We start from the raw sequence: 115343 nt of genomic DNA, 5'->3' as shown, positions 1-115343 counted from the left end.
ACTGGTATAAACCTTCTCCTAGCCGAGATGTTGCAGGATCTTTGGGTGTAGCCACATGAACATGGTGTCCACGGACATGTTCAATAAAAAAATGACCGTAACATACACTGACTAATAATGTTTTGCTTAGGATTTGATCAGTCCTGGAGTTTTTATGCATTAGCTCGTGAGCAAGGGTAATTCCAATCCCTCCAGTCAGAAGTCCAATTGATAAACTAAACCCAATAAACTCCGTTGCTGTTAAAGGGAAATGTGTGAGCAGATAAGCCGCAAGAATCAAAAAACAATATTGCAAAGGCACATATATCCAAGTAAGGAGTTTGAAATATCGGTCTTTTAGCAGTACATGTTCTTGAGCACTCTCTGGATTGCCTGAATCAACGAGCCAAGAATCAATCAGCGGAACCAATGTGAATAATATAAAAAAAGGGAGGAAAGTATAAAAGTCACCAAAATAAAAACCAATAAAAGGCAGTATCACCAACAAGTAAGCCAGCATAAAACACAGTTTTTTACTTCGTTTCATTATGAATATCCTTTCACTTTCTATCTAAAATATAGACAGATCATTAAAAAATATAAAAACTGCACAACCTCCTGAAAGGATGCGAATCTCCAACAACAAGATATTAACTTAATCAACCAATAATATAACCTCTTTTTTAGATCTTTACAGATAAAAAAGCCATTTCTAAATCCAGGACATTACTCTTTTAAGTAACATTTTGATAAGCTTGCATTTTCATAATATGCTTATTCTTTTGTTTTATAATAATTTACATTTTTTTTGACAATTTAATACAAAGAAGCTACTTCTTTAACTTATAAGTAAGCGAAAGGAGTACTTATTATGACAAAGCCAATAGTTTTAAGTATTGATGACGAAAAAAAAAGAAAGAGGATACTTCAAGCTTATAATGAATTTATGACTCAACAAAACGCTCAACCGCAAGTCTTTGACTCCCTGGATGAGTTTAAGAAAAGTCAACTTTATCAAGAGATATCTGAAGAAGAACAAGAGCAACTAAAACAATATAAGGGAAAAAATGTGGTTGTTCTAGTGTTTGAAACTCCAGAACAAGCCATAGAATTCATTCAACAAATTCAACAGAAAAATCTCATTAACAAAACACAGGCAGATACACTGATTGAAAATTTGGAAGCTCTAAATGAGTCTCAGTACAAGTCAGGAATGCGATGAAAAAAGATGTTTTAAAAATAAATAATTACTTATTTATAAATCGCCATCTGCGCGAGGGACATATCCGAGCTTTCTAATATAAGCGTGCTTGTTTATTTTTATATTCAATAGTGTCTATAATGGTTCATTGTGTCACACTATGGGGCATTCTACTATGGACAGTAAAATTGAAAAGCAACCATTCACACTCACAATGCTAGGTACACTCACTGACTTTACCCCTGAATTAAAACAAACTGCAAAACTCTCCCCTTATACCAAGGGAGCAAAAGTAAAAGATTACCCTAAAGGGGAAACACTGAGCATAGTTTCTTTTTTAATTAAAACAAATGCACTTGCTCAAACGACGAAAGAAGACACAAAAAATCCTTATCCCTTGCAATCTGATGAAATTACTGTAATTAATGGGCCCAAAACAGATGGCTCTAATGTAGGAGAGAAAATATCCCTGGGGCTGGCGGCAATATTAAAAGCGATAGCTCGAGGACAAACATTAATCAACATTATTGCTCATAGTAGAGGCGCGGTTGAATCGATTTTAATAGCCCATGAATTACAAGCAATACAAACAATTATTTCAGGGTGTGCTACCTTTGAAGAGGTATTGAAGCAGTTAGCTGAGCAGCAAACCAAGCGATACAAAGGTACACCAACAAATAATACACCAGACATTATAGAGTCTTTAAAATCCCAAATTAATCTTATTCCCAAAGAAGAACAAGAGCAATGGTTTAATAAGCTAAAAACAAATCTGCCGCATACATCAATAAACTTTTTTGGTATAGACCCTGTCCCTGGAGATTGTTTTCCGATTACTTGGTATGACGAACGTTTTTTTATATTACCGGAAATTATAAAAAATGCTGAATTAATTTATTATGCAAACGAACATTCTGATTGGGGATTCACTCCGATTTATCCTGAAGTAGTCTCTAAAGAAAAACAAAATCTTGTTTGTTACTCCATGCCCGGACATCACGGAACAGGCTCAAGTGGAAATGACGGCTCCCAACAAGGAATAATTGTCTCCCCTGATGGCTATAAAACCACCCATGTCCAAAAAATAATGATATATAAGATACTTAATTTTTTAAATAAGTACCATGTAGCGTTTCATGATGGTATCGAGATCTTTCATCAGTATACCGCTTTAGGTAGAAAATATTCGGGAATCGATGCTGAAGCGGAATCAATTGATATAGCCGCACTTGATTTCCCTACCATTCTACGCGCACTTTATGCTGCAATCGCTAAAAATCAAATTGGGTATGATGCCTATAATTCAACTCATTACTCCTACATGGGCCTCACTAAACAACGCAGAATTTTACATAAAGAGCGTATCTACGGCCTCTTCAATGATGTATTTACTGCCTATTCTGGTTATGTTAACGAAGAACATGCTTTATTAATGCAAACACATTTTTTTAAAATTTTTGGTCTTGATGCCAAAAGAAAAAATCTTACTGAGATGATTAATACCGTTAGCTTAGCCCTAGAAGAAAATATTAAAAAAATTGCTAATAAAGAAGCATCCATCCTGGATTCTGAAGTGAGTCGTAAAATTGTATTGGAAACATTTGGTATCGTGATTCGTCAGGTAAGTCAGCAATATTTAACGGAGAATTGGATCTCAATTGAAAAAGAACAAGAAAAAGAAACTCTATATCAAGCAATTATTGATATCATTACTAAATTTAAAGAGCTGTCTGCTTCAGATAATTTAATAATTCAACAGTTTGTCGAAGAACTTCTTCTCTTAAGTTTCACCAGCATAAACCATACGTTGGTTCTTCAATCCCAGGGATTAGAAAAGGATTTTAATTATTTTCAAGAATCTATAGATATTCGCTTAACCCACTTTTTTAGTGCATTATTAATGCAATTAAATCACATCGAAAATAGCCCTTCAGTTATTCTTGATGAAATTATAAATTCTGAAGAATATAAAACTCTACCCAATCATCCGTCAACACGCAAAATAGCTCATATTTATAAAAAACTGTCTGGGAAAGGCCTGGAAAAATACAGCATTGAACAACTAACTCAAAGCTATGAAGAACAATTTGCTGATATTATTGAAGATTTTGCAAAGCTTTATCAACAAATTCAAACCTTTATTTATGACTTAGCTGCATTACGCAGTATAGTCCCTAGCAAAAAAATTGAAGTAGACGAATTGTACTTACTAAAACAAGCTAATGGATTAGTCATAATGGCTGCAGAACGATTTTATAAAGACAGGCCATTGCAAGAGCTTCCACCTATTGCTGAGGCAAATTTATTCATGAAGTTGGCAGAACAACATGCCATTGAGCATTTTGGTGTGGTTGATCGCAGCAAAGAAAAAAATAAAGGTCCAGAAAAAGCTAATGCGGAGACAGGCGGCTTCTTTTCAGGCACACTCTCTTTCTTCTGGAGTCCTATGTCAAGAATGATATATGGTACGCAAGTTACTGCTTCTACTAACGGAGAAATTACCCAGAAAGAAAGCATAACACCGACTCCTACATAGACATTAATTCACAATCATCCAACTTCAGTAATAGGGCTTTGCATTTTATTTAATGTTTGTTAACCGTTGTTGTGGTGATTTAATATTTTATTTGTTAAATTTATTAACATTTCTGGTGAATTTATTGATTATGTGTAAGGTCAGTTACATCCAGGAAGATATCATTTCAACGCTGGAAAAGGGTGAAAATAAGAGCGGATTTATTTCGCTTTCAAATGCACTCTCTTATTTTCCGAATGAAATAGCCAAGAACTACCTTGGTCGGATTACCTCTCAACTATCTGGGTCTGCAACACTTGTAGTCCGCAATTTTTTGAACGATCCAACCATTGCCTGCCTCGACGGCTTCACAGATATTTCAGAGAACTATTCTGATATCCTTGTTAAAGAAACTACAAAAACCTACGAGATACAATTCGATACTCAAAAGGAGAAAAAGGAGATTTGTCACCAAGGATCATATCAATATAACTAAAAACAAAATTTAAATGGAGTTCAGTAGAATTCCCACACTCTTTGCTTCCAAAGCTTAAAACAAATCCCTTCCAGCTGTCCATGACGATAAAGCATAGGATTTCTTATTAAACAAGCGGCAAAAATTAGCAAAAAAATGTTTTGCTATCGCCGTTGACTTGGGCAAATGAAGTTTGGTCTCTTCCTGAATCGCATGAATTTCTTCGGGGTGTAGATAGCGACGTAAATGCTCTAAATATTCTGGATGTTCAAGCCACCGTTGAATCAAATTGGCATCGACTTCCAAATGAAATTGAAGCCCTACACTATTATGATGACAAAAGGCTTGTACACACTGATTGTTTTCTAAAAGAATCTCAATACCTGGGGCTGTCTGGTTTGCAAATTGATGCCATTGAAAAACATGTATTGGAAGATCAAACAGTCCAAATAAATCATGGTCACCACATTTGTCTACTTTTGTCCATCCAAGTTCAGGTTTGTCTAAAGCATAACAGCTTCCACCCAAAGCTATATTCAGTAATTGGGAACCTAAACAAATGCCTAATATTGGCACTTCTTTAGCAATTGCTACCTGCAATAATTCTATTTCATGTATTAGATGCGGGTACAAATCAAGCTCATTAGGATGCATGGCTCCACCGAGAACAACAATGCCATGATAACGATTCATATCCACTCGCTGATGGGGATCTCTGGCAAAATTGACATAGCGAATGCGTAACTTCATCCTTCTTAAGGTATGAACAATAATACCCAATGGCTCATAGGGAGAATGTTGTAAAACCAGAATTCGTGCCATTATTATGTTATTTTAATTAATTATTTTTAAGTATACATCGGTAATTTTAATCCTGGGAGGGACAGCTCTTTTTCCCTTATTACACAGTCTAGTTGCTCGTTTGGGCCATTGACATATTGTTGGATCGCTTCGATACGTAATACTTTAATTTTTCTATTGATTTCATGCCCGATATATTTCGAAGCAAGTTCTTTGGTGTTAATGGATTTAGCTGCTTGAAAGGCATTGCGTACTTGTTTCACATACGACGGTTCTTGTGTACACAGCTCAAAAATATGTAAGCAATTGTCAAAACGTTCTTTATTATGGAACGCACCAATGTTTGTCAATAAATCCAATAACTCCCCTGCATCCAGTTCCGGAACACGGCGAAATTGTGCCAAATGTTTCTTTGTTAATAACGCTAAATCACGGTATTGATTTGGTATGTTAAATTGTTTGCAAAATGCACTTATTTCATGTTGAGACTGGTTGTGCATCAAAACAGCGAAACGAACATATGCACAATCTTTATGATCAGCTGCTCGTTGCAACGCGTTGATGCTGGAGGCTGAGATGTCCATATTAGGGAATAAAATACTATCTGCACCACTTTGTTTAAGCATATCGAAGAAATTTTTCGGATATGCTCCCATGAGTGCACGCTCCAGTTCCTTCCAGATTTGTTCGGAGCTCAGTTCATGTACTGTTTCTTCAGCAATCATCTGCTTCATAAGCACCATTGTTTCTGGAGCAACTTGAAAGCCTAAGCAAGCCGCAAAACGTGCAGTACGTAGTAATCGAAGAGGGTCTTCAACAAATGCTGGCGATACATGTCGTAAGATATGTCGCTCCAAATCAGCTTTTCCATTATAGGGATCAATCAATTCACCTAATTTTTCTTCTTCAAATGGTAAGGCCATTGCATTTATCGTCAAATCTCGCCGACTTAAATCGTCCATTAAAGTGATTGCAGGAGAGATGTCAAACTCAAAACCAGCATGCCCACTTCCTGTTCGCCTTTCGCATCGAGCAAGGGCATACTCTTCTTTAGTTTTGGAATGTAAGAATACAGGAATCTCTTTTGCTTCTTGGCTGCTACGTACTGGTTTATATCCCAGTTGCAGCATATCATCCCAGGTTGCGCCCACAACAACCCAATCATTATCTTTGGGGCAATAGCCACGTAATTTGTCACGTACTGCGCCTCCTACTAAATAAATTTTCATAATATCTTAAGTATAAAATTTGCCGATAAAAGAATATTTTATATTCATTTAGTTAAAATATCAATTATTATGATCATTTTATTTACAATTAAAAAATAACATGATTTGCTTACATACTTGAAATCTTAGTCAAATGGAGCGAGGATAAATAAAAAATATTTCTTATACTAAAAAAATGAATTTATTTACTACTACGGTACAAGTTATTCCAGCAGAAGATAATGTTGTGCAGACAACTCCGTGGTATTTTACGTCCGGATTTTTATACACGCAAATTTTAAGCATACTAATAGGCGTTGTCTTTCTTTTTATAGCGTTTTATATACTGCGACCAAGAGAAAAAGAGCAAAGACGCATTCAAGATCAATTTTTGTTTTATTTGATCTTGGGGATTTTTTTCATTTGTTGCCCTTTTTTACTTGAATATTTTGGATATTGAACATGGGAAATCACTTCTAATCCTGAATATTCTCAAGAAAAAGCTCCAGATTTTCTATATATAGATAACAGATTTTTATTTAGCTGCCTTATTTTTTATAAAAGGATTTAATTGTGCTCAAAAAATCCGCATCCCATTCATTTTCCTTGGGATTTTCAATGATATCGCCCATTCCCTTGCGTCGAAAGTTAGATATTGCTCACTACACTAGCAATTGGGTTAGCTTCATCGCCTAATGAATCCTCATGCTCTCCTACATGCTCTACTTCCTCTTGCATCGCTTTTTTAGGCATTGCTTTCAGTGCTGCCTCATATTCTAAAAGTTCATCTAAACTTTCAAAACGGCGCATCATCACACTACTTTTGCCCTTTTCTTCGCAAATCATTTCATCCAAGTAGGTGATTTGTGGATTGAGTACTTCAATGTCTTTCGCCATCTCTCCTCGATGTTCACTTAATTGATCATGCAATGAAGTGATTTCCGCAATTAATTGTTCTTTAAATGTTGATCTAGCCTGTTTATCTAATCGATCTATTTCTGTTTGTTTTAGAAGATCTAAATTTACTTTAGATCGAGCAGCCTGCAACTCTTTCGCATTTTCTTCAATTTTAACCTTGACTTTTTCAGGGTCATCACTACCCAAAGTGGAAATAAAATTTAGAACCCCCCCCCCTTTCTTTTTTTTCTTTCGCTTTTTCAGCTTCCACAAGTTGTGTCAGTAATGCTGTTTTCGTCTTTACTAACATCTTTACTACTTTTGTATTCTCACTGAAAGTTTTGAAATATTCTGCAAAAATCCGCTTGGTTCTTTCGTCAGTAAAGTTTTGTAAAATCTCTGGGTAATTGTGTGCGGTCAAATCACTAACCAATGTGCGATTACTAATATGTCTTCTTGCTTCAACAGAAAACGATTCATTATCATTTAAAACACCGTCGCTATTTAATAAATTGATATGCGTATTAATTTCTCTGACTGTCTCATTAAATTGTTCTGGCAATCCCTCCCCAATTGGAAGTACAGGTTGTTCCCCAGTAATTGGTTTTGAAATTTTTGTTTCAATGTATTGGTGGAGGTTAGTATGTTTTTCTCGCAGGATACATCTGTCTTCTTTTTTGCTTTGAAGTTTTGCTGTAAGGCTATCTAACATCGTATTATAACGAGTAAAATCTTTAAATACCGCTTCCTTGCCCGCCCCCTCTACGACTAAGTCGAAATATTCGCTAAAGCCGGTATGGCCATGCTTAATTGATACATGTTTCACACTATCAACATTCTGGAGCCCAGTTAAAGTTTTTTGAACTTGTTCCGCTTTATTTGATAGATAGCGACTGTTATCCATTAGCTCTGGATATTGCTCGCTTACCTCTTCTGATTTAGGAAGTAACTTATAGATTAATTCTTGTAAGAACTTAAGAAGCGGTGAGCTACTATTTTGTAATATCCTTTTATGGCGAGCAAGACATTGATCGATCTCGGAAAATGCATACAAACTTTTATTATTTTGGTGAATGTCTTCTATTTCTGCTTTAATTGCTTTCCAATCCTCCCTCGCTTTTTTAGCTGCCTGCGATTGATCTTTTTCAGGATATTTCTGCTGTATTTTTTTGTCCGTTTCAGCAATAAGTGATGAATACTTCTCAAAATGTACGTCAAATAAAGCTTCTTCACGGCATTCAGCTCTAAACGTTGGAGGTAAATCCGCAACACGTGCCAAGTCATCAAAAGTCCTTAGGGTATTTTTAATAAGATCACGTGTATTTTTATGGCCAAAAGAAGGAATCCACAAATCCTCCAATTTGGCTTGGTGCTTTTGTAATAATCGATAGAGTTCTTTTATTTTTTCCTGTTTTTCCTCTGGGTCAGCCTTAGTAAGTGCATTAGTAGCAGCGAGAATTTCTGCCACTGCATTTTTAACAGCAGTCCGCTCTATGAAGTAGAAAAATCCTTTCTGCTCTTTCGCCCAAGAAAACATGTGATCCAAATCCTTCGCAAGTTGACTCGCCACAGTATCAATATAATCAGTTTGCAATTGGTTCATTATTCTAGGTAGTGATTGTTCCTCAGCATCCTCTCCAGGTCCATCCACTTCATGATCCACTTCATGATCCACTTCATGAGAAAAAAGACCCTTAACCTGATTATAAACAGCAAGAAACTCAACCACTACAGGCTGCATGCGATTTTGTTCACTTAAAGATCCTTGTGCTTTAAGATCCTGAAAAGCTGTAGCAAATTGAGTAAATGTCTGCTCTAAGCGCTCATTACTTTCGGATTTCTCCCCTTCCAATAAAGGAAGTCTGATTGTATCCTTTAAAGAGGTTCGTTCAGCCACATCATTGAAATTACTTGCAATTAACTTTAACTGCGTCCAAGCTGAACGTTGTTTCATCTCCTCGGGCACACCATCGGTTCCACCAAAGCGCAATACAGCAGCATCCGGATCCAAACCGGACTCTATACGTCTTAAGGCAAGTTCCTGTTCTTTGGCAGCGGCTTTTCTTTCCTCACGTGCATTAAATTTACTTAACTTTAATTGCTCAGAAAAATCAATCTGAAGCATATATTCTGCACGCAATTGTTCAACAGGTACATTGAGCTTATTCTCCGTTTTTCCGCTTAATTTAACTCGAGTCTCTGCCCAAATTTTGGCCGCATCCTCTTCAAAACTTTTCAAAGCTGCATTAAGATCTTGAGTGATCAATTTTCCTTGAGAATCTCGACGAATATAAGGATTAGGATATTCTTTCTTTGAATCAGACTCTTCAAGTCTCAACCTCCATTGTTCAGTGAGCTGTGTAATCAATCCCTCACGCATCAATAAGAGTGATTTTTTAAGCTCTTTACGCTCTGGTTCACTATGTAAATGATTCAGAAATCCTTGCCACTCATCAAATTGCTTCATTGCAACCTGTTGAATCATAGCAACTTCCTGGATAAAGTGTCGTTCAACAGCCGCTTCTTGATTCATTATTTTTTGAATTTTTTTCAGCGTTTTTTCCCGTTCAGCAGAAGACATTTTCATCAGCGAACCAAATTGTTGCCGATGGGGTATACCATTTTCATCATAGATAGCAACATATTGACCCACTTTTCCATTACGAGCAGCTCGACCAATGATTTGGCGTGTATTCCGCTCTGTATCCAGATAAGCCTGGATAACAAATAAGCCATCGTCATGCTTTGGATCGATATCTGTTCCTCTACCAAGTAACGAAGTGGAAATCGTAAAGACATTAGGTTGACCTGCTTTTTCGATCATCCGTTGACGTTCTTCTTCAGATTCCTCACCAGTAATTATTTGCAGCTCTTTTCCCTCAATTTGCCCAGCGGGAGAGCCTAATTTGTTATATAAGTCACGGGCCTGGTTAATGTCTTTACAAATCATTAATACAGGTTGTGTTTGCTCACTGTTTGTTTTTATAAGAGAACTATAGTGTTTCTTAATCTCATCTACTTGAGCTGCACTTGATTTGGCAACACGAGTTTTTAATTCAACGCGAAGATTTGTTTCATGAGGAGGAATACTGATCGCCTTTAAGCCATATTTAACCTGTTGCTCCATTAACTCATAAGGCACACCTACCGTACCTGAAATACCTATAATCCTGCCTCGCTTACGATGAGTATCAATGAAATCTTTGGCTGATTCGCTAGCAATAAATAACTTTTCCGGATCAATCGGGAATAAACGTCCTTTTGTATCTTCTTTTTGTAAACGAGCCTGGAGGAATTGTTGTTCACTATTAGAAAAAATAGCACCAAATTGAGGTACCGTATTAATTAAAGGCACAACAATATGTACTGTTTTTTCCTCTCCATTTAACATTCGCTTTTCTTTTTGAATGATATAATTGGTACCAGGAATTCGGCTCTTAGCTACACAAGCAGCACTCAACCAGTTATCAAATTTTTTATCATCCAGGCTGGCTAATAATTTTTTATTTTCTACAGTTCCTGCACGTTCATCCAAAAAGATTTTAAGCTCTTTAATATCGCGTAATCTGGTCCAGACGTCTCCTTTATCTACATTAAGATTTAGGAATTCTTTCTTATCGATAAATTCATTAATTAATGGATACACCCAGGCTAAAGGATTATCATCACCACCATCTACTCCCATTGCCAAGTTAAAGAGTGTCTTATCTTCCAACGTAACATAATCTGACTCATCAAGTATTAAATGAGTTGCAATTTCGCGATCATCAACCATTGCGGTAAGTGACTCACCTTCCAGTTTGGCTCGTGAACGATATAAAGATAAATTAGCAACGTTGGAATAGTTAATACCACCAACTTTATAAGTTCCAGCAGGTGAGTCAGAACGTACAATAGCGGAAGGTATACCCATACAATCGAAAAAGTTTACCGCACCTTTTTGGGTGTAGTCTTGGTCAACCAAACCCATATTGGCGGTACACACATTAACCGTATCTCCTTTTGCTTTTGCCCATTGTAATGCAGCAAGTAATGCTGTAGTGATACTCTTTCCTTCACCTGTATTGATTTCCATTAACAAATTATCAGGATTATCAAGTGAGAGCAGCAAAGTAATCATTTGCGTTGTTCGCGGAAATTTTCCAGTACTGCGGAAATGCATTTCACGCATAACTGCCAGCAATTTTAAATTAATCGCGCGTTCTTCTTCTGGAGTATGGCCTGGGGTCCTTAATTGTTTGATTAATTCATCTGAAAGTTCACGCAGTTGTTCACGGCTTGCCTCGATTAATTTGGGGTAAGTTTTTTCCCCAATCTTGAGTTGGAAATCTTTACCTATGGCGTTGATGTAAACAATTTGTTGAGTCAAATCATATTGTTGTTGCGAGGAGAGATTTTTATTTTCAAGGATACCTTTAATCCCTGTTATTACCGATTGAATACGGTTTGTCTCGAATTGATCATGAATAATTTGTTCAGTCGTTTTAACTACTTCGCCTGTGATTGGATCTTTGCTAGGAGCACGGCCAGATTTTGGATCTTTATCGAAATGCATTATAAATTGATCGAGTGCCTGTTCATTATCTGAAGCCAGAGCAGTCAATAATCCCTCTAATTTTGGGTAAGGTTGAAAAGAAAATAAATTGACAATTTTATCTGTAGATAAAGCATGTTTTACCAAACCTGCTTGTAGTAACTTAATCTGCTCAAGAGTTACATCAGTTGCAGCAGTTGCACGAGCAATAATTTTAATCCATTTCGCTTGTATTTCCGGATCTTCGGGTAAACTATTAAATAATTCTTTATAGGTTTGAACTTCCAATTCGTTGCAATTAGTAAATTTTTTCAACAAAAGTATCGCAAAGGGAACTATAGTCGGTGTGATTGCTACTTTGCTGCCAATTGCATTCGTTGTTGTACTTATTAATGGGGTAATAAGATCCGAAGGAATGCGTTCCACTACACTCACAAGGCGGCTAAATAATTCCTCGGCTTGCTCTTCATCAATATTAGGAATTGACTTAAGCGCTATCATTTGCTTGAGTGGAAAAAGTTCTGGTTTAGATAAATTATGATTTAAAGAAGCCTTTAACAACGCTTTATAAGCTTCTGCGCTCAACAATTCACTAGACTCTACCAGTAGTTTGACTTGTTCCAAAGATTTTTGAATTGTTTCTATGCTGGGTTTATGTGTCTCTAAAGCATTTAAAATAATATTGAGTTGCGATTCAATAGACACATTAGGTTGTTCTAACAAATTACTCATGATTTGAGTCATTTGTAACATCTTGGGCATTTGGAAATGAGGCAAATTATTAGGGGAGTTAATTAATGCCAGTACTCTTCGATAGTCCGCTTCGTTACGATTTCTAATCCGAATGAGTGCATTGGTAAATCCATTAACTATGTCAAAACGATCACTGTATTCTTTTAATGCATTATCAATTGGTTTTCTATCATCGATCCCACCTAAGGCATCTGTTAGAAACTTATTAAATGGTTCATTAGCGGTTTGCAATACTTTGATTGAGCTATTTAGATTTTGCTTAAAACGCGCTTCAAGATTTTCTTTGAGTAAAACCATTAACGTTTTTCTCTCAAAGAACGCAGCCAGTTTATCTTGATGCTCTTCCCCAGCCAGACTTAGAATTTTTCCTTGTATAAAAGGTAAGACTGGAATTTTGGCAAACTTATAATTAACAAGTTTCGCTGTTTCGTTATCCAGGTTTTTTAATTTTATTAATACCTCTTCAAGGTCAACCAGTTCGACTGCTAAAGAATCTTTAAATTGATCGACTGCAGTACGAAATGCTGCGGTATCCTGTCTCAACGTCCCTGCTGCCGTTTCTTTAAGAGGCCATGGAATATTTGGTACTATATCTTCAACAATAGCTTTTTCAATAAGCTCACTGAAGTTCATATCTTTAAAGAAATCTTGAAAAACACCAACTAATCCAGCCAATGATTCATTAATTGGTTCTTTACCAATTTTGGTATCAGGAAGAACATCTTGAACTAATTCTAACATAGCCTCTCGGCTATTATAGTCTTGATTAGGATCTATTATTTCTTGTAGGATATCCGACAGATTATCAAAAGAAGGCAGTGAAGTGGATCTAGTAATGTCTATATCTCCTATTATAGAGAAGAATAAATCGCGTTGGTTTCTAGGTAAAATCCGTACTTTTCCTGCTAAATTTAGTACTTTCTCACTAAAATCGGCTCTAGTGGCTTCTGTGAGTTCATCACTTAGCAATGAAAGCATCGCTACAAAGCGTTGCATATCCTCTTTACCTGCAGGATTTTGTTCAAATAGGCCTTGTGTTCTCTTAAACTCATTACCTATAAGTGACTCCTGAAATCGTGGATCAACTATAATGCCAAATAAAAGTTCAAAAGATATTTGCTCAATTTGATTATTGCCTTGTGCCTCCATGATTCTTCGTTGCTTGAGGTTATCAAGCATCAGATAAACTTTATCTTCATAGTATGGTAGGAGGTTAATTGTAGTACGTAGATGTATGTCCACATTCTCTTCTTCAGCTAAGAAATCGATAATTTTTTCTATTTCAGCTGGAGTTGGTAAAAACTTAGGATCAGCATTTTTTAGAGAGGATAAAGGCCCTTGTGCTAAATGGGAATTAGCCCGTGGTCCTTCCAAAGTCTTTTGATAACGCTCGATACGATTAAGAAGGGAGCGTACTTCGCTCACAGGATCATTAGTTTTTCTTAATGCATTAGGTCCAGTTGTAATCAATGCGATAATACATAGCATATTAGCTTTATCTGCTCGGTCGGGAAATTCCGTTTGTTCAGCAACTAGTTGTACAATTTCTTTATAAGTATCTAATGAAAAAGCACATTCCTGTTGACCAATAAAGCGATAAAAAAATTCTTCCGATTTTTTATAGTCAAAATTCTCAGCATCATCCATCCCAGAAAAAGTTCCTTTTGTGAAAAATTCTGGAATATTTCTAAAGGAATAGCTTAAACGATCACCTTCATTTTCTGGTTTAACTCCCATTTCCTTGGCTACTATTTTATAACCATTATATTGACTGGCATGATAGGCACTATAAAGACCATAATCCAAACCTTCCAAGCAAGCTAGTTGCTCCTCCCTATCACTTGCATTACGAAGAATAGTTAAGGTTCTATCTAACGCTGGCTTCATATTCTCAAAATTCTTGATAGGGCAAGCAAGTGGGAGTTGTTTCAGTCCTAATTTCTCCATCTCTTCGAGAAAATAATTGTATGCTTCGAACAATTCATTAAAATCAGTAGGAGCTCCTGCTTTTTGATGTTCGGTTATAAGGGATTCCCACCATGTCAATTGTGGTCCAGTGAGTTTGGACATTTTTTCCAAATTTTTCAGGCCACGCTCAGTAAGCAAAGCGTCATAATTAAAGTTGTTTTGCAGAAAAACCTTATCAAAAATTGTAAATAACTCTTTATCTTTGAGAACAGACATTTGCTGTAAAAACTTTAATATCCCTCGATCACCATTATTTATTAGTACCCTAGCAAGTCCCTGGTACTGTTTATCACTAAAGTTAAATGAACTCAGGAGACTTTTAATCATTTCCAAGCGTTGCGGATCATTGTCTACTAATTCAGCTAAGAAAAAGTGGAATGCCCCCTTTATTTTTGATGGATTAGTACCTGTTAATTCCGCGAAGCGTTTTTTGTAATCCCTCGCATTCGGGTATGACTTATTAAGCTCTTTATTTTTGCCATTTAATGCAGAATTTATGTAATCTGGTGGGGATTCTTTTCCAGCAAGAAGCTGCAGAATGAACTGCTGATGTGAACCAATTGATTCGACAGGTTCAGTCAGTTTCAGAGTGAGTGGATTAGTAACATTTTGATATTGAGGTGCAGAACTGTAGCGTAATATTTGGGTTTCATCTTCCTGTTTTTCTATATAAAAACCTGAAGGTAAATTGTCAAAGACCAATCCATAACTAAATTCAGTGTGGTGGCGAATAATCGCCTCCATTGCCTCTCTTTCTACAGACTCAATACGTTGTTTCTTTTGAGCTTTCTCAGCACCTTGACCTACTAGATTAGTCCATATTTTATTCAAATCAATATTTTGACCAGGATAAACCTGATTGGTAAAATCTCTTAGTTTTTCCTCAATATTATCCTTAGTTATCAACTCACCATGAGGATTTTCTTCACTTGGAGCTTTAATAACAAGCTCGAGATTCGTGCGCTCTCTTTTTTCCCGCGCCTTCCGATTGGTAGTCTGTTGAACTGTTTGTTGCTGCTGTTGTTGCTGCTGTTGTTGCTGCTGTTGAATTTGTATGCCGCCACTTACACCCCTAACTAAATCTATCTTGGCTTTACGGAGGCTTTTTTCAGCAGGTTCTTTCCCTTTCGACATGAATTGGTCTTTTGGATCAGGATGAATTTGGCTAAATATCTTTCTTTTGGTAACTATATAGGCATCGGTAAGAAGTTTGTTTTGCTCAATCATTTGCTGAGTCAAAGCACCCAGATCTTCTCTTTGTAAGTTTATTTGAAAAGCAACTTTTTGTTTTTTAATAACAAACGCCAGTAACTGAGCAAATTCATCTTCCTTAAGCGCCTCATTACAACGAAAAGTTAGAGAAAGCATGGGTTCAGATTCATCTTTATTTTCATATTCACGATCTAAATACTCAAATACAGAATTTAAATTTTCAAATGAAGCATCATTTACAAAAATTGTCATACTTTTACTCCATCATTCGTTTGATACGAATAATAATCACCATTTGGTTTTTTATTTGACCAATTGATTACAATTATAGCAATCAATATATTAAGGAATACTGAACAACTAAAAAAAGAGAATTTTGGAAAGAGAATATCTTAGGCTTGGAAAAATGAAGTGAAGTTAATTCTGCGCCTCGAATTTAAAGAGTAAAGTAATCTATACTTAAAGAGGTAATCAACCGATATTAAGATGGATAACATGAAACAAACAGGGATGGTGCTGCAAGGAGGCGGTGCGCTGGGAGCTTATGAGTTTGGCGCATTAAAATGTCTTTATGAAAACCCTCAATTTTCACTCGATATTGTTTCAGGAGTTTCTATAGGTGCTATTAATGCTGTAGCCCTTGTCGGATCTAAAGATGATCCCATCATGACTCTTGAAGCAATGTGGGAAGAGTTTACGATTTTTTCATCTCCTTTTTTAAATGATAAATTGAGTTCCTATTTGGCATTATTTGGCAATCCCTCCTTTTTTTATCCACGAACCGACTATTGGAATTTAGCAGATTGGACTAGTTTTTATTTCACTAAACCTTTGCAACAATTATTAGAAAAGTATATTGATTTTAAAAAGGTAAATAATACCACTACGCGTTTAATTCTTACTGCAACAGATATTACAACTGGAAAGGTAAAAACATTTACAAATCAAGGTAATAAGCGGACAGAAATTACTCCTCTACATGTTTTAGCCAGCGGCAGTTTACCTCCTGGTTTTCCTATGACCATGATAAATAACACTTATTATTGGGATGGTGGGTTATTTGAAAATACACCACTCTCCCCTGTTTTAGAATGTCTTGATCCTGATCCTGCAGTAGAAAAGCAAATTATTGTCATCAATCTTTTCCCTAGCCAAGGGCAAATACCTGCCAATATGGCTGACGTTTTTGACAGAATTTTTGAAATTCAGTTCTCCAATAAGATCAGATTTAATAAAGAGTTAACGGAAAAAATTAATGAATACATTGAAGTAATCAATGAAATTGACAAAATTGTACCTCCTAATAGCCCTATCAAACAGCTACCGGGATATCAACGCCTAATAAATTACAAGTACATTGAAAATATTGTTTATATTGAAAATAAGCATCCAGAAAATGTAAACGCTCCCTTTGATTTTTCTTCTAACACAATCAGAAAGAGAATCGCTGCGGGTTATCACGACGCAAAGATGGCATTAAGGTTCCTCAATTCTTGAACAAATTATTGAGTTATTTCAAATCAACAGCAAAAAAATTACTGCCAAATCCTAAAGCAAGTAACTGAAAAGATAAGACTTACTAAGTGAGTTCAGCCCTTATTTTAGTTGGTTATAGTAAATAAAGTCATGAAACCTGTATAATAATCAATCTATAACTATTTAAGGTTGTTTTTGCGGCCATAGTACAAAATTATGGGGGTAAATCCCGATTTAACCTTAGTGAGGTTTATGTAATGAAAATTTCCAAATTGAGCAGATTAAGCATTTTAATGCTTGGATTAGCTGGTTTGTTAACTGTGAGTGAGAATGCTTTCTCACAGAATAAATGTCAGGGTGGCGGAATGTCACTTAGCTTTGACCTATCAAAAACCAACAACACACATATTGAAAATAACAATACTTACATTGTAGTACTAGGTATTGATCCGGCAACCCAAAAACATGCTTATGTAAAGTTTAATAATGGAAATCGTGTGGGTACACTTGTTGATATTGCTGATATAAATATGAATGGGAAAAACTATGGAATTTCATTGTCCGAATTAATTCCTAGCTCGGGAGGAATGGCACAAGCCTGCATACCTCATCTTACTTCTGGCAGAATTTATATCTCTTTTGGGAATACTCTGGATATACCTACAGATAAAGATACCCTAACTCCAAAGCAACCCGACGTTAACAACCCTCAAACAACTACAAATGGAACACTTTTTGATAAAGTAGAGTTTAATTACAGTACCCGTGGCGAAACTGTTATTAACCCGACTGGCGTTGATTTTATTGCCATTCCTTATACCATTCAACAAGCAGGCCATGAGTATGGACATTTTGGCGGACTCGATGCAGTCATTAAAAATATGAAAACAATCATTTGCCGTGCTGCAAGTGAAACAATAGATTCTCCTGAATGTGCTCAACGGTGGAACCATTCGGAATGGTCCAGTCTAGTTGTTTACAATTCAGTAAACGCCTTAATGCGAGTCAATGCTCCCGGCAGATTTGGCGATCGATTTAGTGGATATTTTACCAACTATATCAATGAATTAAGTCAGTACTATTCTTCTTCGATAAATCGTTCCATTAAAATTGATTTAAACGAATTAAATAAAGGTATTTGGTCAGGAACTTTTGAGCCCAACAGTCAGACATTAGTTTTTTCACGTGATGGCGGGCTTGGCACTGAAACTTTGTCTTATAATCTGGGTTCGCCACAAGCCAGTAATTCAATTTTTATGGGAGCACAAGCACCATTTAATAATAAAAACGCTGTGGATGCGACTATTGCACGAGATCTGACTTCTGCCATTGTTTCAGGTATGCTAATGCGTAAAGAATCGGCCTTCATTGGTAAAGATTTCTTTGATGCACAGGGTAATCCAATTTTCAGAAACAAACAACAAATGCAAGAGCTGTTAAAATACTACTTCAACAACGTTGATCATTCTGTTGACTATATTGTAAATCAATGTGGCACAACTAAAGATGCCCCCTGTGTCAATGTTTATTCCGAGGCAATGCATGCGTTAAGTTTTGATAAAAATATAGATCATCCACAAGATAGCTATTTAAATTCCTACGCTTTTTCCTATGATGATTTTTTAGGTATGGACGGCACAAATACACAAACCGATGCAAAACCTGCAACGGTAGTGATAGGCGATATGAAAAATCGAAAGATTCCGCATGTAGACCTCTATTATTAGTCAATCCTTCAAAGTACATCTCAGGAATTTGATAAAGCGGAATACTGCCGAATGTCCCGTCAGTTCCCAATAAACATGATTAGCTTCAACCTGTAAGTGGCAAGGATAACACCTGGGAAACGTCCCTAAAAACTAGCATTCTGAAGTTTCACAGATATAATTAGTAACAATCATCGCATCTAATTAAGGGAGATATTTGAATGGCAGATAAGGACAACAAAAAAAAATTTACAACAACAGATTCTGGAATACCAATATCAAGTGATGAGCACTCTTTAACCATTGGACCAAATGGTCCTATACTTCTACATGATCACTACTTGATCGAGCAAATGGCAAACTTCAATCGTGAAAAAATCCCAGAGCGTCAACCTCATGCAAAAGGTGGTGGAGCATTCGGACATTTTGAAGTAACAGAAGATGTAAGCAAATACACTAAAGCTGCTGTTTTTCAGCCAGAAACAAAAACTGATTTAGTTCTCCGCTTCTCAACTGTTGCAGGCGAGAGAGGAAGTCCTGATACCTGGCGCGATCCCCGTGGATTCGCTGTGAAATTTTACACCAGTGAAGGTAACTTCGATATGGTTGGGAACAACACCCCTGTTTTCTTCGTACGTGATCCAATGAAATTCCAGCATTTTATACGATCTCAAAAGCGCCGTGCCAATAACAACCTGCGTGACCATGATATGCAGTGGGATTTTTGGACCCTTTCACCAGAATCAGCCCATCAAGTGGCATGGCTGATGGGTGACCGCGGGATCCCAAAGAGCTGGCGTCACATGAATGGATATTCAAGTCATACTTACATGTGGGTAAATGCCCAAGGTGAAAAGTTCTGGGTAAAGTATCACTTCAAGACCAATCAGGGAATTAAATTTTTGACTCAGCAAGAGGCTGACCGCTTGGCGGGTACAGATGGTGACTACCATACCCGCGATCTGTATGAAGCTATAGAACGAGGCGAGTTTCCAAGTTGGACGCTTTATATGCAAATTATGCCGTTCAAAGAAGCAGAGACTTATCGTTTTAATCCATTTGATCTCACAAAGGTATGGCCACACGCAGACTATCCTCTCATCAAGGTCGGTAAATTGACCCTGAACCGAAATCCTACGGATTACCACACCGAAATCGAGCAAGCTGCATTTGAACCTAACAATATGGTTCCAGGAACAGGGATTAGCCCGGATAAAATGCTTCTTGCAAGGGTATTCTCCTATGCTGATGCGCATCGAGCACGGTTGGGCGTGAACTACAAGCAAATACCTGTTAATAAACCCAAATGCCCTGTTCATTGCTATAGCAAAGATGGTGCAATGCGTATCGAGAATATCTTAGATCCTGTTTATGCACCAAACTCCAAAGGAGGTCCAAAAGCAGATAGCTCGAGAAACCCTGAAGTAGCAACATGGGAAGCACACGGGGAATTCGTACGTGCAGCATATACTCTCCGCAAAGATGACAATGACTTCGGACAGGCAAATACTCTTGTACGCAAAGTAATGGATGATGAAGCACGTAACAGGCTAATTAGTAACGTAGTGGGTCATCTGAAAAATGGAGTCACCGAACCTGTATTAAAAAGAGTATTTGAATACTGGAAAAAAATCGATCAACAGATTGGTGAAGACATTGAAAAAGGGGTGAGGAAAGCTGATAATTAAAAAAAACCAAGATCAGGTACTGCCTTAAGTGGTACCTGATCTATTTGAAAAGATCGCGCTAATCATTTTACGCCTAACTAGCTTCAAAAAAAAATCAGTGTTACATTTAAAACAAAGTATCTTTACCGATTTAGGCCATGCAAAAAATACCTGGCATCCTCACGTTTTTGAGTCCCTATTTGCGACAAAATAAACGCTACCTCTGGGTTTTTTTCATTACAGTTATTGTTGCTGGATTTGAAAGCAGCTTTCAGGCCTATTTGATGAAGTGGGTAATTGATGTCGTCAGCTATACACCCAAAGAAACGCTCTTACCTCATATCATCCTCCCTGCATGCCTTTATGTCAGTATGGATCTTTACCATAATCTCACCATGCGTGCCTATTTATATGCCGCGATGAAAATGTACCCTGCCGTTAAAGCAAAAATCATTGATGATCTCTTCCATTACATCAGCAAACACAGCATCCATTTTTTCCAAAGTAATTTGGCCGGAGACATTTCCAGTAAAATACAAGATGTAAGTAATGGTATGGAGCCTTTAGTTCGTAATTTTTTTGAAGGATTTATAGCAAGACTTGCTACACCAATCATTGTAACATTTTTCTTAGCGACTATATCTTGGAGCTTTTCCCTAGTATTTATTGTGTGGACTGTGTTATTTGTTTTTATAACATTAAGACTCTCTCAATCGGTAGGAAAATCCGCCGAACTCTTCGCTCGCAATAAAAATCAGATGAGCGGAAGATTGATTGATGTAATTAGCAATATCATTACTGCAAAAATCTTTGGTCAAACCCAGTTTGAAAAAGAACACTTGGGGCTAAGCCTTGATTCATTAAAAGTTTCGGAACAACACGTTCAATGGACTTTACTCAAACTTCACTTTTTCCAAGGGTTGATGACATTCACCTTACTGGTAAGTTTTATGAGCCTTTTGATTTATGGACGTATGTATGCTGATGTAACGCCAGGAGATTTTGCTTTTGTACTTACTTTACTCATAACGAGCCTAAGTCATATTTATGTACTGGGACAAACCATAGGCGACAGTATTAAAGGTATTGGTGAATTTCGTCAAGCCATGAATGTATTGATGTTACCCCATGATGTCGTCGACCTTCCTGATGCGAAACCCTTGAAACTTACAAAAGGGGTAATCGTGCTGCAACACATAAACTTTGGATACAATCCCGAAATGCTTTTGTTTAACGATTTTAACCTACGCATTGAATCGGAAGAAAAAGTGGGTATTGTTGGAAGCTCTGGGGCTGGGAAGTCAACCTTAATTCATTTGCTCCTGCGTCTTTTCGAACCTTTTCAGGGTGAAATAACTATCGATGGACAAAACATAGAAATGATCACCATCAACAGTTTGCGCCGCGCCATCACCTTAGTCCCTCAACAAGTTGATTTATTTCACCGCTCCATCTTGGATAATATCCGCTACGGTTATCTGGAAGCATCTGAGAAGGAGATATATCACGCAGCTAAATTAGCCGAATGCGATGCATTTATCCAACAACTCCCCGAAGGGTATCACACTCTGGTGGGTGAGCGAGGAATGAAATTATCTGGCGGACAAAAGCAACGCATCGCTATTGCACGAGCTTATTTAAAACCCGCCAAAATTCTAATCATGGATGAGGCTACATCAGCGCTCGACTCAATTACCGAAAGCTATATTCAGAACGCCTTGACGCATATCATGCAAGGTAAAACAACGATCATTGTAGCACATCGGCTTGCCACATTAAAACAAATGGATAGAATCCTGGTATTGGAGAAAGGACAACTTGTAGAACAAGGTCAATTCCAAGATTTAATCCAAAGAGATGGACCATTTAGTTACATGTGGAAACAACAAGCATTTATATAACTGTAAACCCAATCAATTTGATTAAAGTCTCCTAATATGAGTTCAATGTAAAATAATTACATTGAACAATGACAGTTTTCAAACCCGTATATTTCGAATAAAAAACCAATCAGTTTATCATTAAAAATCTTCATAATAAATAAGAAATTATGAAAAATTATACTTTTTTGAAAATTATCTACTATAGTTATTTTTAAATAATAAAAATAAATTAGGGGATATCATGTTGCTTCGATGGGCCGGTGTAACGCTTATGTTTTGCATACTTAATTCTCCATGTTTTGCTGAAGAAAAAGAAATTGCAATTACAATTGATGATTTACCCTTTGTTGGTTCCGGTACTAGCACGCCAGCAAGTCTAAAAAGAACCCAAGATCGATTTATGGCTATAGTCAATGCTCTTGTTAACAATCAAGTTCCAGCTACTGGATTTGTCATTGGCGAAGCGGTTGCGAAAAATGAATGGGATCTTTTAGAAACATTCCGTAATCAAGGCTTTGCTTTAGGTAATCACACTTATACTCATAACAGCTTGAATAACATGAGTGCTGATAAATACATCGCGGATATAGATCGTGCTGATACTGTCTTAGCACCTGTACTGACAGAGCCTAAATATTTTCGTTATCCTTACCTAGCTGAAGGGACTGGTCAAAAAAAACAAAAAGTGTATGACTACCTGGCTGCACATCAATACACTATTGCTCCAGTCACGATTGACAGTAAAGACTATGAGTTTAATGCACGTTTCTACAGGATACCTTATAGAAAAAGAGCTCAAAATCTACCAGCATTTAAAAAACGTTATTTGGCTTACATTTGGCAACAGACCTTAAGAGCTGAAAAAAATGCTAAAGGAAAAAATGTTAAACAAATTTTATTAATCCATGCAAATCTTCTTAACAGTTTATGTCTAGAAGACATCATTGAAATGTATCGAAAAAATGGATACAAATTTATTAGCTTAGCCGATGCTTTAAAAAACAATACAGCTCAATCATTGAATAATAATACAGAAGCATTAAATAACGTTATACCCTCACTAAAAGAGTCCGGGCAAAAATCTGAAGTAAATAAAATATTTGGAAATCAAAGCTAATTGATAACTGATGCTCTCTCCCACTATCGGGAGAGAGGCGAAGGAATTAAATTATCCAGAAATCAATTTATTTTTCTCTAAACGAGATATTGCATGTTTCGGTAGAAGAATCCAGTAATGCCCCTGATTCTTCATATGACCTGCAATTAAAGTTGCTTTTTCACCACCACCCCAAAAAACATCTCCGCGTACTTTGCCGCGTATTGCTCCTCCGGTATCTTGAGCAATCATCAAACGTTGCATAGGTTTATTTTTATTAGGATTTTTGCTATCAGGACGCGTAGTGTTTAACCAAAGAGGAGCCCCCATAGGTACCCATTGTTTATCAATAGCCAGCGAATAACCAGGAGTTAAAGGCACACCTTGCGAGCCTAGGGCGGCTCCATACGACATTTTACGGAAGAAAACAAAAGATTTATTTTGATTGATCACTTTATCCATCTGTTTGGGATGAGCTTCCAAATAACGTTTTATTGCCTGCATGGACGCATTATCTTTAGTCATAACCCCTTTTTTGATCAACACTCCGGCAATCGCAGTATAAGGCTTGCCATTTTGAGCATCATAACCAATATAAAGGTTATTACCATCTTCAAGTTCAATTACTCCTGAACCTTGAATTTCCAAAAACAAACGATCTATTGGACTATTAACCCATACTAAAACGCGTGCCTTACCCTTAAGTGCACCATTATTAATTTGTTCGCGAGTGTAATACGGGACGAATTTTTTACCCTCTAACCGGCCTACAATGCCACGACTTTTAAAATCATTAAAAAACAGACCTAAATCTGCAGTTACAAGATCATCTGGAGTTTCATAAAGAGGAACATGAAACTCTTTGGATTTAGTATAACGTCCTTTAATTGCAGGCACATAATAACCTGTAAATAAGCCAGGTTTTTCACCGGTGTCAGTAAACTCTACCGGAGTAAACCATTTTTCAAAAAACTGCTTTGCTTCATTTTCAGCTGTGGGAGAAATTTTTAAAGCTTCTTTACATGCTGGTTGCCAATCTTTTACTTGTAAATCGATCTGATCTGTCCCGACAATTTGCTCTGGATTTTGCTTGATAAAGGCACGACAGGAAGTCTGAAAAGTCAGTAAAGACTTTTTTAGATCTGCTGATTTCCAACCAGGTAACCGATCAAAATTAGCCTGTCTGAACATGGTTGATGGGTGCTTTACGAACCAAAACCACCATACTGAAATACTCAAGGCAATTAAGGTTAAAAAAATTGTAATGGAGATTATTTTCGTTTTCATAGTCGAGCAATTTTTACACGTTATGGAATTTTTTGCAACAAAAAATGACAAAATTTAAACAATAACCTCTTGTCAAAAACTATTAATCAGTAAAAAACTTCTTTTAATAATAATTTGATTTTAATTATTTTTTTTTGAACGTACAAATAAAAAAATTACATCAAGATACACTACAAAAAAATTAGTGGATTTGTAAAACCAATTGATTTAAAGCATTGATATAAGCTAAAAATCCTCTTAAATCGTCATCGGAAATTTGAAAAGATATCATTTTTTTATCTATTTCTGATAACAAATACTGTAATTGATGGCTTAATTTCAACCCATGTGCCGCATCGTGTTTTTCAAAAGCGGTCCAAATCGCTTTTTCATAAGAAGATAATTCATAACCCAATAATTGAGCTGTTTTTTCAACCTTTTCTCGATCAATAGTCAATAAAATATGGCTTGTAGTAGCCTGTATTATTACCAAAGATTCAAAACGCTTTGTCAGCTCTGTTAACAAGTTCTGTTTTTTGGAACTTAACGGTTCATCAGCAAGCGACTCAAGCAATTCCCGGGAAGACCAAAACAAATTTGCCAAATCATGCAGTTTTATTTGGTTTGTTGATGATAAGAGAATTTGCTTTAAATTCTGCCCTATATAAATATATAACTTATTTAGGTAACGATTTAACATAGTCCAAACATCGGAACGCCAAATAAGATTTGCAACAATAAAGCTTGTAACAATTCCAATTACTATTCCGCCCAAACGCTGTAATGGAGGAGCTAAATAAACAGGCGGTCCTCCTTCTTGAGCAAGAGAAATAATCAAAGCGATGTTTGCTTGTAACCCAATATAAGAATATTTGGGAAACTTAAACATAAAATAAGAAAATCCCCAAATTGAAAAAAAAAATATTAAAATGAAATCATAAAAAGTCATCTTAGTTAGAAATAAGGAAAATAAAGCGACCCCTCCACCCCAAATACAACCAAGTAAACGATGAATGCTCGCATTTTTCATTTCAAAAAGATGTTTACGAATGGAAAGCACGAGACTACTGATAACTCCATTTAAACCACCAGACCAATTACTTATCATCCAAAAACCTAAAGCCAAAATAACCGAGATCCCTGCTTTAATGCTGCGTTTAATGACATCGACATCCGTACGAATGCGCTCCTGTGTTTTTAAGACATGATGTTTTGCGGTCATGCCATGAGGAATGCGGCTAAATAAAGACTGCATCAAAAGAAGGTTGTGGTTCACTTGGTGTAAGAAATGAATCAATGCATAGACAAAATTACTCTTAAAAATGAGTTGCTGCTTTTCGATGTCGCTACTTGTATCTGGGATCAAAAAAGAAGACGTATCTCCATTGCTTTGCTTCTGTTTCACATATTTTTCCAGTTCTACGATTTCAGGTCCTGTTTGTAATTCTTTAGGAGTATCCACGTGATTAGTAAAAGCGATTTGTAGTTGAGTCAGATCCAATTGAATCGCATTCAATACAGGCTTTATAGGTAATGATTGCACAATGGTTAAATCACTATGCTGTGGAGAAATGAGAATCAGATAGTGTAACTGTCGTGATAAATCATAAAAAATATCCAATAAAGCACGTACCTCATCAATCCTGGCTTTAGTAACTCCCAATTCATGGGTCATAGCGCCAATGAGCTCTACCGCTTTACGTAGTTTTCTTTTTATTTTTAAAGTGCTTTGTAATAACAAGTCAAAATCAGGCTTACTCTCAAACAACACCGTGAGTAATTGATCCAATTCTGCTGAAAAATCAGTATAAATACCATGAAGTTGTACCGTAATATTATCCTTTAAATGATTGGGAAAAATAAAATAAGCGCTGATTGCTGCTACCAAAACGCCAATTCCAATCTCAACAGGTCTCCAAATAGCCACGAAAAACACATTTTGCGGATTCATCGCAATTTGTGAAATAATTATGAAAGCACACAGTGCTCCTAACAAATAAGCATAACCATTAGCACTGAAGCTGTAATAATAGGAACCCATGCACACAATTAAAAAGCAAGAAAGCAAATAGAGTAAAAAACTGTTGGCGACCAATCCTGCAATATAGAACCCCAAAAACGCTCCTGCAACAGTACCAATAATACGCATTGAGGCTTTATCGATGATGTTGCCAGTATATAAATTGGAAACGATAACAACACTCATTCCTGACCAAAATGGGGTTTCCAAATGAAATTTAAATGAAATCAAAACAGCAATTAATGCGGCAAATGCTGTTCTTAAGGCAGCTCTGTTTTCAACAGTTTGAGGCCAGAAAAACACGGATCACCTGTATGTAATGGTAGTAGCGCTGGCACCAATGCGCATTGGATATTCATCAGATAAATCATCGATATAAATTCGCACTGGAAACCGTTGTGCTATACGAATCCAATCTTCGGTTGCTTCTAAATAAATCAGCGTTGAAGGAATAACATTACCGCTTTGTACCCGATTAATCCCCCAACCGATACTGTCTACATGTCCATGGAATACTTTTCCTGGATACATATCAATCATAATTTTTGCCTTATCTCCAGGTTGAATCAACCGAAGTGCTGTTTCTCTATATCGCGTAACCACCCACCACTGTTTGGTTTCAATAAGAGCAAATAGTCCTTCTCCTTTTTTAATGTACTGACCTATGCGTAAATTAAAATTGGTGATGTAACCATCCTCAGGGGCTACAAGAATAGTGTGATTTAGAAGATAATTTGCCTTATCTAATTCGAAATTCGCTTGCGCAATCTTAAATTTGGCTTGAGCAGCGTCTGCCTTTTTATTTTCATAATTCAATTTAGCAATATCTAACTTGGATTTAGCTTGCTGCACCGCATAAACATAGGGAAGAGAATCAATTTCAATAAGTTTATCTCCTTTTTTCACCCTCTGATTGTCTTTAACATAAATTCTCGAAACAGGACCAGAAACCAGAGCAGCCATGTTGACTACATGAGCTGAAACATATGCATCATTTGAGCGGGTGTCATAAAAAGCAAAATAACGGTAGGCAAGATATCCTGCCAACAATAAAGCAAGCACCACCATTTGCGGCCAATACTTAAATTTAGAAATATTTTGTAAATGCACCTAAAAACCTTTCTATTTACCCTAGCTATTACAATACAACTAGGTTTGATGCAGCTCAAGAAAATATTAGAGTCTGTTTACATTTCTACTATCTTGATCAAAATAGCGAAATGAGATCAGCCCCTACCTTTAATAAAATTTATTTATAGAGAAGGTAAATATCGCCAGCTGCTCACTCCCAGAGGAATAGCATGTTCCTTTACCAGACAAGGGATCACCCTTCCTGCACTAATATACCGTATTTGCAATAAAGCCACAGGGGATCCCTCCTCAAAGGGAACAACAGTCACTCGTTGATGATGCGATGCTGATTTTCGTCCCTTATAGCGAACCACCAAACATGGAAACTCTCCCAAGTCCTCAACGTAATATTTGTATTGAGTTAAACCACTTTTTAAAGAGCAACCTTTGTATTCGAGTAAATTATGTATTACTTGATTTGCAGAATCTGAGCGTGTCACACAGTCCGGACTCAACGCTGTGCGTTGATGCAGCAATCGCAATGCAATATCCTCTAATTGATAAAAATTCTGGTGCAACACTTCTTGTTTATTAATTGTCTTGTAATACAGTAAAACATGCTGCATCGAAGTCAAAATAAGCAAACTAATCACAGCAATAATAAGTAAGGTCAGTAATAAAATAAATCCTTTATTTTTCCTACTCATGAGCCACGCACCAAAACCTTAAGCTCATGTGTTTTACTCTCATCCAATCCCATGATAATTTCAAGAAACTGCTTCTCTTCTATGTGTCGATTTCGGGTATGCATGAAATGAATTAAAGGAGTTATTTCTTCTGTCTGTACCAACTGATAATGTAACGTATCTACATCATTCGCGTTTCTCTTAATAAACCATTTTTCTTCAAGATACTCACCAATATATGCCGAGCGGTCATAAGAAAAAAATAGAGGCTTGTTCAAAGTAATAAGTGAATTGTTACTTTGTTGTTCCATGTCAAATAGTTCTTGTACCTCAGCATGTTCGCAATCAGCGATGAGTATGGGACGCTTTTTATGAAGTATCACTGGCTCTTGAGTTACTATTTTGGTTGCGCCTTGAATTTTGATTATTTTTGCAAAGTGTTCATTCATACGATTTACATGGATGAATTGATTCGGTTGATTTCCGGTTTGTAAAGCATGAATTCTATTTTGATGATTTCTGCGATCAATAACTTGCAAGTGATCAATGCCCAAACAGGGGGTAAAACCCGCACGCCGAATACTATCACTCAGTAAATCACTCACCCATTGTAAATCAAAACGTGTTTCTAAAATTTTTTCTGTTTCAAGATATTGACGCTTGCTTCCCAAATAAAGTTGGATTAATAAAGTCATAATCACACTTGCCAGAAAAAGACTTATCAATACTTCTGTCAGGCTGACTCCCATTTGCTTTTTCATTCACCACTTCCAATAAGATGATGTTGACGGGTTATAGAGCCTACTTGTTCAAACCATACAAGATGAAGAAGTAACTGTTGATTTTTTAGCTGTATATCCAAATGATAGGAGGAAGGCGTTGGTGGAAGTTTTGAAACTTTAGCCACAAGGGATTCTTCAATTTGATCAAGAAATTGTGAACCGTGCGTTCTAAAAATTAATTGATTTAATAATTGCTTACTCTGCCATTGTTGTTGTAATAAAGTCAGAGCTAAAGTGGTTACCAGTAATAAAGATACCAATACTTCAGTAAGGGAAAATCCCTTTTGCCAATTCATATTCCATTTTTTCCTGTGGTTGGTTTGCCATGCAAAGATTAACGTCATGGAAATAAAAATTCAAGACCTGTGTTCGCCACCTACAGACTGATGTAATACACTCTAGAATTATTTTTTTAATTCAATGAGCTCGTGACAGGAAGCTAAAGCTTGGATAATATGAAGAAAATTTTTAGTTAGGGAAAATTATGGCAGTTAACTTTCAACAATTACCTCATCCAGGCATACAATCTTTAGTCCCTTATAAGCCAGGGAAGTCTATAGAAGAACTAGCGCGTGAGAAAGGGATTAAGGTCAATGACATTATTAAAATGGCGAGTAATGAAAATCCTTTAGGTTGCAGCCCTTTAGCTCTTGCCGCATTAAAAGAAATGTCAACCTATCTCTTAGCTACTTACCCCTCACCAATGAATCATCACTTAATGCCTAAACTTGCAAATAAACTTGCAATCGATACGGATCAACTTTTTGTAAGTAATGGTTCGGATTACATATTCACTATTCTACTCAACTGCTTTGCACTGCATAATGACAAACACATCATCACACACGAATATGCGTTTAGCACCTATGCGATTCAAGCTAATACCTTGAATATCCCGGTTCGCACGATTGGAATTAATCCAGATTGGCATGTTAACGTAGATAAGTTGATTCAAACATGCAATTCACAAACCGGTATTATTTTTTTAGCGAATCCTAATAATCCTACCGGTGTTCTGATTAGTCAAAAAGAAATAAAACGTCTGTTAGAAAATATTCCTGAAAGCACTCTATTGGTCATCGATGAAGCTTATTATGAGTATGCAGAGCCTCAATTAAGTTATAATAGTATTGAATGGTTGGCTAAACATCCTAATTTAGTGATTACGCGAACTTTTTCAAAAATATACGGGTTAGCAGGTGTTCGTTTAGGTTATGCAATAGCTCATTCCTCAATAGTTGAGCTCATGCGACGAATCCAGTTACCGTTTACGGTAAATCAAGTCGCACTGACCGCTGCTCATGCTGCCTTGGATGACGATCAATTTATTCAATTAAGCTTGCAAACCAATGCAGAAGGAATGCTGCAAATGAAAGATGGATTTAATCAATTAAATATCGATTACTTACCCTCAGCATGCAATTTTCTTACCTTTGATAGTAAGGAGGACGGTATGTTGCTCTATAACTATCTATTAGATAAAGGTATCATAGTCCGCCCACTACATCCATATAAGATGAACAATTACATACGAGTAACTGTAGGGACCAAAGAACAAAATGATCGATTTCTTAATACATTGAGTAATTACTACAAGTAAGGAAATAATAAAATGACCAGTGACTTGAGCAGCAAACATTGTGAATCATGTGAAGGCATAGGCGATGCATTAAATGCAGAACAAATTAAAAATCTGATGCCACAGTTAAATAAAAATTGGGAGGTAAATGCAGATAATCGCATCATTAAACGCAGTTTATCTTTTAAAAATTTTTATGAAACAATGGCTTTTGTTAATGCACTTGCATGGATTGCAAATACCGAAAATCATCATCCTGATTTAGAAATAGGCTATAACTATTGCCGCGTGAGCTTTATGACCCATGCCATCAATGGCTTGAGTCATAATGATTTTATTTGTGCAGCAAAAATGGATAAGCTGTTAATTAGTTAAAAACTATACCTAAAATATAGCCAGGGTGAGCGCAGCGTAATTCGAGGATCTTTATCATAATTTCCACTAATACCGCATTAAAACTTGCTCATCCCCTAAAAGATTCATCAAAAGTCCAAGTAGTTCATCACTTGGCATTACTTGCCATTGTTGCGCAAGACTCAACTGTGCACTAGCATAATCATTGCAGTATGAAAATTGTACAGCACAACGCCCAACATGAGCTTTTAATAACGCCTTAATAGAGCCTAGAATCCCCTGATTTCTAGAGTGTAAACGTAACTCCAAGCATCGAGCAAATTTAGTACGCGCAGTTGGCACATCATAGAGATAATTCGCGGTCATTTTCACACCGCCATTATAATCATCATGAGCCACTTCACCTTCAATAACCACCATATCTCCAGTTGCCAAACCTGGTGCTGAGGACTCAAACAGCTCACCAAAAACAACAACATCAAGTCGCCCAGTAGAATCATCCATACCAAGAATTACTAATTTCTTACCGCGTTTCGTCAAAATTTTGCGAATTCCAACAATTTGCGCGCAAATAATGGCTTTTTTATGCATGGATGGATTTAATTGACTGATTGAAACGATAAAGTCACCAAACTCACGCCGATATTGATCTGCAGGATGCCCGGTTAGATAAAAGCCTAATACTTCTCGCTCACCTTCCAGACGCTGCGCCTCCGACCAGGGTTTGCATTGCACATAATCTTGCTTATTCGTATCGTCTTCTAGTAATGAAAATAAATCAAATTGACCACTGGATTGATTCTGATGCTCTTTTTCTGCCACCTTTAGAGCTTTTTCCAAAGATGCAGTTAATATTGCTCGCTCTACATTCCAATCATCAAAAGCACCACTTTTAATTAGCGCTTCTAATACGCGTCGATTCACCTTGCGTAAATCCAGTCGTTGGCAGAAACTAAATAAATCTGTATATTTCCCTCCTGCTTCACGCTCCTCCATAATGCAATCAATAGCAGACTCTCCCACCCCTTTTATAGCACCAAGACCATAAATAATAGTGGCATCATCAACTACTGTAAAAGGATACATCGAGTGATTAATTGATGAGGGTAAAACCTTCAACTTCATATGAGCACATTCATCAATAAAAGTGACCACTTTATCTGTATTATCCATATCTGAAGACATAACCGCAGCCATGAATGCAGCCGGATAGTGTGCCTTAAGCCACGCAGTTTGGTAAGCTACCAACGCATATGCAGCTGAATGCGATTTATTAAAACCATAACCTGCAAATTTTTCCATCAAGTCAAAAATATGGGTTGCAATTTTTTCATCAACTCCTCGAGCAGTCGCGCCCTGAGTAAAGATTTCTCGTTGTTTCGCCATTTCTTCAGGTTTTTTCTTTCCCATCGCACGACGTAACAAATCCGCAGCACCCAAAGTATAATTTGCCAATACCTGCGCAATTTGCATTACTTGCTCTTGATATAAGATAACACCGTAAGTTGGCTTTAAAATTGGCTCCAAATCCGGATGGGGGTAGTCAACTGCCGCACGCCCATGCTTACGATCAATAAAATCATCTACCATTCCAGATTGCAAAGGACCTGGTCTGAATAAAGCCACTAAAGCGATAATGTCCTCAAAGCAATCAGGTTGTAAACGGCTAATTAACTCCTTCATACCACGAGATTCCAGCTGAAATACTGCTGTTGTTTTACATGCCTTTAATAAATCAAAAGTTGCGGTATCATCTGTTGGAATTTGACTGATATCAACTGCAGGCAAACCTTCAACAGCTCGTTTTTTATTTACCGTAGTTAATGCCCAATCGATAATCGTCAGGGTACGCAATCCCAAAAAGTCAAATTTGACCAAACCCGCCGCTTCGACATCATCTTTATCAAACTGACTAACAATTTGTGTAGATCCCTCTTCACAATAAATCGCGGTAAAATCTGTAAGCTGAGATGGCGCAATTACTACTCCCCCGGCATGTTTCCCTGCATTACGGGTAATCCCTTCGAGTTTTAAAGCCAAATCAATGAGTTCTTTTACTTCCTCTTCTTCTTCGTAACGACGCTTTAGTTCTTCTTCCTGTTCCAAAGCCTTACTTAATGTAATACCTATCTCAAAAGGGATTAATTTTGCTAACTTATCCACAAAACCATAGGGATGACCTAATACACGTCCAACATCTCGTACTACTGCTTTTGCAGCCATAGTACCAAAGGTAATGATTTGTGAAACACTTTGCCTGCCATATTTCTCGGCCACATAATCAATGACCCGATCACGACCTTCCATACAAAAATCGATATCAAAATCAGGCATGGATACCCGTTCTGGGTTCAAGAAACGCTCAAAAAGTAACTCATACTCTAAAGGGTCCAAGTCAGTAATTTTTAATGCATAAGCAACCAAAGATCCAGCTCCTGAACCTCGTCCTGGACCAACTGGCACACCATTTTTTTTTGCCCACTGGATGAAATCAGCCACAATTAGAAAATAACCGGCAAAGCCCATGTTATTAATTACATTGAGTTCAACCTGCAAACGTTTGTCGTACTCTTCTCTTGATGCTTGCAGTTCTTCAGGCGATTTGCTTTTAAATATTTGCAGTAAACGCTCTTCTAAACCGACTTGTGATAAATGAGATAAATATTCTTCAACAGTAGATCCATCCGGTATGGGAAAATTAGGTAAATAATTATTTCCTAAATCCAGTTTTACTGTGCATCGTTTGCCGATTTCAACTGTATTTTCTATTGCAGATGGCAAATCAGAAAATAAAGCAATCATTTCATCAGCTGATCGCAAGTACTGTTGCGCACTATACTTTTGCACTCTTCTAGGATCAGCCAATGTATACCCTTCATGAATGCAAACACGCGCTTCATGCGCCTCAAAATCTTCTTGATCAAGAAAACGTACATCATTGGTTGCTACTAACGGCAATTTCAGTTCATCGGCTAAAGCAATCAATTTTTCATTGTAGCGGGTTTCGTCAGGCCGCCCTGTCCGTTGAATTTCTAAATAAAAACGATTGGGAAAAAGTGTTTGCCAATATATCGCTCGACTTTTAGCTAAAGGATCATCATTGGCTAATAAAGCTTGTCCGATATCACCGAATTTTCCGCCAGACAATGCGATAAGCCCTGCTGAGTACTCTTGAATCCATTGGTTTTGTACTCTTGGTTGTCCTTGATATTGCCCTTCTTGATATGCTTTGGAAATAAGACAGGTTAAATTTTTATACCCTTGAGAATTAAGGCATAAAAGAACCAAAGAAAAAACTCGCTCAGGTTGTTCAGGATCATGGCAAGGTAAATCACTCCCAATAATAGGCTTGATTCCCATATCAACAGCATTTTTATAATGCTTTACAGCCGCAAACAAATTGCAATAATCAGTCACTGCAACAGCACACATCCCTCGGGATGGTAAAACCTTCATTAAGGGCATAACACGAGTCAAGCCATCAACCACAGAAAACTCAGTGTGGACACGTAAATGAACAAAACGTTGTTGCATAAGAAAATGAACTCATTAAGCTTAATTGATGAACTTTAACCTAAATCAAGGGTTTTGCATACCTGCATCATGATGATGATAAACCAAGAACCTAAATCACATTTTTTGTATATCAAACTTGCGATTGATGGGGATCAAAGGCATCCCTGACTGCATCTGCAAATAAGTTAATCGCTAAAACCAGCAAAAACATAAAAACAAATGCAGCCAATATAGGCCACCAAATAACGGGATTACGTGCCAGTTCAAACCGTGCACTATTAATCATATTTCCCCAACTTATGGTCATAGGTGAAACCCCTACCCCCACATAAGAAAGCAAGGCCTCAGCCATAACCAGGAAACTAAAATCCAAAACCAGAGTGATCACCACGATATGCATCACATTGGGCAATAAGTGTTTGCGAATAATAGTAAACCAATTAGATCCTAAAGCACGTGCCGCTTGAACATAATCTACTTCACGTAGCTTCAAAGTCTCAGCTCGCAAAAGCCGACATAAGCTGGTCCAACTTGTTACGCCAAGGATGAAACAAAGTGCCAATAAACGCGCATCCGCACTTTGAGCTAAAGTAGTAAATTGCTCAGGATGGTTGGCTATGTAAACTTGCAAAGACAAAACTGAGGCAGTAATTAGTAAAACACCAGGTATAGAGCTTAATGTGGTATACGTATACTGAATTAAGTCATCTGCCAAGCCTCCAAAATATCCTGCCACGACTCCCAAAAACAAAGCTAAGGGCAGCATAAATAAAGTAGTTAAAAGACCAATGACCAAACCTGTACGTATGCTCTTAATTGTAAAGTAAAAAATGTCTTGGCCAATTTGCCCAGTACCTAATACATGAAATGTTCTTGACAGTTCATATCCAAGTACAACAAAAAATATAAGAGCACTTACGGTGATTAAGATGCTTAAACTCGTCGCACTTAAAGCAAAAAAAGGTCTTAATCGCCTGCAAAAACGAATGAGTAGCAGGACTATTCCTATAAAAAATACCGCTAATATACCGCATTTCAACGCATATCTAATTGCACTCTTTATGATCTCGTTTTTTTCTGATTCTGTTTTTACCCGTTTTCCAGGGTAAATCAATAATGGATAAGACTGTTCAATAACACCATTCACCAAGGTAGTTTCACTAATAAATTGCCTTAAAGCCAACGGCGCCGAATAGGTTTTTTCTAAAATTTTATCTATAGGAGACAAAATATTATCCAACACAGTAGCTACAGTTTCTGTTTTCTTCTTTACCGATGTAATATGAATCGAATCCAAAATACCAACAGTAATAAAAAATAACAAAATGATACCCGCACTTACAGCGATGGGTCTGCGCAAAATTATAGAAAAAGAACGCCTTATATGATACTTGCGTAAACTCAGTAAAATAACCAGCGCACTTAAGCCTAATAAAGTGAGAAAGCATTTATCAGTCCATAGAAAATCAATCATCATTTTTTCTTCTCAACCAATCTCATTATCTTTGCAGGTATCAGGCAATGAGCCCCTAGTAACCCAACAAACCTTTTCATCCCACGTACCGCGCTTAAAGCGCAGTACGTGGGGAGTATAAAGATTCATTATATAACAGTAAAAATCTCTTTAACTTTGTGATTATCTCTCAGATATAAGATAGAGAGGCCCTTATTATTTAACAATAAACTACTTGTTTAAGATAATCTCACCCGGGGATCTACCAACATATAAGAGATATCTGTTAATACCAATCCTACAATGTAAAGAATTGAACCCAAGAACACCATAGCCCTCACGATAGCAAAATCTTGTTGTTGAATTGCATCAATCGTATAGCTACCCAAGCCTGGGACGCCGAAAAAAGATTCCAAGATCAAACTTCCCATAAATAAGGAAGGAATAATCACTACAACTCCAGTTAATATAGGAAGCATTGCATTTTTCAGTACATGTTTGAACATCACTCTTTGTTCCGATAGTCCTTTAGCTCTGGCTGTTTTAACATAATCTTTATGCATTTCCTCCAAGAATAAAGTACGATACCAACGACTCCCCGCCCCCAAACCACTGAGTACGGCCACGGTAATTGGCAAAATAACGAATTTCAAAGCCTCAAAGCCCCCGTCATAACCTGAAATGGGTACCAGACGTAATAATTTACCAAAAAGATATTGGCCACCAATAATATAAAATAAACTGGAAATCGACATTAAAATAATACAAATCACCACACCAGTGAAATCAAGATATGTTCCTCGAAAAAAAGCCATTGCCATAGCTACAATAATATTAGTAATGACATCCAACAATAAGACAGGTAACGCAATTGAAAGGCTGGGACCCATTCTGTAGGTAATATCTTCACTAATATCTCGCCCTGAATCAGATGCGCCAAAGTCAAAAGTAAACAGCTTCATGGACTTTTGAAAAAACAATGTCGCCTGTATTTTTTGTATTCCGGTTTTTTGTTCGTTATAAAACAAAGGTAGGTTATAACCATGTGACTCTTTCCAATCATCGATCACTTGTTGTGCTACATGTTTTTGTCCCAAATGCATGCGTGCAATATCATCTGGTGTATTCACCATAAAAAATAAAATAAAAGTAATAAGATTAATTCCAAAAAGAATAGGAATTGAATAAATAACTCGACGCAGTAAATATTTGATCATGGGATAAACTTCCTTTCTGCCGATTTTCTTTCTTTCTTGTGATAGGCAATAACCAAAGGAAAAATTAGGATGAGAATAAGCAAAAACAATAAACCTAATGGCCAAAAAACTGGTTGATTCCAAGCGGATCTCAATCTGTTTCGTTCGGGTACATTGATGGCAATATATTTTAAAGTTGCAGAAGACATTGTATTGGGTTTAACGCGTGAAACCCAATTCTGGGATAAAACAAATTCTTCAGGATGTATCCCCCAACTCCATGGAGCATCGCGTCGTACAATAGCAATCATATCATCTATAATCTTCTGCCTCTGCATATCGTTTTTTCTATTTTTCATTAAATTAAAAAGACGGTCAAATTCAGAATTTTGATAATTGGCAGCATTTTCACCGCTAAATTTTACCTTGCCATTAGCACTATACAACTGAAATAGAAAATTTTCAGGATCAGGATAATCCGCCACCCAACCCCAACTAAATATTTGCGCATCACCGGTACGCATTTTTTCCTGAAAACGGTTATATAAAGTTGCCCGTACATTCAAATCAATGCCTATCTGAGCAAATTGTTTACGCATCCAATCAAACAATGATTTATCCTGAGGATTACCTGAGGTAGTGACGTCATAATGCAAAATTAAGCGCTTTCCAGTAGAGGGATCAATTCCATCAGGATATCCTGCCTCTGCCATAAGTTTTTTTGCATCACTAATGGGGCGTCGCACAGCCTCACCATCTTTCCATTTATAAACGTAAGGATTAATTCCTTCCTTACCCTCTTTATAACCAAAAATACCGGGAGGAATCGGCCCTTGGGCCACAATACCTCGGCCATTATGAAAAATAGCTATACTCTCATCATAATTTACTGCAATTGAAATTGCCCTTCTTAATTTACGCGCCCGCTCACTAGCCCCCCCTACCACGCCATCAAGCATATTAAAGCCCATGTAGTAAATAGTAGGTTGTAATGCCACAGTAAGATATATATGTTTTTTTTGCATCTCCGGTGTTAACTCGGCTTTGCCATGTCGATTTGTGTGGATTGCCTGATCAAAACTGTCCGCACCAATCGTGGAGTTATCGTAATAGCCTTGCAGAAATTTATTCCAACGCGGAATGGCTTCTTTTTCAAGAGTAAAAACGGCTTTTTCAATAAAAGGCAGACGTTTACCTGCATTATCCAAATATCCTAATTTCTTATCCTCCTCCGAGCCTGTAGTTGGAAAATAATCTTCGCGAAAATTTGGATTCTTTTTTAATACCATATTTCGGTTAGGATTGTTATTAACTAACATAAAAGGACCTGTACCCACTGGAAACCAGCTTAAAGTAATATTGTTGTCTAACATACCGGGCTGAGAGTAGAAAAAGTCGGCTTCCCAAGGAACTGGTGCAAAAAAATACATCGCCAACCAAAATAAAAACTGAGTGTATTCTCCTTTTAAAGTGATTTCAAACGAATAATCATCCAGTTTTTTAATCCCTTTCAAAGGATAATTGCGCAAATCAATATATCGCTTACCGCGAGGAAGTATCCGTCCATATTCTGCAAACCCCACAATATAACCACTCATTAAGCCATAAATCGGTGAACTCAATGCAGGATTGGCCAAACGTTTTATTTGATAAATGTAATCATCAGCAATTAATTCACGCGTGCTGGTATACTTAAAGTCAGATAATTGATGGATACCCTCATCATTCAAATATTTTTGAGTCACATGATGATAAAAATATGAACCCTCTTTATTTTTAGCGAAAGCTGGATGAGGCTGATAATAAACTCCTTTTTTAATGTTTATAGTATAAACACTGTAAGCAGGTGTTTCGTGGCTGTTTTCAGGTAGTGGATTACCGTGTGCATCAAGATACTTTAACTGGGGCATTTGCGTAGTTATTAATGGGATTAATTGATAAGGCCTTTGCAAATAATCATACTCCAACAATGGCTCATATATTTGAGCAAGAAAAAGAGACTCATTAGATGAGTAAGACCGTGCCGGATCCAGAGTTTTAGGCTGTTCGGAAAACGATGAGTAGTAAATATTTTCTTTTGCCTGCTTGTGCGGATATGGATTATTTAAAACCCAAGGCCAGGTATAAGCAAAGCTCCAATTAAAAAACAAACCAAACAGAACTATTCGTTGTATACAATTCAAAAAAAATCCTTATTTTAGAGTAGCCAGATTAAAGTGAAGCTCAGAATGCGAGTTACTAATGCTTCTCCTTTTCAAATTACGCTAATACTTTAAGAAACTGTTCTTCATCCAAAACAGCAACACCTAGATTATTTGCTTTATCCAGTTTAGAACCTGCTTCACTTCCAGCAATGACATAATCTGTTTTTGCTGAGACGCTACCCGTTACTTTAGCTCCCACAGCCAATAATTTTGCTTTGGCCTCTTCACGTCCCATAGTACTTAAAATTCCTGTTAGAACCACTGTTTTTCCAAATAAAGAATGCTCTTTGTTAACTTTCTTTTTCTCAATTTTTGGCCAATGTACCCCAAGAGCTAATAAACGTTCAATGACTTGACGATTATGTTCTTGTGCAAAAAAATGCACCACATTAAAAGCACCTACAGGTCCCATATCTTGCAAGCTTATCAACTCTTCTTCTGTTGCTTTGGAAATTGCGTCGATATCCCCAAAATGCTCCGCTAACATCCGAGCACTGGATTCACCAACTTCACGGATCCCCAGCGCATAAAGAAAACGACTGAATGTAGTATTTTTGCTTTTTTCTAAAGCATGCAATAAATTTTTTGCCGACTTCTCCCCCATGCGCGGGAGATTTGCCAAAGTAGTGATATCAAGCGTATAAAGATCGGGTAAATGTCGCACAATCCCTTCATCGACGAGCTGCTCAATAAGTACAATCCCCAATCCTTCAATATACATCGCTTTACGTGAAGCAAAATGCCACATCATTCTTTTTAATTGAGCTTTACAAAATAAACCACCTACACAACGCGCAACCGCTTCTCCTTCCTCACGCACTACATCAGAACCGCAAACAGGGCATTTATTAGGTAAATGAATCTCTTTGATATTTGCGGGGCGTCGCTCGAGAACGACAGAAACTACTTCAGGAATAACATCACCCGCACGACGAATAATGACACTATCACCTATATGAATATTCTTTCTGATAATTTCATCCATATTATGCAAAGTCGCATTACTTACAGTAACTCCTGCAACATTGACCGGTGCCAAACGGGCTACTGGGGTTAAAGCCCCAGTTCTTCCTACCTGAAAATCAACGGCTAACAGCTCGGTCATCTCTTCAGTAGCAGGAAATTTATGGGCACAGGCAAATCGGGGAGCTCGCGAAATAAAACCAAGTTGTTGTTGCAAAGGGATACTGTCTACTTTATAAACAACTCCATCAATCTCAAAAGGAAGTTGATTACGTTTGGCTAACATATCATGATAATAACTCAAGCACCCTTTGATACCCACTTCCTGTTTAGTATCTGAAGATACCCTAAAGCCGAATTTTTTGAGTAATTGCAATTGCTCCCAATGGCTATCTGGTAAATTATATCCCTCACAAGCACCTATCCCATAGCAATAAATGCCCAAAGGCCGACTTGCTGTCACTGCGGGATTCAATTGCCGTAAGCTTCCCGCCGCAGCATTGCGAGGATTAGCAAAAACTTTTTCCCCAGACTCTTGAGCCTTTTTATTGTACTCTTCAAATCCTGCTTTCGGCATGTATACTTCACCACGAACCTCGATAAACCGTGGTGGTTTTGTTACTCTTAAAACTAAAGGAATTGCAGAGATTGTTTTAATATTGGCAGTAATGTTTTCACCTGTAGTTCCATCACCACGTGTTGCTGCAGAAATCAATGTTCCATTTTCGTAGCTAAGATTTACCGCAAGTCCATCCAATTTAGGTTCACAGGTAAAAACCAATTGTTGAACTGGTTCATCCAGTTTTTCAGTGACACGCTTAATAAATGCTTGTAATTCTCCCTCGGCAAACACATTCGATAAGGACAACATAGGTTGCCGATGAGTTACTGGCATAAAGGCATCTGCGGGAGTTCCACCCACGCGTTGGGTAGGTGAGTCTGCTGTCAATAATTTCGGATATTTGGCTTCCAAATCCTGTAATGCACGAAAACACCGATCATATTCAACATCAGGGACCAGTGGCTCATCCAGAACATAATAGTGATAATCATATTGCCTTATTCTATCTTTTAGTTCAGCAATCTGTCCCTTTATTTCATCAATATTCATTCATTTCCATCCATAATTTAAAACTTTAGGTGTCATTGCTATTAGGAAATTAGCCTGGTGCAGCGCAGTGGAGGCCGGGATTGAGAATTTATTCATATCCGAATCCCCGGATTCCACTGCGCTGCACCCAGGCTACAAATAAACTCATAACCTTACATATGGGTGAGCAATGATCCCAAAAACATTAGTTTATCATTAAAAAATATGCTATAGATACATATCGATTCAACATGAACCGAGGCGTGATAAAAATGGATTTTAAACGTATCTTAATAACAGGTTTTTTACTTGTATCTTCCACATTAATGTATGCTTTTCCACCGTCTGATGGATACAGAAATTTAGGTATCGCATTTGTTCATGGAACAAATGATCACCGAGAAGATGCGGAGGGAGGTTATTGGAAAACTGATTTTATTCAGGATATCGCTCAACGGCTTCCGAATCCTGAAAATTACTATGTGGTTCATTGTGATTACAGTAAATACATGTGGGATGAAGAGGCTGCAGGATGTACTGCAAATCAGCTATTGGATTTTATAGATCGTAAAAAAATTGACTCTCTGATTCTTTACACCCATTCCAATGGCGCAAATGTAATGCGTTGGATCCTTTCGAATCCAACTTATGATAATCGATATATGCGATTAAAAAACAAAATCAAACAAATCGTTGCTTTAGCTCCTTCAAGTGGAGGTACTCCTCTTGCTGATATAATTCTCAGTGGAGGTATTTTTGAAGCCAGCCTGAGCTGGTTGTTAGGCTATACAGGAGATGCTGTTAAACAGCAACGTGTTGGTGACATGTACATTTACAATGAAGAGCTCTTGTTTGGCACGAAAAATCGCCCCTCACTGTCAGTACCTTTTAATGCAGTCATAGGGACTAACGTTATTTCCTCGCCTCTTTCTTCAGCCAGTTACTGTAATGGTTATTTGCTCAATAGCGGCTTAAGGATTGCCAAAATCTATCTGGATTATTGTGCCGATGGTTTTTTAAATTGTACGTCCCAAGCCGCTGCAGGTACGATTTGGTTTTATGACAAGGAGCGAACAGATGATAAGACGACGCTTAGTCATAATCAAAGTCGTCATTCATGTTTTGGGCTGGATAAGATACTGATTTCTATCCTGGATTCAGAAGGAGCGGTAAAATGAGAACCACGCTTACTTTATTGTTTTTATTTTGTTGCGCGCAAGTCAGTGCATTCACCTTACCACAAAATCCAGTCCAATCTTATGATTGTGATGTTTGCGCTACTTTATCTCATGAAAGCATGCAGGATAGCTGGAAAATTGGAGAATTTCCTTTAAATGAAACAGGTAGCAACATCCAAAAAAGTTACAGTTATAATCAACAAGTGACTGCTTCCCAATTGCAACAAGGTATTAACTTAGCTATTCATGCACCAGAAGCAGTAGTACGCATTATCCCTTTACAAAAAAATAAATCCATCCCTGCATTGGAGTTAAAAGACGCTAAGTCCAGCGAATTCATAAGCTTAAAAGATGCTTCATCTTTGTACAGTCAGGATGAGGCAATTGATGAATCGCTAAGGATAGGTTCTCATCAGATCATGCTGCAAATCAAACCTGAATTGGGTATGGGTAATTTCATAATCAAAAGCAAATCTAAAGACTCCACAAATGCCGATTCATATCTCATTCATGTTTTCGAAAAATACTCTTTAATTTATTTACAAATTGAACCTTCGGCATTGCAATATCAATATGGGGATCAATTTAATGCACTTATTTCCCTTAAAGATAATATAATCTCTTATCCTGTAGATGATATTAATGCCACATTGGTAGGTCCTGATAATCAAACGATTCCTCTCAAAATAAAAAAAATAAAACGTAATCTATTCCAAGCCGATGCACTTTTATCTTCTGTTGACAACACTCATGGAGGAAACTGGTATATCGAGGTCGATGTATTATGTGCGCTTGGTGAAAATAATCCCATACATCGTACTGGGCGAGCTGCTTTTTCCTATTCAATACCTTCTGCAAGCCTAATCAGCATCAAAAAGCTCTCCTCTGCCCCTCTAACGTTTGCCGCTACTGTAGAAGTTGCTACTGCAAGTCGGTATGCATTACAAAGCGTTTTATACACGAAAAATACCCAAGGCGCAGATCTTCCCGTTGAAACAGTTCAAAGTGCACAATGGCTCGAGCCCGGAAGACAAATAATTAAATTTAGCTTTGACAATTCGGCTCGTTTGGCAGAGGATCAGCTTTCCGTGGGGTATTTGCACCTAACTGATTACGGGCAATTAAAAACGGTATATCAATATGATCCACCGATTAAACTCAGTCAACTTTTGGACTAATGAATGCAATTTTTATCTTCAATCACGTTACTTGAGGGCATAGCATATGCTGTAGCCCTCCAATTTATACTCCTGATTTGGCTTTTGCTAAAACAAAGCCAGCAAAAAAAATTGAGCAGACAGCTTAATGAGAAGGTTCTGGAGGCATTTACCGTACAATTGCATCACGTACGCCTGGATGTAAGTGAGAAAATTGCCCAAGGACAATTGATGACGCAACAATTGATCCATGATACCGTCCAAAAACAAATGACCGATGTTAGGGAGCAAATGAGTCATAGTTTCAAGCAACATGCCAGTTCACTGACCTCTCATTTACAGTTGCTCACAGAAGAAATTCGCAATCATCTCCACAGCTTAACCCAACAGGTCAATCATAAACTCACCGAAGGTTTTGAAAAAACATCTTCAACTTTTATTGACGTAGTAAAGCGGTTAACAATTATTGATGAAGCACAAAAGAAAATTACTGAACTATCCAATCATGTTGTTAGCTTGCAGGATGTATTAGTAGATAAAAAAGCGCGAGGGGCTTTTGGTGAGGTACAATTAGCGACACTCATCAGCAATATGATTCCACCCAATCATTTTGCAATGCAATATACACTCAACAATCAAAAGCGCGCTGATTGCATTTTGTTCTTGCCTGAACCAACGGGCAATGTCGTGATTGATGCCAAGTTTCCTCTGGAAACCTATCAGCGACTTATCAGTACCGATGCAGGTTCGGTTGAGAAGAAATCGTTACAACAACAATTTCGTCAAGACATTCAAAAACATATTAAAGACATTGCAGAAAAATACATCATACCTAATGAAACTACTGATGGTGCTATGATGTTCATTCCTGCAGAATCCATCTTTGCAGAAATTCATGCGAATTATCCAGATTTAATTTCGCTTTCTCAAAGATTGAAAGTATGGCTTGTTTCCCCAAGTACTTTGATGGCTGTACTTACTACTGCTAAAGCGGTGCTTAAAGATGATGCCACTCGCAAACAAGTTCACATTATTCAAAAACACCTACAAGCTCTTGCCGATGATTTCCAACGCTTTGAAAAAAGAATGGATAAACTGTCTAAGCACATCAATTTAGCTCATCAAGATGTTAGTGATGTGAATACATCCGCTAAAAAAATTACGTCACGTTTTCAAAAAATTGAATCTGTGGATATTGAATTAGATGAACTTGAACTCATTGAAACCGATACAGGTGTAGCCTAACTTATAGCCAATTGTAGCCTGGGTGCAGCGTAGCGGAACTCGGGATTAAGAATTTTTATGTCTAAACCCGGGTTCCGCTACGCTGCACCCAGGCTACACAGTAACCAAACTATTATTTTTGATTGAAATTAGAGAAAGTATATGATTTCCCTATTTAGTAAAAATACTTATATTAATCAAACATTCACACAATTAACCATTGAAAAAGCACAAATCGAGCAGATTAATTTTGAAAGTTGCCGATTCAAACAATGTAAATTTATTGACATTATTTTCAGGAACACAAAATTCACTGATTGTGATTTTGAAGACTGCGATCTTGCTCTGGCAAAATTTCCAGGTTGTAAATTTTCAGAAGTCTCATTTAAAAATTCAAAAATTATAGGAGTAAATTGGACCGAATTAAGTTGGCCCTTGGTCAAGCTTACAAGCCCTCTCTATTTTTACAGTAGCAACCTAAGCCACTCCAGTTTTTATGGACTGGAACTTTCTGGCTTGATCATTGAGGAGTGTAAAGCTCACGATATTGATTTCAGAGAAGTAAATTTAAGTCATGCAAGTTTTGTAGGCTCCGATCTACTAAATAGCCTATTTCTTCATACAAATTTAAACAGTGCCGATTTTACTAGCGCTATTAATTACACAATTGATCCGAATGAAAATAAAATAAAACACGCACGTTTTTCTTTCCCAGATGTCATCGCCTTATTAAATTATTTTGATATAAAAATTAATGGCTGGCCTAACAGTGATTAATTATTACCTTTCTTAAATAAAAATTATTATCCATTTAAAAGCAAATAATCTGCAATTTTAAGATGAACCAAGAACATACATAAGGTATAATCGCTAATTTTTAAATCCGCTTGCCTAAGCTATGTCCATAAAAACCTTACTCTACAAACCAACACAAGCCAAACAAATATGGGGACAACTCCATGGAAGCAGCTTAGCACTTGCCCTAGCTGAGTATTGTCAACAAACACCCGGAATCAAGTTATTGATTACCCAGGATAATCTCAGTGCAAATCAGCTACAAGCAGAATTGAATTTCTTTCTCAATCCCGATTCTCCTCAAGAATTATTGGTTTTTCCTGATTGGGAAACGCTCCCTTATGACCAATTCTCACCGCATCAAGACATCATTTCCGATCGGTTATATACATTAAGCCGAATCCAACACGTAAAAGATGCGATTGTCATTACTGCCGCAAGCACATTAATGCATAGATTGTGTCCACCTGAATTTTTAAATCAATATGCGTTGTTGCTTAAAGAAGGACAAAAGCTGGACTTAACTGCCTTTCGTAACCAGCTGCAACAATCCGGTTATCATTGTGTTAATAAAGTGCTCGAACATGGAGAGTTTGCTTTACGCGGTTCAATTATTGATGTTTATCCTATGGGTTCGGGTTTGCCATTTCGAATTGAACTTTTTGATAATGAAATTGAAAGCTTGAGAGAGTTTGATACTGAAACCCAACGTACAATAGAAAAAATTAAAGAAATCAGTGTATTACCCGCACGAGAATTTCCTTTGAATGAACAAAGCCAACTTCTATTTCGACGTACATTTAGAGAGCAATTTCCCGGAAATCCAAGCCAATGTCCTATTTATGAAGCGATCAGCGAGGGTCAATTCCCTTCAGGAATTGAATACTATCTGCCCTTGTTTTTTGAAAAAACAGTTACTTTTTTTGATTATTTACCCGAAAATGCCAAGGTTTGCTTGGTTGAAAACATTCAAAATAATGCAGAACAATTCTGGCAAGAGTTAAACGAACGCTTTGAACAAAGACGATACGATATCAGTAGACCTATTTTATCACCCCAGGCATGTTTTATTAATCCGACAGAATTATTAACTAAGGCCAATACTTATGAACAACTTCGCTTGTTCCAAAATCCTTCAGATAAAAAAGGAGCCGTGGTTAATTTTGACATCGTACCAGGGCCACAACTACCTATAGATAGGAAAACACAGGAACCTTTAAACCAACTGCGCAACTATTGTGCAGACTCCTCACTTCGTTATTTAATTGTAGTCGAAAGTGCCGGACGGCGTGAAGTGTTACTTGATCTGCTTAAACCAAGTGGTATTTCCCCCAAAGTACACGCTTCATGGTACGACTTTATTAATGATACAGCCCCGATCAACATCAGCACGGGGGATCTTATTTATGGATGTGAATTAAAACAAAGTCATATCGTAATTATCGTGGAATCTCAATTATTTGGGGAACAAAGCACACCGCAAAGACGAGGTGCACAAAAGACAGTTGACCCTGATCTAATTATCCGTGATATGGCTGAACTACGCGTTGGTGCACCTGTAGTTCATTTACAGTTTGGTGTGGGACGTTATCAAGGATTACAACATATAGAATCCAATGGAATTGCCAGCGATTTTTTGGTTCTTACCTATGCAGGCGAGGACAAAATTTATGTACCAGTTACTTCACTCCACCTTATTAGTCGATACACTGGTGTTGATAGCGAACATGCTCCTTTGCATAAACTGGGTTCTGATCAATGGCAAAAAGAAAAGAAAAAAGCTGCCGAGAAAATTCATGATGTAGCGATTGAGCTGCTGGACCTTTATGCGAAAAGAGAAGCGCAACCTGGATACCAATATAAGGTAGAACACAATGAGTATGTTAAATTTGCCAGTGCTTTCCCTTTTACAGAAACCCCTGATCAATTACAAGCAATTGATCAAATAATAAAAGACATGGAATCCCCAAGACCTATGGATCGTTTAATTTGCGGGGATGTGGGATTTGGCAAAACTGAAGTGGCCATGCGTGCTGCCTTTGTTGCAGTGCAAAGCAACAAGCAAGTCTGTATCCTGGTTCCTACCACCCTTCTCGCTGGACAACATTTTGAATCATTCCGCGATCGATTTGCCGATTTTCCTATCAACATTGAATTGCTTTCGCGTTTTCGTTCAGGCAAAGAAACTGAAACGGTGCTGGCTGCTTTGAAATCAGGAACTGTTGATATCGTCATAGGTACACATAAACTTTTTCAAAGTAACATTGCCTTTAAAAATTTAGGGCTTCTCATTATTGATGAAGAACATCGTTTTGGAGTAAAACAAAAAGAACACATCAAAGCTCTACGAACTCATGTTGATATTTTATCCATGACAGCTACTCCAATTCCTAGAACACTGAATATGGCTATGGCAGGGATAAGAGATATTTCTCTAATGACCACCCCTCCAGCCAAACGTCTCGCAATTAAAACATTCTGGCAAGAGAAAAAAGACGCCACAGTTCGTGAAGCCATACTGAGGGAAATCCTTAGAGGGGGGCAAGTTTTTTTCTTACATAATAATGTAGAAACAATTGAACGGGTATGCCAAGATTTACAAACCCTGGTTCCGGAGGCGAAAATCCGCAGTGCACACGGGCAAATGCGTGAGCGCGAGTTGGAACGCGTAATGTCAGATTTTTACCACCATCGTTTCAATGTACTGGTTTGTACCACAATCATTGAAACCGGTATTGATATTCCTACAGCTAATACAATTATTATCGATCGAGCGGATAAATTTGGTTTAGCTCAACTGCATCAGTTGCGTGGGCGTGTGGGCCGCTCTCATCATCAAGCATACGCTTACTTGCTTACCCCTAATGAAAAAGTATTAACTGCTGATGCCGTCAAACGGCTGGAAGCAATTGTATCATTGGAAGATCTTGGTGCAGGATTCACTCTAGCAACACATGATCTGGAAATTCGCGGAGCAGGTGAACTATTAGGTGCCGAACAAAGCGGAAACATGCAAGCAGTTGGATTCAATTTATTTATGGAGATGCTTGATAAAGCAGTGCATGATTTAAAAGAAGGAAAAACACCCGAGCTATCTGCGCCTATGCATCAAGGACCTGAGATTGATTTACGAATCAGTGCCATTATTCCTGAAGAGTACGTTCCTGATATTCACAATCGACTTATTATGTACAAACGAATTGCGAACGCAAAAAGTAAAGAACAATTACATGATTTGCAAATTGAATTGATTGATCGGTTTGGTTTGTTACCGCAACAAGTGAAACATTTATTACTGATTACTGAATTAAAATTAAAAGCTGCAGAAATGGGCATCCAAAAAATCAGTGCCGGTGCACAACAAGGCAAACTGGAATTTAGTGAAAATCCTTCTATTGATCCAGGAGTATTGATTAGTTTAATTCAAGTGCAAGCCAAAAGGTACCAAATGGAAGGCCCTCAACGCTTACGTTTTACCCTAAATAATACTGCATCAGAAGAGCGTATTTTTGAAATCAACTCTTTGCTTAATCAGTTAAATGGCGAGAAAAGAACATAGTGTCAATCGAGAGCAAAGTAATCCAGGATTAATACCACATTATTATCCGAGTTCCGTGGAGAAATTTGCTATTTAACGTTCATGGTAGTAGCATGTTTCAATATCAATATTTTTTATTTATCATCTGATGATGTATCAAACAACAATGAAATATATTGTATTATAACCATTAATTTAGTGCCATGGATTAGGTGTCCTCTTATTACTATTAGACCACCCTACTCCAGTGTTTTCTAAACTTAGAAATTAGCTCAAAAATAACATTAGAATGGAGACTAAGATAATATGAAGTTAAAGGCAATTGCTACAACAGCCTTGTGTGTGGGATTTAATAGTTTAGCCACTGCAGGTGCGATGGGAGATGTTGTTTCTTCGGTACCAAGATTTTATATCGGTGCTGAAGGCGGAGCCTCTATCTCTTTAAACACGCATTTTGCGCCTGACCTGGGTGGAAGAGAGCCTCTTCGTATCCTTGTACCAACTAACTCTGACTGGAATCGTAACATCGGGATTGGTGGTTTTGGAGGTGCATTTGTTGGCTATCAATACAACCCCAACGTAGCTGTCCAATTTACTTGGGACTACCGAAGTGGCTATGATTATTTTCTTCATTCCAACTATGGAATTAATCCTGCTGATCCCAATTTCTACCTGGAAGATCATTTTGAGGCAGATGACATCGATGTCCAAACGTTCCTATTTGATCTGATTTTGAAACCCACTGTAAATTGGGGTGGCTTTGTGCCTTATGTTAAAGGAGGGATTGGCTTTGCTTACAATCAAATAGGTACTCTAAGAAACGTACAACATACGTTCGGTGGTAATCCAATAACTTTTGATACTCGTATTCCTGGTGATTCAGTGACTAGCTTTGCTTGGGATGCAGGTGTTGGTGCAGATTACTTTTTTAATGAAAAAATCAGCATTGGGCTTGGCTATCGCTTTGTTGATGCAGGTACATTGCGCACTGAAAACTCATTCTTCGATGCCGTTAGCGGTGATGCGGGCTTGATCACACCTTTCGAAACAAAGCATCTTTTCTTAAACGAAATCGTTGCTTCAGTTGCTTATCATTTTGATTTTACATAAACATAGCTATGAGGAGTTGTACACTTAACCCAACAACTCCATCAGCGGTAAAATTCCTGTTGTTTTGAAGGAGTAAATGCAGTAATCCGTAATGCGAAGAATAAGTAAAATATTAAGTGTAGCCTCAAAGTAAATTTCAGGCTACATTTCAATGTCTTATTCTAACTTGTTCCACCTACTGTCAAAGCATCTATTTTTAAAGTAGGCTGCCCCACTCCAACCGGAACTGATTGCCCATCTTTTCCACAAACACCAATTCCTCGATCCAATCCCAGGTCATTTCCAATCATACTGATTTTTTTCATTACATCAGGCCCATTCCCAATAAGTGTTGCCCCTTTGACTGGCGCAGTAATTTTTCCATTTTCAATAAGATAAGCTTCGCTGGCTGAAAATACAAACTGACCGGAGGTGATATCAACCTGTCCACCACCAAAATTGACTGCATATAAGCCGCGTTGCACTGAACGAATAATTTCTTCTGGATCATGTTGTCCAGCTAACATGTACGTATTAGTCATCCTGGGCATGGGTACATGTGCATAAGATTCACGGCGACAATTACCTGTAGATTGCATCCCCATCAATTTGGCATTCAGTTTATCTTGCATGTAATTCACCAAAACACCGTTATCAATCAAGGTAGTGCATTGTGAGGGAGTCCCTTCATCATCAATTGTTAAGGAGCCGCGTCTGTCTTTCAAAGTACCATCATCAACCACCGTAACACCACGTGCTGCGACGTGTTGTCCAATACGTCCAGAAAAAGCAGATAAACCCTTGCGATTAAAATCCCCTTCCAAGCCATGTCCTACTGCTTCATGCAATAAAACACCTGGCCAGCCTGGACCAAGAACAACAGGCATCGTCCCTGCTGGAGCAGGTAGTGCCTCCAGATTAATCAGAGCTTCACGTACTGCCTCACGCGCATAGCTTAAGGCATTTTCCTTTTCGTAAAAATAAGAATAAGGTACCCGACCACCGCCGCCAGAACGAGCAGATTCCCTTCTTCCACTCTTATCTTCTACAATAACACTGACATTAATGCTCACTAAAGGTCTTACATCAGCAATCATCTGTCCATGCATTCCAGCTACCATTACAACCTCATAACAACCACTTAAGGACGCATTAACTTGTGTCACTCGAGGATCGATACTGCGCGCTTCTTTATCAATTGCTTCTAATAAAGCAATTTTTTCCTGCTTACCCATCCCTTCAATAGGATTTAAACCTTGATAACGACTTACGGCTGCTCCTTTTACTTGGATGGATTGAATTGGTTTAGATCCGGTAAGTGCAATAGAGCGAGCTGCATCAGCTGCCCGTAACATTGAGGGCAGTAAAATATCATCGCAATAGGCAAAACCTGTTTTATCACCACTGACAGCGCGTATACCTACCCCTCTATCTAAAGAATAGCTACCACTTTTCACTACTGAATCTTCCAAATACCATGATTCATAACTGCAGCTTTGAAAATAAAGATCTGCATCGTCAATATGGCGATTCATCATGGTTTTAAATAATTTTTCTATACCTGTTTCGTCCAGCGCTGCAGGAGCTAATAAAATTTTTTTTGCGGTTGTAAGAGCCTCTGTCATTTAATTACCTTTATAAATAAATAAAACAATATTGTTGGTTTGTTATATCAAGAAATTAGTATTCTACTTATAAGTTTAATACATGATGTTCCAAACAGGGGAAACTTCGGCGTAATTCCTGCTGACTTTGTAAATCAATATCTGCTATTACTACTCCGGAACCCGTCTCTTTTTGTGTCAGTATTTTTCCCCAAGGATCAACAATCATGCTATGACCAAAAGTAGTACGTCCATTTTCATGCTCACCACCCTGATTTGCCGCCAAAACATAACATAGATTTTCAATGGCTCTCGCTCGTAATAATACTTCCCAATGAGCAAGGCCTGTCACAGCCGTAAATGCGGAAGGAACTGTAAACAACTGTGCCCCTTGCAACATAAGTTGTTGATAAAGTTCTGAAAAACGTAAATCATAACAAACTGTTAATCCTACTTTCCCAACTGGGGTATCTACAACAGCCAGATCATGCCCACACTCAACAGACATTGATTCTTGATATGCTTCTTTTGACGAAACATTTACATCAAATAAATGAATTTTATCGTAACGGGCCGCACATTTCCCTTGATCATCATAAACCAGACAACTGGCGCGTACCTTGGAAGTGGTGCTTTTCAGAGGAATAGTTCCGGCGATTACCCATATGCCTAATTTTTTTGCTAATTGGCTTATTTTTTGTTGTATTGAACCTACACCATATATCTCGCCAATCTGTAATTTATCTATTTCTTTAAGTCCCATGTATGCAAAATTTTCAGGCAAAAGCACAATATCTGCTTGCTCTTCACGAGCTTGGATCATTAATTGTTCTACTTGCTGTAAATTATCTGTAACTTTTGCTGAGGAAATCATTTGTATCAAAGCTGCTCGTGCCATAATAAATCCTACACTATGTGAGAAAATGTCAAAATTTTTTGCATACCCTGAGCTACGGACACTATTCAAAAATTATTTATAATACTACTATAGTAGTGTAGTGTAGAACATCAAAACAAAAATAATTTGTTTAAAACTTGAAATATAGGCAACTAGCCCATAGATATGCTAGACTGAGATTATAAATACAAAGGAGCTCTAAACAATGAACCGAAATGATGTCACCATACTTACGCGACGTAATGAGTCAGTGCTTTCAAGTAATAAAGTACTGCGTAATACTTATCTATTACTGAGCATGACATTTTTGTTCAGTGCATTTATGGCAGTATTATCTCTTACAAGCGGCGCACGCCCCATGAACCCTCTTCTTATGATAGTTGGTGTTTATGGTTTAATGTTTTTAACACAAGCGTTAAGAAACAGTGTCTGGGGATTAGTCAGCGTTTTTGCATTCACTGGATTCTTAGGTTATACCTTAGGCCCTGTGCTTAGCTTCTATATCAGTCACTTTACTAACGGCCCGCAATTAATTGCAACTGCTTTAGGCGGTACTGGGATCATTTTCTTTGCCTTATCAGGTTATGCATTAACAACCAAAAAAGACTTTAGCTTCCTAGGCGGATTTCTTTTTGTTGGTGTTATGGTCGCTTTACTGGCCATGATAGCAGGAATTTTCATTCATATACCTGCGCTACAATTAGCTATTTCAGCTGCTTTTATACTTATTTCTTCAGGATTAATTCTCATGCAAACAAGTGCAATTATCCATGAAGGTGAAACAAATTATATCTCAGCTACGGTAGGACTTTTTGTATCAATTTATAACTTGTTCGTCAGCTTGCTTAACATATTAAGTGCGTTTTCAGGCCGCGACTAGTTTGTTGTTCTCCTCTACCTGAATCCCGGTTGGTTTATTGCCGGGATTTTTTTTGATAAGCGCTCACCCTGAGTCACCTAAAAAACTATATTTAGTTCCCCAGCCTGAGTTCAAATCTAATTTTCCACCCAGAATTGTAGCCATGATGAAGCACAGCGAAACTCGAGAAATAAATCACTCTTTAAACCCAAGGTTTCGCTACGCTTCACCCAAGCCAGGACTGCTCTCTGAACAATCAATAATGCCTACAGGATTTGGAGGGTAAGGGGTAGATCGGTAGATCGCGAGAAATTTTTCTACGCAACGCGGCATACATTAGTATGGGAGTGTTAAAAAAATTTTCCTGTAAGATGCACGCCGTTCCTTGATAGGAGCTGAGCACTATAATTAACTTTGTTGCCAAGTAGCTTTTGCCCTGAATAACTCAGGTAAGTCATGTACAGTCTTTTTTACCTCTTCTGGTAAAGCAAACAAATCCCGAGTTTTTTGATAGTAAACACCCAAAGGAACTGGATATGCAGGAAATGATATGGATGCAAGACGCATCGCAGCAACAAAGTCACTTGTGTTATGACGATAAATATCTTTTTCTTCTGCTGAAACACTGATGAAGTGCTCTTCTCTTAGGTGCAATGCACTCTCTTTTCGTGTACCGAAGAGTAAAGGTTGGCCTTCTTCCAATATCACTGTATTCTCAGCGCGATTACTTTTAAGTGCAAACTCATCAAAGGCACCATGGTTAAAAATATTACAATCCTGATAAATTTCTACAAAAGAACAACCTTGATGTTCTTGCGCTTTCTTTAATATAGTTGCCAAATGAACAGGATCTTTGTCTACAGCCCGAGCTACAAAGCTCGCACCTGCGGCTAAAGCTAAAGTAAGTGGATTCACAGGTTCATTAGCCACTCCCTTGGGAGATGTTTTTGTCACTTGACCTTTTTGTGAGGTTGGTGAAAATTGTCCTTTAGTTAAACCATATACCTGATTATTAAATAACAAAATATTAACATTCACATTACGACGCAAAATATGAATCAGATGATTACCGCCAATGCTTAAAGCATCACCATCTCCAGTAATTACCCAAACACACAGATCCTCACGAAGCGCTTTTAAACCCATAGCAACTGCGGTAGCTCGACCATGAATGGTATGAAAACCATAAGTATTCATATAATAAGGCAATCGTCCAGCACAACCTATTCCGGAAATAAAAACATGCTGTTCTGGGGGTAGTCCCAAATCAGGCAACATTTTTTGTAGTGCCATCAAAATGGCATAATCACCACACCCAGGGCACCAGCGAACTTCATTAGCATTAGCAAAATCTTCGCGCTTATAATTGTTGTTCATAATTGGCTTCCGCTTTAATAGTATTTACCAGATGACTGACAGTAAAAGGCTGACCATTCGATTGGCCAATCACCTGTGCATCAACCAAATAGCTGGCACGAATAATTTGGCATAATTGTCCTGAATTTAATTCTGCAACCAATACTCTATCGTATTTTTTTAAAACAGTTCCTAAATCATTTGGTAAAGGATGTAAATGACGTAAATGCACATAAGCAAGTGCTAATCCTTGTCCCAAGCATTGCAAAACTGCCGATTTTAAGCTGCCATAAGTACTTCCCCAGCCAATTAAAACGATTGACGCATTCGCATCACCTTCAATGAGTAAAGGTTCATATTCTCGTGCAATTCCATCGATTTTTTGCTGACGCAGGTGAACCATTTTTTGATGATTTTCAGCATCATAGCTTACACGACCGTCTTCGCCTTGCTTTTCTAACCCCCCTAATTGATGAATATACCCTGGAGTGCCTGGCCTGTTCCAACTTCGACTTAAAAGCGCGTCACGAGTAAATGGTTTTGGAAAACGGTTAAATTCAATTTGCGGTAATTTTAAAGTGCTTATTTCGGGTATCTTCCAAGGTTCTGCAGCATTTGCGAGATAAGCATCCAGCAAAACAATCACTGGGGTCATATATTTAACAGCCAAATAAAATGCTTCTAAAACGGTATTAAAGCAATCTGCAGCAGATTGTGCTGCTAATACAGGCAATGGTGCTTCGCCATGGCGTCCATAAAGTGCCTGACGTAAATCACTTTGGCTTGTTTTTGTTGGTAATCCTGTGGAGGCTCCAGCGCGTTGAACATCAAGTAAAACTAAAGGTAATTCAGCTACTACTGCCAGACCAAGACTTTCACTTTTTAGATCCAGCCCTGGTCCTGAGGTTGTAGTTAAAGCCAATCTTCCTCCATATGCAGCTCCAATACAGGCACAAATTGCTGCAATTTCATCTTCGGCTTGGAGTAATTGCACTCCAAAATCAGATAAGCGTGCACATTCATGCAGTATCGCTGAGGAGGGAGTAATCGGATAGCCCGAAACCAACATAGGTATTTGTATTGAAGTAGCCAAAGTAGCAAGTGCTAAACCTACTGCTTCTACACCTGTAATTTGTCGATACTCTCCTACATCACGATTAACCTCGCCTAACATATAATCACGGCGCGTCAACTCTAAAGTCATGGCATAATTGTATCCAGCTAATAATGCCAATTTATTGGCTTTGGCAACAACAGCATTCTCTTTGAATTTTTTAGCAATAAACGCTTCACATGCTGCAGTAGACAAGTCAAATAACCAGAGTACCAGACCCAAAATATAAAAATTTTTGGTCTTAGTAGCTTGAGGTTTAGTCAATTCAAGTGAAGATACTGCTTGCAATGTTTGGGTAATTAAAGGAAATGAAACAATTTGGTAATGCTCGGCGCAATTATCGAGAAAGCTCTTGTCCATTCCTGCCTTTTGCCAATCTTTCTCCTGATAACTGTCTTCATTAATAATTAACAAACCACCTTGATTTAGATGGTGTAAGGAATTTTTTAATGCTGCAGGATTTAAAGCAACCAGCACATCCAGTGATTCACCTGCGGTAAAAATTGCATGCTCAGCCATCGCCAGTTGAAAACCAGAAACCCCAGCTACTGTACCTGCTGGAGCCCGAATTTCTGCTGGAAAATCGGGTAAAGTACGTACATCACGACCAGTAAGTGCTGCACTAATAGTGAGTTGCTCACCCACCAATTGTACACCGTCTCCTGAGTCTCCAGTAATACGAATAACAATCACGTCAGATGTTGACATAAAGTCTTGCTTCCTGCATTAGTTGACGCATGTGTCTTACTGCCTCTTTCATACCGCAGAATAAGGCTCGGGCAATAATCGCATGGCCTATGTTAAGTTCATGTAATTCTTTTATAGACGCTATAGATTGTACATTATGATAATTAAGGCCATGACCAGCATTGACAATTAAACTTAAACTCGCTGCGTATTCTGCGGCATGTTTTATCCGTGCCAATTCATGTTGTTGCTGTTCGACATTGGTAGCATCAGCATAACATCCTGTATGCAATTCAATTACAGGTGCACCTATATCCGCAGCAGCTTTAATCTGTTCATGATCTGGGTCAATAAATAAAGAAACTTCACTTCCCATAGCCTGCAAACGCCTTATTGCATGCTCTACCGCTTTCTGGTGTGTTATCACATCCAGGCCACCTTCAGTAGTTAATTCTTCACGTTTTTCCGGAACTAAACACGCATGCTCGGGTCCTATTTCTTCTGCAAAATCCAGCATCGCATCGGTAACCGCCAACTCAAGATTCATTCGCGTTTGTAATATTTGTTTCATCAAACGTACATCACGAGCCTGGATATGTCGTAAATCTTCTCTCATATGCAAAGTAATGCCGTCAGCTCCTGCTTCTTCCGCATCCATTGCAGCCTGAACAGGATCAGGATAGCGGGTGCCTCTTGCCTGGCGTACGGTAGCTATATGATCAATATTAACACCCAATAGTATTGGCTTATTCATTTTACACCTTACAATAAAATAAAGAGTATAAAGTCCATCATGACCTAAACTCAAGTTGCTTGAAAACATATATATGCGTTGTGCATGTTAAGAACAGCAAAATCCCAAAATTTCATTTACCCTAGATCCGACCTTAAACTGTTTTGGGGAGTTAATAATTTGCTTGAATTTAGACGAAATAGTAAAATTTATTGCAGATACTATTTTATTTCTGCACAATATAAAGTCCTTGTCTTAATCTCACGCCCTCCTAGAAGATGATCAACTGCTTGACGCATAATTATTTTTGCTGATTTAAGATAAGGAGCTTCATTTAAATTATCTTGTGCTAAAGCAAGAATATGTGCACCAGGAATTCCCCTGCTATTTAGAATAAAGCCTTCACCTGCAACAAACTGATAACAAGAGTCAGCAACAATCAGATTTGCAGTTCTTGCTTCGTGTGTTAATGAAAAGGAATAGCCGCATGCATGGAGTAAAGTCCACTCAAAACGCCTTAATGAAGCTTCTATCACTAATCGTTTTTTTGCTGATGTAAGGTTATTTAAAGTAAACAAATAAGCATCAAATAATATCGCATCAGGATAATTGGGGCTTAGTGCATAATAAAGAATTTCATTGATATATAAACCCGCAAAAAGAGAGGCGCCTGTAAGTTGAAGTGTGGGCACAATACTTTCCATAGATTGCGCATAATATCGCTCATGGCGTTCAGTAAGATTTACCCACAAAGGAGTAAAAGGTTGTAAAAGAGCTTGCTTTTTAGGCGTGCGGCCGCCTTTGGAAAGACATTGAATCACCCCTAACTCACGCGTAAAAAAACTGACACGAGCGCTCGTGTCTCCAGACCATTTCTTGTGTAAAACCCAAGCCTCTACTGTCCTAATGGTCATAGCCTAATTGTTTTAATATACGCTCGTCATCTGACCAGCCGGATTTTACCTTACACCAGCACTGCAAGAATACTTTCTTACCCAACAGTTTTTCCATGTCTATTCGAGCATTTGTTGCCATTTCCTTTAATTTTTGTCCTTTATCACCAATAATCATTCGTTTATGATTGTCTTTATCCACAAGAATCAATGCATGAATACGCACAAGCGTGCCTTCATCTTTAAATGACTCAATATCTACAGTAACAGAATAAGGCAATTCTTGTCCGCAAAAGCGGAAAATTTTTTCACGCAATAATTCTGCACATAAAAATTTTATAGGTCGATCGGTTAACTGATCATCTGGAAATAAATGGGGTCCCTCAGGCAAATAATTCTGTAATTTTTCTTGCAATTCATCGACCTGTACTCCTGTTTTTGCCGATATAGGAATAATTGCATTAAATTCATGTTTTTGACTTATTTGCTCTATCCAAGGTAACAACTGAGCTTTATCATCAATTTTATCTACTTTATTGATTACCAAAATACTAGGTACTTTGGCTTGTTTTACTAAATTCAAAACGTACTCATCTTCTTCTTGCCAATGAGTTCCATCAACCAAAAAAGCAATCACATCAACATCACGCAATACGCTAATGGCAGTTTTATTCATCATGCGGTTCATTGCTTTTTTATTTCCTTGGTGAATTCCAGGGGTATCCACATAAACAAACTGGTAATCACCTTCAGTACGTATACCTAAAATACTGTGTCGGGTTGTTTGTGGTTTTCTGGAGGTTATGCTCACTTTTTGCTGCACAATACAATTAAGGAGGGTTGATTTACCTACATTAGGTCTACCAACTAAAGCAATATAACCACAATAACTAGTCATTAAAATAGATTCCTGTTTATTTTTAAAACATTTTATCAGTGACGTTATAAAATTTCCAGGTTTGTATCTGTTCCTACTTGATATTTCCCTAAAAAACCAAGTATCCTGTGCAGTATGTGAACAAAGGATGGTTCCTATGTCTTATTTTGTAACGACGAACGGTCATACACAAATTATCGTTCCCTTAACTATTACTCCTTTCAGTCATCAAGAATTACCCACTATAACAGGAAGCCCATTCAGCTATGAAGCAGGGGCAGTATTGTATGGTCATTATGATATGGAATACCTCCTTCCAGGAGGTGACAGACTGCGCTTAATTGCCAACCATGATAAAAAAACCGTGCAGTTCATGCTATTTACCCATCAAGCAGATCTAATTCAACTCATGCCAGGAGAACGACTTTCTTCATTGGTAGCGAATATCATAAGCAAAGTTCATCGCTACAGAATACGCTCAGCAAGCTACAGACAGCCACTTAATCCAGTACAAGAGCAAAAACTGCAACTTGCTAATGAATGCATTAACTCATTAAAAAAACTGTTAAAAAGAGAGCGGCAATTAACCAGTCAAGATTATAAAGGGCATGAAGAACTAAGAAAAAAAGTAATTGAAATTATAGGACACTGTTCCGATCAAAATCGCTTATTAGCAACTTCTCCGCTTGTATCTGAAGGCTCTCTAGGAAGCATTCTTTACGAAGCTCATAAAACAGCACAGCATTATACTTTTAACCGTGTCTATTCTGTGTCACGGCAAGATCAAATGGATTTTAGTCTCGTTGTAAAAAACCATGAAGCACCCCAACCGCATCTCGTATGGGATAGTGAACTTCACATAGGGCATAACAGCAAAGATTTGGATGATGCCTTAAGAGTTATTTGTAACTATTACAAACTTCCCTCTGCAGCGAATTTGAGTAATGCTCCAGCAAATCGATTTGCACAGCTTGCAGCTTTTATTAATAAGCTATGGCGTGATGGCCATGACTGGATTAATTATCTGGCAATAGATGCCAAACCAGAACATAAAACAGAAATACTGAAACGTTTAGATGGGCTCACGATGACCCAAATAACTCCCTATTACAGACTGCAAGGACTTCCACAAAAAGGCTACCCTGATTTAAAAAAACTAATCACAAGCCTTATAAATAGCTCCTATGAACCACTGCTTGAAAATAATAGAAAAAAAGCGAAAAAAATGATTAGCCGACTGCCGGCCGGTAGTTGGGTAATTAGTGCGAATGAGCAACTCATCTTGATAAGACAAGAAAACAAAATAGTACAATTGCGCTATTTTATTCACGATGAGCTTTTCTATCCTTTACCCGAAGGACAGGATTTATATACTTTAGGACAAATCAGCAAACGCCATCTCTACTTGCCGGAACGTGTAAGCCTTAGAATTAACGCGTTTATTTCACGTGTCCCCAGATTTTTCTATAAATTCTACAAAATCATGCATCACTTTATTATCCATAACGTGATGCATGATTTTTTCAACCATATACATGACACACATATTCCCAAACAGGATAATTTTGAGAAAGAAAAACACAAGCAATACACTAAAGTAAGAAACTCCCTGATATTGGCTTTGGAAAATAAAGGACTTTTAGCTAATGGACAAACTCTAGAAGAATTCATTAAAGAACAAATTAGCAACAGTCCTTACGTCATTGCTCGCCCCAATCATCCCCCAAGTCCACCCACTTATGACAATCCATTTCATCGCATCTTGGGCATAATACGTCATATTGCTAGTTTTTTTATTGACGTAAGCGAACAAAATCCCTTGATCGGCACTTTAGCATTGGCAGCATATGCTTATGGTGGTGGTGCAGTACTTGCGCCAGAGCTCCTTAAATCCATTTTAACTAAATTACAATTACATGGTTTAATTGCTGGTATTGAACCGACACAAAAATTAGCTCATTGGATGAGCCATGGAACAATCTCTGAAGCAATTTCTGCATCGATGACCTATTGGCAAAGTGTTCATGCAGGTGGAAATCTAGATAAGTTTTTTGTTGAAGCATTCAATATCCTTAAAGAGGATCCAGCAGAAATTGCCATTATTGCTTCATTAGCGCTTGGTTTAGGGTACGGTTTAACTAAAGTAATTCCATCATTGGGACGTGAAATGGGGGATTTCCCCTATACCAATTATGCCGCTTTGGGTGGAAAAGGCGGCGCTGCTATTTATGATACAATTATGCACCCAGGTGACGATTGGCTTCTCGGTACGTGTAAATGGTTATGTAAAAGCTTTATAACCCTGGGGAAGCTGTGCATTGCTCCTTTTTTTGAAGGCTATTATTATGGATTTAGCGATGGGTTTATCAGGGGTTGGCAAAAAAGTGGGTTACTTGCTAGAAACATCAGTAAACAAACTTTTGTAACCTGCGCTGATTTTGTCTTAGCTCTACTCACTATTCCAATTATCGAAGTAAGCGCTCTTTTTGTCCATGTACCCTTTCGTGGCATTACGAACCTACTTACTAAAACACTTGCGATCCTGGGTAACATCAGTGATATAGGTGAGTTATTACTTTTCTTTTCAACAAGGCCTCGATCGCATAATTTAATAGCCAATTTCAGATTATCACCGCTTTATGGGTTTACCTGGCCATTCGGACACTTTTCTAATCATCAAGCACTGAATCTTTGTATTAATGGTGTTCGAGCTCTAGGCATCCCACTATTACAATTAATAAAAAATCTTCTTGTATTGCCTCTGCTCGATCTTCTTTCTTTCTCTACACGCGTGGGACTTACTATTTTAGATCCTATAAGCCGCCTTCTTATCTACACTTTAGGCAGTGTGATATGTAGTGTTGGTACAGTTTGGGATAATTCTTTCGGCCTCCTATTCGCAACCAGTGCAAAAGGAGCTACAACAATCTGTAACTGGATCGACAACCAAGGCAGTATACTGAAAAACACTTTATTATCCTTTATAGAAAGTCAACGCGGTCATTTGTATCATTGGGCATTTGCAAGAGATGATCTTAAATTGCATACAGCTTTAGATGATATGGAATATTATGCGAAAGATCCAAGGCGTTATGAGCTCATTCCGCATTCAAGCAGCCACTGTTTGTTACAAACCCTCCTGAATAATGACAGTGCATCACAAGCGGCATACAAAAGTCATAGCCCTACTTCTCATCACCAGGCCTTATTTACAGAAAAAAGTTCGAAAAGTAATGCAAAAGTTTCTTTTCAAAAGGAACCAATAAGCTATAGTATTTAGCATACTCATTCCAAGCACATGCTTCTGATGATTTATTGAACAACTTTGTATATAATTATAATATGGTGTAAGAGGATACAGATCTATGGCTATTGCAAAAGAAAACATAACAGAACATCTTACCTCAGATGAGCTCGCCCTTATAAATAAAAAACTTGATGTTGCCATACAATCAAAAGTAAGCAGTGGAGAACTTAGTTTTTCACCTAAAGACGGAGGAGATCCTAACCCGTCTACAATCGATCTGAGCCATTTTGGCTTACATAATCCAGAAGACATAAAGATCTTCCTATTATCACCTGCAGGGGAAACGTTGACCCATGAAATTGGTGCTGAATTGGCTCTTGATAGAGCTATTGAAGAAGAGCGGCAATTGCAAATACAAGAAGAAATCACGATGCAGGAACGGAGAAGAGGTTTGCTGTTTCATTGGCTGCTCGAAGAAGAAGCTGAAGCACAAAAAGCTCAAAATGAGTTAATCCAAATGCAAGAGGATAAGATCTTAAAAAATGATCAAGTTTCACCGAAAAGCCCACCTCTTGAACCAAAATCAGGGACTAAAGAGGCCATTAAAAATTATACTGAAGCGATAGAAAAACTTCAGCAAGATATAAAAACTCTCGAACAGCGTGAAGAAAAGTTAAAAACTGAACGAGCAATGCTTACTGAAAAACATGGTACTTACAATAAGGGCTTAGAAGAATTTAATGCAGCTCAGTTTGAAGCACAATCAGAAAAACAAATTACTGAACAAATTGAAGAACTCCAAAAAGAAGCCGATTTAATATCAGATAAGATGATGCAGCCTGGTCTAAAAGATGAAGATATTTATCGATTAGGAAATGAGCTCAATACAGTCGGTCTAAAAATTGCTAGCTTGGAAGACATACTTGCCGCTAAACGACAAAACAAAGATCCTGAAAAAGTCTATGCTGATATTAATGGAAATGTTAAAGATTCTGCGGGAAAGGACATTACTAAAGAAGATGCGGCATTTGTTCTTTCAAAAGATCAAAAGATTGAAAAAGATAAAGATGGAAATTATTACCTTCTACAAAGGGAGCAAGAGTTAAAAAATATGGCGCCAGAGGAAATAGCTCAGGCCAAATGGGATTTCCAAAATAAAAAGAAAGATCTCACAGTGAAAGTATTCTCTGATGCTGAGGGAAATGTTAAGGATCCTGAGGGAAATGCCATTACGTACGACAAAGCTGCTTTTGTTCTTTCTAAAGGTCAAAAAATAGCGAAAGATAAGGAAGGGAATTACTACCTTTTAAAAGAAGGTCAAGATTTAGAAACTATGAGTGATAGTGATAAAAAGCAGGCAAAGAACGACTTCCAACATAACAAAAACGATCTCAAAATTGTAAAAGATGTAGTTAAAGATGTGGAGAAGGAAGAGCTGAATCTCAATACTGCACGCAGCACTCAAGCCAAAGCTGAAAAATTAATGATGCAAAACCAACTTACCTTAATGCAATCAGCTCGTGCAAAGGCAGAACAATCTTTAAACCCTGCTTTGCATATGCAACCGCCGAATTCAACAATAACAACTCAAAGCGTTGGACTCGGTTCAATTCCACAGATTCAATCTAAAGGCCCTTCTCCGTCAATATCGTCACCACCACAAATATTGGCTGCTGCATTTGTCCAAACGGTAAATAATGGACAAAAGCCAGTCACTTGGGGTTCGATATTTAGTAATATTAAAACGATTCAAGATCCTCAAGCACAAAAAGAAACAGAAAAGTTTTTTACGGATGAGTTTAAGAAAAACTTACCTGAAGACAAAAAAAATGATCTGAAGAATGATAAGAACCCAAATTCCCTAATAGAAAAATTCAAGCGCTTGTTAGAAAAGGCGCCCGTTCCTGAAACAACAATGAATGATTACTTGAAGCATATGAGTCAATTTGGGCAAGATGCCTATAAGAATGATGTTACTTCTGAATTAAGTCCTGTGGAAAAACAAGAGCAACAAGTTAGCACTACTTTGGGAAGAACTAATTAGCGCCCTATCTACACCGAGATAACACAGTTCACCCATATTCCGAGCATTATCTATAGGATGCTCGGAGCATACTTTAAACACCATAATTTTCTTTTTCAAACTAATGAATATCCCTAATTTATTTCAAATAAGAATCACTAATATACTTGCCAACACAAACCAACTCTTCTAACATTAAGTTTTGTGATTTAACCAATTTGAAACAAAGTTTACTAAAAAATATATAGCGTCAGCCCTAAGGGGTGGCGCTACACATCACCATAGGACTCACTATGATCTTAGATAAGTTACTGGGCAATCAATCTGTAATTATATCCCTGGATGTAGATAATTTTTTGTTTGAACGGTTAGAGCAAATAAAATCGGCCGGTTTCGATTTAGTTGAAATTAATTCAACAGATCAAAAATTATTAAATCAGGCAGTTACTCATTATCCTTCGCTTAAAATTGGTGCCGGTGGAGTAATTGATACACAACAGCTTGAAAATTGCTATCAAGCAAATGTACATTTTGCCACCAGTCCTGGTTATTTACCCGCCATTGCCCAAACAGCAAGTGTTTACTCGCTTAATTACTTACCAGGGGTTGCGACGATTTCAGAAGCAATGGCAGTGATGAGTCTTGGCTATATACATGTCCGCCCCTTCCCAGCTGATTTGGCTTTTTGTACTCTTTTGAATAAATGTCTTCCACATCTAAAATTATTCCCAGCTGAAATTGAATGGGAAGAAGCAGAGCATTTTCTTAATTTACCTGCCGTAGCAGCAGTAAGTATACATAATCCTGATACAAAACAGCTCAGTTCGCTTACAACAAGCATTTTGGCGTAACAATATGTCTTATTTGTAAAGATCAGAATTCAACTTAACTTTGCCCAAGATAGATAATATATCCTTAAGGTTGAGTAACCTATAATATAATATAGTAACTTTAATGTCCTGATTATGCTCACTGATGCTCTATTAGATAGAACAGTAATTATTCTCTCCTCGTATAACGGGCAAACTAAAAAAGATCCTGCTTTCGACCTGTATAAACTAGGCATCAAAAATGCGTTCATTAGATTTATTGAACAATGCAAATTATTGCCACTTACTCAACAATTAGAGCATATCACTAAGGAAATGAAAGAAAAAAAAGGAGGTATCGCTGCTAAAATGGAGCATGAGAGTAGCCAAAAACGAACTTGGACTCTAGTTTTTACTTTAGCGACTTTGGCATTAGAACGTAAACAAAATCTTCCTGCAAATCATCCTGAAATTTTACCTATTGATAAACTATTATCTGGGTTAAGCAACGGGTGGGTTCATGGATTTGGTTCTATAGGACTTGGATTAAAACTTAATGAAGAAGCAATTAACAACCTTATAGAAGGAATGAAGGATTGGATACAAAATTTTGACATCAATCAAGGCATGCAAACCCAACACGAAATTTTATTGGCACTTTATGCTGTTTCATGTTCACTTGAGGAAAAACTATCAAGCTATCGCATAGTACCTAAAAGAATTAAAGATGAAATGACAACCATAAAAACATTGGTAGCTAATAAATTTAATGAATTAAAAATCAAATTGGAAAATGAACTCAGCGATTCACGTGTTGATTTATCTACCCAACAAGCCACTCGCTCGGAGCAAGTAAGTAGTGCCTTGCAAGTACTACTTCCTAAAGAAGTTACTTTATATCAGCAGTTCAAAGAACAATTAGAATTTCTACAAAAACAACAAGAAGAACTTCATCAAAAAATAAATAACTTCCCACAAGAAAAATTTAATCGACTCCTTAAATTACACCAATTGTTAAAAGAGCAACCTTCGGCAAACATAGAAGATAAAATGAGTGAATTCTGGAAAAAGTATAATACCCAAGAAAAATTCAATCAGCTTATGGCCGATCTTGAGCTGACGGAAAGTGAAAAATCTGGATGGCAAGAGTATTTTAGATATCAGCATGGATCATATGCAGAGCAAGTCATGTCAATCTTGTGGACAGGAAATTGGGGGCTCCCTGAATTTATGGGAGGCATTCAAAGTGATATGATTTCTTTAGAAGTGCTCCTTTGCAAATGTGAGTCCGCTCAAAAGCCTCTAAAAGCGATTCGCGCGGAACAACAAAAATTAATTCCTGATGAGGAAAAACCTTCTCAACTCATTGATAGTATAGAAAAAAATTTAAAAACCTTAGCGGGTCTTAAAAAGATTAAAATTGATTCATTCGATAAACAACTTCTAGACAGTATGAAGGGAGAAACAACAATAGATACACTAGGAAAAATAAATGGCGATATAGAAGAACTTAAAGAAAACCTGGTAAAGCAAAAAATGATCATTGCTTCCCTTAAAAATATTCATGAAAAAATGGAACTATTGAAGAAGCATGTAAATTGTACTGACATAGAAAAAACTTTTGGATTACTTTTAGATGAAGTAATTAATACACTTAGCTACATGAAACACCCTTTACCTCCTGATTTACCAACCGCAAAAAAAATTGCTGCCTTAAATTCTTCAATAGGTAGAGCGCTTGAAAATGTAGAGGGCATCGAATTGAGCATTAATCATATAGTAAACACGTCAAGTAATCACAAATTGAGTACGATTAAACTGGTGAATCAGTTTGTCAGCTCCAAAGAAAATACATGGGGACATAAGCTTTTACTTATTTTTTCACCTTCCTATAAAAAAATGTTCAATGAGCTAAAAAAGGTTCTAACAGAGAAAACCACTGAAACAAGTTTGAATAATATTAAAGCAGTACTAGGCATAACAAATGAACCTTCGAATAAAAAAGAAATTGCAAAACAATTTAAGGGATTACAAGAGAAAGTAAAAGAAACTTTAGACAACGAGTACTTGGAAGACATGCCCGTTTTTGAAAAAAAATAGAGAGAAAAATATTTAAAAAGGACATTGATTTTTTATTTAAGTAACCCACTATTTTTAGCCCATTCATTTCGGTAATAAGTAATTTGAGGCAATGCATGATTTGAGATATTTTTTATTGCCTCATATTGTCTTAATATAATCATATTATAATAAAAGTATCCACTACGACTAATTATAGACCCATTATGTTTTCAAAAGAATCTTTAGTTACTACCAGAGGAAAGCTTTTAAGTTTTAGTCCGGAAAAGAAAAATGTAAATTTAGATAAATTTATGGCGTCTATGGACAAAACATTTAATCCTTTTATTAGCAACGTTAAAAACGAGCCTCCTGCGAATCAGTTAAAATTCATTGAAGAAAATTTGCAAAAACAACTCCCTCTGAAGAAAAGGCAGCACTTTCTTTTTTTTCTGGCAGCAATTGCAACAATACGCGATATAAGCCTGAAAGAAAGTCATCCAGAAAAAAAACCTATTAATAACCTATTACTTCATCTAAGTGATGGATTTATCAATGGTTTTACTAATCGAGTAAAGTTTCCTAAACTTGATCTGGTGAAGAGCATTCTTGAAAGTTTCAACGAATGGTTCAACGCATACAAACAGGATGATCCCGAAATGAATCATAATGTTTTGCTTGCTTTTTATTGCATGGCCTGTTTTTTTGAAACCCAATTATCTAACCCCCTAGTTCCTAGAGATGCATTAGAAAATATAACGCAAATAAAGCAGGAAATAGAACATAGGTTTACTCAATTAGCAAAGGCACATGGAGGTTCGTTAAAAAATATTCAATCATCACATAATGGTGCCTTACAACAATTAACACCTGAACTACGCGCTAAGGAACAATTTAAGACTAATTTGGCGTCTATAAAAGAACGTGAAGCTAGAATCGAACGGATGATGCAATTGAGGCAGATCTTAAGCGAATCTCCAAAAAATGCAATGGATGTATTTTGGGCGCATTACCAAACTCAGGAACAGTTCAACCAGCTTATGGATGATCTTGAAATAAAGTCTGATCAAAGAAAACATTGGCAACCTTTTTTTAATGCAAAGCATGGCGATTTATCCAGAAAACTTACGGGAGGTCTCTCTATTATTCTCCCTAATGTTATAGGCGGTACTCCAAGTGATGTTTTCTCTATAAACATGCTTATTCGGGAAAATTGTTTCGCTTTAAATAAATTAAAAGTTCAATTAATAGAATACAAAAATCCTACTAAGCTTATTGCGGAGATTGAAACTGAATTTAGCCAGCTCAAAGATATAGAAAAAAAAGATATCCAAGCTTTGAAAGCACATCAGTCGCAGATTAAATCAGCTAAAGGTATAAAAGCAGATATACTTGATGTGGTAGTTGGTGAGATTAATGAATTTCAACGACATTTAGATGTTCAGAAACAATATGTCCTTCATCTTCAAAAGATTCATACAAAAATATTAGCATTAAATGATCTAGGGGTTGAGACCGATGGTTTACTCGAGCCCTTTAAGAAAATGCTTGATCATGCAGTCAAAACAGTTCCTCATGGGGATAAACATATCGATCCAAAATCACCTGAAGAAAAAATTGACGCTTTGCTTGCAGGAATAAGAAATACTCAAGCAGATGCTGAAAAAATCGGAGTAAAAATCCAAGAAGATGTAGGGAAAATACGCAATCTGGCACTTGGTGAATCCAAGGATGCTATTCTTCATGCTACGGCTCTATTTATTCAGAAACATGAAAAGAATTTTCTTCATAAGATATTATGTCTTTTCTCTAAAACCTATAAAGAAATGTTTGAGTCGTTAAATGAGGCTGTAAAGGAGAACGACACTACTCGGGTAGTAAGTATTTTAGTAGGAAAAGCAGAGGAATACGCTGAAACACATACTGTAGCAATGTTATTTAATGAGACACAAGAGTTACAAACATTAAAAACACCCGCGAAGAGCTGATGAGCTAAGCTCCATCAGAAGATATCTCACTTTTTGATAGATTGCCCAATCTCCAAATTCACTTAGTTTATACTGAGTCATTCTCTATTAATCAACAAGTCCAGAAGGAAAAAGCCTGCGCCAATACATATCGCACTATCCGCTAGATTAAAAGTGGCAAAATGATGATGTTTATAATAAAAATCAATAAAATCAATTACATAACCATTAAGAGCTCTATCGATCAGATTACCAACTGCCCCACCTAAAATAAGACTAATCCCTGCTAAAAGTAATCTAGAATGACTTTCAGTACGATACAACCAGACAACGAGTATAATGCTCACGATAAGACTAAAACCAGCAAAAAACCATCTATGCCAGTCTCCAGCACCGCTTAAAAAACTAAAAGCAGCGCCAGAATTATACGCCAAAGTCATGTTAAGCATTGGAAAAACAGGTAATGGTTTATATGGAGTTAAAAAAACACTCGCCAGGTACTTACTTGCTTGATCAAAAACAATCACGACAAGACTGAGTATAAACCATGGCCATTTTCTCATATAAATTGCCTCATTTCCTCTTGACCGCTAATATTACTGACACAACGTAAGCAGAGCTCAGGATGTTGGGTATTTTGACCAACATCAGGCCGTCTGTGCCAACAGCGAGCACATTTTTCATGTGGACTTGCCGAAACGACAATAGAAACACCGTATGCTGTAGTCGCTAAACCTGCTGGAACTGAATTCATAGGATGTACTGTCGCACCTGATGTGATTAACAAAAAGCGCAACTCTTCACCCAATCGAGTTAGTTTAGGTAATACTTGATTATCCGCATATAAAGTGACTTCTGCAGCCAAAGCAGAGCCAATTTCGCCTTTTTGACGTGTCTCTTCCAAAGCTTTATTCACTTCATCACGAATTAAATGTAACTCATCCCAATCTTCCATAATAACATCATCAAACTTTGGCCAAGCATCATACCAAAGTTCAGTAAAGACTGATTCTTGATTATAACCAGGTATATAGCGCCCTATCTCTTCTGCTGTAAATGACAGAATAGGTGCCAGCCAAAGAGTAAATGCCCTAATGATGTGATACATTGCAGTTTGGCAAGAGCGTCTGGTTTTGCTTTCTTTTGCGGTGGTATATTGCCTGTCTTTAATCAAATCAAGATAAAAACTTCCCATATCTACCGCGCAGAAATTATGAAGTTTCTGGTAAATAATATGAAATTGATAGCTTTCATAAGCTTCGATGATTTCTTTTTGCAAAAGCTGACTGCGCTTTAATGCCCATTTATCCAACTCCAAAAGATCTTTGTCAGGTACGCTATCAACTGCGGGATCAAAATCAAATAGGTTTGCTAATAAAAAACGAGCTGTATTACGAATTCTTCTATAAGCGTCTGCATTTCGTTTAATAATTTCATCTGAAATGCTCACTTCATGTCGATAATCTGTAGAAGCTACCCATAAACGTAAAATATCCGCACCATGTTGGTTAACTAACTTATCCAAAGCAACATAATTCCCTTTGGATTTAGAAAGCTTTTTACCCTCGGCATCCACAGTATAGCCATGAGTCAATACTATTTTATAAGGAGCAATACCATACATAGCCACGGAAGTGGTTAATGAAGAGTTGAACCAGCCGCGATGCTGATCTGAACCTTCAAAATAAATATCTGCAGGGAAAGATAACGCTTTATTTTGTTGTAAAACACAGAAATGAGTGACACCAGAATCAAACCACACGTCCATAGTGTCGTTAATTTTGTCATATAATTCGGCATCATCTCCCAGAAGCGCTTTTGCATCCATCTCGAACCAAGCATCAATGCCAGATTTCTCAATAAGCAACGCAACTTGTTCAATAAGATCCAATGTATTAGGATGCAATTCACGAGTCGTTTTATGCACAAATAAGGGCATAGGTGTACCCCAAGCCCTTTGTCTTGATATACACCAATCAGGCCTATTCTCAACCATATTGCTAATACGAGCCTTACCCCAATCAGGCATCCAAGTCACTTTATCAATTTCTTTGACAATATGTTCTCTTAACTGAGCTTTATCCATGGAGATAAACCACTGAGGTGTCGCTAAAAAAATCATCGGTGATTTATGTCGCCAACAATGAGGATAACTATGTCTAATATTCTCTTTCGCTAACAGAACTCCTTTTTCAGCCAAAACACCCAAAATTGTGTCATTGGCCTTTAATACAGAAAGCCCAGCAAATAATTCAACATCATCAGCAAAACAGCCATTTCCTTTAACGGGATTAATTAAACGCAAATTATAAGCTTGACCAACAAGATAATCATCTGGTCCATGAGCAGGAGCAGTATGTACGCATCCAGTACCGGATTCAGTAGTTACATGCTCACCTAACACCACTGGAACAACTCGACTGTAAAAAGGATGTTTTAAGTTTAAATGCTCAAAAACCTTTCCTTTTACCGAACCACAAACTGTATATTGACTCACTCCGTAACGAGCCATAGTAGATTCAACCAAATCGGTGGCAAGTATTAAATAAGAATCAACTGCATCGACTAAAGAATAATCAATCGAGGGATGTAAGCATACTGCTTCATTAGCAGGTAAAGTCCAAGGAGTCGTAGTCCAAATAGGAAGACTAACTGACTTTATTTCCACATTTTTTTTAAACAAATCAATAAATTCTTCAGGGTGCACTGCAATAAAAGCAACATCAATAGAAGGTGAGGATTTTTCATCATAATCAACCTCAGCTTCAGCCAAAGCAGAACCGCAATCAATACACCAATGTACTGGTTTAAAACCTTGGTGCAAATGACCATTTTTGATCATCAAACCCAATGCGCGAACGATATTGGCTTCATAACGAAAATCCATGGTGACATAGGGATTATACCAATCTCCAAAAACTCCCAGTCGTTGAAACTCATCGCGCTGAATATCGATTTGACTGGCAGCATACTCACGGCATTTGGCACGAAACTCTCGCGCAGATACCTTATCACCGACTCGCCCTATTTTTTTCTCTACATTAAGTTCAATAGGCAGCCCATGGCAATCCCAACCAGGAACAAATGGCGCGTCATACCCGCTGAGTGACTTGGATTTAATGATAATGTCTTTAAGAATCTTGTTTAACGCATGGCCGCAGTGCAAATGGCCATTCGCATAAGGAGGGCCATCGTGCAAAATAAAATGTTTACTTCCAGCACGAGCTTTACGAATTTTTTCATAAACTTTTTTTGCTTGCCAAGCGGCCAAAACTTCGGGCTCTCGAGTAGCCAAGCTTGCCTTCATCGGAAATGAAGTATTAGGGAGATTTAATGTATCTTTGTATTCTGCCATAAGAGTACTCTGCGAAATCGTTAAATTGTTGGTGACTATGATATAGAGGTCTTTTCATTACAGTTCCTGAGGAATTCTTTTGCCACCGCAATATCATTATAAATCTGCGCAATTAAAGCATCCACCGAAGTGAATTTAACCTCATCACGCAATTTGTGCAAGAAAAACACCTGCATTAATTCACCATATATTGACTGATCAAAATCAAATAAATGTACTTCCAAAATGTTCGTGCTGCCATCTACTGTAGGACGACGTCCAATATTCGCTACCCCATACACCATTTGGGAAGCAATTCGAACTCGAACTACAAATACTCCTTGTAAAGGCAAAGAATAGCGATGCAGAGCAAGATTTGCCGTAGGGATTCCCCACTGTCGACCACGTCCGTCTCCATGCAATACACGACCACAAATACTATAAGGTCTACCTAGATATTTTGCTGCAGTATTCAGATCACCATGCTGCAATGCTGTTCTAATTCGTGTTGAGCTGATTCTACTTTCGTTAATACAAAAATTTGAATAAATACTTACATCGCAAGCATACTCCGAACCAAGCTTTTTCAACAAGCTCACATCACCTTCTCTGTTTTTGCCAAAACGAAAATCTTCTCCTACCAGTAGATGTTTCACGTTGAGCATAGAAAACAAATAAGAATATGCAAACTCAGCTGCAGAAGTTTGCGCTAATGTATTATCAAATTTAAAACAGTATACATAATCAATTTGGCATGAGCGTAATACATCTAATTTTTCTCTTAAACTGGAAAGTCGTGCTGGTGCTTTCTCCCGTTGGAAATACTCTCTGGGCTGAGGCTCAAATAGGATTAGGACTACAGGCAACTTTAAATCATTTGCTTTGTGTTCCAACGTCCTAATAAGATTTTGATGTCCCAAATGCACTCCATCAAAATTACCAATAGTAGCAACCACGCCTTTATCAAACGCAGAAAAATGTTGAATGCCGCGCAACAATTCCATAAGTAATTCAATCGTGTAACTCGAAACTCAGTAGTATACTTGTTTTCTGCTCTATTGAGAAATAGTAAGAACGTTACAACAAACTATTAGAAGCATTTTTAGCCAAACGAAGCCAAGTGAAACCTGGAGAAACAGAAATTAATATAAACCCGTGTAAGCTTTGCTGCGCCCCAGGCTACACTTTTATACTCGTTTTTTATGCTTTAGAATGCTTCTCAGAAGGTATAGAACGGACGATTAAAACATCACATTCAGCACCATGCAAAATGGAATTTGCTGTTGAACCTAATAATAAAGAAAGTCCATGTTTACCATGACTTCCCGTAACAATCAAATCGATATGACGCTCTTGTGCGACCCTTAAAATTTCATTTTTAGTGGAGCCGAATTCAATAAATCGATGTTTTGCATCTACCCCCAATTTTTTACCCAACTCATTGAGTTCTTTTTCGGCTTGCTCGCGAATAGATAATTCAACTTCAGCAAATCCGGCAAAACCAGGATAAGCATAAGCAGGAATAGGTTCTACGACATGAACTAATATCAGATCAGCGCCATTCTCATCAGCAATTTTTTTCGCCTTATGCGCTGCCATAATACCAACCTCATCAAAGTCAGTAGCAAACAATACCCTCTTATACATCATTTTCTCCTTATAATTCTGATGCCTACTTATAGACTAGCAGATTTAAAATTAATTGCATTACAAATAGAATGTATTTCGCCTCATAAAGAAAGCGTCATTAACTTATATCCACTCTATTGTAATTTTATCCTGAATTGGAACATACCTAGTTTTTGAAAATAATTTTTTACTACATATGGTCATTTGTTAATAAAACCTTAATGTAAATATATTATTCTTTAAGCGCTTAATTTAGACAATTCAAATAGAAATTAGGAGATTTTCATGCCTAAAGCATTTACTCATTTGTGTAAAAAAGTTAATCTTAGTTTGTATGATAATACCTTGACTGTTTATCCCAAATCAAGCCTGCAACAAAGTATGCTTCCACCAGTAAAAGATGAGCTTAGTCTGCTTTTTATTATATTGTTTTCTAAGATGGATTGCGTTAGTGCTGAAGTCGATAACTTCTTTATGGAACGTTCAAATGAGTTGGGTGTCTATCGCTTTGTACATCGTGAAGACTCTGATCATTATTTATATCATCAAGATGATTTTAAAATAGATGACAACCATTATCATGCTCAATTTGCAGTAACCATTAATGAGAATAAATTAGATGGCATTTTAGATGTATTACAGAAATATTCCATTATTTCAGAAGATGAACATAAAAGCTTCGTCAAAGCATATCATGATGCGAATACCCTTCCTAAAGAAAAACATACAACAAAGCAAATTTCGGTTGTTGCTCCTGTTGTTATACAAGATAAAGGAGAAAAACCTACTTTTGGAGGGTTCAGGCGAGGATTTTTCCTTCCAAAACAGGATAAGTCTAATGATTTAAATCACCATGATATACCAACCATGAATATATATTAGAATCTCAAATCGTCTCCACCCCATTCTTAAAATTCAACAACGTGCCTCATTTTTGGCACGTTACTTCATAAATAGGTGATCCATTGAACTCTATTTAAGTTAGTAGTTTCTCGGAAAAAATCTAACAAGTAGAGGGGAACAAACTTCAGACGATTCTTAACTCCCATCCGATTGCAATAATCAATTCAGATTTTTATCTCTTAACCGCAGATGCTCTTCAGCTTTAGCAATTGCTTTCCGAATTGCTAAAGCTTCTTCTGATTGTTCTGGAGCTAGTTTTAACAAACGTTGCCAATAACTTATTGCATCTTCATACGCATGGCTTACGAAAGCATCCATCGCAAGCATCGCCAATGCGTCAGGTTGATTTGGATTATTTTTTAATAATCGGTTAAATAGTTTGGTGACCTGTTCAGTAAATTGCTGATTATTCAGTACCCACAAACTATGCGCATAATTAACTGCATATTGTTCATCATCGGGATTAAATTGATATGCTTTTGCAAAAGCATTTACAGCATTTTGTTTTTCATTTTGGCTGCTGTATAAACGTCCCAAAAGATACCAGCCTTTAGCACTTTTTGGGGTCTCATCCAATTTCGCACGCAATTTATCGATTAATTCGTGTGGACTTTTAATCGACTCCAATATTTTTTTAGCTTGTTTCTGGGAGTTAAGGCTATGTACATGTTCTTGCCATCCTCCAAAGCTCCCCCAATAAAAATAACCTGTAAATACTCCTAGAAAAATAGCAGGAATCAGTAACAGACTGGCAATAAAACGGCGTCTGAATGGATAAACCATGAATATACAGGCTAACCCAGTTAGACCTATTAATAATCCCAGTAACCACCATTCATTCATAAAAAACTCGCTCAATTATGTATGTTCCTTCTCTCGGACTCCAAAACAAGTCCGCCAGAAAATAACAAGTCCTAAGAGTAAAAATAAAATAGGTCCAAACCACAATAAAAAAGTTACTGCCTTAACAGGAGGTTTAAACAGGATAAAATCTCCATAGCGAGCAGTCAGATAATCACTGATTTCACTATCACTCTTCCCTTCTTTCACCATTTGATAAACCTGGTTACGCAAATCCTTAGCTAATTCAGCATTAGAATCTGCCAAATCTTGATTTTGACAAACCAGACAACGCAAGTCTTTAAGCAGATGATTAAATTGAGCTTCCTTTTGAGCAGAATCCAAAGGATAAGTGCTATTTGCCCAAACGGGTAAACATACAAAAAGCAAAAAACTCCTTAAAATAGAGTATATTCTCATGAAATATCCTCCAACTTCTTCATTAAAGGTGAAATCTCTTTTAACCACATCTCTTGAGTCATAATTCCAGCATGCCGATAACGGATTATTCCTTTCTTATCAATCACAAAAGTCTCTGGTGCGCCATAGACACCTAAATCGATTGCAACTTTTCCGTCCTGGTCTTGGATGACCTGCTTATAAGGATTTCCCCATTGCTTCAGCCAGAGGAAGGCATTAGTAGATTTGTCTTTGTAATTCAACCCATAAATCGGTATTCCTTCACGTGCCAATTGCAACATAAAAGCCTGCTCATCGACACAAGCAGCACACCAACTAGCCCAGATATTTAATAAAACTACCTGACCATGTAATTGAGTGGAACTAAAAAAAGAATTCGGATGATACAATTCAGGGAGACTAAAGTGAGGTAATGACTTTCCAAGTTGAACTGAGGGTAATTCATGCGGATTTAAGGATAAACCACGCCAAAGAAAAACACAAAGCAGCAAAAAAAGAGTAATTGGAATCACCTTCCATCCTATTTTTTTCATGCGTTCAACTCCTGGGCACCAATTATTGCTTGCTGTCTTTTTTGATAATAGCGTCTATCTGTCAGTGCAAAAAAACCACCTGCTAAAATCATAAACCCACCAGCCCAAATCCAACGAACTAAAGGTTTGTAATAGAGTCTTACTGACCAGGAGTTATCAGTTAATGGCTCACCTAAAGCAACATAAATATCTCTAAATGGCGTTACATCAATTGCGGACTCAGTCATAGCCATTTGTCCCACAGTATAAAGTCTTTTTTCAGGATAAATCAGCTTGGCCTTGCCCTGATAGTTTATTTTGAATTGGGCTTTAGTTCCTTTATAGTTTGGCCCGATTAACGGTTCCTGGTGCATAAATTCAATAGAATAACCAAGTAAAGATACTTTTTTTCCGGGCTCCATTTGTACATCATCTTGCACACCATAAGCTGTAGAAACTGCAATACCAATTACTGTAGTTGCTACTCCCAAATGTGCGAGAATCATTCCCCAAAAAGCTTGTCCTACGTGATATAAGCCACGATCAAAGATCCGTCTGTAAGCGGCTTGAAATGTACTTAAAATCACCCAAAAAGCCAGACTCAATCCCATAAAGGCTGAACCATTAAATTCTTTAGTACTAGTAAGTAACAAAATCAAAGGAATTAAGAGGCTAAGAACAATTGTTCTCCATAGCTTTTTTAATATGTTTCGCCAATCATCTTTGTTCCATCTTAAATGAATACCCATTCCCATCAATAACAACAGAGGAATCATTAAAGGGATGAAAACAGAATTAAAATAAGGGGCTCCGACAGATAGTTTACCCAGACCTAAACCTTCAACAAGCAGTGGATACACCGTTCCCATTAAAACAGTGAGCATAATTACTACTAAAAAAACATTATTTAATAATAAAGCACTTTCCCTAGAAAAAGGACTGGGATTGCTGTCTGAATGTAAGGTTTGTGCTCTAAAAAGAAATAATAATAAAGAACCACCAATAACAAATAATAAAAAACCTAGGATATATAATCCGCGCTGTGGATCTACGGCAAATGCATGAACTGAAGTCAAAACACCGGAGCGCACAAGAAAAGTACCTATTAAGCTTAAAGAAAAAGCGGCAATTGCAAGCAACATAGTCCATGCTTTAAATTGTTGGCGCTGTTCAGTTACTGCCAAAGAATGCAATAAAGCAGTACCTACTAACCAAGGCATAAAAGAAGCATTTTCGACTGGATCCCAAAACCACCATCCGCCCCAACCTAGCTCACGATAAGCCCACCAGCTTCCCAAAGTGATCCCTGCTGTTAAACAACACCAAGCAGCTAATGTCCAAGGTCTAGTCCACTTTGACCAACCGGCTTCTACCCTGCCTGCCCAAAGTGCTGCAATAGCAAAGGCAAAGGCAACAGAAAAACCTACATACCCCATATACAACATTGGCGGATGAAATAAAAAACCCGGATCTTGTAGTAAGGGATTCAAATCACGACCTTGAGTATCTAAAACTTGAAATTGGCGTAAAAAAGGGTTGGATGTAGTCAGCAAAAATAGAATAAATCCAATACATAACCAACCAAGAACAACTAAAACACGAGTACGCATTTCCTTTTCCAAACCTGTACTACAAAAAACCACCAGCAACGTCCAAAAACTCAAAATAGAGACCCATAACAGCATGGAACCCTCATGTCCACCCCAAACAGCACAAAGTTTATAAAACCAAGGTAAGTTAATGCTGGAGTTACTGAGTACGTAAATTACTGAAAAATCATCCTTTAAAAAACAAAGTGTGAGGAAGAGATAGGATAAGGCAATAAAGAAAAACTGGCAGACTGCATAAGTACTTGCAGCATCTATCCAATTACTACGTTTTAATCGCAATCCAGCAAGTGGAATTAATGCAAGCATTATGGAAGAAAACAAAGCCAAAACCAAAGAAAAAAGCCCTAATTCTGCAATCATGAATGTACCTTTTGGGATAAAGCTGCTTTCACTTCCGGTGGCATATAATTCGCATCATGTTTTGCCAATACCTGCGAGGCACGAAAATGTTGATTATCAAGAAGTTGCCCTTCAGCAACTACTCCCTGCCCTTCTCTAAATAAATCTGGAAGAATGCCCGTGTATTTTACGGTAATGGTTTGATTAAAATCGGTTATTTTAAATTCTACATCCAAACCCTTTTTCGAGCGAATAATGGAACCCTCTTCAACCATCCCTCCCATACGAATATTATGCTGTTGCGGCGCTTCACCCGCTACAGCCTGGGTGGGAGTATAAAACAAACTAATATTTTGTCTCAGCGCATATAAAACTAGTGCTGCAGCGATGGATAAAATAGACATGGTAAATACTAAAATCATTATCTTGCGTCGGCGTGCCGGAATCATTTTTATCGCTTAAACCATTGTTGTAATTTTTGGCGTGTCTGTTTTCCTTTCCATTTCATCCCTAATAAATTCATTACTAAAACAACACATACCAAACCGTAAGCCGGCCAAACATAAATGGAGTACCCCCCCATTGCCAACCACTCTAAAAATCGATTCATTTAAATTCCCCTTCAAATTGAATCTTGACCCAAGCTTGCCTCTTTTCCCTAAGCAATAATTCATGGCGTCCTTTTTCTAAAATAACCCACAGACAGTATAAAAAAAATCCAACTATGGTCAACAATAAAGGATATAACATACTTGCATCAATCTTGGGCTTGGCAAAGACTGACAAAGTAGATCCTTGATGCAAAGTATTCCACCAATAAACTGAATAATGAATAATTGGTAAATCAATAACTCCCACCAAAGTTAAGATAGCAATAATTTTATCTCCATTATCTTTATTTTTTATCGCATAGTGGGTTGCTAAAATCCCAGCATAAAGCAATAAAAGAATTAGTTCAGAAGTCAAACGAGCATCCCAAACCCACCAGGTGCCCCACATGGGTTTACCCCAAACACTTCCCGTTACCAGCGCAAGAAAAGCCATGCTAAGACCAACTTGAGCAACAATATTAATTAAAAGACCTGCTATTTTAATACGCCAAACCAAAAGCAATACAGCTAAAAAACCCATCCAGGCATAGAGCATCATGGACAAAAAGGCACTGGGTACATGCACATAGATAATGCGGAATGCGTCACCTTGTTGATAGTCAGGTGGGGTAAATACCAATCCCCAAATTATACCAACAACTAAGGTCACTAAAGCGCTCACTGCCAAACCTGGAGTAATGCGTCCAATAAAATTATAAAAAAACTTAGGCGATGCCAGTTGATATAATAATTTCCACATAGGAATAATTGAAATCAAAAAAAGCGGATTTTAACACGTATCACCTTATTCGCAAAACTCAGAATCATACATGTAGGGTAAACGCATCTAATTTTTAACACAAGAAACCTCATTTTTTACATACTTGTACGGCATATATACAACACATCAAAAGCAGTGCTGGATTACACATATAAAGAGCTTAACCTAGGCATTTTGATTTATAGTGCTCTATTAGATGCGTTTACTCTGAATCATACATGGAGTATGTGAGCATCGGTGCGCAGAAAATCAGGAAGTTTGGCCAAGATAGTAGAAATGGAAATAGACCTTATTCAACATGACTGATACGCATTATCCCGGCAATTGCATAGGGTAAAAATCCTGTAGCAACTACAGACATTGCAAGTAATAAGGCTAAATAGGCACTAATTGGCAATCCGTGCATGGCTATATTTAAAGTGCCACTTCCAAAGATAAGTAAAGGCAGAGTTAACGGCAATAAAATTAAAGCCATCAAAAGCCCCTTCTGATTGACTCCAACTCCAAATGCAGCAGCCAAGGCACAAAGAAACAGTAACGCGGGAGTGCCGCAAATTATAGTAAGTGCAAGCACCTCTGTTTCCCAAACACTCAATGAAAATAATAAAGCAACCAACGGGCATAAAATGAGCAAAGGCAACAAATTAAATAACCAATGAGCGATTATTTTTGCGCCAACCAGCAAAGGCAAAGACTGACCGGAAACAATCCATTGTTCGATTACACCATGCTCGTAATCTTGTTGGAATAAGCGCTCTGAAGAGAGCAAAAAAGACAAGAGTATCGCCATCCAGACTAAACCAGGGGCTATGGCTTTAAGCAATACGGCTTCCGGTTTTAGAGTAAGAGGGAACATAAAAAGAAAAATTAAGAAAAAAAGACATGAATTCATTAAAAAACGGATTTGTCGCACCTGAATAAGCAATTCACGTTTACATTGTTTGGCAAATAAGGAAAAGGAAGAAATCACAAACAATACTCCTCATAATCAGAGGAATTTAGCGGTAATTGCTGGTGAGAAGTTAATAAAACTGAGCCACCCTGCTTTCGATGAACTGCTATTTTATCCATAATCAGTGTGATGGCCTTATCATCTAACGCGATTAAAGGCTCATCAAGAAGCCATAATTTAACATTAGAAAACCACAAGCGCAGTAACCCCGCTTGCCTACGTTGCCCGGCGGATAATAAGCCGCAAGGAACATCAAGGTGCTGTTCTAGTGTGAAAATTGAAGCGAGCTCCTCTAGGTTATTACACCCTTCTTTCTTTATACTACGTGATGAGGAAGTATAATGAAGATCAAAAAAGCAATTCTCTTTTAAAGTTAAATTAGGATTAATACCTGTTTTGTGACCTACAAAACATACATGACGTTGATAAGCAGAGTGGTCCTTAGCTATATTTTGTCCAAAAAATTGAATTTTACCTTGAAGCGGAAAATACAAACCGGCGATTAATTTTAATAGGGTTGTCTTTCCTGCGCCATTTCTACCACGCAAATGAAGTAACCCTCCTGCGGGCAAATGAAAACTTACTTTATCTAATAAAGGTTGATCCTGATAATCAAAATCAAGGTTAATCACATCAAGCATAGGCCAATAATACACCTCTTCAAATACTTAATCAAATACTTGCGAACTGCCTTATTGATCGCCATAATTTGTTTTTATTTTTTTTAAGGTTAGTAATGGAATTTTTAAGTCAATACGGTATGTTTCTTTTAAAATCAGTAACAGTAGTTATTGCCTGCCTATTAGTAATTGCAGGTTTTTTTTCTATGAGCCGTAAACCAAAGCCAAAACTGGAGATTACATCTCTAAACAAACATTATGACCATATAATATCCATAATGAACAAAGAAGTACTTGATCAAAAAGTACCTAAGAAGAAAAAAAATAAAGAGGAGCAACCCACACTTTATGTAATTGATTTTCACGGTGATATTAGAGCATCTCAGGTAGAGCAACTTAGGGATGAAGTAACTGCAATTCTTTGCACCGCAAAACCTGGCGATGAAGTTTTAGTTCGTCTAGATAGTCCTGGAGGTATCGTCAATAGCTATGGACTGGCTGCTTCGCAGCTCCAACGCTTTCGTGATAAAAATATTCCTCTGACTGTAAGTATCGATAAAATGGCCGCCAGCGGCGGTTACTTAATGGCCTGTGTTGCGAATCAAATCATTGCTGCCCCTTTTGCAATTATTGGCTCTATAGGAGTAGTAGCACAAATACCCAATTTCCATCGTTGGCTTAAAAAACACGATGTTGATGTGGAACTATTAACTGCTGGGGAATATAAACGAACTCTAACACTGTTAGGTGAGAATACTGAAAAAGGCAGAAAAAAAGCTCAGGAAGATCTGGAAAAGATACATACTATTTTTAGAAATTATGTAGCTGAGCATCGGGAGCAACTCAATATAGAGCAAGTTTCTACTGGGGAACATTGGTTAGCCAAAGATGCCTTTGATCTGCATCTTGTAGATAAATTATGCACAAGCGATGACTATCTAATAGAAAAAATTGCACGCTATAAAGCATTCAAAATAACCGTCCCATCCAAAGCGTCTCTAGCGAATAAATTGCTTAAGCCAGCGATGCGGTTTATGCACCCATGGGGGTAATAATCAAATTCAGCAGTTGAAGTATTATGGTGAATAACAAAAAACTTTTAATATTCAAAATACTGGCTGAGCGGATGAATTTTAGATAATGGTGTATAATTAATTAATATTACATAATGTTAATTTAAAATGGAGTGAGACATGAGTGACTTTAAATCAAAACTACCCGATCTCAAAGAGTTAGCTTCAATGACAAGCAAGTTATTTACAGATATAAAAAAGAGCGTTGGTGAAATCGTTCACAACTATAAAGAAAATAGAGCACAACAAGAAGAAGTAGAACAAACAAAAGAAGAGGCCACCCAAAAACCTGTTAAGGAGAATAAGGCTGCTGCTGAACCGGCTAAACCTACGGAACCAGTTGAAACCGTTGAGATCACTGAAACCATTGAAACCATTGAAGTAGTTGATCCTAAAGAATCAAAAGAAGAATCAAAGGCTGATGACACCAAACAATAAGTATTTTATCTGAAACTTACATTGAACCTGGGTGAAGCACAGCAGAACCCGGGATTTATATGTAATCATGTATTACTTTAAATTTCTGAAATTATCTATTAATCAAACACGCTCAGGACGTGTAAGTCCGTATTTGCGCATTTTTTCAACCAGAGTGGTACGTCTCATATTCAAGTAGCTTGCAGCATGAGCCACCACCCAATCTGATTCATTTAATGCTTGACTGATCAATGCTAACTCGGTTTTTACCAAATGCTCTTTTAAATCTATGCCTTCTGCTGAGCAAATCTGCTCCTGATTTATCACATCTAATAAAGCTTCTCGTTCAGAGTTGGATGTATCAGATCCTGCAAATAAGGGCATATATTCACCACGCACCTTTTGTGGTAAATCTTCTTTACTCAAAATTCCTTTGGGATATAAAATAGTGAGCCGTTCCACCAAGTTAGCCAACTCTCTGATGTTACCTGGCCAACTGTACTGGCTTAATGCAGCCATCGCATCCGGCATTAAACGTACGCTGGGCTTGTTTTCACTCTCAATCCGTGCGATCAATTCGTTAAATAACAAAGGAATATCCTCTGCCCGTTCTCTTAAAGGAGGCATTTCTATAGGAAATACATTAAGCCTATAAAATAAATCCTCTCTAAATTTCCCTTCCTTAATCGCCTCTTCCAAATTTCTATGCGTCGCAGCAATAATTCTTACATTCACATCGATACTTTTATTTGATCCGACTCGCTCAAAACAGCGTTCTTGCAATACTCTTAATAATTTTACCTGCATAGGCAAAGGCATATCCCCTATCTCATCAAGAAATAAAGTCCCTCCGTTCGCTAATTCAAATCGTCCTTGTCGGGAAGTAATTGCACCAGTGAATGCACCTTTTTCATGACCAAATAATTCACTTTCAAGCAATTCTCCCGGTATAGCGCCACAGTTAATTGGGATAAAAGGCTTTATACCTCTTGATGACAAAGCATGGATATTACGTGCGACTACCTCTTTACCTGTTCCGGATTCCCCAAGGATTAAAACACTTGCTTCTGTATCAGAAACTTGCTCTATTAATCGGCGAACATTACGAATACTGGCGCTGTTACCCACCAGACTGCGTAATAATGGATTTTTATGATTGCTAATCACAATGGACTTTATTGCTTCTTTAGCAATTTGACATTGATGCATAGATTCCATTATTTGAGCGTAAGTAAATGGGAATTCCAGACACGCGACAACATTGCGCAAGAGGCATTGAGCATTATTTAATTTTTGACCCACCACAATAATTGGAACTTTAGCGAATCTATTTGCTAAAGTATCCAGCTCATTTATAGTTTCCTGAATTGATTCGCTTGCACCAAGAAGAATAACGTCGGGATCTATATCAATAAAGCGCCATTCGCTATACTTACTGACTTCAGTAGATTCACCGATAAAATCCAGTATTGTGCACAACTTATCGCAACGACTTTCATTATTATCAATGATAAAAACCTTGTCATTAATACTCATAAACTTATCCTTAAGTTTTTATATACTTGCACCATCATTCTCTCCCTTAAATCGAGGAAGACGTTCAATAGACCTCTTTCCAAATTTGCTGAGGAGGCGAATTGCTTCGTCGATGCGGTGCTCGAATTCTCATGTACTTGCATGTACACTCCGGTTCTGTGTCCGCGTCTCCTCGCACTTCTCTCCCCTCAGCAAATTTGGAAAGAGATCTAATAATTAACCTATCGATAACACACGATTAATTTAAAAGCATTACACTGATTCCCAAAACACAATTCCTGACTACCAATTGTTTTAGTAGCACTTACCTGTGCTTCTTTCACAAAATACTTAGCCTGCATGAACCCCATCCGATTGCAAAAAGAATTGGCTGCCCGTGAACCACAACCTTGTTTTTGGTCATAACACCAATCCACACGATAATCGTTAAAACGAGGATCGGCAAAACGTTTTTCGCGATAGTGATAAGGTTTTGGTGGGGTATGAGATAAGCCAGTAGCACAAACAATAGTCATAAATCCATTACAGCGCCACCCCTTACAGCTTTGACTGGTTGATAGGTAATGTGTTAACCCTATATTGTAGGATATTTCATTATCGCTGGAATAATCATAACCTAGCATTTGGCAATAATGATCTGCTACGACTTTGCCACACTCCTTACCATCTACAGTACAATAATCCAGGCGCTCCCCTAGATAAGTGGGATGCCAAAAATTTCGAAAAGCTTTATTGTGCTTTTCACTTGTATTTGCTTGGGCCGAAAAAGAACAAAATAAAAAAAATAAAAACATAAAGTAACTAAAATTGATCATTAAAACAATCCCTTAGCGATTATCAAATCATGTTAGCTTATGACGCCTACTGGTACAAGAGTAACATAAGGTTAATCACTATTGATTTATTAAATGTAGCACATCTAGTTCCATTCATTTTCAAAAACAGTTATTTTTGATAGTTAATCTGGTAGAATAATGACCATGAAATTATTTTTTATTTTTTTTGCAATACTTCTTGCACTGCTCCCATATACAATGAGCAATGAAAACATTGTTTCTAATCCTGTTAAAGCTGCGGCAGCAGGCCCTAAAAATAAATGTTTACAAAAAGCTCCTATAACCCAATCTATTCGCTGTAGTTTTAACCAAGCATATGTAATACCTACTGAATTGAGCTTATCAAAGACCCATTCACTTATGGGTTTGCTCTTCTTTTCTCTATATATATTGTCTCTATGTTCAGGATTTAAAACGCGAATCTATAAACCACCACGCTCATTTTCTAATAGTTAATCCTCTATTTTTAAATACTTATGCTGATGATTTCTTGATCATGAGTCGGTTATATTATTGGAGAATTTTATGAAAAATTTATTTAAAACTATTTTATTCGTTATTGTAATTTCTAATTGGCCTACATCTTTATGGGCTTCAACAAATAACGATAATTATATTGAAAAGAATTATTTTCAATTTGTTATCCCTGAATATCATACAAGCAGACAATCAGGACAAACAGTCACTATTTATGTGCGCTATGCCTACAAGAAAAAATTACCGAATAATGAATATCCTGACTATCGGATATTACGCACGGCTGTTTTAAAGTATATGGAGCCTACAGTGGAATTTCCTGAAGAAGTTTTCTGGGAAATTCTTGCTACGGCAATAGGAAGAGATTTAATAAAAAACTACCCACTGGATGGTGTAAGTATTCAATTGGACGTTCTGGATAACCAAAATCCAAACAGTTTTGAACCAGGTGATCATGGACCTACATTTACTGTAGGTGACATAGAGCCTTTAGATGTACATCACTAACTGGATAATTAATTAATGTAGCCAGGTAAAGAATAGCATCCTGGCACATATCGTATCCTTGGATAAAAAGTCAGATTTAGCCCCCAGAAACTCTAAATAGGATTATCACTATCTATAAATAAATGTTCTAACTCAAATTGAGAGGCAAGATGCTTCCCTAAAGCCTGAATGCCATAACGCTCTGTTGCATGATGCCCGCAAGAATAATAATGAACCCCTAATTCCTTTGCTTGGTAATAAGTTCGTTCGGATATTTCCCCACTTATATAGGCATCTACCCCTAAACGAAATGCATCCTCAATAAAGTCCTGCGCTCCTCCACTACACCAGGCTATATGAGTGATCGGCTTTTCACTGCCTACGATAAATAAAGGAGAACGTCTTAATTTTTTTGTTAAATATTCGGTAAACTCTGTGTGTTTCATCGTCTGAGCTAACTTTCCTGACCACAGCAGATTATCAGTATCACCTGCTCTATGCATGTGTACCATATCCACTTCAAATAATTTGGCCAGACAGGCATTATTTCCAAGATCAGGATGACAATCTAAAGGAAGATGGTAGGCAAATAAATTTAATTTATTGCATAACAACTTATAAATTCGTTGTCGTTTCATCCCTATAATCACTGGGGCTTCGCCACGCCAAAAGTAACCATGGTGAACCAGCAAAGCATCTGCGCTCCATGCAATGGCTTGAGAAATTGCGTCCTCAGATGCAGTGACCGCAGTGCAAATTCGGCCAATCTGTTCTTTGCCCTCAACCTGCATTCCGTTAGGAGCATAATCATTGTATCGCTCACAGCCCAATAATTGATGCAGGTATAATGATAGTTCCTCTTGAGTAATCACCGGTCAGAAACTCGCTTGATGTCAGCACCTAATAAACATAATTTTTCTTCTATGCGTTCATAGCCTCTATCTACATGATAGATACGCTCAACCGAGGTTTCACCTTCTGCAACTAATCCAGCTAAAATCAAACTGGCTGAGGCACGTAAATCCGTTGCCATAACAGGTGCGCCGGTTAATTTTTCAATGCCATTAATTATTGCTGTATTTCCATTGAGTTGAATCTGCGCCCCCATACGTTGTAACTCCTGCACATGCATAAAACGATTTTCAAATATAGTCTCAACGATGGTTGAAGAACCAACTGCTACCGAGTTCATCGCCATAAACTGTGCCTGCATGTCCGTTGCAAAAGCTGGGTACGGTGCTGTAGAAATATTTACTGCATGAGGACGTTGATTGTGCATATTAAGACTAACCCAATCTTCACCTATGATTAATTCCGCACCCGCTTCTTCAAACTTACATAACTGTGATAATAAAGTATCAGGTCGTACTCGTTTTACAGTAACATGTCCTCGTGTTAAAGCTCCTGCAGCGAGATAAGTTCCTGCCTCAATTCGGTCAGACATTACAGAATAAGTCCCGCCAGCAAGAGATTCAACACCTTCAACCTCAATTATTGAAGTTCCAGCACCAGAAATTTTTGCTCCCATTTGAATCAGAAAATTGGCTAAATCAACCACTTCAGGCTCACGGGCGGCATTTTTAATAATTGTTGTCCCTTCGGCAAGAGTGGCCGCCATGAGTACATTTTCAGTACCAGTCACAGTGACTGTATCAAACATTAAACGCTTTCCTTGCAAACGACCACGTTTACAACGGGCATTGATGTAACCATTTTTGACTGTGATATCAGCACCCATAGTTTTCAACGCTTTTAAATGCAAATCGACGGGTCTTGTCCCAATAGCACAACCTCCGGGTAAAGATACATCTGCCTTACCAAATCGAGCAAGCAAAGGTCCTAAAACTAAAATGGAAGCACGCATGGTTTTAACTAAATCATAAGGAGCAACAAACTCATTTACTTGACTCGCATCAACTTGGACATTCATTTTCTCGTCAACGATTAATTGAGCACCTAATTGACCAAGTAGCTCCATCATGGTGGTTATGTCTTTGAGATGAGGGACATTGGAAATGGTTACATGATCTCGTGCAAGCAAACTTGCAGCCATAATAGGTAAAGCAGCATTTTTTGCTCCTGAAATAACTACTTCTCCATTGAGTGATTTACCACCATTTATTAATAATTTATCCATTTTGCGTTCCCCATTCTTCTTTTGTCCACGTCTTTATGCTAATTGCATGAAGCTTACCAGTGGTAATCAATTCTTTCAGCTGCGCATAAACCCACTGCTGTCTGGCTACCTTGGGTTTATTTAAAAAGACATCACTTACTACAGTTATCTGATATTGATAACCATCTCCCTCCACTTTGATGTAAAAAACATCATCAATGGATTTAAACTTTTGTTCTATTTCTTCATTACTTATCATTAAAATTAGCTCACATATTAAAATATATACAACTTTTGATAACAAATACATTCAGGGTGAAACACAGCATTTCCCAGGATTTTGTTATCCAAATAAAAAAAAGAAAACCCGGGCTATGGCTCGTACCTTCACCCAGGTTACAATTTATAATCCTAAAAAAAGTAACCGCTCTCCAAAAATTGAAAATTCCTCTCAGAAAATTACAAAAAAATTACACGGCCTCCAAAATACGTTTCACACCACAAAACTCTGCTAAAGATTGTGTTTCATCAGGTATTCCAATGATTTCAAAAAGTTTATTATTTTTTTTACATAACTTTCTAGCCTCGATAAGTAATGCTAAACCCGCGCTATCACAATGCGTCACATCACTTAGATCCAGACTGAATCGGTCACTTTTATCTTCCATCAAAGCCTGATAGAGCTTTGCTCGCACTGCAACAACTGACTTAAATGTAAGATCAATACCCGGTTTAAAGCAAACTTTATTCACCATTAGGAAGTCCTTTTAAGTTGCTTTTTTTCCATTAACTTGATGACCTCATCAATACTGGAGTTTTGTAAGGCTGCCGCGAACTGTGACCTGAAACTTTGCAATAAGCTTACTCCTTCAACGCTGATATCATAAATCTTCCACTGATCATTTTTGGCAACAAGACTATAAGACAACGGAATATTTTGTCCTTCAGCTCGAATAATAATGCTGTTAACTCGCAAAAATCGAGAACTCAGAGAACCTCTTAAGGGTAAAAATTGTATGCGTTCATTGGTGTATTGTGCCAAAGGGCTGGCATAAGTACGAATCACCAAACGTGTAAACGCTTTGGAAAATTGCTCTCTTTGTGAACTTGTTGCTTTACTCCATGCCTGTCTTCCCAAAACAGAACGTGACATGCCCGCTACATCAACAATAGGTAGTAAATTTGTTTCTACAGCCTGATAAATAATATTAGGATTACTTTTTAAACTGGCTTTATTTTCTTTTAGAGTTGCAATGATATTATTGGCAGTTTGCTCTAGCATAGGTATGGGAGAGTTTTGTGACGCATTCATCATTGGAGATAAAATCACACTGACAACTAATAAAACTGTTTTTATTATTCTCATGTTCTGACCTTATTTTTTAATGTTAAACAGTAGTTGACCAATTAAATTTTCAAGAATAATTGCTTCTTGAGTCTTTCCAATCACATCCCCATTTCGTAAATAAGGATGAGCTTTATCCTCCTCATCCTCAAAACCGGGGACAATACTAATATAATTGGAACCAAGCAACCCTTCTGTCAAAATCCGCGCTGAAGCATCTTCATAAGGTATCTTTTTATCATCACGCAAGCGCATAGTTACCTTTGCATTAAGTTCTCCTGGCTGCAAATCAATACGAGTTACTTCGCCAATTTTAACTCCCGCCACGGTAACAGGTGCTCGCACTTTCAATCCACCAATATCGGTAAAATCAGCAGTTACCTCATAACTGTCATGAGATACAAGACTAGAAAAACCACTCACCTTCATTGTCATGACCAACAAAGCCAATATACCAAGCAACATAAATAGGCCGACACTAAAATCTACATAACGTTGCTTACTCATTTACCAATCTCCAATCATCATTGCAGTCAACAAAAAATCCAGTCCTAATACAGCAAGCGATGAATAAACTACTGTTTTAGTCGTCGCCTGACTAATACCTTCTGCAGTAGGCACACATTCAAAACCCTGGAATACAGAAATCCAGGTTATAACAAAAGCAAAAACTAAACTTTTAATAATACCACTGAGCACATCAATACGGAAATCCACTGCTGCTTGCATATTGGACCAAAAACTTCCAGAATCCACACCTAACCAGTGAACACCGATAAAATACCCTCCAAAAATAGCTACTGCAGAAAAAATTAATGCCAAAAAAGGTAAGGTAATAAGACCCGCTATAAAACGAGGATAAATAACCCTGCCTAAAGGATCAACTCCCATCATATCCATACTGGATAATTGTTCTGTTGCTTTCATCAAACCAATTTCAGCAGTTAAGGCTGAGCCCGCACGCCCAGCAAATAATAAGGCACTAATTACCGGTCCAAGTTCCCTTGAGATACTTAAGGCCAATAACTGCCCTAATTGACTTGATGCACCAAATTTTTGCAAAGTATTATAACCCTGTAAACCAACAACCATACCAATAAATAAAGCGGAAACAACGATAATCAAACACGACAAAAAACCAACAAAATGGATTTGATAGCGCAGCAAAGGCCAAAGCTTTGAAATGCCTGGCCGTCTAAACAACATGAAGAACAGAAATACTCCGGAGTTTCCCAAGCTTTGCAAAACCCGTGAACCACGGTGACCGACACGAGCGATGAACTCAAGCATCTAATAGCTCCTCTATATATGATCTGGCTGGATAATGAAAAGGTACAACTCCATCAGCCTCTCCATGCATAAACTGTTTGATCTGAGGTTCAGACGATTGAATCAGTTCTTCGGGAGTTCCTTGTCCTATGATTTTTCCACCAGAAATAAGATAAATATAATCAGCTATAGAACAGGTTTCTTCGACATCATGTGAGACAATAATTGTTGTTGTATGCAATAACTCATTTAACCTTTTAATCAAACGAACTAAAACACCTAGAGAAATCGGATCCTGTCCTGTAAATGGTTCATCATACATCATTAGTTCCGGATCCAGTGCTATAGTACGTGCTAAAGCAACTCGCCTAGACATCCCGCCTGACAACTGGGCTGGCATCAGAGGAGCAGCTCCCCGCAATCCAACTGCTTCAAGTTTCATCAATACGATATCACGCAACATCGATTCATTTAATTGAGTATGTTCTCGCAAAGGGAAAGCCACGTTTTCAAACACAGAAAGATGAGTGAATAAAGCAGAACTTTGAAAAAGCAAACCCATGTTGCGTCTCGCCTCATACAAAGCTCTACGAGATAATAGATGCATGTTTTGACCATTGACGTGGATAAAACCACTGTCAGGTCTTAACTGAGCACCAATTAACTGCAATAAGGTGGTCTTTCCAGAGCCACTAGGCCCCATAATTGCGGTAATCTTACCTCGTTTAACTACCATATCAATGCCATTGAAAATGTGACGGCTTTCACGAGTAAAGACTAAATTTTTTATTTCAACCCAATTTTCAGGCATATTCTCTTTTCCGGTTATAGCCAAAAGTAGAAGTATATACTGGATCGAAAAAAAAAATGAGGTGTTTAATCCTATTTATTCAAATGTTTTTTTGTTAGAATGAAAAATAAACAAAAAATATCCAATAGCCTATGAATTTCTGTACACTTGGACTTGCTGTTATTGAAACTGAAGCACAAGCTGTCTTTGAGTTAACCCAGCGAATCGATAGCCGATTTGAAAAAGCCTGTGAATTGTTGCTTGCCTGTAAAGGACGGATCGTCGTAACTGGCATGGGAAAATCAGGTCATATAGCGAATAAAGTTGCTGCTACTTTATCAAGTACAGGAAGCCCCTCATTTTTTATGCATCCAGGTGAAGCAAGCCATGGGGATCTGGGAATGATTACCCGACAAGATACCGTAATTGCTATTTCTCACTCGGGCAACACGTTAGAATTAGTCACTTTACTTCCTTTATTAAAGCGATTAGAAGTCCCTTTGATTACTTTGACTGGAAACTCTGAATCAACTTTAGCGAACGCAGCAGATGTTAATTTAGATGTCAGCATCAAACAGGAAGCATGTCCACTTGGTCTTGCGCCAACAACCAGTACTACTGTTGCCTTAGTTATGGGCGATGCACTGGCGATTGCACTTTTGCAGGCCAGAGGATTTAGTGAGGAAGATTTCGCTTTGTCGCATCCAGGAGGATCTCTGGGTAAACGACTTTTGCTGCGTATTGACGATCTCTGTCATCAGGGAGTGCAACTTCCGCTTGTGCATGAAAATGCAACAGTGAGTGAAGCGCTCATTGAAGTAACAGATAAAAAATTGGGTATGACGTGCGTTATCGATCATAAGGGGTATCTTGTTGGAGTCTATACAGATGGAGATGTTCGCAGGACTTTAACACGCCAGTATGATATCAATACGACTCCAATAAAAGAAGTCATGACGCGTAATGCATGTACAATTCCTAAGGGAATGCTTGCTGCCGAAGCCTTAGCTATTATGCAAAAACACAGCATCACTTCATTAATTGTCATCGATGAAGAAAAGCGTCCAGAAGCTGTTCTTCATCTTCATGATTTATTAAAAGCAGGCGTCTTTTAAATGAATAAATTAATTGAACGAGCTAAAAATATTAAATGCCTTATCTGTGATTTGGATGGGGTTCTTACTGATGGCCTTTTGTATATTGATAATCATTTTAATGAATTAAAAACATTCCATATTCATGATGGAGTGGGTTTAAAATTACTTATGGCTGCTGGAATTGAGGTAGCGGTTATTACTGGTTCGTGCAATGCTGTAGTGGATCACAGAATGCAACAATTAGGTATTATCCATTATTATAAAGCTCAATTGGATAAACAGGAGACATACAAACAGCTGAAGAATAAATTAAATCTTCAGGATGAGCATTTTGCTTATATTGGTGATGATATTCCTGATGCTCCAATTATGGAACAAGTCGGCCTTAGCGTTGCGGTTGCCAATGCAGTATACCAAATTAAAGAAATTGCCATGTGGCAGACGTCTCTACCAGGTGGTCGTGGAGCAGTACGCGAGTTATGCGACCTTATTCTTAATGCACAAAACAAGATGGATTTGGCGATAACAGGTTATCTAAAATAATGAATGCAACAAAACAATTCATGTGGCTTTTTTTTACTTTGATTCTTCTGGCGTGTTCAGGATGGTATTACAGCCACTCAAGAATATTAATTCGCCTGGATAGTGAAGCCCTCGCGAATTCAGTAGATACTACTATTTCTAACGTTATAGTACGTCAGTTTAATCAACAAGGAGTGCTTGCCAATGTGCTTACCGCCCCCTTCATGCAGCATATTCAAAAAGATAATGTCTATTTATTTCAGAATCCGCATATTGTTGTAAGCCAGAAAGAAGAACAACCACCCTGGGATATTAGCTCAACCAAAGCCAAATCATTTGAAGGAGGGAAACAAATTACCTTTACAGGTAATGTTGTTGTGCGCCAAAAAAAAGGAAATAATTCACAAGAAAGTACTTTAAAAACAGAAGAAGTAACTTATTATCCAAAAGAAAAGAAAGCAAGTTCCGATGTGCTTGTAACATACGAACAACCAGGTAATATTATTCAATCAACTGGAATGAATGCTTATCTTGATGAAAAAAGAGTAGAGTTACTCCACCATGCAAGAGGAAGTTATGTTCCCGCGCATGGTTAACTACGGTCTGCTCTTTCTTTTAATGTTCGCTTCTTTTGCTTATGCTCTTACAGAAGATAAAGAAAAAGTAATGCATGTAATGGCGGACTCAGCTGATCTCAGTCAACAGGAGCATAAAGGGATTTATACTGGCAATGTTGAATTAGTACAAGGTACAACAAATCTGCAAGCCGCTAAAGCAGTGACTCTAGGAAATGAAAAAAATCAGCTTGAGATCGCTATAGCTACCGGAACTCCTGGGAAACAAGCGCATTATTGGACAATAACCGATCCCAAGAAACCGCCAGTACATGCCTATGCAGACACCATTCGTTATTATCCACTGCGTCATTTGATTGAGTTAATAGGGAATGCTCGAGTAGAACAAGGAGAAAATTCTTTTTCTGCTGCAAAAATAAGCTATGACACTGTAAAACAACATGTTTTGTCTCAAGGTAACGGCAGTAAAAGAATAACCATTATTTATCGTCCAGAAAAGAAACCATCATGAGCATCCTGGAAGCGCGAAATCTAAAAAAATCGTTTAAATCGCGAACTGTGGTTAATGGCATCAGCATCCATATTAAAAAAGGTGAGTGCGTTGGCCTGTTAGGACCTAATGGAGCAGGAAAAACAACCTGTTTTTATATGATAGTCGGTTTGCAATCATGCGATGAAGGTCAAATTTTACTGTCCGACCAAGATATAACAACACACGCCATGCATCAAAGAGCACGCTTAGGGATTAGCTATCTTCCCCAAGAAGCTTCTGTTTTTCGTAAGCTCTCTGTGGCAGAGAATATCATGGCCATTCTAGAACTAAGGGCTGATTTAAACGAACAGGCTCGTGAAGAAAAACTGGATCTGTTGCTTCAAGAATTCCATATTTCACATCTTCATAAAAGTCTAGGTATGTCTTTATCCGGGGGAGAACGACGACGTGTTGAAATTGCAAGAGCCCTTGCAATAGAGCCATCTTTCATCCTTCTTGATGAGCCCTTTGCTGGAGTCGATCCAATTTCGGTTATTGATATTAAAAAAATAATCCAACATTTATGTAATAAGGGCATTGGCGTTTTAATTACCGATCATAATGTAAGGGAAACCTTGGATATATGCGAACGGGCCTATATTGTCAGCCAAGGAAAAATATTGTGCGAAGGAACCCCCAATATTATACTGGCCAATCAACAAGTAAGGGCTGTTTATTTAGGCGAAGAGTTCACTTTATAAAATAAAATTGCACCCTGGGCGCAGCGCAGTAGAACCTAGGGTTTATTGAATATACATTCCCTGGTTTCGCTGCGCTGCACTCAGGTACACACATCAACTAATTTTATTTAAACATGCTACTCATTATTGACAATTACGACTCATTTACTTACAACCTGGTACAATATTTCCAATACCTTAATCAGGAAGTATGTGTTTACACCCATGATCAAATCAGTGTGAGCCAAATAAAAAAACTTTCTCCTACATACTTGGTCATCTCACCAGGACCAAAAGCACCTAATAATGCAGGTATTTCTATGGAGACTATTCGTACATTTTATCGTACCATTCCTATATTAGGTATTTGTCTTGGACACCAAAGTATCGCCCAAGTCTTTGGCGGTCGAATAATTCCTTCCCCGGAAATCATGCATGGAAAAACATCAACTATAGAACATAATCAACAAGGAATTTTTAAAAATATTCCGAACTATTTCAAAGCAACTCGTTATCATTCCTTGGCGGTAGATAAAAACAGTCTTCCAGACTGTTTATCTATCGATGCATGGGTATATGATGATACAATTATGGCAATTTCGCATCGTCACTATCCTGTTTTTGGTCTACAATTCCACCCAGAAGCAATATTAAGTCAATATGGACTGCAATTATTAGAGAATTTCTTAAAATATGAAACCCAATCTTCTGTTTGAACATCTCATCGCAAAAAAAAATTTAAATCCAGAGCAAATGCAAACAGTCATTCATGCCTGTATGTCAGGTCAATATAATGACGTACAAATCGCGACTTTTTTAGCGCTCATGCGTATGAAAGGTGAAACAACTGATGAATTAATTGCTGCTGCTGAAGTGATGCAACAATTGGCCCACCCGATAGAATTAGGTACTGACCTAATTGATATCGTTGGGACAGGCGGAGACGGCAAAAACACTTTTAATGTCTCAACGGCATGCAGCTTTGTAGTAGCCGCAGCAGGATACCCAGTCGCAAAACATGGCAATCGTTCTGTCTCTAGTCGTAGCGGTAGTGCCGACTTATTAGAACAAGCAGGCTTTATATTAAACCTATCCGATCAGCAAATAAAAACGTGCGTTCAACAATGCAGCTTAGCATTTTTATTTGCCCCCCACTACCATCCAGCGATGCAACATGCACGAACAGCGCGACAACAACTTGGCATTCGAACTTTATTCAATCTACTTGGCCCCTTAATTAATCCTGCTCGAGTAAAAAAACAAGTTGTTGGTGTATTTTCAACAGATTGGCAAAAACCATTAGCTACAGTTCTTGCTCGCTTAGGTAGTGAAAGAGCCTTAGTAGTAAGCTCCCAAGATGGTTTAGATGAAATCAGTATTGCAGCACCTACAAATGTCATTGAGTATCGAGAAGGGGATTTTAATCACTGGATAATTAATCCAGAAGATTATAACATCAAACATCACTCTTTAAATGAAGTTGTTGTTGATTCACCCGTTCAAAGTTTAGAATTGATTCAAGCAGTGTTTTCTGGAAAACAGGGTGCAGCACGTGACATGGTTTTATTGAATTCTGCTGCAACAATTTACTGCGCTCATGGAGATATTTCTTTTGTACACGCATTAGAGCAGGCCAAAATCGTTATAGATAACGGTAAAGCCTACAATTGTTTTACACAACTTAACCAATTAACCCAAACTTTAAATAAAGAATCGCATCATGAATAGCATGTTACAACGTATTGCCCAACGTAAGCAGGAAGAAGTTGCTCTCGCAAAGAAAAATAAACCATTAGATTTATTAACACAACAACCCATTATGGAGCGACGTGATTTCATTACCGCGCTGCAAGCTAAGAAAACTCCGGCAATTATTGCAGAAATTAAACGAGCCTCTCCAAGCAAAGGATTGATTCGAGAGGATTTCAATGTGAAAGAGATCGCTACAACCTATGAGAATCATGGTGCACGCTGCCTTTCAGTGCTTACTGATGTAGATTTTTTTCAGGGGCACCCTGATTATATAGTCCAAGCAAAATCACATTGTAAATTACCTGTACTACGGAAGGACTTTATTCTTGATTCTTATCAAATTTATGAAAGCTTAACATTAGGTGCGGACTGTATCTTACTTATTGTCGCTTTACTTGATGATGTGCAGTTAGCAGATTTCTGCCAATTAGCACATGAGCTGGAAATGGCGGTACTTGTGGAAAGCCATAATAAAGAAGAGCTGGATCGCGCTTTACAGTTACCCACGCCTTTAATTGGCATTAATAATCGTAGTCTACATACTTTTAAGACAGATATCCAACTCAGTATCCAGTTAAGACAATACATCCCCCAAGATAAAATAACTATTACTGAAAGTGGTATTAATACACATTCAGACATAAATTTGATGCAATCCCATGGGATTAATACTTTTCTCATTGGAGAAAGTCTAATGAGAGCCAAAGATATAGGAGAAGCTCTAGATCAGCTTATAACTGGGAATTAATATAACGTGAGTGCGCTCGCTGTGTGTTTTGTAGCCCTGGGTGAAGGCGTAAGCCGTAACCCGAGTTTCTGGATATGAATCTTACGATCCCGGGTTACGGCTTACGCCTTCACCCAGGCTACGTAACTACTCCCAGTTTGGCTCAGAAGGTTGTGATGGCTCAGGTTCAGGAGATCCAGGATTCTCAGGCTCATAAGGCTCTGGTTCTGTCGGATATTCATCAGGCTCATCAGGATACTCATAAGGCTCTGGTATTTCGTCACCGTTTTTCAAAATAACACCCTTATGTTTGTAAGATTTATACAATTATAGCAAAAGGAAAGAAAATGAAAGTGGCTGTAATCACCGGCGCTGCAAATGGAATTGGCTTAGCATTAAGCCAAGTCAATTTACAACGCGGTAATATTGTAGTTATGGTAGATAAAGATGAAATTAAACTTAAGCAGGAAGCCGAACGATTATTGACACTATTCCCCGAGAAAATTCTAGAAATTTCTTGTGACATAACTCAACCTAATGACATAGCACAATTGGCATACCTTGTTGAGAGTAAATTAAAGCGTATTGATTGGATCTATAACAATGCTGGGATTATGGGTCAATTAGGCCCCCTTTGGGACTTGAGTTCCGAACATATTCAAAAAGTTATGGAGGTAAATTTACATGGAATGATTCATATCATTCAGGCTTTTATCCCTTTCTTATTCCAACAAACTTTCCATTCACATATTATCAACATAGCAAGCTTATATTCACTATGTACGGGTTCCCAAACTGCTTCTTATGCCATGTCAAAACATGCAGTACTAGCTTTGTCTGAATCATTGTTTTTTGATCTGCTGCGCATGAAAAAACCAGTAGATGTCTCAGTAGTTTTCCCCTCTTTTACTGATACATCACTTTTATCTCATGCTACTAATGTAAATTCGTCTTTTCATGATGTGTTGCAATCTCTTTTATCGCATTCGCGCCCTGCCATAGATATAGCAGAACATATTGTTCATGAAGTGGAACAAAAGAAATTCTATATTTTTCCAGATAAAGAAGTAAAAGGATATTGTGAGGAACGTACCAAGGCTATGATTTTACAAGAAAACCCACATGTAACTAATATTGAAAAATTAATGGGTGCACTCATTAAACGGCAAGAATCCAGAAATTAAATGGAGCCTAGGTGAAAGTAAAGTCGTAACCTAGGCTATAATTTCTTCGATTATGCTTCCAACATATCCAATAATTCTCGACGAAATTTATGATAATCAACCTCTACAGCATGTCGTGTATGCGATTTAAATCGGTAATGAGGCTTATTCATCTCCTCATGTGCTTTTTCATGCAGTTTATCAGGCCGCTTTAAAGTTCCCATAATGATGCGCGCAGCTATTTTTGACTGATAATCAGCGAGTGGCCAGATACATCCTTGAGGCTGGCACAAACCAATAAAATATAGATTATCATAATCTGGATGCATCATTTTCCGATAAAGCGGTATCTTTGTTGAATTACTGAAGTCAGCAATTTGCTTGTCAATAAACGGGAAACTTATTTTGTAGCCTGTAGCAAAAATCACTGTATCAAACTCTTCCGACTTACCGTGAGTAAAATGGACACGATTTCCTTCGAAATGAGTAATTCCTGGGCGTGGGAAGATTTCACCGTGGCGAATAAAATAAAGCAGCTCTGTATTAATCGTTGGATGAATTTCTAAAGGACCGCAATCTGGTTTCATTAATTTATATTTAGCGTATCTACCCTGTAGGATTCGAGCAAAAAAGCTCAGAGCTTTCTGTCTTAACCAAGAAGGCATCCATCTAATTTTTGCCACTGCATCATCTGTCGGTTTACCAAATACAAACTTAGGAAAAATATGATAACCTCTGCGCATACTGATGCACGTTTTCGGAGAAACACGCGCCACTTCAACAGCAATATCACAAGCAGAGTTACCGCCTCCAACTACCAAAACACGTTGTCCCTTAAAAGCAGAAGCTTTCTTATATTGATGCGAGTGAAGCAGCTTGCCAGAGAACTCGCCTGGGTATTCAGGCATAAAAGGATCCCAATGATGTCCATTAGCGACTAATAAATAATCAAAATATTCTTCATGGGCACCCAGATTATTTTCAAAAGTGACTTTCCATTGATGCTGGTCAGTATGCTTTACCTGTAAAACATTGGTGTTAAAGCGGATGTATTTAATTAAATCAAAATGATTCGCATAGCTCCTAAAATAATCTAAAACTAAAGTATGGGATGGATAATCAGGATAGTATGCTGGCATAGGAAAGTCTTCAAACTCCGACCAACGTTTTGAACTGATAATATGGGTCGTTTCATAAACACTGGAATGATTATTTTTCTCATCATATACCCAATTCCCACCGATCTGATTATTTTTTTCAAATACAGTGATATCTGTTACACCCTGCTCTTGTAAATTTTTAATTGCAGCAAGCCCGCTTGGACCTGCTCCGATAACGCAGACACGAGGAAAATTTTCTTTACCCTTTTGCTTTATTTGCATTACTCAACACCTTTTTTACTTCTTCCATTATCATTGCTTGTACAACAGGATCTTTATCAATTGTGAAATGATTCACTGTAATGCCTTTTATCGCAGCAACATTAATGTTGTCAATACGAGTTTGCTCTGGATTTACAGCTCTAAGCTTCAAACCACTAAACATGGGCACATAGCCAGATTTGTAAAAATTCATCGCGTGTTTCACGTTAGGAGGCACAACAGTTTGAGATACAGCATCCACAGTAACCAATAAGTCCACAGAAATTCCGGCTTTATTCAAATTACGTGCAACCTTGATTTGCTCATTAGCGCCTAAAGAATGTCCCACAAGTATAATGGGTCTATGCTGCTTATGCTTTTGATAATAAGTAACAATTTCACGAGTCACATTTCCCGCGTTGTACCACATATCACTAGGTGCCGATACATTGCACTCTTCTTCAACAGTACCGCTAAGTGTTCTCATCCCCGTACTAAAAAGCCCTAACCCACCTAACATAGTATGCACTTCCCCATGATAGGGCTGCGACCCGCTTACTTTCACTGTCTTCGCTTTTTTCGCTGCTTTCGGGATTACAGATTGGTGAATAACAGACTGAGCAGTTTTAGGAATTGGTCTTTTCTCTGAAGCTCTGCCACCTGATAAGTCAACACAACCCGCTACACTCATGGTTATAAGTGAAAACAAAAATGAGCTGAAAACGCCTAATTTTTTATTTTGGAATGACTTCATTTTATTTTTATTTTATTTATTATTTAAAGCGAGAATCATAGCTTATTCTGTGAAGGTTTGCCAAGATGAGCTCATAGATGTAGTGAAATTCTTTTGTCTCTATAAGTAAGTTATTAATTTTGGTACTCTTCGTATAAGATACGAAACTTTTATGCTTAAATAGGGGCTGATTGAGTCAAAATGGTGTGATTTTAGAGCACCGAAATGCAGCATACATGTAGTATGTGAGTAGCGGAGCACATAAAAGCGCGCCCCATTTTGGTCAAGATAGTAGAATTGTCTACAGACACTGGTATGTCATTGTACGGGGCCATCATAATTGATCATAGAAAAAAGAAACGCAATTCTTACTGTCAGTCAGCTTAATCGACAGGTTAAAAGCTACCTTGAAAATGAATTGGGTACAGTCCATGTCGAAGGAGAGCTCTCTAATTTGAGTAGGCCAGTATCTGGGCATTTTTATTTTACCTTGAAAGACATTCATGCCCAAATTCGCTGTGTTTACTTTAAAAATCGCCATGCCAGCGCGCTTGCATATAAATTATGCGATGGACAACATATAGTTGCCAGCGGCAGATTAAGTCTTTATGAAGCCCGTGGTGATTATCAATTAATCGTGGAACAAATTACTGAAGCAGGCCTAGGGGCACTCTATCAACGCTTTGAAGAATTAAAAAACAAACTGGCTGCCGAAGGTTTATTTGATTCAATAAAAAAAAACCCAATTCCCGTCATGCCTCGTGCCATTGGAGTGATTACATCAACCACTGGCGCCGCAATTCGCGATATATTGTCCACACTTGCTCGACGATTTCCCTTAGCTGATGTCTTCATCTATCCAAGTGAAGTACAAGGTGCATCTGCAGCACAACAACTGATCAAGGCATTAAGACGCGCGAATTCAGAAAAACGATGTGATGTGCTTCTGCTTGCACGTGGTGGAGGAAGTATTGAAGATTTATGGGCATTTAATGATGAACAATTAGCACGCAACATTGCAAACAGCTCAATACCTATCGTATCAGGTGTGGGACACGAAACAGATTTTACAATTTCCGACTTTGTAGCGGATTACAGGGCAGAAACACCCACAGCAGCTGCTACTGCTGTGACTCCTGATTGTAATGAATTGTTTAAGTTATTAAATCATTCCATCTCACGTATGCATGAGGCAATGTACCGTTTCTTGCAAAAATACCAAATCAAATTACAGCACTTAATCGAGAAAATATCTTCACCACAAAAGACAATTGCCGGTTACTGGCAAACTACCGATTACCTTGAGAGGCAATTGATTGTTTGTATGAACTACATCATAAAACAAAAGAACCATCAACTTCATCTTTGCATCAATCATTTGAATGCTAAAAACCCTAAAACTCAAATCAAGCAAACACGAGTACTTTTACAAAGAATTTCAGTGCAATTAATCCATCATATGCAAAATAAGATCAATCAACTCAAATATCAATTGAGAACGCAATTGTCTACCTTGCATGCGATCAGTCCCTTAGCTACACTGGATAGAGGATATGCAATTGCAACGAAAAAAAATAAGGTATTGTTTTCCAACAAACAAGTAAAGATTGGTGACACAATCGATGTGCGATTGGCACAAGGCGATTTAACTTGTGAAATCACTCAAATACACGAGTAAAAAAATGCTTGAAGAATTAAATAACAGTCTTAATTGGATTATAAGCCAGACACAAAATAACATCCCCATTTTAGAAATTATCTTATTGATTATCTGGCTTTTCTTTTTTGCAGGTCTATTCTATAGAAAAATATTATGGTTGGGTATTATTCCACGACGTGTCTATGGCTTGGCAGGTATTTTATTTGCTCCACTTTTACATGCGAATTTCAACCATATATTTTTTAACTCGATCCCGTTGGTAGTTTTAAGCAATTTCATTTTGATTAACGGACTGAGTTACTTTCTTGTGGTTACAATAATAATTACTGTTTTAAGCGGAATTGCTATCTGGTGTTTTGCAAAACCTGGCTTACACATAGGTGCCAGTGGTTTAATTACTGGCTATTGGGGCTTTTTAGTGAGTAATATTTATCAGAGCGGAACACTAACTACCATAATCTTGGGCATCATTTGTATCTATTATTTTGCCGGTATCTTTTTGGGTATTTTTCCGAAAGAAAAAGGTGTATCTTGGGAGTCACATTTATTTGGTCTTTTGGCCGGTTTAGCTACAAGCTATTTATTTGCAATGTATCCGCATTACCTGCAGATAATTCAAATACCATCTAATAATTTTTAAAACACTCTGGTCTATTTACATTTTGCTGGCTTGTGAGTCAAAAATGGAGCGCCTGATTTTAACGTCCCCGAAGCACAGCTTACTGCAGTATGTGAGTAACGCAGAAAATCAAGACAGTTTGGCCAAGACAGTAGAAATGTAAACAAACCCTGTGCTATTCTAAAAATAAAAAATAATTCGAGAAATCAGGATGCAATTACTTAAAGCTCTCTTTTGTACCAGCATATTAAGTCTTTTTATTTCACCTGTATATGCCGCAACCACCCAATTCTTTATTTCTGGCTGTTGCAGTCAGATGGGCGGTATCAGCTACTGTGATTCATCTGCAGGGCGCCTTGTGTGCAAAAATGGTTTTTACTCTACGTGTTATTGCACACCACATGCTGTGATGGATTTAAATCTGTTTCGAGGATGCTGCTTATGGAAAGGTGGCGTTGTTTCTACTTACACCATAACTGGATTTGTTGTATGTAATGATGGCTCTGTTTCAGAAGAATGTTCTTTGCGCCCAGAAGAGAAAATTGCAGCTTGGTAAGTTTCCCATATATACTTCACGGTATAAACCGAGAAGTATATAGGAATCAAAAACATGTTTGATTGGATTCAATTCAGTCTCACTCTATTAAAACAGCAAAAACCTTTAATCCGCTGTCTCACCAAAAACATTACCATAGATTCTATTGCTAATAGCCTTCTAGCTTTAGGCGTAGCATCTTTCATAGCACATCAAAAAGTAAAAGCACCATCTTCAATCAAACAAGTATTTATTGATAATTTATATATTCATGACTGGGAGTTTTTCTCACATGTTATTCAAGGAGTATCGCAGCATGCGTTATAAAGCTTTATCTATAGCAGGATTTGATGGATCTGGCGGAGCCGGTATTCAAGCTGACCTGAAAACTTTTTCGGCTTTTGGTTGTTACGGTATGACCGTACTTACTGCATTACCTGTGCAAAATACTTGCGAAGTAAGACGGTGCTATGCTATCCCAATAGAAGCCATAGAAGATCAACTAAATACTCTATTTGACGATATCACACCAGACAGTATAAAAATTGGAATGTTATTTACTAGCGAGATCATTGAACTTGTAGCTTCTTTTCTTAAAAAAAAAGCAATAGATATCCCTATAGTTATTGATCCTGTGACTGTTGCTAAAAGTGGGCACTCTTTATTATTACCCGAAGCTGTGAATTCTTTGTTAACTGTACTGATGCCATTGGCTACTTTGATCACTCCTAATCTCCCTGAAGCCTCCTCTTTTACTGGAATGCATATACAATCTGAAAATGACATGTTCTCTGTTAGTCAGAAGCTACTTGATTTTGGCCCTAAATATATTCTGCTTAAAGGAGGACATTTAAAATCACCTGAATCCAACGATTTACTCATGGGAACTAATGGAGAGTATCATTGGTTTACAAGCGCGAGAATTAACTCAAAGAATACTCATGGCACTGGATGTACTCTTTCAGCAGCAATCACCGCATGTCTAGCCCAAAAAATTGATTTAATTCAAGCTTGTGGTATCGCGAAAAACTACTTATTTAATGCGATAAAAGCCGCAAAGGAAGAACATGTTGGTTTAGGAAACGGACCCGTTAATCATTTTTATCATCTTTGGCCTGTACAATTATTTGATCTTTAATAGCGGGAGCACTACTTTTAATTTAAAAACGCTGAGCTCCGAGTTTGATTAGGTATATATTTATCATAAATTGATTCTTTAAAGGAAGAAGTCTCCTCCATTAACTCACCAAAACATAAAGCACTGAAGATAGTTAATAAATAACCTACTGGTGAATAACAAAATACCGTATCTACAAGTGATGAAATACAAAAAGCAATCAGCATAGCTAGAAGAACAGGTTTAGTTTCTTTAAGTTTGAAGCAAGTAAAAAACAAGGTCCCTAAAAAAAAGAAAAAAAGCGCAATACCAATTAACCCCTGTTCAGTAAGGATCAGCCAATACTGACTATGAGGATCATTTAGTTTTTTTCCCCATGCGGGAACAGGTTGCTCCTGGGAAAAACGATACGGAAATCCACCGGTACCTATGCCTATAATTGGATGTTCTTTAAATAAAGATTCTGCATACTGATGAAATTGAATTCTAAAACCTAAAGAATTATTTTCCTCATGTTTTTGTAATAATTTAATATCATTAAACAGGGCGCGAACATTTCCTTGCATTATGGGACTTAAAGGATAAGTTACAAGAACTGTGCAAAAAAATAGTATCACTCCCATGATTGCTTTTTTCAAAGACATTCTTTGTAAAATTAACATTATCATTAAAATTGCAAAAATTAAATATGCTGTTTTTCCAGTATTTACAAAGAAAATTTGATAAATTCCCAAAAAAATCATGGAAGAATAAAAAATACGCTGCGGTAAACTCACTCCTTTTTTGAAGATTTGTAAACCTGCAAGATAAATACCAAAAGCAATTATATATCCTGTAACAATATGGTTATAAAATACTTCACCAGCATCATAAGCATCTATTAAAAAAAGATTTCTTATTTGTTTTAAAATCGAAAGAATACAGGTCAATAGCGCAGCTGAGATGTAACTATTTAGAACCCATTGTCTGGTGCTCTGTTTAATAAAAACCACTGTAAGAATGGGTAGAATAATTAACTTAGAAAACTTATCAACTGTACTGAAACGTCCTGAGAATGGTGCATCTGACCAGAAACACGCAAGGATAACATAAAGAAATAAAACCAACGCTGCCCGTGCCCATAAGGTATTAAAAGCATAATATAAATAATGCCTATAATAAGGGGTAAACACTATTGCCAATAGGGTTAATACCATTAAAACTGACTTGACACTCACACTAATAGGAATAAAAAAAACTAATAAAACAACAAGGGCCGGAGCTAATTGATTAATTTTTTCAGTTAATATCGTTGACCTCAAACTAGTTCCTCTCTGCTTTTGGCCAAAGAAGGCAATTGATCCATATTGCTATCTTGATACAATTGCTTAACACCACGATAAAAAGTACCTTGTGCATTAAAAATTGCAAATAGAAACCCTATTCTGCCATCCAGAAATCCTCGTTGCAATATATAACATCTAAAAAACATCCAGGAAGTGCTTGCCATTATCTTACTGAAACCTGGTTTTCGTTTATTCGCGATGTATGTTTTTGCACTGTAAGAGGAATATTTATTCATTTTATATAACGCATGACTCACATCCTTAAATGAGTGATGCATAATGGGGTTTTTTATTTTACCAATGCGCATCTCTTCAGAAAGAACTATCTTTTCATGAACAATATCATTACTATAATGAGCATTGGCGCGTTTAAAAAGGCGAATATGTCGTTTAGGGCTCGAGGAATATTTTAAAGGCTTGTTATAAAAATACATCTGAATTGCGATTCGAAAAGCATCAGCAGAATCAGAAGTTATTGCTTGAAGAATTTCTCGCTGGAGTTCTTCGCTCACTGCCTCATCTGCATCAAGATTTAATACCCACTCGCCCTGAGCTTTTAATAAAGCCCTTTGTTTTTGAACTCCATAACCAAGCCAATCTGTAGAAAAAACATGCTCCGTATATTCTTTAGCAATATCAACCGTGTTATCGGTACTTCCTGAGTCCATTACTATTATTTCATCAGCGAATTGAACAGATTCGAGACACCTTCTAATATTCTCTTCTTCATTTTTAGTTATTATTATTACACTCAATATCATTTAAAAAACGCCCTCTCGATGATCATGGCTATCAAAGTGTAACTTACCATCTTTAACTTTTAAGGTGACATGACCACCATGCACCAGCTTACCAAATAAAAGTTCATCAGCAAGAGGTTTTTTTACATTTTCTTGAATCAATCTGGCCATTGGACGAGCCCCCATCACTTTGTCATAACCATGTTCAATAAGCCATTCACGCGCCATTTTATCAACGTTAAAAGTAACCCCTTTATGACTTAATTGCTCATCCAACTCCATAATAAATTTATCAACTACTAAGCCAATCGTCACTGCATCCAATGGAGCAAAGTTAATGATTGCATCAAGTCTGTTTCTAAACTCAGGGCTAAATTGTTTTTTAATTACTTCAAGCCCATCATTACTATTGTCTTGTTGTGAGAAACCGATAGAATTTCGTACCAACTCCCCTGCCCCCGCATTAGAGGTCATAACCAGGATAATGTGTCTAAAGTCTGCTTGACGTCCATTAGTATCGGTTAAAACTCCATGATCCATAATCTGCAGCAGCAAATTAAATACATCTGGGTGCGCTTTTTCGATTTCATCAAGCAACAATACTGCATGAGGGTTTTTAGTTACAGCTTCCGTCAAGAGCCCCCCTTGATCATAACCAACATATCCTGGAGGAGCACCAATTAAACGTGAAACAGTATGTTTTTCCATGTATTCAGACATATCAAAACGTAATAATTCTATGCCTAAGACATTGGCCAATTGTCTGGTCACCTCTGTTTTTCCAACACCTGTTGGTCCAGCAAACAAGAAACAACCTACAGGTTTTTGAGGATCTCTAAGTCCAGAACGACCTAATTTAATTGCAGAAGCTAATGCTGTGATTGCTTGATCTTGTCCATAGACTAAAAGCTTCAAATCACGTTCTAAATTACGCAAGGTATCTTTATCACGAGCTGATACTTTCTTAATCGGTATGCGAGCTATTTTTGCAACAACACTCTCAATTTCAGTCACACTTATTATTTTTTTACGCTTGCTTGCCGTTAATAAGTTCTGATAAGCCCCTGCTTCATCAACAACATCAATTGCTTTATCTGGTAAAAATCGGTCATTAATGTATTTTGCAGAGAGTTCAGAAGCTGCTTTTAATGCAGGAATGGTGAATTTCACTCCATGATGTTCTTCTAATCGACCTTTTAGTCCTTTCAATATTTCAAAAGTTTCATCGACTGTAGGTTCAGGAATATCAATTTTTTGGAAGCGTCTTGCTAAAGCTCTGTCTTTTTCAAAAATACCTCGGTATTCCTGATATGTTGTAGAACCAATGCATTTTAACTCACCATTTGCCAGCAATGGCTTAATTAAATTGGATGCATCCATAACACCGCCTGAGGCTGCTCCAGCACCAATAATTGTATGAATTTCATCAATAAACAGTACAGCTCCTTCCTGTTGTCCTAACTGCTTTAATACTGCTTTTAATCGTTTTTCAAAATCACCCCGATATTTGGTTCCGGCGAGTAAAGCACCCAGATCAAGTGAATAGACGATACAATCACGGATTGCATCCGGTATTTCACCATCTACAATGCGTCGGGCTAAGCCCTCAGCAATTGCGGTTTTACCCACACCTGCTTCCCCAACAAGTAATGGATTATTTTTCCTGCGTCGACACAACACCTGTATTGTACGCTGTACTTCTTCATGACGCCCGATTAAAGGATCAATCTTTCCTTGTTTCGCACGTCGGTTGAGGTTTGTGCAATAACTTTCTAGAGGTGACTCATTACCTTCTGATGAGCCCATATCATCTTCCATAGAATTCATATTCTCATGCATATCATTATTTTGATACTTAGAAACACCATGAGAAATATAATTAATCACATCAAGTCGCGTAATATTTTCCCTACGTAAGAAATAAACTGCCTGGCTTTCTTGTTCACTAAAAATAGCTGCTAAAACATTAGCTCCGGTAACCTCGGTTTTTCCTGCAGATTGCACATGAAATACAGCACGTTGTAATACACGTTGAAAACCAAGTGTAGGTTGAGTTTCTCTATCTAATTCATCTTCAGGGATTCTTGGAGTAGTTTCATCGATGAATTCAATTAAATCCCGGCGTAATGCTTCAATATTTGCATCACATGCTTGCAATACACTTCCAGCTGCTGGGTTATCAAGCAATGACAATAACAAATGCTCAACAGTCATAAATTCATGACGTTTTTCCTTTGCTTCCTTGAAAGCTAGATTCAAGGTGAATTCAAGTTCTTTATTTAACATTGTCGTTGCTCCTCTTCAGCCCATAGCAAATTACTCGGGTTCCATGCTGGATAGCAATGGGTGCTGATTCATTCTGGCGTATTCATTTACCAGCGCTACTTTTGTTTCTGCTATATCTCGCGTAAATACCCCACACACGCCTTTTCCTTGAATGTGAACCTGTAACATCACCTGAATCGCAGTTTCTTCACTAAGATGAAAAAAATGCTTCAGTACATCAACTACAAAATCCATAGGTGTATAATCATCATTGAGCAACACTACTTTGTACTTCCTAGGCACTCTGATTTCGGTGCTCTGCTCCGGATCAGCTACTTTAGGCCTTATAATTTCTTCTAGATTCTGCCCACTCATAACATACAACCTCTATATTATTTTTATAGACTCCCTACGCACTTTTGGCCAGTAAAATCAGCTAATTTTAATGAAAAAATTAGCCTTTGAAATAATCAAAAACATATTGATTAGATAGCATTCATTAACGATAGAAATCATAAATGGCGTAAATTTCAACCTAATGGAAGTAATGTGCAATTCGGAGAGACTGCATTTATCTCTCCAAATTGCACTCATTTCCTTCGGCTATGCTTATCCCATATATTTTACATTTGCTTAATTACTTCATCTCCAAAACCAGAGCTACTCACCAATGTTGCACCGATCATGCCACGTTCAAAATCATAAGTTACTGTTTTGGCTGCTATAGCACCTTGCATGCCTTTAATAATTAAATCAGCCGCCTCAGTCCAACCCATATGACGTAACATCATTTCTGCAGAAAGGATAATGGAGCCAGGATTTACTTTATTCTTGCCCGCATATTTTGGCGCAGTTCCATGAGTTGCTTCAAATACAGCAACTTTGTCACTTAAATTTGCACCTGGAGCAATGCCGATCCCACCTACTTGGGCTGCCAAAGCATCAGAAATGTAGTCGCCATTTAAATTAAGTGTAGCAATTACGCTGTAATCTTCTGGTCTTAAAAGAATTTGTTGTAGAAACGCATCCGCAATAACATCATTAATGATGATTCGCTTCCCTGTTTTAGGACTCTTGATTTCCATCCAGGGGCCGCCTTCATATTCTTTGGCGTCAAAAAAATTACGTGCAACTTGATAACCCCAATCTTTAAATGCACCCTCGGTAAATTTCATAATATTGCCCTTATGAACCAAAGTTACCGTGTGCCGGTCATTATCAATTGCATATTGGATTGCTGCTCTGACTAAGCGCGTAGTTCCTTCCTTAGAAACTGGTTTAACCCCTATGCCACACTGCTCAGGAAAACGGATTTTTTTAACACCCATATCTTTTATCAAGAATTCAATCACTTTTTTGGCTTCAGGGGTATCAGCTTGCCATTCAATACCCGCATAAATATCTTCAGAATTTTCCCTAAAAATAACCATATCCGTTTTTTCAGGCTCTTTAAGGGGACTTGGAACGCCAGTGAAATAACGAATTGGACGTAAACAAGTATAGAGATCCAGTTCTTGACGAATTGCAACATTCAGCGAGCGAATTCCACCACCGACAGGAGTAGTCAAGGGGCCTTTAATCGAAACAACATATTCTTGCAGTGCGTCTAAAGTTTCTTTAGGTAACCATTGATCAGATCCATAAACTTTTGTTGCTTTTTCACCCGCATACACTTCCATCCAGGCAATTTTTCTCTTATCGCCATATGCTTTTGCAACCGCAGCATCAACAACTCGAATCATAGGAGGTGTTACATCTACACCAATGCCATCTCCTTCAATAAAAGGGATAATGGGATTATTGGGTACACGAAGTGATAGATCAGCAGTAACTGTAATAGCTTCACCATGTGAAGGCACTTTGATTTTATCGTATGTCATTGACAACTCCGTAAAATGAGAGAGAAGGCAATGATAGCATGTGATAACTTGGAATCCCAAGTACCATTTCTATTTAATTCTTCGTGGTTGGAAGCTTACTAAGCATGTTGCAACATTTTGATTTGCTCAATCAGTTGATCATATCCTGCTTCAACATTGATATAATCATTTTTTGCTAAATAAATAGATAATGATCCATCATCTGTTGCAGAAGATTTTTGTAAAACACCATTATAACCTTGACTTTTCAAACGAAGAAAATCATTAATTTTGGTAACTAAATAAAAATTCCGAAAATAATTTTCAGGAACCATATAAATCGCCTGAGCATCATTTTCCAACGATTTTCCTGGTAAATAATCTTTGAGCGAATAAGATGAATTATTATGAACAGCAACTACTTTACCTTTCGGCAGTAGCTGTTTAATTTTACTTGCCAACTTATTTACTTCCTGATGCGCCTGGGGACTATATGGCCCAAACTGCGAAAGCGTTTTTTTAATCCCATTATCTGTAAAAATTCGATTCGGATCAAATTCATAACGCTTATTATGTAAATGAAATACTATGTTGCGACCACCAGAGTGTACTAAAGCAATAAGGCTCCCCCCGTCTCTCTGGATCACTGCCTGTGCTGCTTTTAAAGCTGTTTGTTCACTACGATGTAAATGAATATAGGTCTTGCCTTTGCCTAGTGTATGCTTAATCTCTACTTTTTCATCACCAACCATAACAATATGATTCATTGCATATGCAAATTGACAAAAAAAAAGTGAAAGCAAGATTGTGTATTTCATGTAAATTTTCACCTTAAGGTATAATTTTTGCCTTATTGTACAATAATTAACCTTTAAAAACAATGGATTGTATTGAAAGTTTGCTCATCATATAGAAAGCACCTACTATAAGCGCACTCAAACCCTTTTTATATCATACTTAATGCCGGAAATTATACTTTTCAATAAACCTTATGGTATCGTCAGTCAATTTTCTGGTGAGAATCCTGAATACACATTAGCTGCTTTTATTGATAAACCTGATTTTTATGCAGCAGGACGATTGGATAAAAACAGTGAAGGGTTATTATTATTAACCAATAATGGCGCTTTGCAACATCATCTTACCCATCCCAAATTCAATAAAAGGAAGTATTATTGGGTGCAGGTGGAAGGAATACCTACTGAGTTAGACTTAGAACCTCTGAAAAAGGGATTGGTTCTTAAAGACATTAGCTTTTTGCCAGCTCAAGTCAGACTCATTGATGCCCCCCCATTATGGCCGCGTAATCCTCCAATCCGCTTTCGACAAAATATCCCTACTCGTTGGCTAGAGATTATTCTAAAAGAAGGAAAAAATCATCAGGTTCGCAAAATGACTGCAGCAATTGGCTTCCCTACTTTAAGATTGGTACGACATCAGATCGCTGATTGGAAATTGGAGAATTTACAACCTGGAGAATATAGAGCAATACGCTACCAATTTAAATAACCCAGAAGTCATCCCGAGTCTGAGAATCTTTTTATACACTTCGTTCACGCCCCTTTATAAGGGGCGTCTAAGTATTGGATCTGTCGTCATCCTGCAAATTGACACACAATCAGAGGAAAATTCTTGTTTAAAACCAAGAATAATAAACTTCAATCTGCCGCATAGTTGCATGGATAAGAGCTGTTTTTTTAAAAAAACCATATAACCCTTATGTAGTAAGAATTATAGACCGCTTTTAAAATGAAAAGTCCTATTTAAACCCTGACTGATTCTGATGTTGTACTTCAATATCTATTAGTAGTTCATGTTTTTTCAACAACTTATACATATCAGAGATTAGAGCAACGCTAACAACGGGATTATTGGTTACCCCTCGACCATAATTATCGCGCGCTACCTGCTTTGTTACATCCGCTATGGATTTTAGATTGGTTTTTTTTGTGGTTTCATCAACTGAACTCCTGTCAACGACCTCAGCCAAGGCTTTCATTCCATAAAGTCCGGCGGAATAGCAATTGGAGCTATTCATGGTACAATGTTGCGGTTCACAAATAGTCTTATTAATATCTGCAACCATCTCTTTTACTTGTTTACCTGATATCACTACCGTATTAGGATGAGCAGGTCTATCGGGAGTAACTACTCTAAATGCAAAAGAGGAGTGATAAAACGGCGATTTGCCTTTACTTAAATCAGTAAATGCTTGTTTTCTTGCAAAGCTTACCTCATAGCATGCATCGTCAGGAAGATCCTCCACTGCTGTACTAATCATATTCTCAGGTTTAATGACGACTTGTGGTACTTTCGGGTTTGGTGTGAGCGGTACTGTTATGAAGTCACCGCCGACAGGCATATCGTAATGCTTCTCATTATCCATACGAGTGCCCAGTTGTTTCAAAAATAACGGACTCTTGTTAATCGCATCGAGATAATGGTGCTTAGGATATTTTTTAGGATCCCATGGACCAACATCAGGACTTTGTCTACCTATAACAACGTATTCTTTTTGATTCGCTTGAACTTGTTCTCTTGTAGGGAGTTCTGTTGCGTCCGATAGAGGGTTCATTTGCTCTTCGAATTGCTTATATTGGTATACTTGCTGAAACAAATAAGTCATACCAGATCCCATCCCGACTAATCCAGGTTTAGTTATAAATCTTGCCCAAGCCATATTTACTACCTCAAAATTTAATTGATTAAACTAAGTATACTAATTAAACATTAAGGAATTATTATGATCATAATTGTTATTAAGAATATTTCTAATGGAACCTTATTTGATACGATCGTAATCAAGGATTTAGCAATTCCTATTGAGTTTGTTGAAGAAGCTCTCTAGGCAGCTAACAAAGATTTGAATCCTGTAATGACATTTGCTTGGGATAATTATATGACCACGAAATCATATGTTTTATTAAAACAGGCACAACGGGTTGATGAATGGTGAGAATCTGGTTGGAAAATGCTCCAAGTAGAAAAAAAGATATTCGTGCACATGGTTATGATGTATTGAACAATGACAAAGTCGTTAAAGAACTGAGTAATATGAGTACAATAACAGAAAGAACGGACCATAAAGATAAGCACGTTGAGCATCATGATGATCAACATGAACCTAAGATGTAGTTACAAATCAACTACTTCATTTTGGTTGGCGTAATGAATATTAATGGTTGTATCCATCTTATTGTTGCTCACAAGGGCCTGTGAACAGACTTTGATTCTAAGAGTAAAACCTATTTTAATGATTTTTATTAAAAGTGAGATGAGTTTTCATGATCTAATTGCTTTATTATATTTATATAGATAAAGTTAAGGCAATTCGATAATTTTAACGCATTTTATTTTATATTTAATCAATTAAGCATAATGGAGGTTTTTATGTGGGAGCGTTTTTTTCAACCATTTCCAAAAGAAATATCTGCTTTTCGATTTAATTTTAGCAATATGATGCCGAGAAATAGAGTCTCAGTATTATTTAATCGCAGACAAGTAATAAAAGATTTGAGTAACCGATGGCCTGAGTTACAACCTCAAAAA

General features: G+C 37.5%; 100 protein-coding genes (2 of these 100 only partly in view). 44 read left to right on the top strand and 56 right to left on the bottom strand.

Annotated elements, in window-relative coordinates; genetic code table 11:
- Positions 1 to 526, bottom strand: partial view of an alkane 1-monooxygenase gene (locus tag Ltuc_RS04035; RefSeq protein ID WP_058520045.1) — the beginning only. It extends 527 nt beyond the left edge of the window; only the first 526 of its 1053 coding nucleotides appear in the window; its start codon is at positions 524 to 526; its stop codon lies off the left edge, out of view.
- 324 nt (positions 527 to 850) lie between these two features.
- On the opposite strand from Ltuc_RS04035, the gene Ltuc_RS04030 reads away from it, so the two are divergent.
- From Ltuc_RS04030 to Ltuc_RS04020, 3 genes are all read left to right on the top strand, one after another.
- Positions 851 to 1201 (top strand): hypothetical protein, encoded by a 351-nt coding sequence (locus tag Ltuc_RS04030; protein WP_058520044.1) that lies wholly within the window; start codon positions 851 to 853, stop codon positions 1199 to 1201.
- Positions 1202 to 1355: 154 nt separating this feature from the next.
- Positions 1356 to 3716: a hypothetical protein gene (locus Ltuc_RS04025; RefSeq protein ID WP_058520043.1), complete on the top strand. Its 2361-nt coding sequence runs from the start codon at positions 1356 to 1358 to the stop codon at positions 3714 to 3716.
- A gap of 52 nt (positions 3717 to 3768) precedes the next feature.
- A complete protein-coding gene (locus Ltuc_RS04020; protein ID WP_133138255.1) occupies positions 3769 to 4191 on the top strand; it encodes a hypothetical protein in 423 nt (140 codons plus the stop codon).
- 54 nt (positions 4192 to 4245) lie between these two features.
- Here the strand turns inward: Ltuc_RS04020 and Ltuc_RS04015 are convergent, their stop codons facing one another.
- From Ltuc_RS04015 to Ltuc_RS03995, 4 genes are all read right to left on the bottom strand, one after another.
- Complete coding sequence (locus tag Ltuc_RS04015; protein WP_193786840.1) at positions 4246 to 4992, bottom strand: type 1 glutamine amidotransferase; 747 nt, start codon at positions 4990 to 4992, stop codon at positions 4246 to 4248.
- 26 nt (positions 4993 to 5018) lie between these two features.
- Positions 5019 to 6200 carry a tRNA nucleotidyltransferase/poly(A) polymerase-related protein gene (locus Ltuc_RS04010; protein ID WP_065236206.1) on the bottom strand — a complete coding sequence of 394 codons (1182 nt, stop codon included), beginning with the start codon at positions 6198 to 6200 and terminating at the stop codon, positions 5019 to 5021.
- 627 nt (positions 6201 to 6827) lie between these two features.
- Complete coding sequence (locus Ltuc_RS04000; protein ID WP_058520039.1) at positions 6828 to 7283, bottom strand: hypothetical protein; 456 nt, start codon at positions 7281 to 7283, stop codon at positions 6828 to 6830.
- Positions 7276 to 15795: a hypothetical protein gene (locus Ltuc_RS03995; RefSeq protein WP_058520038.1), complete on the bottom strand. Its 8520-nt coding sequence runs from the start codon at positions 15793 to 15795 to the stop codon at positions 7276 to 7278. The genes Ltuc_RS04000 and Ltuc_RS03995 overlap by 8 nt, the downstream gene beginning before the upstream one ends.
- Positions 15796 to 16038: 243 nt before the next feature.
- Here Ltuc_RS03995 and Ltuc_RS03990 point away from each other — a divergent pair, with 243 nt between their 5' ends.
- From Ltuc_RS03990 to Ltuc_RS03970, 5 genes are all read left to right on the top strand, one after another.
- Positions 16039 to 17040, top strand: coding sequence for a patatin-like phospholipase family protein (locus Ltuc_RS03990; RefSeq protein WP_058521597.1), 1002 nt, complete (start codon positions 16039 to 16041; stop codon positions 17038 to 17040).
- Positions 17041 to 17276: 236 nt separating this feature from the next.
- Entirely contained in the window at positions 17277 to 18746 is a 1470-nt protein-coding gene (locus Ltuc_RS03985) for a beta-1,3-glucanase family protein (protein ID WP_083498034.1), read from the top strand.
- A 200-nt stretch (positions 18747 to 18946) separates the two neighbouring features.
- Entirely contained in the window at positions 18947 to 20413 is a 1467-nt protein-coding gene (locus Ltuc_RS03980) for a catalase (protein ID WP_058520037.1), read from the top strand.
- A 137-nt stretch (positions 20414 to 20550) separates the two neighbouring features.
- Positions 20551 to 22293 carry an ABC transporter ATP-binding protein gene (locus Ltuc_RS03975; RefSeq protein ID WP_058520036.1) on the top strand — a complete coding sequence of 581 codons (1743 nt, stop codon included), beginning with the start codon at positions 20551 to 20553 and terminating at the stop codon, positions 22291 to 22293.
- Positions 22294 to 22516: 223 nt separating this feature from the next.
- Positions 22517 to 23392, top strand: a complete 876-nt coding sequence (locus Ltuc_RS03970; protein ID WP_058520035.1) for a polysaccharide deacetylase family protein — start codon at positions 22517 to 22519, stop codon at positions 23390 to 23392.
- 51 nt (positions 23393 to 23443) lie between these two features.
- On the opposite strand, the gene mltA is transcribed toward Ltuc_RS03970, so the two are convergent.
- From mltA to Ltuc_RS03940, 6 genes are all read right to left on the bottom strand, one after another.
- The gene (gene mltA, locus Ltuc_RS03965) at positions 23444 to 24658 is read right to left on the bottom strand and encodes a murein transglycosylase A (RefSeq protein WP_058520034.1); all 1215 of its coding nucleotides are present in this window, start codon (positions 24656 to 24658) and stop codon (positions 23444 to 23446) included.
- A 181-nt stretch (positions 24659 to 24839) separates the two neighbouring features.
- Positions 24840 to 26960 (bottom strand): FUSC family protein, encoded by a 2121-nt coding sequence (locus tag Ltuc_RS03960; protein ID WP_058520033.1) that lies wholly within the window; start codon positions 26958 to 26960, stop codon positions 24840 to 24842.
- Between the two features lie 3 nt (positions 26961 to 26963).
- Complete coding sequence (locus Ltuc_RS03955; protein WP_238584064.1) at positions 26964 to 27767, bottom strand: efflux RND transporter periplasmic adaptor subunit; 804 nt, start codon at positions 27765 to 27767, stop codon at positions 26964 to 26966.
- A 143-nt stretch (positions 27768 to 27910) separates the two neighbouring features.
- Positions 27911 to 28435, bottom strand: a complete 525-nt coding sequence (locus Ltuc_RS03950; protein WP_058520032.1) for a hypothetical protein — start codon at positions 28433 to 28435, stop codon at positions 27911 to 27913.
- Positions 28432 to 29175 (bottom strand): PilW family protein, encoded by a 744-nt coding sequence (locus tag Ltuc_RS03945; RefSeq protein ID WP_058520031.1) that lies wholly within the window; start codon positions 29173 to 29175, stop codon positions 28432 to 28434. The genes Ltuc_RS03950 and Ltuc_RS03945 overlap by 4 nt, the downstream gene beginning before the upstream one ends.
- Entirely contained in the window at positions 29172 to 29492 is a 321-nt protein-coding gene (locus Ltuc_RS03940) for a prepilin-type N-terminal cleavage/methylation domain-containing protein (protein WP_058520030.1), read from the bottom strand. The genes Ltuc_RS03945 and Ltuc_RS03940 overlap by 4 nt, the downstream gene beginning before the upstream one ends.
- Positions 29493 to 29680: 188 nt before the next feature.
- On the opposite strand from Ltuc_RS03940, the gene hisC reads away from it, so the two are divergent.
- Both hisC and Ltuc_RS03930 read left to right on the top strand, forming a co-directional pair.
- Positions 29681 to 30796 carry a histidinol-phosphate transaminase gene (hisC, locus tag Ltuc_RS03935; protein WP_058520029.1) on the top strand — a complete coding sequence of 372 codons (1116 nt, stop codon included), beginning with the start codon at positions 29681 to 29683 and terminating at the stop codon, positions 30794 to 30796.
- A 12-nt stretch (positions 30797 to 30808) separates the two neighbouring features.
- Positions 30809 to 31150, top strand: coding sequence for a 4a-hydroxytetrahydrobiopterin dehydratase (locus tag Ltuc_RS03930; protein ID WP_058520028.1), 342 nt, complete (start codon positions 30809 to 30811; stop codon positions 31148 to 31150).
- A gap of 66 nt (positions 31151 to 31216) precedes the next feature.
- Here Ltuc_RS03930 and dnaE read toward each other — a convergent pair whose 3' ends face one another.
- The 5 genes from dnaE to ligA form a co-directional block, all read right to left on the bottom strand.
- On the bottom strand, positions 31217 to 34663 hold the full coding sequence (dnaE, locus tag Ltuc_RS03925) for a DNA polymerase III subunit alpha (protein ID WP_058520027.1): 3447 nt from the start codon (positions 34661 to 34663) through the stop codon (positions 31217 to 31219).
- Positions 34664 to 34775: 112 nt separating this feature from the next.
- Positions 34776 to 36122, bottom strand: coding sequence for an ABC transporter permease (locus Ltuc_RS03920; RefSeq protein WP_058520026.1), 1347 nt, complete (start codon positions 36120 to 36122; stop codon positions 34776 to 34778).
- A 215-nt stretch (positions 36123 to 36337) separates the two neighbouring features.
- The gene (locus Ltuc_RS03915) at positions 36338 to 37315 is read right to left on the bottom strand and encodes an ABC transporter permease (protein ID WP_058520025.1); all 978 of its coding nucleotides are present in this window, start codon (positions 37313 to 37315) and stop codon (positions 36338 to 36340) included.
- Positions 37312 to 39477 (bottom strand): ABC transporter substrate-binding protein, encoded by a 2166-nt coding sequence (locus tag Ltuc_RS03910; RefSeq protein WP_058520024.1) that lies wholly within the window; start codon positions 39475 to 39477, stop codon positions 37312 to 37314. The genes Ltuc_RS03915 and Ltuc_RS03910 overlap by 4 nt, the downstream gene beginning before the upstream one ends.
- Before the next feature lie 76 nt (positions 39478 to 39553).
- Entirely contained in the window at positions 39554 to 41572 is a 2019-nt protein-coding gene (gene ligA / locus Ltuc_RS03905) for an NAD-dependent DNA ligase LigA (RefSeq protein ID WP_058520023.1), read from the bottom strand.
- A gap of 251 nt (positions 41573 to 41823) precedes the next feature.
- On the opposite strand from ligA, the gene Ltuc_RS03900 reads away from it, so the two are divergent.
- From Ltuc_RS03900 to Ltuc_RS03875, 6 genes are all read left to right on the top strand, one after another.
- Positions 41824 to 42729 (top strand): hypothetical protein, encoded by a 906-nt coding sequence (locus Ltuc_RS03900; RefSeq protein WP_058520022.1) that lies wholly within the window; start codon positions 41824 to 41826, stop codon positions 42727 to 42729.
- Positions 42726 to 43907, top strand: coding sequence for a DUF4785 domain-containing protein (locus tag Ltuc_RS03895; RefSeq protein ID WP_058520021.1), 1182 nt, complete (start codon positions 42726 to 42728; stop codon positions 43905 to 43907). The genes Ltuc_RS03900 and Ltuc_RS03895 overlap by 4 nt, the downstream gene beginning before the upstream one ends.
- A 3-nt stretch (positions 43908 to 43910) precedes the next feature.
- Positions 43911 to 45131: a DNA recombination protein RmuC gene (locus Ltuc_RS03890; protein WP_058520020.1), complete on the top strand. Its 1221-nt coding sequence runs from the start codon at positions 43911 to 43913 to the stop codon at positions 45129 to 45131.
- 141 nt (positions 45132 to 45272) lie between these two features.
- Positions 45273 to 45887 (top strand): pentapeptide repeat-containing protein, encoded by a 615-nt coding sequence (locus tag Ltuc_RS03885; RefSeq protein WP_058520019.1) that lies wholly within the window; start codon positions 45273 to 45275, stop codon positions 45885 to 45887.
- A 121-nt stretch (positions 45888 to 46008) separates the two neighbouring features.
- Positions 46009 to 49464 (top strand): transcription-repair coupling factor, encoded by a 3456-nt coding sequence (mfd, locus tag Ltuc_RS03880; RefSeq protein ID WP_058520018.1) that lies wholly within the window; start codon positions 46009 to 46011, stop codon positions 49462 to 49464.
- Positions 49465 to 49749: 285 nt separating this feature from the next.
- A complete protein-coding gene (locus tag Ltuc_RS03875) occupies positions 49750 to 50553 on the top strand; it encodes an outer membrane protein (RefSeq protein WP_058520017.1) in 804 nt (267 codons plus the stop codon).
- Between the two features lie 161 nt (positions 50554 to 50714).
- Here the strand turns inward: Ltuc_RS03875 and tldD are convergent, their stop codons facing one another.
- On the bottom strand, positions 50715 to 52157 hold the full coding sequence (gene tldD, locus Ltuc_RS03870) for a metalloprotease TldD (RefSeq protein ID WP_058520016.1): 1443 nt from the start codon (positions 52155 to 52157) through the stop codon (positions 50715 to 50717).
- 67 nt (positions 52158 to 52224) lie between these two features.
- The gene (locus Ltuc_RS03865; RefSeq protein ID WP_058520015.1) at positions 52225 to 53034 is read right to left on the bottom strand and encodes a carbon-nitrogen hydrolase family protein; all 810 of its coding nucleotides are present in this window, start codon (positions 53032 to 53034) and stop codon (positions 52225 to 52227) included.
- Positions 53035 to 53239: 205 nt separating this feature from the next.
- Here Ltuc_RS03865 and Ltuc_RS03860 point away from each other — a divergent pair, with 205 nt between their 5' ends.
- On the top strand, positions 53240 to 53914 hold the full coding sequence (locus tag Ltuc_RS03860) for a Bax inhibitor-1/YccA family protein (RefSeq protein WP_058517857.1): 675 nt from the start codon (positions 53240 to 53242) through the stop codon (positions 53912 to 53914).
- Positions 53915 to 54301: 387 nt separating this feature from the next.
- On the opposite strand, the gene Ltuc_RS03855 is transcribed toward Ltuc_RS03860, so the two are convergent.
- From Ltuc_RS03855 to era, 5 genes are all read right to left on the bottom strand, one after another.
- Entirely contained in the window at positions 54302 to 55270 is a 969-nt protein-coding gene (locus Ltuc_RS03855) for a 2-oxoacid:ferredoxin oxidoreductase subunit beta (protein WP_058520014.1), read from the bottom strand.
- The gene (locus tag Ltuc_RS03850; protein ID WP_058520013.1) at positions 55254 to 57071 is read right to left on the bottom strand and encodes a 2-oxoacid:acceptor oxidoreductase subunit alpha; all 1818 of its coding nucleotides are present in this window, start codon (positions 57069 to 57071) and stop codon (positions 55254 to 55256) included. The genes Ltuc_RS03855 and Ltuc_RS03850 overlap by 17 nt, the downstream gene beginning before the upstream one ends.
- Positions 57058 to 57804: a pyridoxine 5'-phosphate synthase gene (pdxJ, locus tag Ltuc_RS03845; protein WP_058520012.1), complete on the bottom strand. Its 747-nt coding sequence runs from the start codon at positions 57802 to 57804 to the stop codon at positions 57058 to 57060. Before pdxJ ends, Ltuc_RS03850 begins: the two co-directional genes overlap by 14 nt.
- A gap of 200 nt (positions 57805 to 58004) precedes the next feature.
- Complete coding sequence (recO, locus tag Ltuc_RS03840) at positions 58005 to 58697, bottom strand: DNA repair protein RecO (RefSeq protein ID WP_058520011.1); 693 nt, start codon at positions 58695 to 58697, stop codon at positions 58005 to 58007.
- Positions 58687 to 59574, bottom strand: coding sequence for a GTPase Era (gene era, locus Ltuc_RS03835; protein WP_058520010.1), 888 nt, complete (start codon positions 59572 to 59574; stop codon positions 58687 to 58689). Before era ends, recO begins: the two co-directional genes overlap by 11 nt.
- 136 nt (positions 59575 to 59710) lie before the next feature.
- Between era and Ltuc_RS03830 the strand changes: the two genes are divergently transcribed.
- The 5 genes from Ltuc_RS03830 (at position 59711) to Ltuc_RS03810 (ending at position 69678) form a co-directional block, all read left to right on the top strand.
- Positions 59711 to 62833 carry a hypothetical protein gene (locus tag Ltuc_RS03830; RefSeq protein WP_058520009.1) on the top strand — a complete coding sequence of 1041 codons (3123 nt, stop codon included), beginning with the start codon at positions 59711 to 59713 and terminating at the stop codon, positions 62831 to 62833.
- Positions 62834 to 62918: 85 nt separating this feature from the next.
- A complete protein-coding gene (locus Ltuc_RS03825; protein WP_058520008.1) occupies positions 62919 to 64844 on the top strand; it encodes a hypothetical protein in 1926 nt (641 codons plus the stop codon).
- A gap of 272 nt (positions 64845 to 65116) precedes the next feature.
- Positions 65117 to 65674 carry a beta/alpha barrel domain-containing protein gene (locus tag Ltuc_RS03820; RefSeq protein ID WP_058520007.1) on the top strand — a complete coding sequence of 186 codons (558 nt, stop codon included), beginning with the start codon at positions 65117 to 65119 and terminating at the stop codon, positions 65672 to 65674.
- A gap of 114 nt (positions 65675 to 65788) precedes the next feature.
- On the top strand, positions 65789 to 67732 hold the full coding sequence (locus Ltuc_RS03815) for a hypothetical protein (protein ID WP_058520006.1): 1944 nt from the start codon (positions 65789 to 65791) through the stop codon (positions 67730 to 67732).
- A 185-nt stretch (positions 67733 to 67917) separates the two neighbouring features.
- The gene (locus Ltuc_RS03810; protein WP_058520005.1) at positions 67918 to 69678 is read left to right on the top strand and encodes a hypothetical protein; all 1761 of its coding nucleotides are present in this window, start codon (positions 67918 to 67920) and stop codon (positions 69676 to 69678) included.
- 77 nt (positions 69679 to 69755) lie between these two features.
- Here Ltuc_RS03810 and lspA read toward each other — a convergent pair whose 3' ends face one another.
- The 4 genes from lspA to Ltuc_RS03790 all read right to left on the bottom strand — a co-directional run bounded on the left by lspA (position 69756) and on the right by Ltuc_RS03790 (position 74638).
- The gene (gene lspA / locus Ltuc_RS03805) at positions 69756 to 70220 is read right to left on the bottom strand and encodes a signal peptidase II (protein ID WP_058520004.1); all 465 of its coding nucleotides are present in this window, start codon (positions 70218 to 70220) and stop codon (positions 69756 to 69758) included.
- Positions 70217 to 73012, bottom strand: coding sequence for an isoleucine--tRNA ligase (gene ileS / locus Ltuc_RS03800; RefSeq protein ID WP_058520003.1), 2796 nt, complete (start codon positions 73010 to 73012; stop codon positions 70217 to 70219). The genes lspA and ileS overlap by 4 nt, the downstream gene beginning before the upstream one ends.
- 35 nt (positions 73013 to 73047) lie before the next feature.
- Positions 73048 to 73995, bottom strand: coding sequence for a bifunctional riboflavin kinase/FAD synthetase (gene ribF, locus Ltuc_RS03795; RefSeq protein ID WP_058520002.1), 948 nt, complete (start codon positions 73993 to 73995; stop codon positions 73048 to 73050).
- 196 nt (positions 73996 to 74191) lie between these two features.
- Positions 74192 to 74638, bottom strand: coding sequence for a universal stress protein (locus tag Ltuc_RS03790; protein ID WP_058520001.1), 447 nt, complete (start codon positions 74636 to 74638; stop codon positions 74192 to 74194).
- 267 nt (positions 74639 to 74905) lie between these two features.
- Here Ltuc_RS03790 and Ltuc_RS03785 point away from each other — a divergent pair, with 267 nt between their 5' ends.
- A complete protein-coding gene (locus tag Ltuc_RS03785) occupies positions 74906 to 75502 on the top strand; it encodes a hypothetical protein (protein WP_058520000.1) in 597 nt (198 codons plus the stop codon).
- A 180-nt stretch (positions 75503 to 75682) separates the two neighbouring features.
- Here the strand turns inward: Ltuc_RS03785 and Ltuc_RS03780 are convergent, their stop codons facing one another.
- The 9 genes from Ltuc_RS03780 to ccmA form a co-directional block, all read right to left on the bottom strand.
- Entirely contained in the window at positions 75683 to 76366 is a 684-nt protein-coding gene (locus Ltuc_RS03780) for a tetratricopeptide repeat protein (protein ID WP_058519999.1), read from the bottom strand.
- Positions 76367 to 76381: 15 nt separating this feature from the next.
- Positions 76382 to 76783 carry a cytochrome c-type biogenesis protein gene (locus Ltuc_RS03775; protein ID WP_058519998.1) on the bottom strand — a complete coding sequence of 134 codons (402 nt, stop codon included), beginning with the start codon at positions 76781 to 76783 and terminating at the stop codon, positions 76382 to 76384.
- On the bottom strand, positions 76780 to 77316 hold the full coding sequence (locus tag Ltuc_RS03770) for a DsbE family thiol:disulfide interchange protein (protein WP_058519997.1): 537 nt from the start codon (positions 77314 to 77316) through the stop codon (positions 76780 to 76782). The genes Ltuc_RS03775 and Ltuc_RS03770 overlap by 4 nt, the downstream gene beginning before the upstream one ends.
- Positions 77313 to 79265 carry a heme lyase CcmF/NrfE family subunit gene (locus Ltuc_RS03765; protein ID WP_058519996.1) on the bottom strand — a complete coding sequence of 651 codons (1953 nt, stop codon included), beginning with the start codon at positions 79263 to 79265 and terminating at the stop codon, positions 77313 to 77315. Before Ltuc_RS03765 ends, Ltuc_RS03770 begins: the two co-directional genes overlap by 4 nt.
- Positions 79262 to 79693: a cytochrome c maturation protein CcmE gene (gene ccmE, locus Ltuc_RS03760; protein ID WP_058519995.1), complete on the bottom strand. Its 432-nt coding sequence runs from the start codon at positions 79691 to 79693 to the stop codon at positions 79262 to 79264. Before ccmE ends, Ltuc_RS03765 begins: the two co-directional genes overlap by 4 nt.
- Before the next feature lie 2 nt (positions 79694 to 79695).
- Positions 79696 to 79854 (bottom strand): heme exporter protein CcmD, encoded by a 159-nt coding sequence (gene ccmD, locus Ltuc_RS03755; protein ID WP_058519994.1) that lies wholly within the window; start codon positions 79852 to 79854, stop codon positions 79696 to 79698.
- Positions 79851 to 80594, bottom strand: a complete 744-nt coding sequence (gene ccmC, locus Ltuc_RS03750; protein WP_058521594.1) for a heme ABC transporter permease CcmC — start codon at positions 80592 to 80594, stop codon at positions 79851 to 79853. The genes ccmD and ccmC overlap by 4 nt, the downstream gene beginning before the upstream one ends.
- 310 nt (positions 80595 to 80904) lie before the next feature.
- Complete coding sequence (gene ccmB, locus Ltuc_RS03745) at positions 80905 to 81585, bottom strand: heme exporter protein CcmB (RefSeq protein ID WP_058519993.1); 681 nt, start codon at positions 81583 to 81585, stop codon at positions 80905 to 80907.
- Positions 81582 to 82208: a heme ABC exporter ATP-binding protein CcmA gene (gene ccmA, locus Ltuc_RS03740; RefSeq protein ID WP_058519992.1), complete on the bottom strand. Its 627-nt coding sequence runs from the start codon at positions 82206 to 82208 to the stop codon at positions 81582 to 81584. The genes ccmB and ccmA overlap by 4 nt, the downstream gene beginning before the upstream one ends.
- Positions 82209 to 82303: 95 nt before the next feature.
- On the opposite strand from ccmA, the gene sohB reads away from it, so the two are divergent.
- Both sohB and Ltuc_RS03730 read left to right on the top strand, forming a co-directional pair.
- Positions 82304 to 83239, top strand: coding sequence for a protease SohB (sohB, locus tag Ltuc_RS03735; RefSeq protein ID WP_058519991.1), 936 nt, complete (start codon positions 82304 to 82306; stop codon positions 83237 to 83239).
- A gap of 141 nt (positions 83240 to 83380) precedes the next feature.
- Entirely contained in the window at positions 83381 to 83698 is a 318-nt protein-coding gene (locus Ltuc_RS03730) for a hypothetical protein (RefSeq protein WP_058519990.1), read from the top strand.
- Between the two features lie 102 nt (positions 83699 to 83800).
- On the opposite strand, the gene Ltuc_RS03725 is transcribed toward Ltuc_RS03730, so the two are convergent.
- On the bottom strand, positions 83801 to 85213 hold the full coding sequence (locus Ltuc_RS03725) for a sigma-54 dependent transcriptional regulator (protein WP_058519989.1): 1413 nt from the start codon (positions 85211 to 85213) through the stop codon (positions 83801 to 83803).
- A 221-nt stretch (positions 85214 to 85434) separates the two neighbouring features.
- Positions 85435 to 86028, bottom strand: coding sequence for a hypothetical protein (locus Ltuc_RS03720; protein WP_058519988.1), 594 nt, complete (start codon positions 86026 to 86028; stop codon positions 85435 to 85437).
- A gap of 159 nt (positions 86029 to 86187) precedes the next feature.
- On the opposite strand from Ltuc_RS03720, the gene Ltuc_RS03715 reads away from it, so the two are divergent.
- On the top strand, positions 86188 to 86505 hold the full coding sequence (locus Ltuc_RS03715) for a hypothetical protein (RefSeq protein WP_058519987.1): 318 nt from the start codon (positions 86188 to 86190) through the stop codon (positions 86503 to 86505).
- Positions 86506 to 86574: 69 nt separating this feature from the next.
- A complete protein-coding gene (locus tag Ltuc_RS03710; RefSeq protein ID WP_058519986.1) occupies positions 86575 to 87033 on the top strand; it encodes a hypothetical protein in 459 nt (152 codons plus the stop codon).
- Between the two features lie 92 nt (positions 87034 to 87125).
- On the opposite strand, the gene Ltuc_RS03705 is transcribed toward Ltuc_RS03710, so the two are convergent.
- The 8 genes from Ltuc_RS03705 to Ltuc_RS03670 all read right to left on the bottom strand — a co-directional run bounded on the left by Ltuc_RS03705 (position 87126) and on the right by Ltuc_RS03670 (position 92553).
- Positions 87126 to 87884, bottom strand: coding sequence for a Nif3-like dinuclear metal center hexameric protein (locus Ltuc_RS03705; RefSeq protein WP_058519985.1), 759 nt, complete (start codon positions 87882 to 87884; stop codon positions 87126 to 87128).
- Positions 87881 to 89149, bottom strand: a complete 1269-nt coding sequence (murA, locus tag Ltuc_RS03700) for a UDP-N-acetylglucosamine 1-carboxyvinyltransferase (protein ID WP_058519984.1) — start codon at positions 89147 to 89149, stop codon at positions 87881 to 87883. Before murA ends, Ltuc_RS03705 begins: the two co-directional genes overlap by 4 nt.
- Positions 89142 to 89387, bottom strand: a complete 246-nt coding sequence (locus Ltuc_RS03695; RefSeq protein WP_058519983.1) for a BolA family protein — start codon at positions 89385 to 89387, stop codon at positions 89142 to 89144. Before Ltuc_RS03695 ends, murA begins: the two co-directional genes overlap by 8 nt.
- Positions 89388 to 89598: 211 nt before the next feature.
- Positions 89599 to 89883, bottom strand: coding sequence for an STAS domain-containing protein (locus Ltuc_RS03690; RefSeq protein ID WP_133138253.1), 285 nt, complete (start codon positions 89881 to 89883; stop codon positions 89599 to 89601).
- On the bottom strand, positions 89883 to 90494 hold the full coding sequence (locus Ltuc_RS03685; protein ID WP_058519982.1) for an MlaC/ttg2D family ABC transporter substrate-binding protein: 612 nt from the start codon (positions 90492 to 90494) through the stop codon (positions 89883 to 89885). The genes Ltuc_RS03690 and Ltuc_RS03685 overlap by 1 nt, the downstream gene beginning before the upstream one ends.
- Positions 90495 to 90503: 9 nt before the next feature.
- Entirely contained in the window at positions 90504 to 90980 is a 477-nt protein-coding gene (mlaD, locus tag Ltuc_RS03680; RefSeq protein ID WP_058519981.1) for an outer membrane lipid asymmetry maintenance protein MlaD, read from the bottom strand.
- Positions 90981 to 91763 (bottom strand): lipid asymmetry maintenance ABC transporter permease subunit MlaE, encoded by a 783-nt coding sequence (mlaE, locus tag Ltuc_RS03675; protein WP_058519980.1) that lies wholly within the window; start codon positions 91761 to 91763, stop codon positions 90981 to 90983.
- Positions 91756 to 92553, bottom strand: a complete 798-nt coding sequence (locus Ltuc_RS03670) for an ATP-binding cassette domain-containing protein (RefSeq protein WP_058519979.1) — start codon at positions 92551 to 92553, stop codon at positions 91756 to 91758. Before Ltuc_RS03670 ends, mlaE begins: the two co-directional genes overlap by 8 nt.
- 131 nt (positions 92554 to 92684) lie before the next feature.
- Between Ltuc_RS03670 and Ltuc_RS03665 the strand changes: the two genes are divergently transcribed.
- The 8 genes from Ltuc_RS03665 to trpC all read left to right on the top strand — a co-directional run bounded on the left by Ltuc_RS03665 (position 92685) and on the right by trpC (position 98438).
- Entirely contained in the window at positions 92685 to 93647 is a 963-nt protein-coding gene (locus Ltuc_RS03665) for a KpsF/GutQ family sugar-phosphate isomerase (RefSeq protein WP_058519978.1), read from the top strand.
- The gene (locus Ltuc_RS03660; protein WP_058519977.1) at positions 93648 to 94172 is read left to right on the top strand and encodes a KdsC family phosphatase; all 525 of its coding nucleotides are present in this window, start codon (positions 93648 to 93650) and stop codon (positions 94170 to 94172) included.
- On the top strand, positions 94172 to 94747 hold the full coding sequence (gene lptC / locus Ltuc_RS03655) for an LPS export ABC transporter periplasmic protein LptC (protein ID WP_058519976.1): 576 nt from the start codon (positions 94172 to 94174) through the stop codon (positions 94745 to 94747). The genes Ltuc_RS03660 and lptC overlap by 1 nt, the downstream gene beginning before the upstream one ends.
- Entirely contained in the window at positions 94728 to 95237 is a 510-nt protein-coding gene (gene lptA / locus Ltuc_RS03650) for a lipopolysaccharide transport periplasmic protein LptA (RefSeq protein WP_058519975.1), read from the top strand. The genes lptC and lptA overlap by 20 nt, the downstream gene beginning before the upstream one ends.
- Positions 95234 to 95959 carry an LPS export ABC transporter ATP-binding protein gene (gene lptB / locus Ltuc_RS03645; RefSeq protein ID WP_058519974.1) on the top strand — a complete coding sequence of 242 codons (726 nt, stop codon included), beginning with the start codon at positions 95234 to 95236 and terminating at the stop codon, positions 95957 to 95959. The genes lptA and lptB overlap by 4 nt, the downstream gene beginning before the upstream one ends.
- Positions 95960 to 96072: 113 nt before the next feature.
- Positions 96073 to 96654 (top strand): anthranilate synthase component II, encoded by a 582-nt coding sequence (locus Ltuc_RS03640; RefSeq protein WP_058519973.1) that lies wholly within the window; start codon positions 96073 to 96075, stop codon positions 96652 to 96654.
- Complete coding sequence (gene trpD / locus Ltuc_RS03635) at positions 96632 to 97666, top strand: anthranilate phosphoribosyltransferase (protein ID WP_058519972.1); 1035 nt, start codon at positions 96632 to 96634, stop codon at positions 97664 to 97666. Before Ltuc_RS03640 ends, trpD begins: the two co-directional genes overlap by 23 nt.
- Complete coding sequence (gene trpC / locus Ltuc_RS03630; protein ID WP_058519971.1) at positions 97659 to 98438, top strand: indole-3-glycerol phosphate synthase TrpC; 780 nt, start codon at positions 97659 to 97661, stop codon at positions 98436 to 98438. The genes trpD and trpC overlap by 8 nt, the downstream gene beginning before the upstream one ends.
- Before the next feature lie 126 nt (positions 98439 to 98564).
- On the opposite strand, the gene Ltuc_RS15500 is transcribed toward trpC, so the two are convergent.
- Positions 98565 to 98711: a hypothetical protein gene (locus Ltuc_RS15500; RefSeq protein WP_165480981.1), complete on the bottom strand. Its 147-nt coding sequence runs from the start codon at positions 98709 to 98711 to the stop codon at positions 98565 to 98567.
- A 53-nt stretch (positions 98712 to 98764) separates the two neighbouring features.
- Here Ltuc_RS15500 and Ltuc_RS03625 point away from each other — a divergent pair, with 53 nt between their 5' ends.
- A complete protein-coding gene (locus tag Ltuc_RS03625; RefSeq protein WP_058519970.1) occupies positions 98765 to 99601 on the top strand; it encodes an SDR family NAD(P)-dependent oxidoreductase in 837 nt (278 codons plus the stop codon).
- Between the two features lie 50 nt (positions 99602 to 99651).
- Here Ltuc_RS03625 and Ltuc_RS03620 read toward each other — a convergent pair whose 3' ends face one another.
- Both Ltuc_RS03620 and Ltuc_RS03615 read right to left on the bottom strand, forming a co-directional pair.
- Complete coding sequence (locus Ltuc_RS03620) at positions 99652 to 100962, bottom strand: flavin-containing monooxygenase (protein WP_058519969.1); 1311 nt, start codon at positions 100960 to 100962, stop codon at positions 99652 to 99654.
- On the bottom strand, positions 100940 to 101695 hold the full coding sequence (locus Ltuc_RS03615) for a hypothetical protein (protein WP_058519968.1): 756 nt from the start codon (positions 101693 to 101695) through the stop codon (positions 100940 to 100942). The genes Ltuc_RS03620 and Ltuc_RS03615 overlap by 23 nt, the downstream gene beginning before the upstream one ends.
- A gap of 319 nt (positions 101696 to 102014) precedes the next feature.
- On the opposite strand from Ltuc_RS03615, the gene xseA reads away from it, so the two are divergent.
- The 5 genes from xseA (at position 102015) to thiD (ending at position 105626) form a co-directional block, all read left to right on the top strand.
- Positions 102015 to 103352, top strand: coding sequence for an exodeoxyribonuclease VII large subunit (xseA, locus tag Ltuc_RS03610; protein ID WP_238584063.1), 1338 nt, complete (start codon positions 102015 to 102017; stop codon positions 103350 to 103352).
- A 4-nt stretch (positions 103353 to 103356) separates the two neighbouring features.
- Entirely contained in the window at positions 103357 to 103974 is a 618-nt protein-coding gene (locus tag Ltuc_RS03605; RefSeq protein WP_058521591.1) for a rhomboid family intramembrane serine protease, read from the top strand.
- 190 nt (positions 103975 to 104164) lie between these two features.
- Entirely contained in the window at positions 104165 to 104509 is a 345-nt protein-coding gene (locus tag Ltuc_RS03600; protein WP_058519967.1) for a hypothetical protein, read from the top strand.
- 54 nt (positions 104510 to 104563) lie between these two features.
- Positions 104564 to 104815 carry a hydroxyethylthiazole kinase gene (locus Ltuc_RS03595; protein WP_058519966.1) on the top strand — a complete coding sequence of 84 codons (252 nt, stop codon included), beginning with the start codon at positions 104564 to 104566 and terminating at the stop codon, positions 104813 to 104815.
- Complete coding sequence (gene thiD / locus Ltuc_RS03590) at positions 104805 to 105626, top strand: bifunctional hydroxymethylpyrimidine kinase/phosphomethylpyrimidine kinase (protein ID WP_058519965.1); 822 nt, start codon at positions 104805 to 104807, stop codon at positions 105624 to 105626. Before Ltuc_RS03595 ends, thiD begins: the two co-directional genes overlap by 11 nt.
- Positions 105627 to 105643: 17 nt before the next feature.
- Here the strand turns inward: thiD and Ltuc_RS03585 are convergent, their stop codons facing one another.
- The 6 genes from Ltuc_RS03585 to Ltuc_RS03560 all read right to left on the bottom strand — a co-directional run bounded on the left by Ltuc_RS03585 (position 105644) and on the right by Ltuc_RS03560 (position 112612).
- Positions 105644 to 106906, bottom strand: a complete 1263-nt coding sequence (locus Ltuc_RS03585) for an O-antigen ligase family protein (RefSeq protein WP_058519964.1) — start codon at positions 106904 to 106906, stop codon at positions 105644 to 105646.
- Positions 106903 to 107691, bottom strand: a complete 789-nt coding sequence (locus tag Ltuc_RS03580) for a glycosyltransferase family 2 protein (RefSeq protein WP_058519963.1) — start codon at positions 107689 to 107691, stop codon at positions 106903 to 106905. The genes Ltuc_RS03585 and Ltuc_RS03580 overlap by 4 nt, the downstream gene beginning before the upstream one ends.
- The gene (gene clpA / locus Ltuc_RS03575; RefSeq protein WP_058519962.1) at positions 107692 to 109956 is read right to left on the bottom strand and encodes an ATP-dependent Clp protease ATP-binding subunit ClpA; all 2265 of its coding nucleotides are present in this window, start codon (positions 109954 to 109956) and stop codon (positions 107692 to 107694) included.
- 30 nt (positions 109957 to 109986) lie between these two features.
- Positions 109987 to 110310, bottom strand: coding sequence for an ATP-dependent Clp protease adapter ClpS (gene clpS / locus Ltuc_RS03570; RefSeq protein WP_058519961.1), 324 nt, complete (start codon positions 110308 to 110310; stop codon positions 109987 to 109989).
- A 248-nt stretch (positions 110311 to 110558) separates the two neighbouring features.
- Positions 110559 to 111815, bottom strand: coding sequence for an NADP-dependent isocitrate dehydrogenase (icd, locus tag Ltuc_RS03565; RefSeq protein ID WP_058519960.1), 1257 nt, complete (start codon positions 111813 to 111815; stop codon positions 110559 to 110561).
- A 98-nt stretch (positions 111816 to 111913) separates the two neighbouring features.
- Positions 111914 to 112612 carry an SAM-dependent methyltransferase gene (locus Ltuc_RS03560; RefSeq protein WP_193786839.1) on the bottom strand — a complete coding sequence of 233 codons (699 nt, stop codon included), beginning with the start codon at positions 112610 to 112612 and terminating at the stop codon, positions 111914 to 111916.
- 142 nt (positions 112613 to 112754) lie between these two features.
- Here Ltuc_RS03560 and Ltuc_RS03555 point away from each other — a divergent pair, with 142 nt between their 5' ends.
- On the top strand, positions 112755 to 113303 hold the full coding sequence (locus Ltuc_RS03555) for a pseudouridine synthase (RefSeq protein ID WP_058519959.1): 549 nt from the start codon (positions 112755 to 112757) through the stop codon (positions 113301 to 113303).
- A gap of 250 nt (positions 113304 to 113553) precedes the next feature.
- Here the strand turns inward: Ltuc_RS03555 and Ltuc_RS03550 are convergent, their stop codons facing one another.
- Positions 113554 to 114474: a hypothetical protein gene (locus tag Ltuc_RS03550; RefSeq protein WP_058519958.1), complete on the bottom strand. Its 921-nt coding sequence runs from the start codon at positions 114472 to 114474 to the stop codon at positions 113554 to 113556.
- A 269-nt stretch (positions 114475 to 114743) separates the two neighbouring features.
- Here Ltuc_RS03550 and Ltuc_RS03545 point away from each other — a divergent pair, with 269 nt between their 5' ends.
- Positions 114744 to 114929 (top strand): hypothetical protein, encoded by a 186-nt coding sequence (locus tag Ltuc_RS03545; RefSeq protein WP_058519957.1) that lies wholly within the window; start codon positions 114744 to 114746, stop codon positions 114927 to 114929.
- A 255-nt stretch (positions 114930 to 115184) separates the two neighbouring features.
- Positions 115185 to 115343, top strand: partial view of a hypothetical protein gene (locus tag Ltuc_RS03540; protein ID WP_058519956.1) — the 5' portion only. Its footprint extends 648 nt past the window's final position; the window shows 159 of its 807 coding nt (coding positions 1-159); its start codon is at positions 115185 to 115187; its stop codon lies off the right edge, out of view.

It is taken from the genome of Legionella tucsonensis (assembly GCF_001468035.1).
Lineage (GTDB): Bacteria > Pseudomonadota > Gammaproteobacteria > Legionellales > Legionellaceae > Legionella > Legionella tucsonensis.
The sequence above is the reverse complement of the archived record's forward strand: the minus strand, read 5'-3'. Positions and strand labels throughout refer to the sequence as shown.

What these genes read in the sequence shown, in the direction of transcription:
- Ltuc_RS04030 (WP_058520044.1), top strand. Translation starts at nt 851, where the DNA reads ATGACAAAGCCAATAGTTTTAAGTATTGATGACGAAAAAAAAAGAAAG.
- Ltuc_RS04025 (WP_058520043.1), top strand. Translation starts at nt 1,356, where the DNA reads ATGGACAGTAAAATTGAAAAGCAACCATTCACACTCACAATGCTAGGT.
- Ltuc_RS04020 (WP_133138255.1), top strand. Translation starts at nt 3,769, where the DNA reads ATGTTTGTTAACCGTTGTTGTGGTGATTTAATATTTTATTTGTTAAAT.
- Ltuc_RS04015 (WP_193786840.1), bottom strand. Translation starts at nt 4,992, where the DNA reads ATGGCACGAATTCTGGTTTTACAACATTCTCCCTATGAGCCATTGGGT.
- Ltuc_RS04010 (WP_065236206.1), bottom strand. Translation starts at nt 6,200, where the DNA reads ATGAAAATTTATTTAGTAGGAGGCGCAGTACGTGACAAATTACGTGGC.
- Ltuc_RS03995 (WP_058520038.1), bottom strand. Translation starts at nt 15,795, where the DNA reads ATGACAATTTTTGTAAATGATGCTTCATTTGAAAATTTAAATTCTGTA.
- Ltuc_RS03990 (WP_058521597.1), top strand. Translation starts at nt 16,039, where the DNA reads ATGAAACAAACAGGGATGGTGCTGCAAGGAGGCGGTGCGCTGGGAGCT.
- Ltuc_RS03985 (WP_083498034.1), top strand. Translation starts at nt 17,277, where the DNA reads ATGAAAATTTCCAAATTGAGCAGATTAAGCATTTTAATGCTTGGATTA.
- Ltuc_RS03980 (WP_058520037.1), top strand. Translation starts at nt 18,947, where the DNA reads ATGGCAGATAAGGACAACAAAAAAAAATTTACAACAACAGATTCTGGA.
- Ltuc_RS03975 (WP_058520036.1), top strand. Translation starts at nt 20,551, where the DNA reads ATGCAAAAAATACCTGGCATCCTCACGTTTTTGAGTCCCTATTTGCGA.
- Ltuc_RS03970 (WP_058520035.1), top strand. Translation starts at nt 22,517, where the DNA reads ATGTTGCTTCGATGGGCCGGTGTAACGCTTATGTTTTGCATACTTAAT.
- mltA (WP_058520034.1), bottom strand. Translation starts at nt 24,658, where the DNA reads ATGAAAACGAAAATAATCTCCATTACAATTTTTTTAACCTTAATTGCC.
- Ltuc_RS03950 (WP_058520032.1), bottom strand. Translation starts at nt 28,435, where the DNA reads ATGAGTAGGAAAAATAAAGGATTTATTTTATTACTGACCTTACTTATT.
- Ltuc_RS03945 (WP_058520031.1), bottom strand. Translation starts at nt 29,175, where the DNA reads ATGAAAAAGCAAATGGGAGTCAGCCTGACAGAAGTATTGATAAGTCTT.
- Ltuc_RS03940 (WP_058520030.1), bottom strand. Translation starts at nt 29,492, where the DNA reads ATGAATTGGCAAAAGGGATTTTCCCTTACTGAAGTATTGGTATCTTTA.
- hisC (WP_058520029.1), top strand. Translation starts at nt 29,681, where the DNA reads ATGGCAGTTAACTTTCAACAATTACCTCATCCAGGCATACAATCTTTA.
- Ltuc_RS03930 (WP_058520028.1), top strand. Translation starts at nt 30,809, where the DNA reads ATGACCAGTGACTTGAGCAGCAAACATTGTGAATCATGTGAAGGCATA.
- dnaE (WP_058520027.1), bottom strand. Translation starts at nt 34,663, where the DNA reads ATGCAACAACGTTTTGTTCATTTACGTGTCCACACTGAGTTTTCTGTG.
- Ltuc_RS03920 (WP_058520026.1), bottom strand. Translation starts at nt 36,122, where the DNA reads ATGATGATTGATTTTCTATGGACTGATAAATGCTTTCTCACTTTATTA.
- Ltuc_RS03915 (WP_058520025.1), bottom strand. Translation starts at nt 37,315, where the DNA reads ATGATCAAATATTTACTGCGTCGAGTTATTTATTCAATTCCTATTCTT.
- ligA (WP_058520023.1), bottom strand. Translation starts at nt 41,572, where the DNA reads ATGAATATTGATGAAATAAAGGGACAGATTGCTGAACTAAAAGATAGA.
- Ltuc_RS03900 (WP_058520022.1), top strand. Translation starts at nt 41,824, where the DNA reads ATGGATTTTAAACGTATCTTAATAACAGGTTTTTTACTTGTATCTTCC.
- Ltuc_RS03895 (WP_058520021.1), top strand. Translation starts at nt 42,726, where the DNA reads ATGAGAACCACGCTTACTTTATTGTTTTTATTTTGTTGCGCGCAAGTC.
- Ltuc_RS03890 (WP_058520020.1), top strand. Translation starts at nt 43,911, where the DNA reads ATGCAATTTTTATCTTCAATCACGTTACTTGAGGGCATAGCATATGCT.
- Ltuc_RS03885 (WP_058520019.1), top strand. Translation starts at nt 45,273, where the DNA reads ATGATTTCCCTATTTAGTAAAAATACTTATATTAATCAAACATTCACA.
- mfd (WP_058520018.1), top strand. Translation starts at nt 46,009, where the DNA reads ATGTCCATAAAAACCTTACTCTACAAACCAACACAAGCCAAACAAATA.
- Ltuc_RS03875 (WP_058520017.1), top strand. Translation starts at nt 49,750, where the DNA reads ATGAAGTTAAAGGCAATTGCTACAACAGCCTTGTGTGTGGGATTTAAT.
- tldD (WP_058520016.1), bottom strand. Translation starts at nt 52,157, where the DNA reads ATGACAGAGGCTCTTACAACCGCAAAAAAAATTTTATTAGCTCCTGCA.
- Ltuc_RS03865 (WP_058520015.1), bottom strand. Translation starts at nt 53,034, where the DNA reads ATGGCACGAGCAGCTTTGATACAAATGATTTCCTCAGCAAAAGTTACA.
- Ltuc_RS03860 (WP_058517857.1), top strand. Translation starts at nt 53,240, where the DNA reads ATGAACCGAAATGATGTCACCATACTTACGCGACGTAATGAGTCAGTG.
- Ltuc_RS03855 (WP_058520014.1), bottom strand. Translation starts at nt 55,270, where the DNA reads ATGAACAACAATTATAAGCGCGAAGATTTTGCTAATGCTAATGAAGTT.
- Ltuc_RS03850 (WP_058520013.1), bottom strand. Translation starts at nt 57,071, where the DNA reads ATGTCAACATCTGACGTGATTGTTATTCGTATTACTGGAGACTCAGGA.
- pdxJ (WP_058520012.1), bottom strand. Translation starts at nt 57,804, where the DNA reads ATGAATAAGCCAATACTATTGGGTGTTAATATTGATCATATAGCTACC.
- recO (WP_058520011.1), bottom strand. Translation starts at nt 58,697, where the DNA reads ATGACCATTAGGACAGTAGAGGCTTGGGTTTTACACAAGAAATGGTCT.
- era (WP_058520010.1), bottom strand. Translation starts at nt 59,574, where the DNA reads ATGACTAGTTATTGTGGTTATATTGCTTTAGTTGGTAGACCTAATGTA.
- Ltuc_RS03830 (WP_058520009.1), top strand. Translation starts at nt 59,711, where the DNA reads ATGTCTTATTTTGTAACGACGAACGGTCATACACAAATTATCGTTCCC.
- Ltuc_RS03825 (WP_058520008.1), top strand. Translation starts at nt 62,919, where the DNA reads ATGGCTATTGCAAAAGAAAACATAACAGAACATCTTACCTCAGATGAG.
- Ltuc_RS03820 (WP_058520007.1), top strand. Translation starts at nt 65,117, where the DNA reads ATGATCTTAGATAAGTTACTGGGCAATCAATCTGTAATTATATCCCTG.
- Ltuc_RS03815 (WP_058520006.1), top strand. Translation starts at nt 65,789, where the DNA reads ATGCTCACTGATGCTCTATTAGATAGAACAGTAATTATTCTCTCCTCG.
- Ltuc_RS03810 (WP_058520005.1), top strand. Translation starts at nt 67,918, where the DNA reads ATGTTTTCAAAAGAATCTTTAGTTACTACCAGAGGAAAGCTTTTAAGT.
- lspA (WP_058520004.1), bottom strand. Translation starts at nt 70,220, where the DNA reads ATGAGAAAATGGCCATGGTTTATACTCAGTCTTGTCGTGATTGTTTTT.
- ileS (WP_058520003.1), bottom strand. Translation starts at nt 73,012, where the DNA reads ATGGCAGAATACAAAGATACATTAAATCTCCCTAATACTTCATTTCCG.
- ribF (WP_058520002.1), bottom strand. Translation starts at nt 73,995, where the DNA reads ATGGAATTGTTGCGCGGCATTCAACATTTTTCTGCGTTTGATAAAGGC.
- Ltuc_RS03790 (WP_058520001.1), bottom strand. Translation starts at nt 74,638, where the DNA reads ATGTATAAGAGGGTATTGTTTGCTACTGACTTTGATGAGGTTGGTATT.
- Ltuc_RS03785 (WP_058520000.1), top strand. Translation starts at nt 74,906, where the DNA reads ATGCCTAAAGCATTTACTCATTTGTGTAAAAAAGTTAATCTTAGTTTG.
- Ltuc_RS03780 (WP_058519999.1), bottom strand. Translation starts at nt 76,366, where the DNA reads ATGAATGAATGGTGGTTACTGGGATTATTAATAGGTCTAACTGGGTTA.
- Ltuc_RS03775 (WP_058519998.1), bottom strand. Translation starts at nt 76,783, where the DNA reads ATGAGAATATACTCTATTTTAAGGAGTTTTTTGCTTTTTGTATGTTTA.
- Ltuc_RS03770 (WP_058519997.1), bottom strand. Translation starts at nt 77,316, where the DNA reads ATGAAAAAAATAGGATGGAAGGTGATTCCAATTACTCTTTTTTTGCTG.
- Ltuc_RS03765 (WP_058519996.1), bottom strand. Translation starts at nt 79,265, where the DNA reads ATGATTGCAGAATTAGGGCTTTTTTCTTTGGTTTTGGCTTTGTTTTCT.
- ccmE (WP_058519995.1), bottom strand. Translation starts at nt 79,693, where the DNA reads ATGATTCCGGCACGCCGACGCAAGATAATGATTTTAGTATTTACCATG.
- ccmD (WP_058519994.1), bottom strand. Translation starts at nt 79,854, where the DNA reads ATGAATCGATTTTTAGAGTGGTTGGCAATGGGGGGGTACTCCATTTAT.
- ccmC (WP_058521594.1), bottom strand. Translation starts at nt 80,594, where the DNA reads ATGTGGAAATTATTATATCAACTGGCATCGCCTAAGTTTTTTTATAAT.
- ccmA (WP_058519992.1), bottom strand. Translation starts at nt 82,208, where the DNA reads ATGCTTGATGTGATTAACCTTGATTTTGATTATCAGGATCAACCTTTA.
- sohB (WP_058519991.1), top strand. Translation starts at nt 82,304, where the DNA reads ATGGAATTTTTAAGTCAATACGGTATGTTTCTTTTAAAATCAGTAACA.
- Ltuc_RS03730 (WP_058519990.1), top strand. Translation starts at nt 83,381, where the DNA reads ATGAGTGACTTTAAATCAAAACTACCCGATCTCAAAGAGTTAGCTTCA.
- Ltuc_RS03725 (WP_058519989.1), bottom strand. Translation starts at nt 85,213, where the DNA reads ATGAGTATTAATGACAAGGTTTTTATCATTGATAATAATGAAAGTCGT.
- Ltuc_RS03720 (WP_058519988.1), bottom strand. Translation starts at nt 86,028, where the DNA reads ATGATCAATTTTAGTTACTTTATGTTTTTATTTTTTTTATTTTGTTCT.
- Ltuc_RS03715 (WP_058519987.1), top strand. Translation starts at nt 86,188, where the DNA reads ATGACCATGAAATTATTTTTTATTTTTTTTGCAATACTTCTTGCACTG.
- Ltuc_RS03710 (WP_058519986.1), top strand. Translation starts at nt 86,575, where the DNA reads ATGAAAAATTTATTTAAAACTATTTTATTCGTTATTGTAATTTCTAAT.
- murA (WP_058519984.1), bottom strand. Translation starts at nt 89,149, where the DNA reads ATGGATAAATTATTAATAAATGGTGGTAAATCACTCAATGGAGAAGTA.
- Ltuc_RS03695 (WP_058519983.1), bottom strand. Translation starts at nt 89,387, where the DNA reads ATGATAAGTAATGAAGAAATAGAACAAAAGTTTAAATCCATTGATGAT.
- Ltuc_RS03690 (WP_133138253.1), bottom strand. Translation starts at nt 89,883, where the DNA reads ATGGTGAATAAAGTTTGCTTTAAACCGGGTATTGATCTTACATTTAAG.
- Ltuc_RS03685 (WP_058519982.1), bottom strand. Translation starts at nt 90,494, where the DNA reads ATGAGAATAATAAAAACAGTTTTATTAGTTGTCAGTGTGATTTTATCT.
- mlaD (WP_058519981.1), bottom strand. Translation starts at nt 90,980, where the DNA reads ATGAGTAAGCAACGTTATGTAGATTTTAGTGTCGGCCTATTTATGTTG.
- mlaE (WP_058519980.1), bottom strand. Translation starts at nt 91,763, where the DNA reads ATGCTTGAGTTCATCGCTCGTGTCGGTCACCGTGGTTCACGGGTTTTG.
- Ltuc_RS03670 (WP_058519979.1), bottom strand. Translation starts at nt 92,553, where the DNA reads ATGCCTGAAAATTGGGTTGAAATAAAAAATTTAGTCTTTACTCGTGAA.
- Ltuc_RS03665 (WP_058519978.1), top strand. Translation starts at nt 92,685, where the DNA reads ATGAATTTCTGTACACTTGGACTTGCTGTTATTGAAACTGAAGCACAA.
- Ltuc_RS03660 (WP_058519977.1), top strand. Translation starts at nt 93,648, where the DNA reads ATGAATAAATTAATTGAACGAGCTAAAAATATTAAATGCCTTATCTGT.
- lptC (WP_058519976.1), top strand. Translation starts at nt 94,172, where the DNA reads ATGAATGCAACAAAACAATTCATGTGGCTTTTTTTTACTTTGATTCTT.
- lptA (WP_058519975.1), top strand. Translation starts at nt 94,728, where the DNA reads ATGTTCCCGCGCATGGTTAACTACGGTCTGCTCTTTCTTTTAATGTTC.
- lptB (WP_058519974.1), top strand. Translation starts at nt 95,234, where the DNA reads ATGAGCATCCTGGAAGCGCGAAATCTAAAAAAATCGTTTAAATCGCGA.
- Ltuc_RS03640 (WP_058519973.1), top strand. Translation starts at nt 96,073, where the DNA reads ATGCTACTCATTATTGACAATTACGACTCATTTACTTACAACCTGGTA.
- trpD (WP_058519972.1), top strand. Translation starts at nt 96,632, where the DNA reads ATGAAACCCAATCTTCTGTTTGAACATCTCATCGCAAAAAAAAATTTA.
- trpC (WP_058519971.1), top strand. Translation starts at nt 97,659, where the DNA reads ATGAATAGCATGTTACAACGTATTGCCCAACGTAAGCAGGAAGAAGTT.
- Ltuc_RS03625 (WP_058519970.1), top strand. Translation starts at nt 98,765, where the DNA reads ATGAAAGTGGCTGTAATCACCGGCGCTGCAAATGGAATTGGCTTAGCA.
- Ltuc_RS03620 (WP_058519969.1), bottom strand. Translation starts at nt 100,962, where the DNA reads ATGCAAATAAAGCAAAAGGGTAAAGAAAATTTTCCTCGTGTCTGCGTT.
- Ltuc_RS03615 (WP_058519968.1), bottom strand. Translation starts at nt 101,695, where the DNA reads ATGAAGTCATTCCAAAATAAAAAATTAGGCGTTTTCAGCTCATTTTTG.
- Ltuc_RS03605 (WP_058521591.1), top strand. Translation starts at nt 103,357, where the DNA reads ATGCTTGAAGAATTAAATAACAGTCTTAATTGGATTATAAGCCAGACA.
- Ltuc_RS03600 (WP_058519967.1), top strand. Translation starts at nt 104,165, where the DNA reads ATGCAATTACTTAAAGCTCTCTTTTGTACCAGCATATTAAGTCTTTTT.
- Ltuc_RS03595 (WP_058519966.1), top strand. Translation starts at nt 104,564, where the DNA reads ATGTTTGATTGGATTCAATTCAGTCTCACTCTATTAAAACAGCAAAAA.
- thiD (WP_058519965.1), top strand. Translation starts at nt 104,805, where the DNA reads ATGCGTTATAAAGCTTTATCTATAGCAGGATTTGATGGATCTGGCGGA.
- Ltuc_RS03580 (WP_058519963.1), bottom strand. Translation starts at nt 107,691, where the DNA reads ATGATATTGAGTGTAATAATAATAACTAAAAATGAAGAAGAGAATATT.
- clpA (WP_058519962.1), bottom strand. Translation starts at nt 109,956, where the DNA reads ATGTTAAATAAAGAACTTGAATTCACCTTGAATCTAGCTTTCAAGGAA.
- clpS (WP_058519961.1), bottom strand. Translation starts at nt 110,310, where the DNA reads ATGAGTGGGCAGAATCTAGAAGAAATTATAAGGCCTAAAGTAGCTGAT.
- icd (WP_058519960.1), bottom strand. Translation starts at nt 111,815, where the DNA reads ATGACATACGATAAAATCAAAGTGCCTTCACATGGTGAAGCTATTACA.
- Ltuc_RS03560 (WP_193786839.1), bottom strand. Translation starts at nt 112,612, where the DNA reads ATGAAATACACAATCTTGCTTTCACTTTTTTTTTGTCAATTTGCATAT.
- Ltuc_RS03555 (WP_058519959.1), top strand. Translation starts at nt 112,755, where the DNA reads ATGCCGGAAATTATACTTTTCAATAAACCTTATGGTATCGTCAGTCAA.
- Ltuc_RS03550 (WP_058519958.1), bottom strand. Translation starts at nt 114,474, where the DNA reads ATGGCTTGGGCAAGATTTATAACTAAACCTGGATTAGTCGGGATGGGA.
- Ltuc_RS03545 (WP_058519957.1), top strand. Translation starts at nt 114,744, where the DNA reads ATGGTGAGAATCTGGTTGGAAAATGCTCCAAGTAGAAAAAAAGATATT.